This window comes from Ruegeria sp. HKCCD7255 (assembly GCF_013031565.1).
Classification (GTDB): domain Bacteria; phylum Pseudomonadota; class Alphaproteobacteria; order Rhodobacterales; family Rhodobacteraceae; genus Ruegeria.
The window spans coordinates 336,554-449,405 of the sequence record NZ_WQAG01000003.1 but is presented as its reverse complement, the minus strand read 5'-3'; the positions used below and the strand labels follow the sequence as shown (position 1 = coordinate 449,405).

Annotated in this window: 109 protein-coding genes, 3 tRNA genes and 3 pseudogenes (2 of these 115 cut by a window edge); 75 read left to right on the top strand and 40 right to left on the bottom strand. The window is 57.4% G+C overall.

The features are described from left to right. On the top strand, window positions 1-232 hold the 3' portion of the coding sequence (locus GOX45_RS08920) for a hypothetical protein (RefSeq protein WP_171100011.1). It extends 119 nt beyond the left edge of the window; 232 of the gene's 351 nt are visible here — the last part of the coding sequence; its start codon lies off the left edge, out of view; the stop codon is at window positions 230-232. A 461-nt stretch (window positions 233-693) separates the two neighbouring features. Beyond that, window positions 694-2,121, top strand: coding sequence for a multicopper oxidase family protein (locus GOX45_RS08915; RefSeq protein WP_171100009.1), 1,428 nt, complete (start codon window positions 694-696; stop codon window positions 2,119-2,121). A gap of 273 nt (window positions 2,122-2,394) precedes the next feature. Here the strand turns inward: GOX45_RS08915 and GOX45_RS08910 are convergent, their stop codons facing one another. After that, the gene (locus tag GOX45_RS08910) at window positions 2,395-4,245 is read right to left on the bottom strand and encodes a vanadium-dependent haloperoxidase (protein ID WP_171100007.1); all 1,851 of its coding nucleotides are present in this window, start codon (window positions 4,243-4,245) and stop codon (window positions 2,395-2,397) included. A 576-nt stretch (window positions 4,246-4,821) separates the two neighbouring features. Here GOX45_RS08910 and GOX45_RS08905 point away from each other — a divergent pair. The 5 genes and pseudogenes from GOX45_RS08905 to GOX45_RS08885 all read left to right on the top strand — a co-directional run bounded on the left by GOX45_RS08905 (window position 4,822) and on the right by GOX45_RS08885 (window position 10,363). Beyond that, window positions 4,822-5,019: a hypothetical protein gene (locus GOX45_RS08905; protein ID WP_171100005.1), complete on the top strand. Its 198-nt coding sequence runs from the start codon at window positions 4,822-4,824 to the stop codon at window positions 5,017-5,019. Window positions 5,020-5,184: 165 nt separating this feature from the next. Further along, complete coding sequence (locus GOX45_RS08900) at window positions 5,185-6,036, top strand: Hint domain-containing protein (RefSeq protein WP_171100003.1); 852 nt, start codon at window positions 5,185-5,187, stop codon at window positions 6,034-6,036. Window positions 6,037-6,343: 307 nt separating this feature from the next. Further along, on the top strand, window positions 6,344-8,305 hold the full coding sequence (locus tag GOX45_RS08895) for an alpha/beta fold hydrolase (RefSeq protein WP_171100001.1): 1,962 nt from the start codon (window positions 6,344-6,346) through the stop codon (window positions 8,303-8,305). Between the two features lie 245 nt (window positions 8,306-8,550). Next, window positions 8,551-9,123, top strand: coding sequence for an NUDIX domain-containing protein (locus tag GOX45_RS08890; protein WP_171099999.1), 573 nt, complete (start codon window positions 8,551-8,553; stop codon window positions 9,121-9,123). Between the two features lie 548 nt (window positions 9,124-9,671). Continuing rightward, a pseudogene (locus GOX45_RS08885) lies at window positions 9,672-10,363 on the top strand (IS6 family transposase). A 56-nt stretch (window positions 10,364-10,419) separates the two neighbouring features. Here the strand turns inward: GOX45_RS08885 and GOX45_RS08880 are convergent. From GOX45_RS08880 to GOX45_RS08865, 4 genes are all read right to left on the bottom strand, one after another. Next, on the bottom strand, window positions 10,420-11,436 hold the full coding sequence (locus tag GOX45_RS08880) for a DUF2955 domain-containing protein (protein ID WP_171099997.1): 1,017 nt from the start codon (window positions 11,434-11,436) through the stop codon (window positions 10,420-10,422). After that, window positions 11,426-12,490, bottom strand: a complete 1,065-nt coding sequence (locus GOX45_RS08875; RefSeq protein WP_171130339.1) for an HlyD family secretion protein — start codon at window positions 12,488-12,490, stop codon at window positions 11,426-11,428. The genes GOX45_RS08880 and GOX45_RS08875 overlap by 11 nt, the downstream gene beginning before the upstream one ends. Continuing rightward, the gene (locus GOX45_RS08870; protein ID WP_171099993.1) at window positions 12,487-13,566 is read right to left on the bottom strand and encodes an AI-2E family transporter; all 1,080 of its coding nucleotides are present in this window, start codon (window positions 13,564-13,566) and stop codon (window positions 12,487-12,489) included. The genes GOX45_RS08875 and GOX45_RS08870 overlap by 4 nt, the downstream gene beginning before the upstream one ends. 187 nt (window positions 13,567-13,753) lie before the next feature. After that, window positions 13,754-14,068: a potassium channel family protein gene (locus GOX45_RS08865; protein WP_254430597.1), complete on the bottom strand. Its 315-nt coding sequence runs from the start codon at window positions 14,066-14,068 to the stop codon at window positions 13,754-13,756. A gap of 351 nt (window positions 14,069-14,419) precedes the next feature. Here GOX45_RS08865 and GOX45_RS08860 point away from each other — a divergent pair, with 351 nt between their 5' ends. Beyond that, a complete protein-coding gene (locus GOX45_RS08860) occupies window positions 14,420-17,062 on the top strand; it encodes an AsmA-like C-terminal region-containing protein (protein WP_171099991.1) in 2,643 nt (880 codons plus the stop codon). Between the two features lie 56 nt (window positions 17,063-17,118). Here GOX45_RS08860 and GOX45_RS08855 read toward each other — a convergent pair whose 3' ends face one another. Next, the gene (locus tag GOX45_RS08855; RefSeq protein ID WP_171099989.1) at window positions 17,119-17,868 is read right to left on the bottom strand and encodes an SUMF1/EgtB/PvdO family nonheme iron enzyme; all 750 of its coding nucleotides are present in this window, start codon (window positions 17,866-17,868) and stop codon (window positions 17,119-17,121) included. A gap of 16 nt (window positions 17,869-17,884) precedes the next feature. Further along, a pseudogene (locus GOX45_RS08850) lies at window positions 17,885-18,364 on the bottom strand (nitrite reductase, copper-containing); the annotation flags it as partial. On the opposite strand from GOX45_RS08850, the pseudogene GOX45_RS08845 reads away from it, so the two are divergent. The 8 genes and pseudogenes from GOX45_RS08845 to GOX45_RS22065 all read left to right on the top strand — a co-directional run. Next, window positions 18,364-18,888, top strand: a pseudogene (locus tag GOX45_RS08845) (cbb3-type cytochrome c oxidase subunit I); the annotation flags it as partial. The pseudogenes GOX45_RS08850 and GOX45_RS08845 sit on opposite strands and share 1 nt — an antisense overlap. A 3-nt stretch (window positions 18,889-18,891) precedes the next feature. After that, window positions 18,892-19,686, top strand: a complete 795-nt coding sequence (locus tag GOX45_RS08840) for a CbbQ/NirQ/NorQ/GpvN family protein (RefSeq protein WP_171099987.1) — start codon at window positions 18,892-18,894, stop codon at window positions 19,684-19,686. Window positions 19,687-19,691: 5 nt separating this feature from the next. Continuing rightward, on the top strand, window positions 19,692-21,581 hold the full coding sequence (locus tag GOX45_RS08835) for a nitric oxide reductase activation protein NorD (RefSeq protein WP_171099985.1): 1,890 nt from the start codon (window positions 19,692-19,694) through the stop codon (window positions 21,579-21,581). 1 nt (window position 21,582) lies between these two features. Then, window positions 21,583-21,765: a protein NnrT gene (locus tag GOX45_RS08830; RefSeq protein WP_171099983.1), complete on the top strand. Its 183-nt coding sequence runs from the start codon at window positions 21,583-21,585 to the stop codon at window positions 21,763-21,765. Next, complete coding sequence (locus GOX45_RS08825; protein ID WP_254445961.1) at window positions 21,744-22,001, top strand: NnrT protein; 258 nt, start codon at window positions 21,744-21,746, stop codon at window positions 21,999-22,001. Before GOX45_RS08830 ends, GOX45_RS08825 begins: the two co-directional genes overlap by 22 nt. A 70-nt stretch (window positions 22,002-22,071) precedes the next feature. Further along, window positions 22,072-23,265, top strand: a complete 1,194-nt coding sequence (locus GOX45_RS08820; protein ID WP_171099981.1) for an NnrS family protein — start codon at window positions 22,072-22,074, stop codon at window positions 23,263-23,265. 57 nt (window positions 23,266-23,322) lie between these two features. Next, window positions 23,323-23,442, top strand: a complete 120-nt coding sequence (locus tag GOX45_RS22070) for a hypothetical protein (protein WP_371808966.1) — start codon at window positions 23,323-23,325, stop codon at window positions 23,440-23,442. After that, a complete protein-coding gene (locus GOX45_RS22065; protein WP_371808963.1) occupies window positions 23,436-23,633 on the top strand; it encodes a hypothetical protein in 198 nt (65 codons plus the stop codon). Before GOX45_RS22070 ends, GOX45_RS22065 begins: the two co-directional genes overlap by 7 nt. Before the next feature lie 283 nt (window positions 23,634-23,916). Here the strand turns inward: GOX45_RS22065 and GOX45_RS08810 are convergent, their stop codons facing one another. After that, entirely contained in the window at window positions 23,917-24,168 is a 252-nt protein-coding gene (locus tag GOX45_RS08810) for a hypothetical protein (RefSeq protein ID WP_171099979.1), read from the bottom strand. A 697-nt stretch (window positions 24,169-24,865) separates the two neighbouring features. Between GOX45_RS08810 and GOX45_RS08805 the strand changes: the two genes are divergently transcribed. Continuing rightward, a complete protein-coding gene (locus tag GOX45_RS08805; RefSeq protein WP_171099977.1) occupies window positions 24,866-25,399 on the top strand; it encodes an extensin family protein in 534 nt (177 codons plus the stop codon). 10 nt (window positions 25,400-25,409) lie between these two features. Here GOX45_RS08805 and GOX45_RS08800 read toward each other — a convergent pair. The 6 genes from GOX45_RS08800 to GOX45_RS08775 all read right to left on the bottom strand — a co-directional run bounded on the left by GOX45_RS08800 (window position 25,410) and on the right by GOX45_RS08775 (window position 30,277). Beyond that, a tRNA-Glu gene (locus tag GOX45_RS08800) sits at window positions 25,410-25,484 on the bottom strand. 56 nt (window positions 25,485-25,540) lie between these two features. Beyond that, window positions 25,541-25,615: transfer RNA gene (locus GOX45_RS08795), tRNA-Glu, on the bottom strand. A 110-nt stretch (window positions 25,616-25,725) separates the two neighbouring features. Continuing rightward, window positions 25,726-27,468, bottom strand: coding sequence for a single-stranded-DNA-specific exonuclease RecJ (recJ, locus tag GOX45_RS08790; RefSeq protein ID WP_171099975.1), 1,743 nt, complete (start codon window positions 27,466-27,468; stop codon window positions 25,726-25,728). 93 nt (window positions 27,469-27,561) lie between these two features. After that, complete coding sequence (glpX, locus tag GOX45_RS08785) at window positions 27,562-28,545, bottom strand: class II fructose-bisphosphatase (protein WP_171099973.1); 984 nt, start codon at window positions 28,543-28,545, stop codon at window positions 27,562-27,564. 71 nt (window positions 28,546-28,616) lie between these two features. Next, window positions 28,617-29,903 (bottom strand): homoserine dehydrogenase, encoded by a 1,287-nt coding sequence (locus GOX45_RS08780; protein WP_171099971.1) that lies wholly within the window; start codon window positions 29,901-29,903, stop codon window positions 28,617-28,619. A 125-nt stretch (window positions 29,904-30,028) separates the two neighbouring features. Further along, window positions 30,029-30,277, bottom strand: a complete 249-nt coding sequence (locus tag GOX45_RS08775; protein ID WP_171099969.1) for a hypothetical protein — start codon at window positions 30,275-30,277, stop codon at window positions 30,029-30,031. Window positions 30,278-30,377: 100 nt separating this feature from the next. Between GOX45_RS08775 and GOX45_RS08770 the strand changes: the two genes are divergently transcribed. After that, window positions 30,378-30,965: a TetR/AcrR family transcriptional regulator gene (locus GOX45_RS08770; RefSeq protein ID WP_171099967.1), complete on the top strand. Its 588-nt coding sequence runs from the start codon at window positions 30,378-30,380 to the stop codon at window positions 30,963-30,965. Between the two features lie 9 nt (window positions 30,966-30,974). Here the strand turns inward: GOX45_RS08770 and GOX45_RS08765 are convergent, their stop codons facing one another. Beyond that, on the bottom strand, window positions 30,975-31,886 hold the full coding sequence (locus GOX45_RS08765) for a pirin family protein (protein ID WP_171099965.1): 912 nt from the start codon (window positions 31,884-31,886) through the stop codon (window positions 30,975-30,977). A gap of 148 nt (window positions 31,887-32,034) precedes the next feature. On the opposite strand from GOX45_RS08765, the gene GOX45_RS08760 reads away from it, so the two are divergent. Further along, a complete protein-coding gene (locus tag GOX45_RS08760) occupies window positions 32,035-32,505 on the top strand; it encodes a hypothetical protein (protein ID WP_171099963.1) in 471 nt (156 codons plus the stop codon). A gap of 18 nt (window positions 32,506-32,523) precedes the next feature. On the opposite strand, the gene GOX45_RS08755 is transcribed toward GOX45_RS08760, so the two are convergent. From GOX45_RS08755 to GOX45_RS08745, 3 genes are all read right to left on the bottom strand, one after another. Then, window positions 32,524-33,138 (bottom strand): TadE/TadG family type IV pilus assembly protein, encoded by a 615-nt coding sequence (locus tag GOX45_RS08755; RefSeq protein WP_171099961.1) that lies wholly within the window; start codon window positions 33,136-33,138, stop codon window positions 32,524-32,526. Next, complete coding sequence (locus tag GOX45_RS08750) at window positions 33,125-33,622, bottom strand: TadE/TadG family type IV pilus assembly protein (RefSeq protein WP_254430663.1); 498 nt, start codon at window positions 33,620-33,622, stop codon at window positions 33,125-33,127. Before GOX45_RS08750 ends, GOX45_RS08755 begins: the two co-directional genes overlap by 14 nt. A 68-nt stretch (window positions 33,623-33,690) precedes the next feature. Continuing rightward, window positions 33,691-35,514, bottom strand: a complete 1,824-nt coding sequence (locus GOX45_RS08745; RefSeq protein ID WP_171099956.1) for a pilus assembly protein TadG-related protein — start codon at window positions 35,512-35,514, stop codon at window positions 33,691-33,693. A 337-nt stretch (window positions 35,515-35,851) separates the two neighbouring features. Here GOX45_RS08745 and GOX45_RS08740 point away from each other — a divergent pair, with 337 nt between their 5' ends. The 8 genes from GOX45_RS08740 to rpoD all read left to right on the top strand — a co-directional run bounded on the left by GOX45_RS08740 (window position 35,852) and on the right by rpoD (window position 47,041). Next, complete coding sequence (locus tag GOX45_RS08740) at window positions 35,852-37,282, top strand: Glu/Leu/Phe/Val dehydrogenase (RefSeq protein WP_171099954.1); 1,431 nt, start codon at window positions 35,852-35,854, stop codon at window positions 37,280-37,282. Between the two features lie 256 nt (window positions 37,283-37,538). Continuing rightward, window positions 37,539-38,792, top strand: coding sequence for a sarcosine oxidase subunit beta family protein (locus GOX45_RS08735; RefSeq protein ID WP_171099952.1), 1,254 nt, complete (start codon window positions 37,539-37,541; stop codon window positions 38,790-38,792). 55 nt (window positions 38,793-38,847) lie between these two features. Continuing rightward, window positions 38,848-39,111: a sarcosine oxidase subunit delta gene (locus GOX45_RS08730; RefSeq protein ID WP_171099950.1), complete on the top strand. Its 264-nt coding sequence runs from the start codon at window positions 38,848-38,850 to the stop codon at window positions 39,109-39,111. Continuing rightward, complete coding sequence (locus GOX45_RS08725) at window positions 39,108-42,041, top strand: sarcosine oxidase subunit alpha family protein (protein ID WP_171099948.1); 2,934 nt, start codon at window positions 39,108-39,110, stop codon at window positions 42,039-42,041. Before GOX45_RS08730 ends, GOX45_RS08725 begins: the two co-directional genes overlap by 4 nt. Then, window positions 42,034-42,579, top strand: coding sequence for a sarcosine oxidase subunit gamma family protein (locus GOX45_RS08720; RefSeq protein ID WP_171099946.1), 546 nt, complete (start codon window positions 42,034-42,036; stop codon window positions 42,577-42,579). The genes GOX45_RS08725 and GOX45_RS08720 overlap by 8 nt, the downstream gene beginning before the upstream one ends. A gap of 35 nt (window positions 42,580-42,614) precedes the next feature. After that, a complete protein-coding gene (locus tag GOX45_RS08715; protein WP_171099944.1) occupies window positions 42,615-42,911 on the top strand; it encodes a hypothetical protein in 297 nt (98 codons plus the stop codon). A gap of 80 nt (window positions 42,912-42,991) precedes the next feature. After that, the gene (gene dnaG, locus GOX45_RS08710) at window positions 42,992-44,938 is read left to right on the top strand and encodes a DNA primase (RefSeq protein ID WP_171099943.1); all 1,947 of its coding nucleotides are present in this window, start codon (window positions 42,992-42,994) and stop codon (window positions 44,936-44,938) included. A gap of 114 nt (window positions 44,939-45,052) precedes the next feature. Next, window positions 45,053-47,041 carry an RNA polymerase sigma factor RpoD gene (rpoD, locus tag GOX45_RS08705; protein ID WP_171099941.1) on the top strand — a complete coding sequence of 663 codons (1,989 nt, stop codon included), beginning with the start codon at window positions 45,053-45,055 and terminating at the stop codon, window positions 47,039-47,041. A gap of 195 nt (window positions 47,042-47,236) precedes the next feature. Here the strand turns inward: rpoD and GOX45_RS08700 are convergent, their stop codons facing one another. Then, window positions 47,237-48,199, bottom strand: a complete 963-nt coding sequence (locus GOX45_RS08700; RefSeq protein ID WP_254445959.1) for an AraC family transcriptional regulator — start codon at window positions 48,197-48,199, stop codon at window positions 47,237-47,239. 396 nt (window positions 48,200-48,595) lie between these two features. Between GOX45_RS08700 and GOX45_RS08695 the strand changes: the two genes are divergently transcribed. From GOX45_RS08695 to ribD, 5 genes are all read left to right on the top strand, one after another. Continuing rightward, window positions 48,596-49,033, top strand: coding sequence for a thiol-disulfide oxidoreductase DCC family protein (locus tag GOX45_RS08695; protein WP_171099935.1), 438 nt, complete (start codon window positions 48,596-48,598; stop codon window positions 49,031-49,033). After that, window positions 49,023-49,583 (top strand): DUF4166 domain-containing protein, encoded by a 561-nt coding sequence (locus GOX45_RS08690; protein WP_171099933.1) that lies wholly within the window; start codon window positions 49,023-49,025, stop codon window positions 49,581-49,583. Before GOX45_RS08695 ends, GOX45_RS08690 begins: the two co-directional genes overlap by 11 nt. Window positions 49,584-50,078: 495 nt before the next feature. Then, window positions 50,079-50,492: a secondary thiamine-phosphate synthase enzyme YjbQ gene (locus GOX45_RS08685; RefSeq protein ID WP_171099931.1), complete on the top strand. Its 414-nt coding sequence runs from the start codon at window positions 50,079-50,081 to the stop codon at window positions 50,490-50,492. A 121-nt stretch (window positions 50,493-50,613) separates the two neighbouring features. Beyond that, window positions 50,614-51,084, top strand: a complete 471-nt coding sequence (gene nrdR / locus GOX45_RS08680; protein ID WP_171099929.1) for a transcriptional regulator NrdR — start codon at window positions 50,614-50,616, stop codon at window positions 51,082-51,084. Further along, a complete protein-coding gene (gene ribD / locus GOX45_RS08675) occupies window positions 51,081-52,181 on the top strand; it encodes a bifunctional diaminohydroxyphosphoribosylaminopyrimidine deaminase/5-amino-6-(5-phosphoribosylamino)uracil reductase RibD (RefSeq protein ID WP_371808962.1) in 1,101 nt (366 codons plus the stop codon). Before nrdR ends, ribD begins: the two co-directional genes overlap by 4 nt. A 3-nt stretch (window positions 52,182-52,184) precedes the next feature. Here ribD and GOX45_RS08670 read toward each other — a convergent pair whose 3' ends face one another. The 3 genes from GOX45_RS08670 to GOX45_RS08660 all read right to left on the bottom strand — a co-directional run bounded on the left by GOX45_RS08670 (window position 52,185) and on the right by GOX45_RS08660 (window position 56,713). Continuing rightward, on the bottom strand, window positions 52,185-54,191 hold the full coding sequence (locus tag GOX45_RS08670; RefSeq protein WP_171099927.1) for a capsular polysaccharide biosynthesis protein: 2,007 nt from the start codon (window positions 54,189-54,191) through the stop codon (window positions 52,185-52,187). Beyond that, window positions 54,188-55,306, bottom strand: a complete 1,119-nt coding sequence (locus GOX45_RS08665) for a polysaccharide biosynthesis/export family protein (protein ID WP_254444393.1) — start codon at window positions 55,304-55,306, stop codon at window positions 54,188-54,190. The genes GOX45_RS08670 and GOX45_RS08665 overlap by 4 nt, the downstream gene beginning before the upstream one ends. A gap of 108 nt (window positions 55,307-55,414) precedes the next feature. Then, window positions 55,415-56,713, bottom strand: a complete 1,299-nt coding sequence (locus GOX45_RS08660) for a capsule biosynthesis protein (RefSeq protein ID WP_171099925.1) — start codon at window positions 56,711-56,713, stop codon at window positions 55,415-55,417. 129 nt (window positions 56,714-56,842) lie between these two features. Between GOX45_RS08660 and GOX45_RS08655 the strand changes: the two genes are divergently transcribed. After that, entirely contained in the window at window positions 56,843-57,430 is a 588-nt protein-coding gene (locus GOX45_RS08655; protein WP_171099923.1) for a riboflavin synthase, read from the top strand. Between the two features lie 3 nt (window positions 57,431-57,433). On the opposite strand, the gene GOX45_RS08650 is transcribed toward GOX45_RS08655, so the two are convergent. Continuing rightward, window positions 57,434-58,489 carry a phosphatase PAP2 family protein gene (locus GOX45_RS08650; RefSeq protein ID WP_171099921.1) on the bottom strand — a complete coding sequence of 352 codons (1,056 nt, stop codon included), beginning with the start codon at window positions 58,487-58,489 and terminating at the stop codon, window positions 57,434-57,436. 220 nt (window positions 58,490-58,709) lie between these two features. On the opposite strand from GOX45_RS08650, the gene ribB reads away from it, so the two are divergent. The 5 genes from ribB to GOX45_RS08625 all read left to right on the top strand — a co-directional run bounded on the left by ribB (window position 58,710) and on the right by GOX45_RS08625 (window position 62,743). After that, window positions 58,710-59,831, top strand: a complete 1,122-nt coding sequence (gene ribB / locus GOX45_RS08645) for a 3,4-dihydroxy-2-butanone-4-phosphate synthase (protein WP_171099919.1) — start codon at window positions 58,710-58,712, stop codon at window positions 59,829-59,831. A gap of 2 nt (window positions 59,832-59,833) precedes the next feature. Beyond that, a complete protein-coding gene (locus GOX45_RS08640; RefSeq protein WP_171099917.1) occupies window positions 59,834-60,385 on the top strand; it encodes a 6,7-dimethyl-8-ribityllumazine synthase in 552 nt (183 codons plus the stop codon). Continuing rightward, complete coding sequence (gene nusB, locus GOX45_RS08635; RefSeq protein ID WP_171099915.1) at window positions 60,382-60,864, top strand: transcription antitermination factor NusB; 483 nt, start codon at window positions 60,382-60,384, stop codon at window positions 60,862-60,864. Before GOX45_RS08640 ends, nusB begins: the two co-directional genes overlap by 4 nt. A 59-nt stretch (window positions 60,865-60,923) precedes the next feature. Continuing rightward, on the top strand, window positions 60,924-61,220 hold the full coding sequence (locus GOX45_RS08630; RefSeq protein WP_171099913.1) for a hypothetical protein: 297 nt from the start codon (window positions 60,924-60,926) through the stop codon (window positions 61,218-61,220). 347 nt (window positions 61,221-61,567) lie between these two features. Beyond that, window positions 61,568-62,743: a PIG-L deacetylase family protein gene (locus tag GOX45_RS08625; RefSeq protein WP_217350304.1), complete on the top strand. Its 1,176-nt coding sequence runs from the start codon at window positions 61,568-61,570 to the stop codon at window positions 62,741-62,743. Between the two features lie 208 nt (window positions 62,744-62,951). On the opposite strand, the gene GOX45_RS08620 is transcribed toward GOX45_RS08625, so the two are convergent. Further along, entirely contained in the window at window positions 62,952-63,377 is a 426-nt protein-coding gene (locus tag GOX45_RS08620; protein ID WP_171099908.1) for an SRPBCC domain-containing protein, read from the bottom strand. Beyond that, a complete protein-coding gene (locus tag GOX45_RS08615; protein WP_171099906.1) occupies window positions 63,374-63,694 on the bottom strand; it encodes a helix-turn-helix transcriptional regulator in 321 nt (106 codons plus the stop codon). Before GOX45_RS08615 ends, GOX45_RS08620 begins: the two co-directional genes overlap by 4 nt. A 112-nt stretch (window positions 63,695-63,806) precedes the next feature. Between GOX45_RS08615 and GOX45_RS08610 the strand changes: the two genes are divergently transcribed. Continuing rightward, the gene (locus tag GOX45_RS08610) at window positions 63,807-64,238 is read left to right on the top strand and encodes an MmcB family DNA repair protein (protein WP_171099904.1); all 432 of its coding nucleotides are present in this window, start codon (window positions 63,807-63,809) and stop codon (window positions 64,236-64,238) included. Here the strand turns inward: GOX45_RS08610 and GOX45_RS08605 are convergent. Further along, complete coding sequence (locus GOX45_RS08605; RefSeq protein ID WP_171099902.1) at window positions 64,235-64,423, bottom strand: DUF6324 family protein; 189 nt, start codon at window positions 64,421-64,423, stop codon at window positions 64,235-64,237. The genes GOX45_RS08610 and GOX45_RS08605 overlap by 4 nt on opposite strands. Before the next feature lie 78 nt (window positions 64,424-64,501). Between GOX45_RS08605 and GOX45_RS08600 the strand changes: the two genes are divergently transcribed. Then, a complete protein-coding gene (locus GOX45_RS08600) occupies window positions 64,502-64,984 on the top strand; it encodes a GNAT family N-acetyltransferase (RefSeq protein WP_171099899.1) in 483 nt (160 codons plus the stop codon). Window positions 64,985-65,031: 47 nt separating this feature from the next. Next, window positions 65,032-65,108 (top strand) — tRNA-His (locus tag GOX45_RS08595). A gap of 259 nt (window positions 65,109-65,367) precedes the next feature. Here the strand turns inward: GOX45_RS08595 and GOX45_RS08590 are convergent. Continuing rightward, window positions 65,368-66,078, bottom strand: coding sequence for a hypothetical protein (locus GOX45_RS08590; RefSeq protein WP_171099898.1), 711 nt, complete (start codon window positions 66,076-66,078; stop codon window positions 65,368-65,370). Beyond that, entirely contained in the window at window positions 66,066-67,169 is a 1,104-nt protein-coding gene (locus GOX45_RS08585; protein ID WP_171099896.1) for a cyclic GMP-AMP synthase DncV-like nucleotidyltransferase, read from the bottom strand. Before GOX45_RS08585 ends, GOX45_RS08590 begins: the two co-directional genes overlap by 13 nt. Before the next feature lie 93 nt (window positions 67,170-67,262). Here GOX45_RS08585 and GOX45_RS08580 point away from each other — a divergent pair, with 93 nt between their 5' ends. Further along, on the top strand, window positions 67,263-68,015 hold the full coding sequence (locus tag GOX45_RS08580; RefSeq protein WP_171099895.1) for a hypothetical protein: 753 nt from the start codon (window positions 67,263-67,265) through the stop codon (window positions 68,013-68,015). Window positions 68,016-68,042: 27 nt separating this feature from the next. Here GOX45_RS08580 and GOX45_RS08575 read toward each other — a convergent pair whose 3' ends face one another. Further along, the gene (locus tag GOX45_RS08575; protein WP_171099893.1) at window positions 68,043-69,266 is read right to left on the bottom strand and encodes a site-specific integrase; all 1,224 of its coding nucleotides are present in this window, start codon (window positions 69,264-69,266) and stop codon (window positions 68,043-68,045) included. A gap of 397 nt (window positions 69,267-69,663) precedes the next feature. Here GOX45_RS08575 and dusA point away from each other — a divergent pair, with 397 nt between their 5' ends. From dusA to GOX45_RS08550, 5 genes are read left to right on the top strand one after another with little or no spacing between them, the layout of a single operon-like run. Next, on the top strand, window positions 69,664-70,680 hold the full coding sequence (gene dusA / locus GOX45_RS08570; RefSeq protein ID WP_171099891.1) for a tRNA dihydrouridine(20/20a) synthase DusA: 1,017 nt from the start codon (window positions 69,664-69,666) through the stop codon (window positions 70,678-70,680). A 30-nt stretch (window positions 70,681-70,710) separates the two neighbouring features. Continuing rightward, window positions 70,711-71,535 (top strand): sulfite exporter TauE/SafE family protein, encoded by an 825-nt coding sequence (locus GOX45_RS08565; protein WP_171099890.1) that lies wholly within the window; start codon window positions 70,711-70,713, stop codon window positions 71,533-71,535. After that, window positions 71,532-72,314: a hypothetical protein gene (locus GOX45_RS08560; protein WP_171099888.1), complete on the top strand. Its 783-nt coding sequence runs from the start codon at window positions 71,532-71,534 to the stop codon at window positions 72,312-72,314. Before GOX45_RS08565 ends, GOX45_RS08560 begins: the two co-directional genes overlap by 4 nt. Before the next feature lie 34 nt (window positions 72,315-72,348). Further along, window positions 72,349-73,077 carry an STAS/SEC14 domain-containing protein gene (locus tag GOX45_RS08555; RefSeq protein WP_171099886.1) on the top strand — a complete coding sequence of 243 codons (729 nt, stop codon included), beginning with the start codon at window positions 72,349-72,351 and terminating at the stop codon, window positions 73,075-73,077. Between the two features lie 12 nt (window positions 73,078-73,089). Continuing rightward, window positions 73,090-73,443, top strand: a complete 354-nt coding sequence (locus GOX45_RS08550) for a nuclear transport factor 2 family protein (RefSeq protein ID WP_171099885.1) — start codon at window positions 73,090-73,092, stop codon at window positions 73,441-73,443. Here the strand turns inward: GOX45_RS08550 and GOX45_RS08545 are convergent. The 3 genes from GOX45_RS08545 to ccmI are packed head-to-tail and all read right to left on the bottom strand — an operon-like array spanning window position 73,440 to window position 75,375. Continuing rightward, window positions 73,440-73,673 carry a DUF1289 domain-containing protein gene (locus GOX45_RS08545; RefSeq protein WP_171099883.1) on the bottom strand — a complete coding sequence of 78 codons (234 nt, stop codon included), beginning with the start codon at window positions 73,671-73,673 and terminating at the stop codon, window positions 73,440-73,442. The two genes, GOX45_RS08550 and GOX45_RS08545, sit on opposite strands and share 4 nt — an antisense overlap. A gap of 17 nt (window positions 73,674-73,690) precedes the next feature. Continuing rightward, window positions 73,691-74,155: a Holliday junction resolvase RuvX gene (gene ruvX / locus GOX45_RS08540; RefSeq protein WP_171099881.1), complete on the bottom strand. Its 465-nt coding sequence runs from the start codon at window positions 74,153-74,155 to the stop codon at window positions 73,691-73,693. Continuing rightward, on the bottom strand, window positions 74,152-75,375 hold the full coding sequence (gene ccmI / locus GOX45_RS08535; protein WP_171099879.1) for a c-type cytochrome biogenesis protein CcmI: 1,224 nt from the start codon (window positions 75,373-75,375) through the stop codon (window positions 74,152-74,154). The genes ruvX and ccmI overlap by 4 nt, the downstream gene beginning before the upstream one ends. 175 nt (window positions 75,376-75,550) lie before the next feature. On the opposite strand from ccmI, the gene GOX45_RS08530 reads away from it, so the two are divergent. The 11 genes from GOX45_RS08530 (at window position 75,551) to GOX45_RS08480 (ending at window position 85,065) form a co-directional block, all read left to right on the top strand. Continuing rightward, window positions 75,551-76,795, top strand: a complete 1,245-nt coding sequence (locus GOX45_RS08530) for a sarcosine oxidase subunit beta family protein (protein ID WP_171099877.1) — start codon at window positions 75,551-75,553, stop codon at window positions 76,793-76,795. Further along, window positions 76,795-77,028 (top strand): hypothetical protein, encoded by a 234-nt coding sequence (locus tag GOX45_RS08525; protein WP_171099875.1) that lies wholly within the window; start codon window positions 76,795-76,797, stop codon window positions 77,026-77,028. The genes GOX45_RS08530 and GOX45_RS08525 overlap by 1 nt, the downstream gene beginning before the upstream one ends. Then, complete coding sequence (locus GOX45_RS08520; RefSeq protein WP_171099873.1) at window positions 77,022-77,351, top strand: sarcosine oxidase subunit delta; 330 nt, start codon at window positions 77,022-77,024, stop codon at window positions 77,349-77,351. The genes GOX45_RS08525 and GOX45_RS08520 overlap by 7 nt, the downstream gene beginning before the upstream one ends. 67 nt (window positions 77,352-77,418) lie before the next feature. Beyond that, on the top strand, window positions 77,419-80,433 hold the full coding sequence (locus GOX45_RS08515) for a sarcosine oxidase subunit alpha family protein (RefSeq protein WP_171099871.1): 3,015 nt from the start codon (window positions 77,419-77,421) through the stop codon (window positions 80,431-80,433). Beyond that, window positions 80,426-80,998, top strand: a complete 573-nt coding sequence (locus GOX45_RS08510; protein ID WP_171099869.1) for a sarcosine oxidase subunit gamma — start codon at window positions 80,426-80,428, stop codon at window positions 80,996-80,998. The genes GOX45_RS08515 and GOX45_RS08510 overlap by 8 nt, the downstream gene beginning before the upstream one ends. Before the next feature lie 232 nt (window positions 80,999-81,230). Next, on the top strand, window positions 81,231-81,707 hold the full coding sequence (locus GOX45_RS08505; RefSeq protein ID WP_171099867.1) for a hypothetical protein: 477 nt from the start codon (window positions 81,231-81,233) through the stop codon (window positions 81,705-81,707). Between the two features lie 208 nt (window positions 81,708-81,915). Next, the gene (locus GOX45_RS08500; protein WP_171099865.1) at window positions 81,916-82,206 is read left to right on the top strand and encodes a hypothetical protein; all 291 of its coding nucleotides are present in this window, start codon (window positions 81,916-81,918) and stop codon (window positions 82,204-82,206) included. A 12-nt stretch (window positions 82,207-82,218) separates the two neighbouring features. Beyond that, the gene (locus GOX45_RS08495) at window positions 82,219-82,659 is read left to right on the top strand and encodes a hypothetical protein (protein ID WP_171099863.1); all 441 of its coding nucleotides are present in this window, start codon (window positions 82,219-82,221) and stop codon (window positions 82,657-82,659) included. 162 nt (window positions 82,660-82,821) lie between these two features. Beyond that, window positions 82,822-83,421: a superoxide dismutase gene (locus GOX45_RS08490; RefSeq protein WP_171099861.1), complete on the top strand. Its 600-nt coding sequence runs from the start codon at window positions 82,822-82,824 to the stop codon at window positions 83,419-83,421. Between the two features lie 395 nt (window positions 83,422-83,816). Then, entirely contained in the window at window positions 83,817-84,305 is a 489-nt protein-coding gene (locus GOX45_RS08485) for a hypothetical protein (protein WP_171099280.1), read from the top strand. Between the two features lie 307 nt (window positions 84,306-84,612). After that, complete coding sequence (locus GOX45_RS08480; protein WP_171099859.1) at window positions 84,613-85,065, top strand: host attachment family protein; 453 nt, start codon at window positions 84,613-84,615, stop codon at window positions 85,063-85,065. A gap of 40 nt (window positions 85,066-85,105) precedes the next feature. On the opposite strand, the gene GOX45_RS08475 is transcribed toward GOX45_RS08480, so the two are convergent. Continuing rightward, window positions 85,106-85,657, bottom strand: a complete 552-nt coding sequence (locus GOX45_RS08475) for a TIGR00730 family Rossman fold protein (protein ID WP_171099857.1) — start codon at window positions 85,655-85,657, stop codon at window positions 85,106-85,108. Between the two features lie 126 nt (window positions 85,658-85,783). Between GOX45_RS08475 and GOX45_RS08470 the strand changes: the two genes are divergently transcribed. Further along, a complete protein-coding gene (locus GOX45_RS08470) occupies window positions 85,784-87,190 on the top strand; it encodes a LysM peptidoglycan-binding domain-containing protein (RefSeq protein WP_171099855.1) in 1,407 nt (468 codons plus the stop codon). A gap of 59 nt (window positions 87,191-87,249) precedes the next feature. Beyond that, on the top strand, window positions 87,250-89,073 hold the full coding sequence (locus GOX45_RS08465) for an ABC transporter ATP-binding protein/permease (protein ID WP_171099853.1): 1,824 nt from the start codon (window positions 87,250-87,252) through the stop codon (window positions 89,071-89,073). A 2-nt stretch (window positions 89,074-89,075) separates the two neighbouring features. Here GOX45_RS08465 and GOX45_RS08460 read toward each other — a convergent pair whose 3' ends face one another. From GOX45_RS08460 to GOX45_RS08450, 3 genes are all read right to left on the bottom strand, one after another. Next, a complete protein-coding gene (locus GOX45_RS08460; RefSeq protein WP_171099851.1) occupies window positions 89,076-89,777 on the bottom strand; it encodes a DNA helicase in 702 nt (233 codons plus the stop codon). A 225-nt stretch (window positions 89,778-90,002) separates the two neighbouring features. Beyond that, on the bottom strand, window positions 90,003-93,788 hold the full coding sequence (locus GOX45_RS08455) for an efflux RND transporter permease subunit (protein ID WP_171099850.1): 3,786 nt from the start codon (window positions 93,786-93,788) through the stop codon (window positions 90,003-90,005). Beyond that, window positions 93,785-95,014 carry an efflux RND transporter periplasmic adaptor subunit gene (locus tag GOX45_RS08450; protein WP_171099848.1) on the bottom strand — a complete coding sequence of 410 codons (1,230 nt, stop codon included), beginning with the start codon at window positions 95,012-95,014 and terminating at the stop codon, window positions 93,785-93,787. The genes GOX45_RS08455 and GOX45_RS08450 overlap by 4 nt, the downstream gene beginning before the upstream one ends. 226 nt (window positions 95,015-95,240) lie before the next feature. Here GOX45_RS08450 and GOX45_RS08445 point away from each other — a divergent pair, with 226 nt between their 5' ends. From GOX45_RS08445 to GOX45_RS08425, 5 genes are all read left to right on the top strand, one after another. After that, complete coding sequence (locus GOX45_RS08445) at window positions 95,241-95,912, top strand: tetratricopeptide repeat protein (protein WP_171099846.1); 672 nt, start codon at window positions 95,241-95,243, stop codon at window positions 95,910-95,912. A 42-nt stretch (window positions 95,913-95,954) separates the two neighbouring features. Then, window positions 95,955-97,277, top strand: coding sequence for a PQQ-like beta-propeller repeat protein (locus GOX45_RS08440; protein ID WP_171099844.1), 1,323 nt, complete (start codon window positions 95,955-95,957; stop codon window positions 97,275-97,277). A gap of 49 nt (window positions 97,278-97,326) precedes the next feature. Then, window positions 97,327-98,790 (top strand): ribosome biogenesis GTPase Der, encoded by a 1,464-nt coding sequence (gene der / locus GOX45_RS08435; RefSeq protein ID WP_171099842.1) that lies wholly within the window; start codon window positions 97,327-97,329, stop codon window positions 98,788-98,790. Window positions 98,791-98,956: 166 nt separating this feature from the next. Beyond that, window positions 98,957-99,943 carry a fatty acid desaturase gene (locus GOX45_RS08430; RefSeq protein ID WP_171099840.1) on the top strand — a complete coding sequence of 329 codons (987 nt, stop codon included), beginning with the start codon at window positions 98,957-98,959 and terminating at the stop codon, window positions 99,941-99,943. Window positions 99,944-100,032: 89 nt separating this feature from the next. Next, window positions 100,033-100,611 (top strand): helix-hairpin-helix domain-containing protein, encoded by a 579-nt coding sequence (locus GOX45_RS08425; protein ID WP_171099838.1) that lies wholly within the window; start codon window positions 100,033-100,035, stop codon window positions 100,609-100,611. A gap of 54 nt (window positions 100,612-100,665) precedes the next feature. Here the strand turns inward: GOX45_RS08425 and serS are convergent, their stop codons facing one another. Both serS and GOX45_RS08415 read right to left on the bottom strand, forming a co-directional pair. Further along, window positions 100,666-101,958, bottom strand: coding sequence for a serine--tRNA ligase (serS, locus tag GOX45_RS08420; RefSeq protein ID WP_171099836.1), 1,293 nt, complete (start codon window positions 101,956-101,958; stop codon window positions 100,666-100,668). Window positions 101,959-102,043: 85 nt separating this feature from the next. Continuing rightward, the gene (locus GOX45_RS08415; RefSeq protein WP_171099834.1) at window positions 102,044-103,702 is read right to left on the bottom strand and encodes a mechanosensitive ion channel family protein; all 1,659 of its coding nucleotides are present in this window, start codon (window positions 103,700-103,702) and stop codon (window positions 102,044-102,046) included. Window positions 103,703-103,902: 200 nt separating this feature from the next. Here GOX45_RS08415 and yajC point away from each other — a divergent pair, with 200 nt between their 5' ends. The 10 genes from yajC (at window position 103,903) to GOX45_RS08365 (ending at window position 110,896) form a co-directional block, all read left to right on the top strand. Then, window positions 103,903-104,187, top strand: coding sequence for a preprotein translocase subunit YajC (gene yajC, locus GOX45_RS08410; protein WP_171099832.1), 285 nt, complete (start codon window positions 103,903-103,905; stop codon window positions 104,185-104,187). A 33-nt stretch (window positions 104,188-104,220) separates the two neighbouring features. Then, window positions 104,221-105,882, top strand: a complete 1,662-nt coding sequence (secD, locus tag GOX45_RS08405; RefSeq protein ID WP_171099830.1) for a protein translocase subunit SecD — start codon at window positions 104,221-104,223, stop codon at window positions 105,880-105,882. A 2-nt stretch (window positions 105,883-105,884) separates the two neighbouring features. After that, a complete protein-coding gene (gene secF, locus GOX45_RS08400) occupies window positions 105,885-106,859 on the top strand; it encodes a protein translocase subunit SecF (RefSeq protein ID WP_171099829.1) in 975 nt (324 codons plus the stop codon). Then, window positions 106,852-107,598: a sulfite exporter TauE/SafE family protein gene (locus GOX45_RS08395; RefSeq protein WP_171099826.1), complete on the top strand. Its 747-nt coding sequence runs from the start codon at window positions 106,852-106,854 to the stop codon at window positions 107,596-107,598. Before secF ends, GOX45_RS08395 begins: the two co-directional genes overlap by 8 nt. 8 nt (window positions 107,599-107,606) lie before the next feature. Next, on the top strand, window positions 107,607-107,960 hold the full coding sequence (locus tag GOX45_RS08390) for an Mth938-like domain-containing protein (RefSeq protein WP_171099824.1): 354 nt from the start codon (window positions 107,607-107,609) through the stop codon (window positions 107,958-107,960). A gap of 145 nt (window positions 107,961-108,105) precedes the next feature. Then, complete coding sequence (gene ccmA, locus GOX45_RS08385; protein ID WP_171099822.1) at window positions 108,106-108,720, top strand: heme ABC exporter ATP-binding protein CcmA; 615 nt, start codon at window positions 108,106-108,108, stop codon at window positions 108,718-108,720. After that, on the top strand, window positions 108,717-109,373 hold the full coding sequence (gene ccmB, locus GOX45_RS08380) for a heme exporter protein CcmB (RefSeq protein WP_171099821.1): 657 nt from the start codon (window positions 108,717-108,719) through the stop codon (window positions 109,371-109,373). Before ccmA ends, ccmB begins: the two co-directional genes overlap by 4 nt. 62 nt (window positions 109,374-109,435) lie before the next feature. Beyond that, window positions 109,436-110,209 carry a heme ABC transporter permease gene (locus tag GOX45_RS08375; RefSeq protein ID WP_171099819.1) on the top strand — a complete coding sequence of 258 codons (774 nt, stop codon included), beginning with the start codon at window positions 109,436-109,438 and terminating at the stop codon, window positions 110,207-110,209. Further along, the gene (ccmD, locus tag GOX45_RS08370) at window positions 110,206-110,364 is read left to right on the top strand and encodes a heme exporter protein CcmD (protein WP_171099817.1); all 159 of its coding nucleotides are present in this window, start codon (window positions 110,206-110,208) and stop codon (window positions 110,362-110,364) included. The genes GOX45_RS08375 and ccmD overlap by 4 nt, the downstream gene beginning before the upstream one ends. Beyond that, on the top strand, window positions 110,357-110,896 hold the full coding sequence (locus GOX45_RS08365) for a DsbE family thiol:disulfide interchange protein (protein ID WP_171099815.1): 540 nt from the start codon (window positions 110,357-110,359) through the stop codon (window positions 110,894-110,896). The genes ccmD and GOX45_RS08365 overlap by 8 nt, the downstream gene beginning before the upstream one ends. Before the next feature lie 8 nt (window positions 110,897-110,904). Here the strand turns inward: GOX45_RS08365 and GOX45_RS08360 are convergent, their stop codons facing one another. Together GOX45_RS08360 and acnA are read right to left on the bottom strand one after the other, a co-directional pair. Beyond that, on the bottom strand, window positions 110,905-111,606 hold the full coding sequence (locus GOX45_RS08360; protein ID WP_171099813.1) for an SDR family NAD(P)-dependent oxidoreductase: 702 nt from the start codon (window positions 111,604-111,606) through the stop codon (window positions 110,905-110,907). A 133-nt stretch (window positions 111,607-111,739) separates the two neighbouring features. Then, window positions 111,740-112,852, bottom strand: the 3' end of a protein-coding gene (gene acnA, locus GOX45_RS08355) for an aconitate hydratase AcnA (RefSeq protein WP_171099811.1). Its footprint extends 1,578 nt past the window's final position; only the last 1,113 of its 2,691 coding nucleotides appear in the window; the start codon falls outside the window, past its right edge — the gene reads right to left on this strand; the stop codon is at window positions 111,740-111,742.

The following is a 112,852-nucleotide window of genomic DNA, read 5'->3' as shown; positions in this document are numbered from 1 at the left end:
GACGATTTATCTATATGCTGTCTGCGTTGAACGGTTCTTGCATGAGCCTGTGCCGCTCTCAATTTGGCTCTCACGCGAGTGCGATCGCCTTGCTGTGCCGGTGGTGTATCTTGAGCCCGAAGAGGACATTTCGCGGCAGTGGCACGGTTTGCGGATTGAGTTACTCTCCGTAAATAGAGAGCGTTCTATGACCCGCCATTTTGGAATGGATCAAAGGCCGATGATGCATTAACAATCAAACGGGGGCAGCCAGATGAGGCTGCTCATGATATATTTGCTGGCAGTTGGGTTTCGGGTTGCGGCTTTAGCTCCGTTTCATCCGTTGGAGCTACAAGAATCTGACTACGCAATCTTTCGTGCTTCGGCGAAATCGCGGGCATTACGGTGCCGGTGCTTGTTTTTGTATGGCTTGCATTTGTCTGGTTCATGAGTGGATCCCTCGCGGCGGAGCTCTCCACAGCTTACGGCCAAGCACTTGTTATCAAGGCAATGCTCTTTTTCGGGTTACTGAGCCTTGCTGCCTTTAACAAACTGAATTCGTCCCCGCGTTAGAATATGGTGGCTCAGACGCGGCGTCTAAGTTGCGCCGTTCAATCAAGATTGAGGGCTTTGTTGCCCTCTTGATACTTATTACGACAGCAACATGTTCTTCTGTAACGACTCCGCCTGTGAACCTTTATGAAGAGTAGACTTATGACATCGCTTTCACGTCGCTTATTTGTAACTGGTCTATCTGCGGTTGGAGCAGTTCCCTTGCTACCAATAAACAGCCATGCCAACGGAACTCAGTCGGTACTTCGAGCAACGACATCAACAGCGCAACTCACCCCTGAAGGGTATCCGCGAACGGATGTTTGGGCCTATGCCCAACAAGGTGCCGGATCAGTTCCAGGTCCTGCGATAAGGGTTAAGGCCGGCGAGCGGGTGTCGCGCACGTTGCTGAACGAACTGCCACAGCCTACAGCTGTACACTGGCACGGCATCCGTATCGACAATGCAATGGATGGTACGGCTCCGCTCACCCAAGCACCTGTGCCAACTGGAGGCGAGTTCGATTACGATTTTGTCTGCCCCGACCCCGGAACATACTGGTATCACTCCCACAACCGGAGCCGAGAGCAGGTGGCACGCGGACTTGCAGGTCCATTGATCGTGGAAGACACCGAGCCCTGGCTGGGCCTGTCCGGCGCGGCAACTCGCGAATTGATCCTTGTGCTAGATGACTGGTTACTCAACGAAGATGGATCGATTGTAGAGGATAGATGGGACGATCTTCATGCAGCGGCTCATGCAGGACGGATGGGCAATACAGGGACAGTAAATGGACAGTCATACCCGGAGTTTGCGCTTCGCCCCGGGGAGCGTGTGCGCCTGAGGATGATCAACTTCGCAACCGACCGGATCATGCCAATTCGCCTGCCTGACCTATCCCCGACCCTGATCGCGCTGGACGGTCATCCCGTTGCACCGCGTAGCCTGGAAGTCTTGGAACTGGCGCCAGCGCAGCGGGCCGACATAGTCGTTGACGCACCGGCGACCTCTCCAGAAACGACCAGTCTCCTGGTCGACATTGGAAGAGGAAATCAAGTGGAGTTTGCCTCGTTCCGTATGGAGGGCAAACCGGTACAGCCCTCGGAAGAAAATGTCCGACCATTACCACCGTGGAAAACACTGCCAAAGGTTGATTTAGCATCTGCGCAAAACCAACCGCTGCTAATGAACGGTGGTGCCATGCGGGGTATTGATGAAGCCATTTATCAAGGCGAGACGATGGATTTCCGCGAACTGACATCTCGCGGCATGGCATGGGCATTCAATGGGGTCACCCATGGTATGGAGGAACCATTGTTTGTGGCAAGGCTTGGTAGAACAGTGCGCATGGAGTTGGTCAATCGCTCAGCGTTCCCACACGGTATACATATCCACGGACATCATTTTACTGTTCTGTCACGCAACGGTGTTTCTGCCCCTTACAAAGACGTACGGGACACCGTTCTCATCCTTGCTGATGAAACTGTCGAGCTGGCTTTCGTCGCGGACAATCCTGGCAAATGGATGATCCACTGTCATATGTTGTCACATCAGGCGACTGGGATGATGGGTTGGTTCGAAGTCGCTTAATCATATGAACCCTAGGTCTGCAAAGCAGATGCTCACGAGTACTTTGCGAATGACCGCACCGAGCCCATACCGGAAGTATTCAGTTTTCGCTGCACCTGCTCTGTTCAAGGAGCAGCCCGGCAGCGGGTATAATTGCCATTCGTTTGTGGCGCAGCGAATGACGGGTTCGCTTTTTTTTGCGCAATCATCAAGAAATCTACATACCAAACAATTTTAGAAAGCGTGCCGTGCTGGCGACTGGCCTATTGTCTTAGGCAGTCGCCGGAGTTTGTTTCACCTCCGCCCAATACGGCGAACACTACCATCAAAGGTCGGTACCGAGAGCACGAAGGGATCGGTTGGATAGCAGAGCGCCTGTTCTTCTAGCAAACCGATGGCGATCTCTTCACCCATCCGCAGGCTGTCGTAGTAGTCAGAGTAATAATGCACTCCGGCCATGTTGCGTCCGATCGAGATATTTGAAGCGAGTTTGTTCAACTCGCCTTCGAGCGTCAGAGGGCAATCCAGGTTCTTTTTGTGAAGCGCGTTGGCACCGTATTTGTCGAGCTTGGTCGGCTCAAAGCAGACAGCACCGTCAATTTGACTGAAGAAGCCGATCTTACCGTCGGAGCAATCATCGGCCTTCTTTCGGCCGAGCAACGTGCCAGTATCAAAAAAGGCTTTGACAATCGTCGTGCAGGCGCCTGCGACAGTGGCATGCCCTGCGCCGTAGGTCGGATGCATTGGCGAGCCTTCTGCAAATGCCATAGGCAGCAGGAAGTTGCCCTTTTCTCCCTTAAGATCAGGATCTTTTTTTGCTTTCTTTGCAGCGATTGCGCCCAAGGTCGAGGGCATATCATCCGTGCCGTTTTCCATCAGATCTTCGCACATCTTGGAGAATACACCGCAAAGCCTTGGGTGCGTGCACTCAATTGATGTGGCCTTTGTCATGCGCGCGGCAAGCGCTTCTGGGCGAAGTCGGAGATGATTGTTGAATTTCTGGAAGCGCACGGCTTTGAGAGCGCGGGTGGCCACTTCGGTCACCAATGTCAGAATATGCGGCCCGCCGTATAGTGCAAATCCTCCTGCATTTTGCGCCTGGCCTTCGCTTGGGTCAAAGACATCTCGCATGCCGGAGAGTTGCGCAAAACCGGGATCGAAAGGTGTTCCCATTCCCAAAAGGATCAGCGTGGCATTCAGATAAGCCTGATAGAGCGCATCGAAATGCACATAGGTCGCCAAATCGCGCGGGGTACAAATGAACCGGGTTTGATCCTCGAACATCTGGCCGGGGAAGCAGTCTTGACCGCTGGCGCGCGCATTAACGTCAAACCCATCCTGAACGTCCAGCCACTCTTTCCAGGTTTGCATGTAGTCCAGGCCTGGCTTAGCGACAGGGACTTTTTGATCGATGGTTTGCGCACCATAACCAATTAATCCATCCGCGACTTTCGCTCCGGACAATGTGTCATTACCGATAAACATGAACTGTGACAGGTATGGGCCCTTTTCGACGCCGAGCGATGAGCCGCGGAAGGCGAGCTGCCGTTTCTCATCGATGCTGCCGGTTGGCGCCGCAAGACGCGGGCGGCCTTGATAGCCATCCACAGCATAGTTCAAGGCTTCGAGGCGCGCGACTGAGGCGTCGATTGCGGCCTGTCCGTCGCCACCGCTTTCATCGAAACTGCTGAACGGGACATCCCTGAGAAGCGCAAGTTCATAAACCTCGGCCATTTCATAAGTCAGCTCATCGGAGCATAACTCTGGTGCTGGCGGCATGGTCACTGCTTGTGCATCAGGACCTTCTAAGTCGTATGCGACCCCAGCGGTTGGCGCCTCCCATCTGCGGCGAGGATGTGGGTCTTTTTCTCCATCGGGTACAACCGGGACCGGTACACGGGACGTGAAGGGTTCGATCCAGCCCTCGTCGATGGCCTGACGAAAGGCCTCAAAATGGCCCTTGTTCGAAACCAGACCGGTTTTGCGGTCGTGATCCAAACCCTTGGTGAAGCTCATTGGATAATGGGCGAAAGCGTAACGCTGCTCGTCTGGGTTAGCCTTGTGCTCTGGGTGAACCCGATCACGCGCCATTTTTGCTGCTGAAACACGGCCCTCAAAAGCAGTATCGCGGCGATTTACAGCCATAACAAATCTCCTACAAAAATGTATTTAAAAAGATAGTCGCTAGATCGTGCGGAAAATGGCCAAAAATGTAAAGCTTGTGATCGTTTCGAAGCGACCCGAGAACTCTGCTGCGTGTTAGATCTTCATCTAGCCGGTCATCAAAGCGGACAAAGGCCTGTAGTCGGCTTTGTCCACGTCTGGGTTGTCGGATCCAGTTGCAGCGAGGGTACGATCCCGGATCCGGCCCGAACCAAGCCGGTCAATGACCGGTCTGACGACAACTGTGCGCAGAAGCGATCATGGTGCCGGACTTGCGAGCAATTGCTGCGTCAGCAATAGCGGCGAGAGCAAAAGGCGGGTTTGTCCGCATGCCGGTCGTTCAGCAGATTTCTGCGAACGTCCGCTGTCGTTCAAATTCAGACTTTCTCCATCATCATTGAAGTGATAGCTAGCGACACTTGGAAAAAGGGCGACTCGGTTTGAACGCTCCCTAGTTGACAGGGAAGACAGTGAAAAAATCTCGCGCTCGCAACACAACATGAGCGCGAACTTTTTATGTTTCTGCTTGAAGCAACAAGAGATCAAGTCTGCATCAGCATGACCGACGACTATCACGGGAAAATGCTGCGTTCGATCGACGCCGGTGTTAGCGGCCTTACAGGTTCAGCGCCATTGGCAGACATGCGAATGTTCTGGGTCGGCTATGCGGTGCTGGTTGACGAGCAAAAGCGCCTTGTGGAAGAAACGGCAAAAGCGTCGCGGGATGCGATGCCGAAGGCCGATGCGGCAAGTTAATTTTCGGCCAACCCTGCCCTTACAGAGCCGCCCCTTGTATAGGGCGGCTTATTTTTGCTCGGGGCGGCTCTTAGCCCAAGGCAGGCAATCAGCTCTTCTCGCAAATAGAAAAAAGTGAATATAATGCGTTCAGGCCATTAACGGAGTACAAAGGGGTACCTAGTGGTGTTTGACATACTGGCGCATCGTGTCAATGAGACAGGACAAGGTGATTTGGTTGTTCAAAACACCACAACGCCAGCGATAATCAGCGGGGCAACAATATCTTTTGACGGCGGACAAACTTTTCAATCTTACACTTACTTAGGTCAGGGCAACTATAGGGGCACCGGAGAGTCAGGTGAATTCATCAGAGTCGGTGGACAAGTTTACGCTTATGACACTTTGAACCCTACTGGCCCTATGAGGACAGGCAATTGGCAGATTACGGAGAGCGACCTCGATCCCGACAATCCGCCATGCTTTGTTAACGGAACGCTAATACAAACTCCGCAAGGAGAAGTTCCCGTTGAAGATTTGAAAGAAGGGGACTTAGTTACGACCACATCTGGCTTCAACATGCCCATACTCTGGATCGGCAGTCGCCAAATCAGGCCTTCTATGCTTCTTCGTAACCCTTCACTACAACCTGTAAAAATAGAAAGAAGAGTTCTAGGGAACGTCCGACCGCTACTTATTTCCCAACAGCACAGACTACTGATTGCGGGATACAAGTCGGAATTACTTTTTGGTGAGCCGGAAGTTTTGATCCCCGCCAAGGCGCTGATTGGGCTCCCGGGTATTGGTTTGCAAAATTCCGGTTCGACATTCACCTACTACCATTTTTTGCTTGAAGGACACCAAGTGGTGTACGCAAACGGTGTTCCTTCAGAAAGCCTGTTCGTCGGGGACCAACTTGGTCGCAGTGTGTCTAGTGAGATTGAACTGCTGTTTCCCGACCTTTTTGTTCAACTCAGAAGAGTCAAAGTAGCAAGACCTGTGGTTTCACGTCGAGAAGCTCAGGTCTTACTTAATTAATCAAGACATTCGCGAGCAGGTTTTCCAATGAACTGGCTAAGTGTTTGTCATAACATTGCTACGCTGGGTCGAACGTCTGTTTCGTCCGCAGAGCAGTCGTTCACGCCAGATGCAGCGAACGAGGGCACCGAGCCCAGAGTGCTTAAATGCTGCGTTAACTCCAACGTCCGGTTTTCCAGCGTGTGAATTTTTGGTGTAGTCCAATGGCAAAATAAACAGTTTGCAGCTGACTTCGCATGAACGAACTGCGTTGACGCTTAAGCATCTCACCGTCAGTCTACACTTGTTTTTAAATTACGGTGGTGATGTGGAATTAATCGAAATTCTTGCTTTGATCGCTGGCCTTGTCGGCGAACCTCAAATTCCGGATCGTTTTGCGGCATACACGAACGGCGGCAATAACTCAGACTACCCAGTCATGGTCGCAAAATGCCCGACGCCGCTGGGGCGGAATGAAATCGAGGGCGAGACAATCGTCTGCGGCACAGTGAATGTGCCTGAACGCCATGACGCTCCCAGCGGCCAGAGGATCGACCTGTTCTTTACAGTAATGCGGGCGCACTCGACCTATCCTGAACCCGATCCTGTGCTGCATTTGCACGGCGGGCCCGGAGGCGGGGTCGTATCCCGCATTGAGATGTTCGCCGAGATTTTCGAGCCGATACGGCAAACTCGTGATGTCGTCATGTTCGACCAGCGCGCTTCGGTTCTGTCATCGACGTCGACAACATGCAGGGGGGCGCTCGACCGGTCCTTGGGCGACGTCATTACGGGTTCGTTCTCGTTCACGGAGACGCCACCAGATGACACCCGAATTACGCCAGCGGCTCTGTTACGTGATTGTGTTGCGGAAATCGAGGCAGCAGGCACCGACCTCGCAGCTTACAGTACCGAAGAGAATGCCAACGACACCGCCGCGCTCATGAACGCGTTGGGGTATGAAACCTACAACCTTCATGGCATTTCCTATGGCACACGCTTGGCTTTGGAAATCCTACGGTCCCATCCAGAAAACGTCCGCTCTGCGGTTATCGACGGCGTAGCCCCTCTGCAGGTTCCGCTTTATGATACACTGGCGGTTCCCGGTTCGGAGGTCATCGAGATAACACTGGCGGAGTGTGCCGCGGACGCCGCGTGCAATGCTGCCTTCCCGGACTTTCGGGACGTGTTGCGCGACACGCTGGACCGTGCCACGGCGGGCGAGCTTTTGAGCAATTCGGGCGATCCGCTGCCGGTCATTGCCGTCTTGACGCCATTTCTTGCGCGCAACGGGACTTACGCGGACCCAAGCGCCGCGACTGCCTTAATCCCTGCGTTTGTCTATGAGATTGCGCGGATGGCGGATGGCGAGCCCACGCCTATCGTGGACAAGATCATTGCAACTGATGGATACCCCCGCCGAACATCGCCCCTGGATGGTGTACGCGACGGACTGCTGGACGTCGAGATTGCGGCGGTGGATGAAGCGGAGAGCAGTGCCGAGGTCGCCGTGCAGTCGGATGAAGCTCTCGACGGTGCGATCGACGCCTTGCGCGAACGACTTCTGGAAACCGAAGTGCCTCTGACACGCATTTTTGACGACGAGATGATCCGGGGCGCCGGAAAGATTTTGGAAAACGAGGATCGCCGCCGCGCTGCTCTTTTGGGGTATGCCCAGCTTCGCGAAGGTGAACCCGATCCGGAGGCTTTGCGGAACTACGTCCGGGATACTTTCCCCCAAGAAAGCCAGCGCCGTCTTCTGGCCTTAATAGATGCGATGTCGGATGCCGAAGTCGATGCCATTTTTGCCAACGTCCAGCGCGGCGTCAGCCGGACTTTGAAGGAAACTGCGGGAAACCTGCACACCTGGATTTACGCCTGTCAGGAGAGCATCCCATTCAACAGCCTTGAGGGGTTCCGCGAGACATCGGCCGCGCTGCCATGGCCCGAAGTCGGGCTGATTTACGAGCCGGTTGCAACGGAATTTTTTGCTGCGTGTAGCGCGTTCACTCCGGTAGAGCGGCCCGGATTTCACGATCCGGTTGTTTCGGATATTCCGGTTCTGTCTATTGGCGGGACATGGGACATGCAGACTGCTCCAAGCTGGCCTGCCCTTGCTGCAGAAACGTTGCCCAACGCGCAAACCTTTCTAATCCCCGAAGCAGGCCATGGCGCGATAGCCTATCAAGACTGCGTCGTCGACATGACACAAGCGTTCTTGACAAACCCCATGCGGACTTTGCCGGACACCTGCATTGAGCAAACGCGGCCAAGTTTTCACATTCCCTGAGGGCAAACAGCACGCGGACCAGTTCGCAAGACTATTTAGAAACTGAACTTCACATCGGCAAAGCGGTCATTGAGAATGACTGTTTGGACGGCGGTTTTGTCCGCACAGCTGTCATTCGTTGAAAATTAATCGATGTCTCGTGTGCGGACAAAGCTGACGTTCCTTGCTGCAAAGCACCGGGATGCAACCTGAACATTTGCTCTGCGGAATTTGCCGCCGCACAAGTTCAAATTGCATAATTTTCTTTGGAACGATATTTGCGATTGCAGATCGATCGGCTGATCCTACTCAAACTCACTCTCATTCCAACTCCTTGCAATAACCGCCAAAGCAACGATAAGACTTCAAGTCGTAAAGCGGAGATTTCACTCGTTGGAGCTAAAATGAGCGTTGCGGAAGCGACCAATCTGCAAGGTGCGAAGATAGCCGTCATTTGTAATGACACGGTAGTAACCTACCTGAGAGACAACTTCGATCACATTCCTAATCCTAACCAGTGGGACTTACCTGGGGGTGTTCGCGAAGCTGGCGAAACTGCGCTAGATTGCGCGTTGCGGGAAACACAGGAGGAGTTCGGCGTATGTTTGTCGAAGAGCTCAGTTGTTTACGAAGCAACCTTTATTGCCCAAGCAGCAGCTAATCTGCCGAAACGCGAAGTTGCCTTTTTTGTTTGTATGGTTTCTCCGGACGTTGTTTCGATAATCGAATTTGGCGAAGAGGGACAGTGTTGGGAGATGATGCCAATTACAAAGTTTCTTACGCGCGACGATGCGGTGCCTGAATTGCAAGCTGCGTTTAAGACATTCTGGACGCGTTAATGTAATGGTGGGCGCTTTGTTCCGCTGGGCAAAATAGGGCCGCTTAGGGCTCGGAACAGACCTTCGCCGGCTTTTGATGGACGTCTGCATTGTCACGACTTGCAGGCGTCAAAGATTGTGAAATCGATGGCTTCCTTCTCAATGACCAGTCTCACTACCATTGGAGGTTGGCATGAGTTGTCGACGAATTTAGTTTACTGAGGACAATTGACTTCCCGAAGGCAGCGTATTGGACGAATGGAGCAAAACGCATATCGGCAGCGCTCCCAAATACCGATGCGATTTCAAACAACTTCAGGCTCACATGAACTCTAGCTGGACCGCAAATAGTGCGGTTTAAAGATGTGTTTGGGGGTGCGATTGGGGGTACGTTAGAAAACGTAGATAGTAATTATATTTATATACAAATATTTAGATCTTAATTGGGAAGACGTGTGGGGGCGCCATTTTCCCATATTTCAAAGTGCAGTGACATCCATCTAAGCCATGTAGGTCTTGTCAGCAGAACTTTGCTTGAGCGGGGCAGGGTGCTCTCGTAGCCTTCGCGTATGATTAAACAATCGCCATTCAAGTATTTCAAAACCAGCCCCGAGATCATCCGCCTTGCGGTGATGTTGCACCTCCGCTTCCCGCTGTCGCTTCGGATGTCGAAGATCTGTTGCACGAGCGAGGCATCGGCGCGAGCCACGAAACTGTCCAAATTTGGTGGAACAGGTTACGGCCGATGTTTGTTGCTGAAATCAGACGGAAGCGTGCGCGCATTCTCGAAATGGAAGTGGAACGTGGACGAGGTTTTCGTGAAGCTGAATGGCAAGCGGCATTATCTTTGGCGGGCTGTTGATCAGGAAGGCGAGGAACTGGAAGCCGTTGTCACCAAACGCCGAAACAAAGCTACGGCATTGAAATTACTCAAGAAATTGATGACGCGGCACGGTTGCGCCGAGGAGGTCGTCACAGATAGCTTCGCTTCCTATGAGGCTGCGCTCAGAGAAATGGGCGCGCTTGCAAAACAACAGACGGGCAGGTGGCTTACCAACCGCGTTGAGAATTCGCACCTCCCGTTTCGACGACGCGAACGCGCGATGCAGCGTTTCAGGCGCATGCGAAGTTTACAGAAATTCGCATCCGTTCATTCCTCGGTCTACAACCAGTTCAACCGGGAAGGATCGCTAACCGAGACGCCTTCAAGCAGACACGCAGCGCTGCTCTTGCCGAGTGGCGTCAACTTTGGTCCGGATAGGTTCGCGGTTTCTACGGCACACTGAGACTGGTTCGAATTCGTCTGACAGCACCCTGTCAGGTGCTTGCCGAAGTCTGCCGTTTCTTTTCCGGCCAGAACTCATCCACCACGACATAAGCAACGATCACGAAGATCGCGGCACTGGCGACTTGCAGAACGCGCGTGATGCTTTTGACGTCGGCCTCATCCGAAAACGGAGAAATCGATCCACCATAGACGATCAGCACCGTTGTCAGGGCCGAGCCGGCCGCCGCGGCGAGCGAAGCTTGAGATTTTCCGAGCGCCCCAAGCGTTATACAGACGAAAAAGCAAAGCAGAACGGGTGTCAGAATAATAGGGGCGATGACGTTGATTTCGTAACAAAGGATGGATACTGCCGCACCAAGCAGGTTTGCCGTTAGCATTGCCTTTGCCACGGTTTTGCCCGCCGCAGGCATCGCCGCCAACTGCTGGCTGAGAAGCGCAACAAAGAACAGAACCAGCAACGCCGACGCGCCGGACACAAAAAATACCAAAGCAAATGGAACCGTGACAAGCGACATTCTGACGATCCGGCGATACGGATCAAAGTCTGGTGGGGACGCAAGTTTTTTCTCGGTCGCTGTCTGGGGGGCGGCTGGTATCACCACAAACATCAGTGTCGAAACAAAGCCTGCAAACAGCAGGTTCAGTGGGATCCAGAATACAAGCACCAAGGCCAGATCCTGCGATTGAAGCACAAGGTTGGGGATCATCAATGCCCCCATCAGGGCGATGACCCCCGGTAAAACACCTGCGCCGGAAATCGACCAAATGAACGACAAGATAATCCCCATGGCCACCAGAATGAGGAAAACCAGCGGATAAGGCGCGAAGGTCGATGACAGTAGGAAGGAAATGAACATCAACCCAATTGAGAACACAAACAACTTCGCGAAGGCAGCCAATGGCAGTGCGGCTGGGGCCTGAAGAAACAGGGCGGTGAACACGGCCCCGACAATGGACAGAGGCCACCCCAGAAACAGGCCCAGTGCGAAGACGCTAGTTACACCTAGCGCTAGTCTGTGTACTGCGCGCCGATCTTCAGTACGCATAAGACAGGATCGAAACCACGCGAATGTAGGCGCGGCCCACCGCGTTCAGCAGAGAGCTGTCGCTAAGGTACATGATCACGTCGGCTTGCCCGTTGAGCTGAAAGCGCAGGTCATCCTCAGCGCTTCCGGCCTCGTAGCCCGGCAGCACGATACGTACCGGAAAGCGCTCGGGTTCGCGAAGAAACCCCTTGGTGCTTGGTGGGCTGGCCAACTGTCCGGGTGTGTCGCCACCGCTTAGGGAAACGGCTGCGCTGAAGCTTTCGATGACGCCTGGGACAATTTTGCCGGGATGCATGTCCAGCACCACATCCACGGGAGATCCAACCGACGCCCGGCCCAGGTTGTTTTCGGTGAAATACGCCTCGATCCAGATATCCGTCGCATCCAGGAAGGTCAGCAGGTCCTGCCCGGACCGGGCATAGGTTCCGGGTGCGATCAGCAGGTTAGAGATCACGCCTGTCGCCGGGGCGCGCAGTTCAGTCCATTCAAGGTTAAGCTCTGCATCCGCCAACGCGGCTAACGCGCGCTGAATCTTGGGGTTTTCAATTCCTTCGTCACCCAACCGCTGCTTGGCCTTTTCCAGATCTGCTACGGCGTTTTCAAAATTCGCCTCGGATTCGGCCAGTTGACCTCGCGCATCGTCTGCTTTCGAGACGGCAATCAATCCTTTCTTTTCAAGTGCAAAAACGCGTTCTGTTTGGATGCGCATGGTGTCCAGATCACTCTGCGCCCTAGCCAGTTTGGCCTGAGCGGCGCTTACTTCTGCCGACGAGGCGCCAACCTCTTGGGTTGCTGCTTCCAGGTCTGCTTCGGCTTTGTCGCGATCAATTTCGTACGGTCTTGGGTCGATACGAACCAGAAGATCACCGGCCGAGACGACCTGACCATTTTCGACCAAAACCTCGATCACAGTTCCGGTGACTTGCGGGACGATCTGGGTTGCCACGGCCTTGACCCTGGCATTTCCGGTAAATGGCGTTTTTCGATCAGCAACCAGATACCAGACGAGAAGAATCATTATGACGGCTAGGGTCGTCCATATCGTCTTCCTCATTGCGCCGCTCCGTCCGCAGCGTCATGACCGTCCGGCGTGGCATCGATCCAAACCTTGAACAGCTCGTAAAAAACGGCAAACAGAACCGGTCCCATGAAAATGCCGATCAGTCCATAAGCCATCATACCGCCGAGAACACCGATCAGGATCACCAGCATAGGCGTTTCTAGGCCCTTTGAGATGAAGACGGGCCGCAGGAAGCTGTCCATTATCGTTGTGGGAATGGCGAGAATGGTGAATGCCAGGGCCGCGCCGCCTGACACAGAACTCCACGCGTAGATGATAACCGGCAAAAGAACCAATCCCGGCCCGATCTGGATGATCGAGAGGATCAGGCAGATAAACGCCAGAGTCGCAGCGGATGAAATCCCAAACAGCGACAGCAAAATCCAGACAACCACGGCCTGAATGGCAGCAACACCGATGACACCCTTGGTCACATTCCGGATCGTCGCACCCGCCAGCGTCACGAACTCGCCACCTCGCGGCGCGAATACCCGGTTGGCAAAGCGCTGAAGGCCTTGAACCAAATTCGGGCCGGGGCCGAACATGCCCCCCATGATCAACACCGAAAGTGCAAGACCCAACAGTCCGATTCCGATGCCCAGTACCTTTCCGAACAGCGACTTGGTGATCTCAAGAATCTGCGCCCCGTATTTTGCGAGCGCACCATCCAGGTTCCGTTCAAACAACCCCCAGACTTCTGCAATTCTTTCTCCGATCAGGGGCAAGTCCTTGATGCTGTCCGGGGCAGGTGGAATTTTCAATTCGCCGCTGTCAGCCTGTTCGGCAAACTCGGACCCAAGTTCAGCAGCCCCCGACACCGCAGTGGCAACCGGCCCCAAGGTCAGCACAAGACCCAGCAAAACCAGTATCGTTGCGGCCAGAGACTTTCGTCCGCCCAGCTTGGACTGCAGCCAATCGAATACCGGGTAAAGCGCTACACAAAGGATTGTGGCCCAGATCACCACGCTCGCCAACGGGGCGACCATTACCAATGCGCTGTAAAGAAATACCCCGAGAAAGAGCAAACGTATCGCAAGGTCGACGATCTTGGCGTCCTGTGTCTTTTCCATTCCATCCCTCCGTTACTTTGGCAACAATACACTCAAAAAAACTAATATGAATATCTTTTGTGAATTCCGGGCTTTGGTCGTAGTTAGGACCCTTGCGTCGCCTTGGATGGCGATCAGCCTAATCATCTAGAACCCAACCGTCAGGCGATCTTGCAGCACTTGAGTTTTTTGGCGTTTTTGTCGGTGACTATTCGTCGTCCTGAGATAGGATTGTGTTTGCGATTGTGGTCGCCGCGGCCACAAAGATGCCCAGACCTACGATGATGTAGACCATCGTAAAGATCTTCCCCGCCGCAGTCTGAGGGGAAAAATCACCGAAACCTACGGTCGAGATTGTCACGACAGAAAAGTAGATGGAATCTAACCAACTCCAGCCTTCAACATAGTGATAGAAAACAGATGCCCAGAGGACCATTCCAAGTGTGAAAGCAAGCAGGCTTTTGACCCGGCCGTCCCGCAAGGCGGCACCTATTCCCCGTGTAATTCTTGTCAGTGAGTTCATTGGTCCCTCATATATTTGAATTATCATATATCATTAACTTTATGGTATGAGAAACCGGCACTTGCTGCCCGCCAGAACCGTTAGAAAGATCGTGCATAGAATGACTTTTCGTTATCGAAATGTCCCGATAGGGCAGGTGTTACCGATATTTGGTGCGAGACTGCCCGGCATGACGACATCGCAGGTGTTTATGCGGACTGAAGTTGTTTCCTGTTTGATCAAGTCACTGGAAATTGGCAGCTTATCCTTCAGGCGCGCGCAGTGCTCAGGGCATCAGCAGAGCCGCGTATTGAAGTGTCGCACGTGGAATTGGCCTGGCCACACAGTGCTTCGAGACCAAAGGAGTAGAACGTGCGTTTGATATTCAACGGCATTTTGATTTGCTGCGCGATCGCGTTTGTTGCTGTTTTGGCGGCTTGGCTGTTTCTGTCCTCGGCGTTGTTTTCTTCGCTTAGGACCGGTTTCGTTGAAAACCTGATCTCCAAGAAACTTGGTCAGGACGTTTTGATTGAGGACGAAGTGCGTTTGGACTTTGGTCGGCAACTGCAGGTCTCGGCAGCGGGGCTGGTGCTTCCCGGTTCGTCTGGGGTAGACGCGAATCTGGCGGCCATCGACGCGATTGAGTTTCAAATCTCGGCCCGCGATCTTTGGAACAGCAAGCTGTCGCTCAGCAACCTTTCCATATCGGGTGTTCACCTGAATCTGATCACCGACAAAGACGGAAACGCGAACTGGCAGTCGCTTTCCATGGCGGACCCCCAAAAGTCTGGGAATTCTCAGGACCCTTCTGTCGGTGGAGTTTTGGCGGATCGTCGAATTGACCTGACGGACGCCACCATTCTGTACCAGAACGACCTGAACGGACTTGATCTGGATCTGCAACTCGAGGACCTGGTGCTGGCGCGTGACGAGGGAACGAATACGGCATCGGCGGTTGGGACAGGATCGTTAAACGGTGAAACATTTGACCTGAATGGGACATTCCCTGCAGAAAACCCGTTTCAGATGGCGATGGATTTCGAGCAGATATCGATTGCGGCTGAACAGATCCCCCAAGAGAACGGGTTACAGGTCAAGGCGACTGTGGAGGTTGCAGAACTCGGACAGCTACTGGACGCACTGAAACTTAACCGTGTGTTGGAAGGGGCGGGTAGTGTCGCGGCAACCTTCAAAATGGCTGATGGCGTCGCCCGGATTGATGATCTGAGCGTGTGGGCTGAATTGGACGGCGGGCAAAGCCTTTCGCTGACGGGCCAAATCGGAGAGTTGGGGAACCCCGCAGATGTGTCGCTGACGACCCGCATTCGGCTTTACCCCGAAGATGCGGAACCGGCCCCTGCGGCATCTCGCTATGATCTCAAGCTAATTGCGGTTGACATGGTCATGGACAGCGTGCCGGGGCAGGTGCCTCAGCGGCAAATGGTTATCAAAACCAACGGTTTTACCTTGGAAACCGCTGGTGAAGGGCCGCCGCCGATCAAATTTTCGGAACTTTCCAGAACGGCCGACGGTAATTTGCGGGTCGGAAACATAAACCTGCGCATCGGAAACCCGGCTGATCCATTTATCATTCTGAATGGATCAGTTGATAACGCGCTGCAATTGCAAGGCGTATCAGCCGAAGGCCAGATCGATATTCCCGCGAGCAGCTTGATTTCGCCCGAACTCATGGGGCCAGACGATCAGCTGGGTCGGTTTTTGGGTGACTTTCATTTGAACGGGAACATCAATCAACTTTCGCTGACCAACCTTGATGGCAAGACGAGCGAAACGGATGTCTGGTCCCTTGAGGTGCACGGCACGGTCAAGAATGTCCTCAAATTCGAAAACCTGGATCTGGCAATCGATGTCGACGTTCCGTCCGGTGCAGACCTGTTGGCCGCATTGTCGCTGGACCCGGTTGAAACGGGGCGGGCGCGCTTTGGGATCGATTTGGTGAGCGAAGGCACCGATTGGAACGCAAACGCCAGTGTCGAACTCGCCGAGTCCGTACTGCGCATAGAGGCCGATCTTGATGATGCGACAAGCGATCCAGTGCTGCGGGGCACGATTGAAAGTGACCTGATCAAGATCGATCAACTTCGTGACATCGTTCAGGCCGCCGCGCAACTGAGAAAACTCGGCGGCTCAGCGGAGGATGTCGAAGACGCCAGTGGCGAAGCAGATGAACCCGGCGCATTGAGGGATGTGACGCTGAAACCCATCGGACGTTCCATTCTTCTGTCGGGTATTGATATGGATGTTGATATTGACCTTCGGCATATCGAAGGCGCCAAAGGTATCAGCAGCTTGCAGAGTGAACTGACACTCAACAAAGAGGAATTGCGCGCAGGCCCGCTGGCATTTGAATACGGTGGGGCCCAGTTTGATTTGAGCGGGCAGATTGATCTCTCTGACGAGGCTCATCTGCTGACCCTATCCGGCAAGGCCGGTGGTTGGCAGTTGGACGACATCCTTCACAACCTGAACTTCAAAAAGGGTGCAAGTGGCACGATCTATGCGGATTTTTCGGTGACCGGAGGAACCGATTCCGCCAGACACTTTGCCAGTACCATGAGCGGCAGTGCCACGGTTTCTATGCGCGACGGGTCAATCGAGACACAGTTGTTGGACCTGGCGGGGCTGGGCGTTTTGCCCTGGGTTTTCTCCAAGGAAAAGCAGAAGGTTGCGCCAATCGTATGTATGCGCGCCCCCCTTAGCATTTCCAACGGCACCATTACGACCAAGCAAACCACATTGGAAACGGATCAGGTGCAAGTCGTCGTCTTCGGCGGTGTTAACATTGCCGACAAGGCCCTGGACCTGAACCTGCAACCGCGCAAAATCGGCGAGCCGCTTTCGCGCAGCCCGTGGCCGGTCACGTTAAAAGGCCCGCTGACCAAGCCGAACGTCAAGGTAAAGGACGGGCCAAAACGGCTCAAACGATCGGACGGTGCGGATCAAATGCCGACACAGCGGAAGCAGTGCATCCCAGATATCCTGCAATTGAAGTAGCGGTGCGGTCGGACCATCAGTAGGGCGAAGACAATCGCATAGGGCGCGTCAGATGCTCAAACCGCTTCGTCACTGATCAGGCGCATCCCGAGGTGGGCCGGCGGCGTTCCGACAGCGCAACCTCCACGTGCGGGATCCCTGACCAAATAAGACATCGCTGCCAAGTGCTCTCCACCCACGAAGAACGCCGGGCAACGATCAGGAGCGGTGCCACCATCCAGTCCATCGTAGCATTCCATTGTCCATTCCCAGACGCTGCCGTCGAGATCGATGACGCCTTCGGGGGATGCAGAAAAGCTGCCTTGAGGCTTGAGCGCTCGTGGGGCCAAACCCTCAATGAGATAGCTGGATGCCCAGGTTAATGACGGGTCCGTAAAGATAGGATCGGGTTTCTCGGGAAGAACCGCGGCGGCCATCGAGCTCCATTCATCAGCTGTCGGCAGCCGGAAATCGTGGCGGCTTCTTTTGTTGATCCAAGAGACATACTGCTGAACGTCCACATAGCTCAGCCCGGTTGCCGGTGTTGTAGCAGGGTCCTGGTCAGGTCGTGCGCGCAAGGTCAGCTCACAGCCACCTTCGTCGGCGCATCTGTTCCATTCGGTTACGGTGACTTCATACTTTTGCACGTAGACCGAACGCCCATCCGGCAAATTGACGGCCCGCTCGGCCATCGCGGGCAAATAGGCTGGATCCGGGCCGCGCTGCATGAGCGCGACCCAGACGATGCTTGCCGCCGCAATACCCAAGATGGCGAAACGAAGGGACGTCTTACCAAGTCTTGCTTCTGAGTTTGCGGCGACCGACATCGGTCCTCCTCCTCTCTTAGGTCTCGAAACTGCGCGGAGCGACAACCTGCTCCATCAGCGCATTGTCCCACTGACCTTCGACCACCACGTGAGCGGTCGCACCGAGCATCACACCCTCGATGAGGTTGTGGTTCACGTAGGCATAAACACCCGGTTGTTCGAAGGTGTACATCGCCGCGACCGCACTGCCGCCCCGCACGAACCAGGTTTCCATGTCCTGCAAAGGCGGGTCAGTGAACGAGCTTTCCCAGACATAGTTGCCGTGCCCGCCGATCAGATGCGGACGGGAGTCGCGGTTCGCCTGGTTGTGAACCATCAGCACGGTCTCGCCGACCTTCGCTTTGATCGCGCCTTCTCCGGTCAGAGCGCCCACGGCACCGTTGAACACCGAATGGGTCGGGATCAGACCGGGCATCACCTCAAGACTGTCGGCATAGTCGTCGCCTGCCGCCTCATAGGTGCGATAGTCGCCGTTTTCGTCCTTGGGCAGGTAATAAGGGCCGCAAAAACCACCCAAACAAGGCCGCGCTCTTGTGGTCTCTTGGGTCCAGCACCGTCGCGTTCTTCGGCGCTGGCGTCTGGGGCTTCCTACACACACTGCATGGGGTCAACTTTTACAGCCACGGCACGCAGATCACCGCCGCACACGGGCACCTGGCATTTTTCGGAGCCTATGTGGCGCTCAATATCGCGGTATTCACCTATGCGATGCCGATGCTGCGGGAACGTGCGCCTTACAACCAGGTGCTGAACATGGCGTCTTTCTGGCTGATGACCGGTGGCATGGCCTTCATGACCTTCGTGCTGACCTTTGCAGGCACCATCCAGACGCATATGCAGCGGGTGATCGGCGAATACTACATGACGGCGCAGGACGATCTGGCGATCTTCTACCTGATGCGGTTCGCCGCCGGTGCGGCGGTCGTTCTGGGCGCGCTCCTTTTCATTTACTCGATGCTGGTGGTGCGCAAGGACGAAATCATCGAACCCGGCCCCGCCAACCCTGTGCCAGGAGAGTAGGTCATGAACATGCAAACCACGCCAACCCTGCCTTTCTATCAACCGACGGGTCGCGAATGCGACCTGTTCGAAACGGCACATGATAATGGTTTGCCCCTTCTTCTGAAGGGGCAAACCGGCTGCGGAAAGACGCGCTTTGTCGAACATATGGCGGAGCGTCTGGGCAAACCGCTTTACACCGTCGCCTGCCATGACGATCTGTCAGCCGCAGACCTCATCGGGCGGTATCTTCTGAAAGGCGGAGAAACTGTCTGGGTCGATGGCCCCCTGACCCGGGCCGTACGAGAGGGTGGCATCTGCTACCTTGATGAGGTGGTTGAGGCCCGCAAGGACGTCACTGTCGTTCTGCACCCGCTTACGGACACCCGTCGCACGCTGATGATCGACCGCACGGGCGAGGAGCTCGCGGCACCCGCGTCGTTCATGCTGGTGGCCAGCTACAATCCCGGCTACCAGAACGTGCTTAAGCGGTTGAAACCCTCGACCCGACAGCGGTTTCTGTCGATCAGCTTCGATTTCCCCGATGCAGAGACAGAGATTGCGGTGGTTGCATCCGAGAGCCGACTGGAGCCGGGGCGTGTCGCGCCGTTAGTCCGTCTGGCAGGCCACATCCGCAACCTCAGCGGCATGGACCTAGAGGAAGGCGTTTCAACCCGCCTTCTGATCTACGCCGCGACGCTGATGGCCGGCGGTATGGGGGTAACCCAGGCGCTGGAGGCGGCAGTCATCGAACCATTGAGCGACGAGCCGGATGTACAGCAATCGCTGCGCGATCTGGTCAGTACGATCTACGGGTGACGATGATGCAACGGCGCGACCTCATGGAACCTGAAGAGACGGTCGGAAACATCTGGCACGACATGGCCAGCGGGATCGGGGCTGGCGTCACATACCCCGAAGCGGGGATCACGCTGGCCTCGGTCCGACCCAGCCTTGCCGTTCTCTTCCGCGCGCTCGGCGGCGCACCGGGGGTCGAACTGGCCGAGGTTGCACCAAGCATCGTGCAGCATCGGCAGGTCATGCGCCGCAAGCTCGGGGCCGAGCGGGATCGCGAATGGATGGCCCGCTTCGATGGCGAACGGCTGGCATTACCACCCGTCATGGAAGCCTTCCCCAACCCAGACCTGAACCGTGCCGCCTTTTTCTGGCTGACCGCACTCGCTGCTGTGACCGAGGTCGACGCACTTGATCCGGGAGCGTCCGGCCCCATGCGGGATTGCGCCTACATTCGCGCGAATGCAGCGGCCGCGGAGAAGGCTTTTATTGCCTGCCCCGGATTACGCGACCGCTATGTCGCTATGGCCAAGTTCTGTGCCGAGGCTCGGACAAACATGCACCGCTCTGCGCAAGAGGCCGCAATGGAACAGGCTATCCGCGACCAGCTGTGCGGCCAGAGGCCCGCACTTGATACTATTGACGCTGACGCTCGCAGCTACATGCCCTGCGCGCCTGTCCCCATATGGCTGCGCTTTGTACGCCCGGGCACGGGCGGTCAGGCTGCCGACGATGCCGAGGCCGATACCGCCGCGCCGGCACCCAACGCCGCTCTCAGCAACCGCAAGCTGGGCGAGCGCAAGGATCAGGATCAGCAAAACCGCAAGGACAGCTTCATCATTCACCGGTTTGAATCGATCCTGTCATGGGTCGAGTCGATGAACATCAACCGCAGCGTCGATGACGACGATGACGAAAACGCACGGAGGGCGGCCGACGATCAGGACCGGATCACACTGTCGAAACAGGACCGGAAGGTCGCCACGCGGCTGCGCCTGCATCTCGACCTGTCGCCGGCTGATGCCGATCACGAAGCTCTGGCGGGCAAGCATACCTATCCAGAATGGAACCATCGGTCACGCAGCTACATGGAAGATCACTGCCGGGTGCTCGATGCACCGATTGTGGCCGGTGGGGAAACCTACACACCCAACGAACGCCATATCCGTGAAGTCCGCCGCCAGTTCGAGGCCCTGCGCCCGCGCCGCATATTGCAACCGCGCCAGATCGATGGGACAGAGCTGGACCTTGACGCTGTGCTGACCGCACGTGCCGACATGGTGGCGACCGGGCGCGGATCGGATCGTATATGGCAGTCCGCGCGGCAAATGGATCGCGACGTGTCAGTTGCTTTCCTGATCGACACGTCGCGGTCCACCGAAGCGGCGATCGGCGATGCTTGCGTCATCGACGTGGCCCGTGACACGTTGGCGGCTTTGGCCGCCGGGATCGACGCGGCGGGCGACCGCTGCGGTATCTGGGGCTTTTCATCATTGCGCCGTGACCGAGTGTTCCTGACCCGCTGCAAGGGCTTCGAAGACCCGATGTCACCGGCGATCACCGCCAATATCGGCGCATTGAAACCCGGCCACTACACCCGGCTTGGTGCCGCGATCCGCCACGTCAGCGCGCAATTGGCCGAGGAACCGAGCGTCCGTAAGCTGCTGATCGTGCTGACAGATGGCAAACCCAACGATCTGGACCACTACGAAGGCCAGCGCGGGATCGAAGACAGCCACATGGCCGTGCGCGAGGCTCGTGCAGCGGGCCAGAGCCTGCATGGTGTTGTAATCGACGAAGACGGGCAGGACTGGTTCGCGCGCATCTTCGGGCGCGGTGGGTTTGCCCTTCTGCCTAATCCCGAACGCCTGCTGCGCGCGCTGCCTGACGTCTACAGAACACTGACACAGGAGACCTGATATGCGCTTCTTTCTTCCCCTCACCGGCGTCTTTGTCCTCGCAGGCTCGCGCCTCTTCGCGGACGGCTTCGACCGGCCGATCCCACAGGCGCAATCCGCTACGGCGGAATTCTGGTACGCCATGGCCTGCATCACGCTTGTGCTGAGCATGGTGGCGGTACAATGGTTGGTGTCGCGCAGATGACACGGGCGGGCTGGTCCACAACCAAAATCGCGGTTGCGCTATACCCGTTCGGTGCGGGCGCGGCGGCGGTCAATGTGTTCTTTGCCTCACTGATCTTCAGTTGGGTAGGCGGACCCGTGCTACCCACCAGCTTGTCGGTCCCCATTGGCGCAATCGTCGGTGTGCCTGTGACATGGTACTTTGCGCGGCACATCCGCCATCTGATGGATGTCGCGGATGAAAAGGCAGAGGTATGAGACTGCAACGGACCCGCGCCGCGGACGGCAGAGTTTCAATGCACAACAGTTCGCAAGCGGGAGCTCTATGATGGCTCAGACATCTGCAGAACAAATGCGCCGTTGGCTGGGGCCCGCTCTGTTCAGTTTCGGGTTTCGACCCTTTTTCCTCTTTGGAGCGGTCTGGGTCATTGTCGCCATGAGTCTTTGGCTGGCTATTCTGGCGGGAATACTCGACTTGCCGACCCGCTTTGACCGTGGGTCCTGGCACGCCCATGAGTTTCTGTTCGGCTATCTTGGCGCGGTGCTCGCCGGGTTCCTGCTGACAGCCGTGCCCAACTGGACCGGAAGGTTGCCGATCGTTGGCTGGCCCTTGGCGGGACTCTTTGCGCTATGGTGCGCCGGGCGCGGGGCCATCCTGTTCTCCCAGGTATTGCCGCCCCTGATCGCTCCCGCAATCGACCTCTTATTTCCCGTCGCGCTTGGCGGTCTGATCCTGCGAGAGATCATTGCAGGCAAGAATTGGCGCAATCTGATCGTGCTGAGCCTGCTAGCCGTCTTTACGCTGGCCAATGCGCTGTTTCACTTTGAGGTGCTTGTCGGTGAATATGCGGCGCAGGGCTATGGACTTCGGTTGGGCCTGGCGACAGCTGTGATGATGATCGCCGTTATCGGTGGGCGGATCATCCCGTCCTTTACCCGCAACTGGCTGGTGCGCGAACAGCATAGCGCACGTCCTACACCGCCGATGCAGCGCTTCGACAAGGCCACCTTGTTGCTGAGCCTGCCGATCCTGGCGATCTGGACGCTTCGGCCCTTTACGGCAAGCACCGGGCTCTGCCTGCTGGTGTTGGGCATTTTGCATCTGATGCGGCTGGCCCGGTGGCAAGGGCACCACACGCTGAGCGAGCCTTTGTTGTTTGTCCTGCATGCGTCCTATGTGTTCATTCCCCTGGGTGCCTTGGCGCTTGGCCTGGATCAGATCTTGAGCAATCCGGGCACCGCGGGGGCACAGCATCTGTGGATGGCAGGTGCCATCGGGGCGATGACACTCGCGGTCATGACCCGAGCCACACTGGGCCATACAGGCCGCGCATTGACGGCGGGCAAGGCCACGGTTGCAATGTTTCTGTGCATCTTTGTAGCAGCTCTGATGCGGTTCCTGACCCCGCTTCACCAGGGCCTGAGCACCCTTTCCGGCATGTTCTGGCTGCTGGCCTTCGGGGGGTTTGTTCTTGTCTATGGTCCGATGCTGCTGCGGCCAAAGGGAGTCCAAAGCACGTGACCGGGGCAGGCTTCATCGGCAATTTTTGCCTCGTTTTTGTCGACGCACTCGATCCCGGTGCGGCCCGCGATAAAGTCGCGCATCGTTGCCCAGGTCGGTCCGCTCGGGTTTGCCGTCGGCCACTCGATCCTGTCGCTTGCAATGCTGGCATTGCTTATCTGGGCGCCCGAGTGCTGATCAACCGCCGCAAGAAACGGGAGATGGGATCGGATCAGTGGCATCGATTGAACGAAATCGTTGCAGAGACTCCGGTTCTCGGAGGACCGGCGTCTTGGTTTGGCGACATGGCCCGACTTGTACTCGGCGTCGTCCTGTTTGCTGCCCTGATCGTCCTGCACCCCATTGTCATCGGTGTGTCGGCGCTGTGAACTTCGCAGCGATCTTCGCTTTGTCCGGTCGCTCAGGGCGCTCATGAGTAACGCAGGCCCTTTGAGACATGTTGATCAAATACTGAAGCAATGATGTGGGTGAGAGGCTGACGCTCGGGCAAAAATCGCGATGCATGATCCATTCTTTTTGACGAAACAAGCGAAGCGGCCTTCAATTTCAGAAAGCTGGGGTATCAGGGCCGCTGCACGGCGTCCGAATTCAGGCCTCATATCCTCCAGATCCAGAGCGAAGGTGCACATCAGACGCTCAATCGCGCGTGCATTAGGGCGATCTGATTGGCGTCATCTCTGCCCCGGTGAACTTCTCCGCCGCCAGCGCCGTTAGCGTATACCGCGTCATATCATCTGGCAGAGCGTCCTCGTCGATCAACTTCTGCCGTCTTGAGACCCAAGGCATATGCGCATAGCCGTGTAGCGCAACGCGGTCCGGCTCGAAAGTCAGAACCTTGTCAATCGTACCGTCATTTCGTTGCTGTCGCGCGCCGATCTGATTTTGCCAAAATCCGCTACGCATTTACTGCCGGAATCCTTTTCGCCGCGACTAGCATCAATGACCCGTTTCGTTGCCGCGCAGCAGGGCACTCACCGCGATCAACCGACGTGAAAACAGGCACTTTTCCAAGCAGAATGAGTCCCTGGCTGGTCCGTTCCGGGTGTTACTTGGCGGCACTCGTTTTGTCAGATTGTCGGTGCAGGGAAATGTCTAAAAAAGTAACAATCGGTGAGCTTCTTGGTGTTTTCGTTTGTGTATGGAAAAACCGATAGTGAGAAAAAACGCGCCCTTTGTTGCGAGGGGATAAACAATTGTCGCACCGGTGGGGGAAAATACTCGGCAGCGTGCCGAGCCGTGGTATGTTCGGGGGGCGGTGGACGCAGGGGAAGGCTTTGATCAATCCGGTGGCGCATGGATCCGCGATAGATTTGTGATTTGAATAGCCTGAGGGCGAGGTGCCCGCTTTGTCCGAGAACGGAGAGAATGGTTGACGTGTTTATTGGTTCTTTTGTTTGTTCTCTGCGCCAGCACGGTAAACGCAACCCCGGGATGTGAAGAAGACGCCTTGAGCCAGGCACGCACTCCCTTTGAATTGCCAGCAGATCTTGAGGAAATCCCAGAAGAAGAAGTGGTTGCCCCAAGGAAAGAGCTCACATCCTCTCCAAGGCCACGGCTACGTCCGTGCAGATTTCGTAAATTTGAGGTCGAAATCGAAAGGATGAATGATCGTGGTGCGATCTGCGGAGACTGGACCATAATTGGCGAAACCCGAAAGCCGTTTAAAGGCAGATACCCAGGCTGCGGCATCGTTGAACCTGTGCGTATCCGCGCTGTATCTGGGATACTGCTCAGCCAGTTTGCGACATTGGATTGCCCGACCGCGATCACGCTCAAGGCATGGCTTGAGAACACCGCCAAACCGGCCTTTGCAGATCAAGGCGGTGGCCTGAAGGGGCTACGACTGGCTGGTCACTATGCGTGCAAGACACAGAACAACCAGCCACGCGCGCGGCTTTCAGCCCATGCGCAGGGTCGGGCCATCGATATCTCATCCTTCATCTTGATGGATGGCACTATCATTACGGTTCAGGACGGATGGGCGGATGAGGACACCAAGGACGTGATGCGAGAACTGCACGCAGGCGCCTGCGGTGTGTTCGGCACGGTGCTTGGCCCTGATGCCGACCGGTTTCATGCCGGTCATTTTCATTTCGACACAACGCGCCGCAGAAATGGATCTTACTGTCGATAGGGTGCGGAAATGGTAGCCCGTAGGGGAATCGAACCCCTCTTTCCAGGTTGAAAACCTGGCGTCCTAACCGATAGACGAACGGGCCATTTTGGCGGATGCGCAGCCAAAAGTTGTCTCACTGGCGCAAAAGCAAAAACAAGGTGGTAGCCCGTAGGGGAATCGAACCCCTCTTTCCAGGTTGAAAACCTGGCGTCCTAACCGATAGACGAACGGGCCACGCGGCCTTGTGGAGGGCCTTTTACGGATTAGCCGCCCCCCCCGCAAGCCGAAAAGTGCCAGATGGAACAACTTTTTTGGGCCTTTCCAGGCGTCGTTGCACAGTGGGTTTATTGCGCTGGTGCCGCGTCTTCCAACCGCAGCTGAACGTTCTGGCGTCCACCCCAGCTGTTGATCTCAAGCCTGCCGGCGAAATGGAAGCGTGCACCGCCGTGATTGCTCAGCTTTTCGCCCAAAGGCCCGTCAAAAGCACCAAAGGCGATCGCGTCGAGGCCTGCACCCAGCCCATCGGATAAAGACAGCTTTAAATGTGTCTCACCCACCCGTTTGGCAAACCGCACCTGCAGGTCGGGCAGGGCATAGCGCGGGGCAGGGGCTCCGGCACCAAAGGGGCCTGCCTGTTCGATCTGCTCGATCAGATCAACCGTTGCGGCCCGAGGCATCAGTGCGCCGTCCAGCTTCAGATCTGCGGGGCCGCCTTTGCCTGCGCCTTGTTTTGCCAAAAGCTCGGATAGCCGTGCCATGGCTGGTTCCAATTTGTCTCGCATCACGGTCAGGCCTGCGGCCATCTTATGGCCGCCGCCTTTGACCAGCAGGCCCTCGGCGGCAAGCTTTTGGATCGACGCGCCCAGATCGACACCAGACACCGACCGGCCCGAGCCCTTGCCTTCGTCACCGTCAAATCCGATGACAATGGCCGGACGATTGGCTGTCTCTTTCAAGCGAGAGGCCACTATCCCCACAACGCCGGCATGCCATCCTTCCCCGGCGGCCCAGACCAGCGGTGCCTCCAGCCCGCGCGCCTCGGCTTGTTCCAGTGCTGCGGCGCGGACCGCGTTCTCGATTTCGCGACGTTCGGTATTCAGCGCATCCAGCCTTTCCGACAAGGCCTGCGCCTCGTGCAGCGAATCCGTGCTGAGCAAGCGCGCCCCCAGATCGGCCTGTCCGATGCGGCCACCGGCGTTGACGCGCGGGCCCAACAGGAACCCCAGATGGTAAGAACTTGGCGCGGTGTCCATGCGCGCAACATCCGACAGGGCAACCAGACCCGGCCTTTGCCGCTGGGCCATCACTTTCAAGCCCTGCCGTACAAGCGCCCGGTTGGCCTCGATCAACGGGGCCACATCGGCCACCGTGGCCAGCGCGACCAGATCCAGTAGGGCCATCAGATCCGGCCCCTTGGCGCCTTCGGCCCGCAATTGCCGCCCGGCCTCGACCAGCATCAAAAACACGACCCCGGCAGCGCAGAGATAGCCCAGATCGCCGCTTTCATCCTGCCGGTTGGGGTTCACCACCGCAACGCAATCGGGCAGAGTCTCGCCTCCCAAATGGTGGTCGAGCACAATTACATCCGCACCTTTGGCGGCTGCAATCGGTTCATGGCTGAGCGTCCCGCAGTCAACGCAGATGATCAGATCATGCACGCGGACCAGCTCCTGCATCGCGGGAACATTGGGGCCATAGCCCTCATCAATGCGGTCAGGCACATAGAGTGTCGCCTGCACCCCCATCTGCCGCAACCACACCAGCAGCAACGCGGCCGAGCTGCCACCATCCACGTCGTAATCCGCAAAAACCGCGATCCGTTGGCGCTGCTTTACAGCGGCAAGGAATCGCGCGGCCGCTGCCTCCATATCTTTCATCTCACGTGGATCTGGCAGCAGCTCTTTGAGCTTGGGGTCCAGAAATCCGCGCGCCTCGGCCACCGGGACACCACGGCGCGCCAGCACCTGGCAAACGGCACGGGGCAGGTCGGTCTGCTGCGCCATCATCTCAGCCGCGCGCTCGACCTCGGCCCCCGGGCCGACCCAACTGCGGCCTGTCAAGGATTGCTCAACCCCAAGAAAACTCATCGCGCCCCCCTCATGCGGCACAGCCGGACCTTTTCAGGCCCGGCCGCTTTATCTTTTCAAAAATACGCGCGCCGAAGGCAACGGCGCAAGCGGTTATGCTTCTTCGTGCGACCACATCGGTGTGCGGTAAGACATGCGGCGTACCGAACCAGTCTTCGAGCGCATCAGCAGCGTTGTGGTCTCGACCCAGCCGGGCTCGCGTTTGATGCGCGGCAGCAATGAGCCTCCGGTCACGCCGGTGGCGGCAAAGATCACATCCGCGGTCACCATTTCATCGCGAGAATAGATCCGGTCCAGATCGGTGATCCCGGCCTTGTTGGCACGGCCCCGTTCGTCATCATTGCGGAAGAGCAAGCGGCCAAAGATCTGCCCGCCCATGCATTTCAACGCAGCTGCGGCCAGTACGCCTTCGGGCGCGCCGCCTTGGCCCATATACATGTCAATGCCTGTTACTTCGCTTTCGGCGCAATGCATGACGCCAGCGACGTCCCCGTCGGTGATCAGGCGGATCGACGCGCCGGTCTCGCGCACCTCTGCGATCATCGCCTCGTGCCGGGGGCGTTCGAGGATACAGACGGTGATATCGGCAGGTTGGCAACCCTTTGCATTGGCAAGAGCTTCCACCCGTTCGCGCGGGCTCATGTCCAGCGTCACGACACCTTCGTCAAATCCCGGACCAATGGCCAGCTTGTCCATATAGACATCGGGGGCGTGCAGCATTGACCCGCGCGGGCCCATCGCGATGACGGTCAGCGCGTTGGGCATGTCTTTGGCGGTCAGGGTGGTGCCTTCCAGCGGGTCCAGAGCGATATCCACGCCCGGGCCATTCCCGGTGCCGACCTCTTCGCCAATGTAAAGCATAGGCGCCTCGTCGCGCTCACCTTCACCGATGACAACCACACCGGCGATGTCCAAAAGGTTCAACTGCTCGCGCATGGCGTTCACCGCGGCCTGATCGGCCGCTTTCTCATCCCCACGGCCCACCAGCGAGGCCGAGGCCAGCGCAGCTTGTTCGGCCACCCGAGCCAGTCCCAGAGACAATAGGCGGTCGTTGAAATCGATCTTGGCAGCGCTCATGTTGCGTAATCCTTTGGGCAGTGAAAGCGTTCTATTGGGCATAGCCTGCCGTCACGGCAGGCCGCAAGGGGTTAGACCTGCTCGATGCGCAGTGCGACCGGGGTGCCAGCGACCACATCGGTGCCGCTCAGCCCGCTCAGGGCATGATCCAGCGTGGCGCGCGTGGTCTTGTGGGTCACGATCAGTACCGGCGCGGTGCTTTCGGTATGCGCATATTGGCGCATTCGGTCGATCGAGACACCTGCATCGCCCAAAATCGCGGCCACTTTGGCCAAAGCGCCGGGTTTGTCCAGCAATCCAAGCCGCAGGTAATACGGGGCGGGCAGACCGGTCACCGCCGGGCTTGCGGCCTCAAGCGACGTTGCCGGGCGTCCAAAGGTCGAGATCCTAAGGCCACGTGCCAGGTCACAGACATCACCCATCACGGCGCTGGCTGTGGGGCCTTCTCCCGCGCCGGGACCGCGCAGCACAACCTGTTCGATGGCGTCACCTTCGATCACGACCATGTTCGTGCCGCCCTCCAGCTGCCCCAAAGGCGAGTCGCTGGGCACCAGGCACGGCTGCATCCGCTGCTCCAGCCCGCGCGCGGTACGTTGCGCGACACCCAGCAGCTTGATGCGGTAACCCATATCTTCGGCCTGATCGATGTCGTCCAGGCTGATCTGCTGAATGCCTTCGATCTGGATCCCGTCGAAATTTGGCTTCGTGCCAAACGCAATTGAAGACAGCAGAGCCAGCTTGTGCGCCGCGTCGATGCCGCCCACATCGAGGTTGGGGTCAGCTTCCAGATAGCCAAGCTCGGCACATTCATCAAACAGCGCGTTATAGCCCTGCCGCTGCGACTGCATGCGCGTCAGGATATAGTTGCAGGTGCCGTTCATCACGCCCATGACGCGCGTGATTTCGTTGCCAGCAAGCCCCTCGGTCAGCGATTTTATCACCGGGATGCCCCCAGCAACTGCCGCCTCAAATCGGATCACCCGACCGGCGGCTTCGGCCTTTTCGGCCAGTTCTTGCCCGTGGATCGCCAGTAGTGCCTTATTGGCCGTGACCACATCCTTGCCACTGGCCAGAGCGGCCTCGACCGAGGCTTTGGCGGGGCCGTTCTCGCCTCCCATCAACTCGACATAGACATCGATATCGTCGCGCTGGGCCAGCGCAATCGGGTCGGTTTCCCACGCAAAGTCCCGCAAGCTGACACCCCGGTCCTTGTTGGGATCGCGTGCGCAGACGGCTGTGATTTCAATCGGGCGACCCGTGCGTGTTTCCAGCAAGTCGGCATGGCGACGGATAATCTTGACCACGCCAATGCCCACGGTTCCCAATCCGGCTATTCCAAGCCGCAGCGCCTGTGTCATTCGCAAGGGTCCTTTCCACTCGAACGCACCCGTTGGTGCGTTAAATCAGTTGTCGGCTGCCTTAGCGGGTTCGGGGAAAGGGTGCAATCCGTCATGGCGAGCACCGCGCCGAAAGGCGCGTTGGCCTAGTTGATTTCTGCGTTTTGCAAAGCGTCTGCCCGTTCCGTCAGCGCTTCTGCCCGCGCGTTCAGGTCTTCTTCAACCTCGGCGGCTTCACTGACGGGATCTGCAGGCGGGCCAAGCGCTTCTGACAATGGGATCAGCTTCGGGTAGGGCGCTTTGCGCAGAGCAGGCCCTTCACTGCCTTCAAGCTCTGGGATATCAGCGCAGGCGGCACAGATCAAAAGACCCAAGATCAACGGTAGCGGTTTCATAAACGATCCAAAGCTCGCATCATCACAAATGTGATGCACCTTTTGCTGCGTCTGATCAAGCGGGCTTCTATCTGAACATCTGTTCAGATATGCTTGCGCCATGGCACGTACTCAGGGCTCTCATTCCGGCATCACCGGCCCGCGCGTTCGCGAAGCGGCGGTATCACTGTTCGCGCAACACGGCTATGCCGCTGTTTCCATGCGCCAAATCGCGGGTGAGGTCGGCGTGCAGGCCGGGGCGCTGTATAACTATACCCCAGACAAGCAAAGCCTGCTCTTTGGTCTGATGCGGGATCATATGCAGGATGTGCTGGCCGCCTATGAACAGCTTGAACCTGCTAAAGATGCGCAAGAGGCGTTACGCCAATTTGTCGGGTTTCACATCCGCTATCACCTGCAAAGGCCGGATGAGGTCTTTATTGCCTATATGGAACTGCGCAACCTGACCCCAGAAAACTTTGCCGAGATCGAAACCCTGAGGCGTCGGTATGAAGACACGCTCGAAGCCATTTTGCGCCGGGGTCAGGACAGCGGGCAGTTTTCGGTGGCGGATACCAAGATCGCAACACTCGCCGTCATCGCCATGCTGAACGGTGTGATGACGTGGTACCGGGCAGGGGGGCGGCTTTCCCTGGATGAAGTCGAGCTTGTCTACTGGGACATGATCCGGAAATCTGTCGCCGCCTGATGTGCCCTGTCAGTGTGCGGGCCGGATGAACGTGCCGTTGCGCAACTCGCGAAAGGCTTGTTCCAGCTCGGCCCGGGTGTTCATCACGATCGGGCCGTGCCAGGCCACCGGCTCATCAATCGGCGCGCCTGAAATCAGTAGAAACCGCACACCTTCGGGTCCGGCCTGAACCGTGACTTCATCCCCGGTCCCAAACCGAACCAAGGTGCGATCCCCAGACATGTCGCGAATGTTGACTTCTTGCCCGGCAACTTCTTTCTCCAGCAAGACCCCGGTGGGCTGCGACGCGTCGGCAAAGGCCGCTTGACCCTGAAAAATATAGGCGAAGGCCCGCCGATAAGTATCTATACGGAAAGTCTTTTTCACACCTGCCGGGATCGAGATGTCGAGGTATTGTGGATCAGCCGCGATGCCATCAACAGGGCCTGTCTTGCCCCAGAACTCGCCCACGATCACGCGCACAATCGTGCCGTCATCATCAATGACTTCGGGAATGTCCTTGCTTTCCACATCCTGATAGCGCGGGGCTGTCATCTTTTGGCTTGAGGGCAGATTGCCCCAAAGCTGAAACCCGTGCATCTGACCGGCGGCGTTTCCTTTGGGCATTTCCTGATGCAAGATACCCGACCCGGCGGTCATCCACTGGACGTCGCCAGCCCCCAGACTGCCGTGATTGCCCAGCGAGTCGCTGTGATCCACCGTCCCGGACAGGACATAGGTGATGGTCTCGATCCCGCGATGGGGGTGCCACGGAAACCCGGCCTGATAATCCTCGGGCCGTTCGTTGCGAAAATCGTCGAACAGTAGGAACGGGTCCAGCTCGGACGGGTCCTGAAATCCGAAGGCCCGGTGCAGCTTGACGCCTGCGCCTTCCATGGTTGGCATCGCCTTACGTGTTTCAAGTGTTGGTCTAAGGGACATGACGGCCTCCTGTCAGATTGCACACATATCTATCTCTTGTTCGAAGCCAATCAATCCGCAGGAACACACTGGTTCTGTGCGCGAATGATCAAGCCTGTCCTTTGCGGTGCAAAGCGGATATGGAAAGCCGCGCAGTCAGGAGAAATTCATGCAAGAAGAAGTGCTGGCCACGGTCGACGCCTCGGCCCCGCGACGTTGGATCGGGGTTGTGATGCTGGTCGTCATATCGGTTTTGGTGATCTACGTCGCGCTGGCGACACCGCCCGAGCTGGCGTGGCAGGTCTTTTTGCTTGTCATAGGCGGGGCAACACTGTGGTTGGCTCAGCGTATGTGGTCGGCAACGGCAGATGGTCTTGAGTTGACTGCTACCGTATTGCGAACACGCTCGGGCCGCGTGATCTGCAGGATCGAAGATGTGGTGTCGGTGGATCGCGGAGTGTTTGCTTTCAAACCCTCGAACGGATTTCTGATCCGCGTTGCGACCTCAGAGGGCAACGCCTGGGCGCCCGGCCTGTGGTGGCGGCTGGGCAACCGTGTTGGCGTAGGGGGTGTGACCGCGGCTTCGAAGACCAAGTTCATGTCGGAACTGCTGACCGCGATGCTTTCGGAAAATGAATAGCACTGGCAACTAATTGTCTTAGCCAAGCTCAATATTACAGTTGCTCGCGAGAGGATCGACAACGATTTGATCGAAGACCCGCGGATGCGTAAAGACGATGTTATCCATTTGAAAGAAATCTGCCCCAAACCCCAATTTGAACGGGCGAATGTAGGTGTTTGTGGTTTCCACAACGATCATCCGTCCCTTGTCCGGCATAACAGGCAACGACGCTTTCATGCCCTGGATGTTTGCCTGACTCCATTCCTTGCCCTGGTAGACGGCTCCCCTGACACATGACCATTCCAAATCAAGCTGGTCACCTGTCTGTTGATAGATCAAATATGTGATTCGTATGGAAGAATCCGTACGCTGCGACACCATGTTTTCAAACACCGCGTGCAGGTTTGTAAAATATGCGGTATTGACCTCTGACCGCTCACGGGACACGACGTCCGCCAGAGCATAGGCGGCCTTCAGATTGCGTCCGCTTTGGCGATAGCCGTCAAAGAATGTGAAAGACGCGAACATCGACCAGAACAGAAGCGGCACCATAAGCACAGCTTCGATCGTAATACCGCCGTCTTCACAACGACGAAATCGTTTGAAGAACCGCTTGAGTGATGCGCGGGGATACTGGTTACGCAGGCTCATGAACAAATACCGTGGTTGCGTGAAGTTCGTATGTTCCTGACGCCCGAGTGGCGGTCAGCTGCCCCAACATCGAGTTCAACCAAACCGGGTTGGCCTCGACACAGGCCCGAATAATCATCAACTCATTCGATGCTCCGGGGACGAAAACCTGATCTTCGGGTTTCCGGATGTCTTCTGCGGTATTGACGCAAAACGGGGTCGGATCCAGGTTTTGACCGACAAACGGATCAATGGACCGCATTTCCAGTTTCAGGTTCGTTTCGCAGTTTTTGATGTATCGCGCCTTATCGCAAATGATGTCTTTGAGCATGTCATGCTCCCAGGTGGCACCTGGTGAGGTATCGTATTTGTCGATGTTGTTCAGGCGGACATCGCGGATCACTTCGTCCAGAGCTCGTTCAAGATTGGCGTGATTGAAGGCCATCAAGCCCATATCTACACCTGAATAGGTGACAGCCATGTAGAACGGCAACCAAAATACCATTTCAATGGCCTGGCTTGACCCGTCTTCTTCGCGCCGGAATCGACGTAAATAGTTGCAGACGCGCCGGATCATTGGGTCAGCCTCAGGTTCTGGATGCTCGAGCCAATAGATGCGAATACGTCAATAATCTGGGTGCCATCAGCCTCGTAATAGGCGCCGTCGGCGGTCGCGCAATCCTGCAGCAGCGGCTTGACCCCGTCTGGTGCTTCGAAGGCAATCGAGAAGATAACGATCCGCTCCTGTTCCGCGTCCGCGCACAGCGACCGAACACGCGGGTCTTTGTCTGATTGTCTCAGTTCATCAGAGGACGCGTTGAACCATGTGTTGGCAAAAGTGCGACCGTATGCATTGTCCAAAAGGTCGTACATATAGTTCTTTGTTGTACGCTCCCACATTGAGGGCCAGTCGACTGAAACCACGGGTACCGCCGCGTCGAAGTTCGGAACCGGTTTGTCGCGCTGGTAAGAATAGTTGTAGCTGGTACAGCCATTGCTATCCCCGGCAGAGCATCGGATCTGACGATAGGTTGGTGCGGCACCATAGGCATCTGGCTGCACACGCTCGCGCGCCCAATAGAAGCCACGTGTGCTATCATATTCGTACAGATCAACTGTAGGCCACAGGAAATCCGGGTCCGAAGGATCAGTAATCGGAAGATTCGGCAGCGAATAGGTGGACGTGGTCGAGCTATAATAGAAACCCGAAGCGTCTTCGTGATAAGGTGGCAGAACCATGTGCTGGCGGGTGTTTTCACCATCCGTCATCAACACGACAACCTTCAAAGTATCCGCTGTTCCATTCGGTGCAGGGCGGTCCGAGAATTCATTCGGGATCGCACCAGTCGCAGTGATGTTGCTAATCAACGGCTGCATGGTCTCATCAAGCAGTGCAAGCCCCCATTTCAGGCCAACGTCAATTGATGTCCATCCGTAGGCTTCCATAGCGTTGATCCGCTGTTTGAGCACAGTCGCGTCTTTTTGCAGGATGGTCATTTCGCGCTGACCGGAATTGTTGCCATTCCCGATATTGTGGTTGTTAGACAGGCAGATGCGCTGGTCGTTCACAATACCACCGCTGGGACGTCGGTCATAGTTGCCAGAGTCGGTGAAGTACAATGTCTGCGGGATCGAGGGGCCGCCTGAATGGTAGTTGAAGGCGGTGGTCGAGAAGTCTGATGCAGCAAAGTCGATGCAGTTTGCATAGTCGTTGCGACCAGTCGTATTGAGGCGGCTCATCAGGATATCGGGAACCGATACCTGTTCCGAATAAGGAATAATCGAGATCGAAAGTTTGCCGTCTTCGGATTTTGTGGTCATTTCGTCCACAAAATCGGTGGCCGCTTTCTGCAAATTCGCCAGCTTGGTGCCCGCCATCGACCCAGATACGTCGAGAACAAGTGAGATTTCCACGTCACCGATGGATTCTTCGGCCACGCTTGCTGCGGCACTGGCGATGGTGTCGACACCTCTCCATTTCATGAAGTGCATTTCAACGTCGATATTGGCCTGAGCCTCTACACGACGATATCCTTGCAGAACAACAGCTTGCGAACCGCAAACATCAGGTGTCACTATGGGATCGCCGACCAAGTATTGATCCAGACCTTCTTTGCTTAGGTAGTCGACGACCACATCTTTGGGGCAGAGGTCTTGATCAAGGTCGGCTGCCGCAAGAACGGCGCGGTCCAAAGCGTATTGCAGTCGGGCCCGTTCACGATCAAAACGCATCACGTCCACCGCGAACCCGGCGGCTGTGAAGATCACCAAGATCAGGAAAATTGTCAAAATGGTCATCGAACCGCTGTCCGATTTTCCGAACGACCTCAGGCGGCGCAACGCGCTGAAGTTCTGGGTCATACCATTTCGTTTCGACTTCCAAACAAACTTATTCATAACGAATTCCTCTGCCGGCCGGGCACAATGCTGCCAGTGGTTGGCAACTCAATCAAAATATTCCGGGAACGTGGCGAGATTTGGGCGCTATGGCAGCTGAAACCTCAAATTTGGTCTATTTATGTGGGTATTACACGAGTAATCACAGGCTTTGTTTCGCGCCCTGAGACAATGGCGAGGTCGAGGTTAAAGAAGTCTTAACAAAACGACTCAGCTCGACCGGGCGTAATACTCGCTTCACCTTTTGATGAAAAAAAGTGCACTTGGTGATTGCTGTATCCGTAAAGCGGTGCGACAAAACGCCATGACCAACTGACCTGCCGGCACGGAGGATTTGATGACCAGTGTTCAGGAACCCAGTTTTCGGGAAAGCGTTGATTTAATGTTTAACAGGGCGGCCTCATTGATGGACCTGCCGCCGGGGTTGGAAGAAAAGATCCGGGTCTGCAATGCGACCTATACCGTGCGGTTCGGTGTGCGCCTTCGGGGAGAGATACATACATTCACCGGATACCGCTCGGTCCATTCCGAACATATGGAACCGGTTAAAGGCGGTATTCGCTATGCGCTGGCCGTCAATCAGGATGAGGTCGAGGCGCTGGCGGCGTTGATGACCTATAAATGCGCGCTGGTTGAGGCACCGTTTGGCGGCTCGAAGGGGGGGCTGTGTATCGACCCCCGCAAATATGAAGAGCATGAGCTGGAACAGATCACGCGACGCTTTGCCTATGAGTTGGCCAAGCGCGACCTGATCAACCCCTCGCAAAACGTCCCAGCGCCGGACATGGGCACCGGCGAGCGGGAAATGGCCTGGATGGCCGATCAATATGCGCGGATGAACACAACCGATATCAACGCGCGTGCCTGCGTCACCGGCAAGCCTTTGAATGCCGGTGGTATCGCCGGGCGGGTCGAGGCGACCGGGCGCGGCATCCAATACGCGCTGCGCGAGTTTTTCCGCAATCCGGAGGATGTGAAAAAGGCGGGCATGTCCGGCAGTCTGGATGGCAAGCGCGTGATCGTGCAGGGCCTGGGCAATGTGGGTTACCACGCGGCCAAATTCCTGAGCGAAGAGGACGGGTCTCTGATCACCGGTGTCATCGAATGGGACGGTGCGTTGTACAACCCCGATGGCATCGATGTTGAGGCGGTTCGGCAATGGATCGTCAAACACGGCGGGGTTAAGAACTATCCCGATGCCACGCATTCGGCTGAAGGTGGCGCTGTTTTGGAGGAAGAATGCGATATCCTCATCCCGGCGGCACTGGAAGGGGTGATCAACCTGTCCAATGCTGACCGGATCAAGGCACCGCTGATTATCGAGGCTGCAAACGGCCCGGTGACGGCCGGTGCGGATGAGGTTCTGCGCAAGAAAGGCACCGTAATCATTCCCGACATGTATGCAAATGCGGGCGGTGTCACTGTATCCTATTTCGAATGGGTCAAGAACCTCAGCCATATCCGCTTTGGTCGCATGCAGCGTCGACAGGAAGAGGCGCGGCACGAGTTGATTGTCAGCGAACTGGAACGCCTGGACCGTTATCTTGGCGGGGCATGGTCGATGTCTCCGGACTTCAAGGCCAAATACCTGAAGGGTGCGGACGAGCTGGAACTGGTGCGCTCGGGCCTCGATGACACCATGCGGATCGCTTATCAGGCGATGAGCGAGGTTTGGCATTCTCGTACTGACGTCGATGATTTGCGCACAGCTGCCTATATCGTCGCCATTGATCGGGTTTCGAAAAGCTATCGGGCGAAGGGCCTGTAACCGGGTTTTCAAATCGCGTCTGGGCCGGAAAATGCGGCCCGGGCGCGGGCCGTTTTTGCTGCGCAGAGTTGCACTTGGCAAAGGGCATTCCGTGAGCGGGCAGCATTTGGGCCGCTCAATACGCATTCTTCAGATTCAGTCAAAATCAGTCGCGCACAGACCAGTCCGGGTCGAAAACAGAGGCGGATTGAGATTCGTCGCTTGCTAGTGCTGGCCCAAGTTGGTTTTCTGCCGACTGAGCTGCACGGAGGTTTGAATGCGGTTTTCCGGCTTGCGCGTCCTCAAAGAAGGTTTGACCGGCAACAAGGGGTGGACGCCGCATTGGCGCGATCCCGAGCCGAAAAGCGAATACGACATCCTTATCATCGGTGGCGGCGGTCACGGGCTCAGCACAGCTTATTATCTGGCCAAGGAACATGGTTTGACCAATGTCGCCGTGCTGGAAAAGGGCTATATCGGCGGTGGCAATGTTGGCCGGAACACGACGATTGTGAGGGCCAATTACTTTCTGCAAGGCAATTCCGAGTTCTACTCGCATTCGCTGAAACTCTGGGAAGGGCTTGAGGAAGACCTGAACTACAACGTCATGCATTCGCAACGCGGCATCATCAATCTGTTCCACTCGGACGGGCAGCGCGATGCAGCGGCGCGGCGAGGGAACATGATGATCAGCCAGGGGGATGATGCGATCCTGCTGAACCGTGATCAGCTGCGCGAGATGCTGCCCTATCTGAACTATGACGATCTGCGCTTTCCGCTCTATGGCGGGCTGTATCATCCACGCGGCGGTACAGCACGGCACGACGCGGTGGCCTGGGGTTACGCCCGGGGTGCGGATCAGCGCGGAGTGGACCTGATCCAGAATTGTGAAGTGACCGGTATCGATATCGAAAACGGCGCGGTGCGCGGCGTGCAAACCACGCGTGGGCCGATCCGGGCCAAGAAAGTGGCGATGGTTGCGGCGGGTCGGTCGGGGCAGGTGGCGGCGATGGCCGGGATGCGCCTGCCGATTGAAAGCCATGTGTTGCAGGCCTTTGTGACCGAAGGGCTCAAACCCTGCATCGATCATGTGGTGACCTTTGGTATGGGGCATTTCTATATCAGCCAGTCGGACAAGGGCGGGTTGGTGTTTGGTGGCGACCTGGATTTCTATGCCTCCTACGCAGCGCGTGGCAATCTGCCCACGGTCGAAAGCGTGATGGAGGCCGGAGTGGCGCTGATGCCGATGATCGGTAAGGCACGGGCGCTGCGATCCTGGGGCGGGATCATGGATATGTCACCAGACGGCTCTCCGATCATCGACCGGACGGGGATCGAGGGGCTTTATCTGAACTGCGGCTGGAACTATGGCGGGTTCAAAGCGGTTCCGGGGTCCGGAAACGTGTTTGCCCATCTGATCGCGACGGATCGGTATCATGAGAACGCAACCGGGTTCCAACTGGATCGCTTCCGCACCGGGCGCGGGATCATCGATGAAGAGGGCAAAGGCTCTCAACACAATCTGCATTGAGGGCGGTGATGTCGGATATCCGTATTTTTGACAAGAAGAAGCAAGGGGCGCGGCTATGAGGATCACCTGTCCGCTTTGCGGAGAACGGGATCGGCGCGAGTTTTACTATCGCGGCGCGGCTGTGGATCTGGCGCGTCCTGAACCGGATGCGGGCGAGGCGGCCTGGGACGAATTTGTCTATCTGCGCGACAACCCGGCGGGCATGACACGCGAGCTTTGGTACCATGAGGGCGGCTGCGGTGCCTGGATCGTGGTCACGCGCGATACGGTCACGCATGAGATTTCAGGCACGGATATGGCCTCAGGGGTGAGCGCATGAGGATTGCGGGCAAAGGGCTGGTTGATCGCAGTCAAACGGTGCCGTTTGTCTTTGACGGTGTGCGCTATGAGGGTTTTGAGGGCGATACGCTGGCCTCGGCCTTGTTGGCCAACGGCATCAAGCTGATGGGGCGGTCGTTCAAATATCATCGCCCGCGTGGCGTTTTGACGGCGGGAAGTGAAGAGCCTAACGCGCTGGTCACCGTTGGTGCAGGCGCGGCTCAGGAGCCAAACGTCCGGGCGACGATGCAGGAGATTTACCCGGGCCTTGAAGCGCGCGGCCAGAACCGGTGGCCGAGCCTGGGGTTCGACATGATGGCCGTCAACGATCTGGCGGCGCCGTTTCTGGGGGCGGGGTTTTATTACAAGACTTTCATGTGGCCCAAGAGCTTTTGGGAAAAGCTCTATGAGCCGATAATCCGGCGCGCTGCCGGGCTTGGGGCTTTGTCCGGTGAGGACAATGCGGACAAATACGAAAGCGCTTATGCCTTCTGTGATGTTTTGGTCATTGGTGCCGGGCCTGCCGGACTGATGGCCGCTCTGACGGCTGCACGAGCGGGGGCGGATGTGATCCTGGCGGATGAGAACGCGCGGATGGGGGGGCGTTTGCTGGCCGAGACCTATGAGGTGGATGGCAAGCCGGGTCCTGTTTGGGCGGATGAGGTTCTGGCAGAGCTGCATAGTATGGGCAATGTGCGCTTGATGACGCGCACGACTGTCGCCGGGGCTTATGATCAGGGCACCTTTGCCGCGCTGGAGCGGGTGTTGCATCATACTGATCACCGCCCGCGCGGGGCGCCGCTGGAAACCTATTGGCGGATCGTGGCAAAACGCTCGGTACTGGCGGCTGGGGCTTTGGAACGTCCCATAGCCTTTCGCGACAATGACCGACCGGGGATCATGACCGCAGGGGCTGTGCGCGCCTATTTGAACCGCTGGGGCGTCAGCCCGGGCCGGAACGTCACCATCTTTGGCAATACGGACGACATTCACCGAACCGCGCGTGATTTGCTGGAGGCCGGGGTCCATGTGGCTGCGGTCATCGACAGTCGCCATGATGCGCCGGGCTCGGATGACTATGAGGTGCTGCGCGGTGCGCAGGTCTGTGGCAGCGCCGGTCGCAAGGGACTGGAGTCCATCACCGTACGGCGGGCCAGCGGTGAGGACCGCATCCAGACCGATTGTCTGGCCATGACCGGCGGGTGGAATCCTTCGGTCCATCTGACCTGTCATATGAATGGCCGTCCGACCTGGCGCCGCGAGATCGAAGCCTTTGTGCCGACACCGGGTGCGGTGCCCGGGATGGTGACGGCAGGCGCGTGCAACGGAGCCTTCTCGACCGCGGCCTGCCTAGAGGAAGGGATTGCCGCAGCGGAGTCGGTGCTGGGTGATCTGGGCAAGACAGCGCCAAAAATCGCCGTGCCGCAGGCCGAGGATACGCCATATGAGATCGCGCCGCTCTGGGCTGTGCCCGGCAAAGGGCGGGCCTGGCTGGATTTCCAGAATGACGTCACGGTGAAAGACGTCAAACAGGCTGCGACTGAAAACTTTCGGTCGGTCGAGCATATGAAACGCTATACCACCCAAGGCATGGCAACGGACCAGGGCAAGAACTCCAACGTGGCGGCGCTTGCCATTTTGGCTGATGCCACCGGGCGCGGAATACCCGAGACCGGGACCACCACGTTCCGTCCGCCCTATTCTCCGATCGCGATTGCGGCTTTGGGAGCAGGCGCCGAAGGCAAGGGGTTCAAGCCGCAGCGCTTTACCACGTCGCATAAGGCAAGTGTGGCGCGTCAGGCGCCGATGGTTGAGGCGGGGCTTTGGTACCGGCCCAGCTATTTCCCCAAAGAGGGTGAGAGCAACTGGCGGCAGTCCTGCGACCGAGAGGTCAATATGGTGCGCCAGACGGTTGGGGTCTGTGATGTCTCGACCCTGGGCAAGATCGACATTCAGGGCCCGGACGCGGGCGCATTTCTGGATTTCGTCTATACCAACATGTTTTCGACCCTGAAGGTGGGGCGCACCCGTTATGGCTTGATGCTGCGCGAGGATGGGCATGTCATGGATGATGGTACCACCGCGCGGCTCGGTGAAACGCATTATCTGATGACCACCACCACCGCCGCTGCGGGTGACGTGATGAAGCATCTGGAGTTCGTGCATCAGGGCCTGCGCCCGGATTGGGATGTCAGTTTCACATCGGTCACCGAACACTGGGCGCAATTTGCGGTCGCAGGGCCGAAATCACGCGAGCTGTTGAACGGGATCCTGGACATGCCGCTGGATGATGACAGCTGGCCCTTCATGGCGTGCGGCCCGGTGTCGGTTCTGGGCGTCCAGGGGCGGCTGTTCCGCATCTCATTCTCGGGCGAGCATGCCTATGAGGTCGCAGTGCCTGCGCGATATGGCCCAAGCCTGTTCGACATCCTGACCAAACGGGCCGAGGCATTGGGTGGTGGGCTCTATGGGATGGAAGCGTTGAACGTTCTGCGCATCGAAAAGGGCTTTATCACCCATGCGGAAATTCACGGGCGCACCACTGCCTACGACATCGGAATGGGGCGGATGGTGTCGCAGAAGAAAGACTGCATCGGCAAAACCATGTCGCAACGTGCAGGCCTGGAAGAACCCGGGCGCGAACGGTTGGTTGGGTTGAAGCCAATTGGTGAAAGCAAGCAGTTGCTGGCCGGTGCGCATCTTTACAAAGAAGAGGCCGAACCGGTGCGCAGCAATGATCAGGGGTACCTGACCTCGGTCTGTTACTCGCCGACGCTGGGCTCGATGCTGGGGCTGGGTTTTCTGGCGGATGGGCCCGAACGATACGGTGAGGTTGTCAAAATGGTCGACCATCTGCGTGGCGTGACCACACTGTGCGAAGTGGTGAATCCGGTATTCTTTGACCCCGAAGGAGGGCGCGTGCGTGGATAAGCTGAGTGCCAATACGCCCTGCGATGGGCTGCTGCCACTGACTGTTGGCTCCGTGACGCTCAGCGAGGTCGACGCCGGGTCAATCCATTCGATTTCGGCTTTCAAGGGAAAGCAGAAGCAGGTGTCCGATACGCTCAAAGCGGCGCATGGGATGGCATACCCGGCGGCCAACCGGGCAACGGGCAAGGCTGGTGCTCGGGCGATCTGGTTTGGCCCTGCGCACGCGATGCTGATGGGGCCCGCGCCTGATGATGCACTGGCCGAAAACGCGGCCGTCGTGGATCAATCAGATGCTTGGGCGGTTGTTCGGATCGAGGGTGCGGGTGTCGAAGACGTCTTGGCACGTGTCACACCTGTCGATCTGCGCAGCACGCGGTTCAAGCGCGGCCATACCGCACGGACGTTGTTGTTTCACATGACGGCATCGATCACGCGCATCGGTGACACCGCGTTTCAGATCATGGTCTTCCGGTCCATGGCCGAGACGCTGGTTCACGATTTGAAAAGGGCGATGGAAGGCGCTGCCGCGCGCGGCTAAACTGCCCTGAACGAAACGAATCTTCGGAGACCCCTATGTTGCGTATCGCCTGTGTTGCGGCCCTGTTGGCCACCCCTGTGGTTGCGGAAGAAACCAAGGAACAAAGCTGCAAGTTTCAGGCTGATGTTGTAGCCGCGATTCAACAGGCGCGGCTGGATCGGGTGAAGGAACGGGATGTGCCACAAGCGGTGGCGGACAGCGGCCCCACGTGGCCCGAGAATTACAATGCCGCGATCCCGCTGATCACGCCTTGGGTCTATGAACAAAAGATGCGCGATGTGCGTAAGAAAGACCTGGGTGCTGCCTGGCTTGAGCTGTGTCTGCAGCAATAATCCACAGGCACTGCATTTCGCTGTGGACAACCCTGCGCGCGCCCCTTGGCGCGCGTTTGCAATTCTGGCAGGTTTGATCCATGTCACTACCCCCCGGTTTTCTGGATGAATTGCGCACTCGCCTCAGCCTTTCTCAGGTTGTGGGGCGCAAGGTCATGTGGGACCAGCGCAAATCCAATCAGGGCAAGGGCGACATGTGGGCGCCGTGCCCGTTTCACCATGAAAAGACGGCTTCGTTCCACGTCGATGACCAAAAGGGGTTCTACTACTGCTTTGGCTGCCATGCCAAAGGTGATGCAATCAGCTTTGTGAAAGAGACCGAGAATGTCTCATTTATCGAGGCGGTTGAGATTCTGGCGCGCGAAGCCGGGATGCCGATGCCCGCGCGTGATCCCAAGGCGCAGCAGAAACAGGACCGACGCGCGCAACTGGCGGAGGTCATGGAGCAGGCGGTGCAGTTTTTCCGTCTGCAGCTGAAAACCGGGGCAGGGGCGGGTGCGCGCGATTATCTGAACCGTCGGGGGCTGGACGGCGACGCCTTGGATCGGTGGGAGATCGGGTTTGCCCCGGATGGCTGGCAAGGGCTTTGGGATCATCTGACCGGCAAGAACGTGGCCGAGGATCTGATCCTGGGGGCAGGGCTGGCAAAGCCGTCGAACAAGGGCAAAAAGCCCTATGACACTTTCCGCAACCGGATCATGTACCCGATCCGCGACTCGCGTGGGCGCTGCATTGCCTTTGGCGGTCGGGCGATGGACCCTAATGACAATGCCAAATACCTGAACTCGCCCGAGACCGATCTGTTCGACAAGGGCCGCAGCTTGTATAACCACGGCCCCGCGCGGCAGGCGGCGGGCAAGGGGCAGCCTCTGATCGTGGCCGAGGGCTATATGGACGTGATCGCCCTGGCTGAGGCTGGGTTCGGGGCTTCGGTCGCACCGCTGGGCACGGCGATTACCGAACATCAGTTGCAGTTGCTTTGGCGCATTTCAGATGAGCCGATCATTGCTCTGGATGGTGACACGGCGGGTCTGCGCGCAGCGATGCGGGCCGTTGATCTGGCTTTGCCATTGCTAGAGGCTGGCAAGTCGCTGCGCTTTGCCTTGATGCCCGAAGGCAAGGACCCTGATGACCTGCTTCGCGCTGATGGGCCCGCAGCGGTGCAGACGGTGTTGGATGCTGCGATCCCCATGGTCAAACTGCTCTGGCAGCGCGAGACCGAAGGCAAGGTTTTTGACAGCCCCGAGCGCAAGGCGGCATTGGACAAGGTCTTGCGCGACAAGATCAAGCTGATTCGCGATCCTTCAATCCGGTCCCACTACGGGCAGGAAATAAAAGACCTGCGCTGGCAATTGTTTCGTCCGCAGAGACAATCGCCCAATCGGCCCTGGCAACCGCGCGGCAAGTGGCAGCCCAAGCCAAACGCGACACCGGGTGCGCGGGCGTCTTTCCTGGCCTCGTCGGAAAACGCAGATATACAACTGCGTGAAGCCGCCATTCTGGCCATTGCCATCCTGAATCCTGAGGTCGTGGTACAGTTTGAGGTCGAACTGGAAGACATGGAGTGCCAAAACCCCGATCACGCTGCCTTGCGCGCGGCGATTTTGCGCCATGCGATAGACGACCCTCAGAACCTTCAAGACCACATCGTGGAAACTTTGGGGGCCGCGCCCCTTGAAAACCTGTTGGCCCTTCGCCATGTCGCTGTGATCCCCTGTGTGTACAAGCCAGGCGACGTTGAAAAGGCTCAGATGACGCTGGCCGAGGAACTCGCAAAGATCAAAGCGCTCCGGGGGTTGGATGCTGAGATTGCCGAAGCGGCAGAAGAATTGTCTGATCTGACGGATGAGGCGTTGACCTATCGGCTGGCGCAGGCCGCCGAGGAGCGCAATCGCGCGAGCCGCAGTCAGAATGAAGACAAGGCCGTGTTCGACATCGCCGACAATGGGGCGCGAATCAACCGCGACGAGAAAGACGCGTTTGAAGCCATCATGTCGGGTATCAATTTCGAAAGGAAACGCCGGTAAAGTGGTGTTTTCGTAAGGCACTGGAAAAGAAAAACAGGTAAACGGGTGGCCGAATCAGATTCACGCGCTAATGATTCGGCTCTAACGAATCACCCATCCCTGCAGGAGCATTGAATGGCCGCCAAGGATACGAACGAAGAACGCAAATCCGACGAGCAGGAACAGGAAATCTCGCTGGACATGAGCCAGGCCCAGGTCAAGAAGATGATCGCCGAGGCCCGCGAGAAAGGCTACATCACATATGACCAGCTGAATCAGGTTCTGCCACCTGATCAGGTCAGTTCGGAACAGATCGAAGACGTGATGTCGATGCTGTCCGAAATGGGCATCAACATCATCGAAGATGAAGAGGCCGAAGAAGAAGAGAACAAAGGCTCGACCGAACTGGTCGCCGCCGAGGGCCCGCGCGAGGTTGCGCTGGCCGGGGCGCAGACCGAAAAGCTGGATCGCACCGATGACCCCGTCCGCATGTATCTGCGTGAGATGGGCAGCGTCGAACTGCTGAGCCGCGAGGGCGAGATCGCCATTGCCAAGCGGATCGAGGCCGGTCGCAATACGATGATCGCCGGTCTTTGTGAAAGCCCGCTGACCTTCCAGGCGATTACGATCTGGCATGACGAACTTCTGTCCGAAGACATCCTGCTGCGCGATGTCATCGACCTGGAGGCCACGTTTGGAAACCAGTTGGACGAAGACGGTGACGTCGAAGAACCGGTTGTTGATACGTCGAAGGTTCAGGCGGCCAAACCTGCCAAGGACGAGGGGCCCGAGCTGGATGCCGATGGCAATCCGCTGAACAATGACGACGACGATGACGACGACGATCAGGCCAACATGTCTTTGGCCGCGATGGAAGCGGCGCTGAAAGATCAGGTTCTGACCACGCTGGAACGGATCTCGACCGATTTCGCTATGTTGAGCGAAATGCAGGACAGCCGGATCTCGGCCACCCTGAATGAAGACGGCACCTTTAGCGACAAAGACGAGGCGACCTATCAGAAGCTGCGTTCTGAGATCGTTGAACTGGTGAACGGGCTTCACCTGCACAACAACCGGATCGAAGCGCTGATCGACCAGCTTTACGGCATCAACCGTCGGGTCATGTCGCTGGACAGCTCAATGGTGAAACTGGCCGACCAGGCCCGCATCAACCGTCGCGAGTTCATCGACGCCTATCGAGGGCGCGAACTGGACCCGAACTGGCTGGCCGAAATGGCAGAAAAGCCGGGCCGTGGCTGGCAGATGTTCATCGAGCGCTCGACCGCCAAGGTCGAAGAGCTGCGCGCAGATATGGCGCAGGTCGGTCAATATGTTGGTCTGGATATCCCTGAATTCCGCCGCATCGTTCAGCAGGTTCAGAAGGGCGAAAAAGAGGCGCGGCAGGCCAAAAAGGAAATGGTCGAAGCCAACCTACGCCTGGTGATCTCGATTGCCAAAAAGTACACGAACCGTGGTCTGCAATTCCTTGATCTTATTCAGGAAGGTAACATCGGCCTGATGAAGGCGGTGGACAAGTTCGAATACCGTCGCGGCTATAAGTTCTCGACCTACGCGACCTGGTGGATCCGTCAGGCTATTACCCGCTCGATCGCGGATCAGGCGCGCACGATCCGTATTCCGGTCCACATGATCGAAACGATCAACAAGCTGGTGCGCACCGGTCGCCAGATGCTGCATGAAATCGGACGTGAGCCGACGCCGGAAGAACTGGCCGAAAAGCTGCAGATGCCGCTTGAGAAGGTCCGCAAGGTGATGAAAATCGCCAAAGAGCCGATCAGCCTTGAGACCCCCATCGGGGACGAGGAAGACAGCCAACTGGGTGATTTCATCGAGGACAAGAATGCTGTGCTGCCCCTGGACAGCGCCATTCAGGAAAACCTCAAGGAAACCACCACCCGGGTTCTGGCCTCACTCACACCGCGCGAGGAACGGGTTCTGCGGATGCGCTTTGGCATCGGCATGAACACCGACCACACGCTGGAAGAGGTTGGACAACAGTTCAGCGTGACCCGCGAACGGATCCGTCAGATCGAAGCAAAAGCGTTGCGCAAGCTGAAACATCCCAGCCGGTCGCGCAAGCTGCGGTCGTTCCTGGATCAATAAGGCAAAAGGTGCTGCGGCGCCTTTTTCTTTGCCTTGAAACGGGTAACAGGCTGCGCTTGATCTCACGCTGGCTGAACCACGCATCAAATTGGCGAGAACTCACAAGACCTGCACCGTCGCGATTTCTATATCGCGGCTGTCCACTCATGGGACGGGCCGGGGCGAGGTAATTTTGCCGACGACCCCCGGCCGCAGTCAATCCGTGTTCAGCGGGTGCTCGACCCGTTTGCGAAAGGCGGTTGGGGCCTGACCCGTCCAACGCTTGAAGGCGGTCGAAAACGCGGCCTGATCGGAATAACCCAGCGAAAACGCGATTTCGGAGAGCGCCATTCCGTTCTTGATAAACGTCTGCGCCAGATCACATCGAAGGTCTTCGACAATCTCGCGATAGGTTGTGTCTTCTTCAGCCAGCCGCCGCGCCAACGTCCTAGGGCTCAGGCCCAATTGCGCGGCCGCGTCATCGGCGTGAATGATGGTTCCGGGCATCGATTGGGTTATCAATCCTTCTACCTTCGCCCGCATCTGTTGTTGGGGCGAACGCCGCTCGGCCAGTAAACGCTCGCCATATTCCAGCAGATGCGCCCGCAGGCTGGGCTCGTAGGTTGGGATCGGCGTGTCCAGAGACGGCAGGGACAGGATGATCTCCATCCGCTCGGCACCAAAGGTTACGGGGAAACCGCCGATCTTTTCATAGGCCTGCGCCTGTTGCCCCACTTCGTGCTCGAACCGGATCTCAAGGGGATGCAAGTCCGTCTGCGTCAGGTTGCGCATCCGGGCGATGGCCGCAAACATCAAAAATTCGGTCCTTCTGTGGTACCGGCGAAAGCTTGGGTCCTTCCAATCCACTTCGAACACCGCAGCGTTTCCGGTAGAGCGCAGGGCAAAGCTGAGTGCAGGATCGATCATCCAATTAAAATAACACGTGTTTTCAAGTGCTTGCCTGAGGTCGCGTGAGTATTTGCTGATATAAGCCGTCACACTTGAAGAGACATCGAACCCAAGACCTGCTTGCGCCGCAAATGTGATATTTTGCAACGCGTCGCAGGCATGGCGCACGAACAGTGCCTCTTGATGCGCGCTATAGCTGGTTGCGGGCGCTGATATCTGAATACGGGACAGGCCGCTTTTCTGTAGCACTTGATCCGTTGTGTCAGGCATGCCGGATACCTGATCTAAACTACGGGTCAGTACCTGAATTCTGGAAATATCGACGTCCATATCCACGCAATCTGATTTTTGAAATCAATTTCGATATTAGCGAGTAGTAGCTGCAGTGGGCCAGCTTTTTGAATCGCTTAGCGGTCCCGGGCAATTAATTGGCTGGAAAACACAAGATTTTGACTGATTGGCGCATGAACGTACTGTAAGGGACGCATAGATACGGGCTGCTGTCGGGTCAGTGCCTTATGGGGATGAGGCCAGAGCCCAAACAAGCGGCCCACCAAGCCAGCTTTCCGGGTTCCCCGACACGCCCTTACCCTATCTGTCGCATTGTCGGTCCGGGTGTTTCATGACAGCTTGAAACGGTAGGAATGCGTAGTCGCGGGCCATTTTATGACGAAGACGCTGGAAGACTATTGCGCTGAAAAGGCAAATCTAATCGTCTTTGATGGCGAATGCGTCCTGTGCTCAGGATTTTTCCGGTTCATGTTGACCCATGATCGCCACCACCGGTTTTCTTTTGCAACAGCGCAATCAGCTTTGGGGCAACGCCTCTATACGCAGTTGAACCTGCCAACAGGCGATTTTCAAACGAACCTCGTTTTTGTCGACGGGCAGGTCTATGAAAACCTCGACGCGTTTGCTGCTGCGATGCGGGCCTTACCGGGCGGGTGGCAGATCTTGTCTTGGTGTCGGTTTTTGCCGGGCTTCATAAAGACGCCGCTTTACCGTTTGATCGCCAGCAACCGGTATTGGTTCTTCGGGCGGTCGAAGGTCTGCTTAATGCCCGATACCGCGATCCGGGCCAGGTTCGCTACGGATGGATTTTGAAACTTTGAAAGACCCGTTCTTGCAAGTGCTTGGTGAGTTTCACGCTTTACCTGATGCGCTTGCGGTGCTGCACAGCCGGTCTGGTCGCTTTTCGGGCCGCTGCGAGGTCGTGCGAGGCGAGGGGTGGGTCGTGGGTACTCTGCTCGGATTAGGTCGCTTTCCCAAATCGTCTCCGGACCAACCCGTGTCCCTGACTATCGAGCGTACAAGCTCTGAATGGGTGTGGTCGCGCGATTTCGGCGGCCACAAGACGGTTTCTCATATCCGGTTGGACGCGCATACCGGCTGGGTCAAAGAGGAAATCGGCAATATTCGCATCTGGTTCAAACCTCGTTTTGAAGCCGGGATGTTGCATATCGATATCAAGGCGCTTTCGGTGTTTGGGCTTCCATGTCCGTCTTTCCTGTTGCCCCGGTCCGCCTCGATTGAATTTGCGGATGAGGAGGGGCGTTTCGCATTCGACATCTCAGCGCGCGTGCCTGGTCTGGGCCTTTTGATCCGATACAAGGGGTGGCTGACACCCGATCACTTTTTCCCTGCGGAGTGCTGAAAGGATTGTGATGTCGGTCGCGGTCTAAAATCGGGCACTATATTTGCGGTAGGATTGGTTAGCAAAGGACACAAGTACGATGAAAAATTTGGTTCTTGTCACATGCGCAGCGGTGCTTTCCCTCAGCGCCAACGCATCGTTTGCAGTGGGAGCGTTCGGGTTCGATGCAAACGCGATCAGCGACACAGAATTCGAAGTTATTCCACGAACAAGAAAAGATATCGATGGGTATTGGTGCGAAGCATCCGATTTTGCACGTCGGATATTGGGGGCCAGTTGGCAACAACAGATCTATGTTTTGCGCGGTTACGGTCCCAGTGTTACAACAAATCGTCGCACGGCCGTTCAGTTTTCATTGACCAAACCGACAAACACCGCTCAAGAAGGCAGCGGCGTTTTTTCGGGTTTTCGTCCCGGAGACAGTATGTCGGTGCAACGGGCAAACACGCGCTGTACCCGTATTCGCATCAATTCCTGAACGGGTAGCAAAAGCAGGTGCAAACCGAGTTTACAATTCAGACACGCGGCGCTGGGCTATATGAGTTCACGACCCAAGTGCGTGCTTGGGTCAATCATCAGCCCAGCGACGGGTTGCTGACGCTGTTTGTGCGACACACCTCATGCTCGTTGTTGATACAGGAAAACGCAGATCCCGAAGTTCAGACGGACCTGCAGGCATTTTTCGAGCGGCTTGTTCCACCGACCGATGACCCCTCAATGTCGTATCTGCGGCACACTTACGAAGGGCCGGATGATATGCCGGCCCATATCAAGGCGGCAATGATGCCGGTCAGCCTGTCGATCCCAGTGGCATCGGGTGTGCCTGTGTTGGGAACATGGCAGGGCATTTACCTGTTCGAGCATCGCAGCGCGCCTCATCACCGTCGCGTTGCAGCTCATTTCGCGTGACCCCTTTATGTAGCGGTGAACATTTCCGACTACCCAAATCCTAGCGGCTGCCCTATAGTTGTGGATAAGTAGGCCGCAGCGCTTACAACAAAAGGCGGAACTAGGGACGAGGAGACGGCGGATGCGCTGCCCGTTTTGCGGAAATATCGACACTCAGGTCAAGGATTCACGCCCGGCAGAGGATCACGTCGCGATCCGCAGGCGCCGGTTTTGCCCCGCATGTGGTGGCCGGTTCACGACCTATGAACGGGTGCAGTTGCGCGATCTGGTGGTCATAAAGACCAATGGCAAACGCGAAGACTTTGACCGCGATAAGCTTGAGCGTTCAATCCGCATCTCGATGCAAAAACGCCCGATCGAGCCGGACCGCATCGATCAGATGATCTCGGGCATCGTACGCCGCTTGGAAAGCATGGGTGATACCGACATCCCGTCCAACAAGATTGGTGAGATCGTTATGGAAGCTCTGGCCCGGATCGACACTGTGGCTTATGTTCGGTTTGCAAGTGTCTACAAGAATTTCCAGGCGGCCGACGACTTTGAAGAGTTTGTGCACGAGTTGCGACCGCCGCAGCCAACCTCGGACGAGTGACCGCAGAAGATAACCGATACATGGCGTTGGCCCTGTCACTGGGGCGGCGAGGTCAGGGGACGTGTTGGCCTAACCCCGCTGTGGGTTGTGTCATTGTGCGCGACGACCGGATCGTTGGCCGCGGCTGTACACAGCCCGGTGGGCGCCCGCATGCAGAAACCCTGGCGCTTGCGCATGCGGGCACCAAGGCTCGTGGGGCCACAGCCTATGTTTCGCTGGAACCTTGTTCCCATCACGGCAAAACGCCGCCCTGCGCACAAGCATTGATCGACGCAGGGGTCGCGCGTGTTGTTTCCGCCATCGAAGACAGTGATCCACGCGTTGCGGGCCAGGGTTTTGAGATGTTGCGCGCCGCTGGGATCGAGGTTGAAACCGGTGTTTTGGCCAAAGAGGCGGCGCAAGATCACGCCGGGTTTTTTCTGAAGACCGAACAAGGCCGCCCGTTTTTGACGCTGAAACTGGCAAGCAGCTTTGACGGACGTATCGCTACAGGCTCAGGCCACAGCCAGTGGATCACGGGCCCAGCTGCGCGCCGCGCTGTCCACGCCATGCGCGCGCGCCACGATGCGGTGATGGTGGGGGCAGGGACCGCGCGCGCGGATGACCCCGCGCTGACGGTGCGGGATATGGGCGTCACCCATCAGCCAGTGCGCGTTGTCGTCTCGCGCCATCTGGATCTGCCGCTGATGGGTAATCTGGCACGTACGGCCAAAGAGCATCCGGTTTGGATCTGCCACGGTCCGCATCCCGATCCCGACCGCATTCGCGCGTGGGAAGGGTTGGGAGCAAAGCTGATCCCGTGTGCGTTGGAGGACCATCACCTTGATCCCAGCGACCTGCTGCAACAGCTTGGCAATGCAGGATTGACCCGCGTGTTTTGCGAGGGCGGGTCGGCTTTGGCGGCCTCACTGCTGGCCCGTGATCTGGTGGATGAATTGGTGGGATTCACCGCAGGTCTTACCATCGGTGCCGAAGGTCTTCCTGCCATCGGGGCGCTGGGATTGGACAGTTTGGACAACGCCGCGCGGTTCCAATTGATCGAGACGCAGACGGTAGGCCCAGACATCCTGCATCGCTGGCGCCGCGCGAACGACTAGACCTCAGCGCCAAAGATTTGCATGGGTCGCGAATGTACCCTGTAATTTCGACAATAACCTGTTCAAAAGACCGATAGACGGATCGGGCCCGTTGGCCAGCCGTTCAACGACAACCTCGACCGGGCAGGGCATGCCTGTCACCGGATCAAGATAGCGCGGATAGTCGATCAGCGTGGCGTGAATCAGCCCGGCCAGCGTAGGCCGCGCACCGCGACGAGCGGGCACACCGCCCAAATCGGTGGTCAGCCCCCATCCCGCATAAAATGGTGCGCCCAGAGTGGTCACCGGGATCTCGCGTAACAGGGCCTCAAAGCCCAGCAGTGAGGTCATTGTCCAGACCTCGTTCACATGCTGCAAAAGGTCAGCAGGATCCGTGTGGCGCAGGATCACATCCGCAAGACCTTGGGTCTCGACTGCTCCGTCCCGCAACCCTGCTTCGACATCTGGGTGTGGCTTATACAGGATGACCGCATCCGGGTTGGCATCCCGAACAGCCTGCAACAGCGCCAGATTGCTGCGCACCTGGCTCGTTCCCAAACGGATCGAGGCGTCGTCTTCCACCTGCCCTGGCACCAGAATCCGATGACCCTCGGGCAGAGGCGGTGTCGGTTGGCCGATATTGTATTTGCTCAAGCCAAACTGGCGCAGCTGAGTGATCAGTGCTTCGGCCCGCAGCTGTTGATCGGATCGCAGAGCTTCCCGTTTGGTGATCCAGTGTTCCAGCTGGCTGGGCCGGGTCGGGTCATAGTAAATGCCCTCGTTATCCGTGACCAACGACAGCGGCGGTACAAGCTGAGCCCCCAATCCACGCGACCGCAGAAATCCATCCTCGACCCGCGTGACGGCCGATGCTTCGCCCGAGCGGCTGGCCCAGACCATGTGCGGCTGGTTCGGGGTGCCTTCTGTTGCGGCGGTAAACCTGACTTTCTTGTACCGGCCAAACATCCGTTGCAGATGCGGGCGCTTCCACAGACGCATGCCCGAGGCGGTCCAGCCCTTGTGATCCGCATGCCAACTGCGCGTTTGCGCCTCAAGCGTGTCGAGCACCATTTCCAGTTCACAAAGTTGGTCGCGATAGGGGTCGTACCAGGTGGGATAGAGGATCATCGCGGCAGCAAAAAGTTGCGCTCGGGTCAGGCTGCGCTGGCGCCGAGGCAGCGGGTCTTCATCCTGCGTCAGGCCCCAACCCGAATAAAAAGGCTGACCAAAGACGCGCGGCTTATGCCCCGCCAAAATCGCCTCGAACCCCAGCTGCGAAGACAGGGTATAGACCCCAACTGCCCCCTCCAAAAGCGCCCAGGGACTTGCAGGGGTTTCCAGCAGTGAGATGCGCTGATTTTCGTCCTCGGCGGTGAAAAAGCCCGGGCGATGCCCCGCAGATGTTTCAGGATGGGTTTTGATCACAACCTGCGCACCGGGGTTTTCCTCCTGTGCCATGACCAGCATTTCAAGGAATCTGGCCCGTGTGCCGCGATTTGCAGTGACCGAGGCATCGTCGCGGGTCTGGTCGACGACCAGAACATATCCGGGCTCGGGCAGTGCGGTGTCGTTGTCGAAGGCAGAATACTTGCTGAGCTGCAATTCCTGCATCCGGGCCATCGCACCGCGCGCGCGGTTCAGCAGAGCAGTATCGTCCAGCGGTTCATTGACCAGAAGCTGCTCCAGGTCCGACGGCGTTGACGGATCGAAATGCACCCCGGATCTGTCCAGCAGCAGTCCCAAAGGTGGCTCGCCGCCGCGCCCCGGGTGCAATGACCGCAGAAACGCATCCTCGACGCTCAGCACTGGCGCTTCGTGTTTCTGCGCCATGCCCAAACCGCGATGCGCTGTCGGGCTGTTTCCCCAAACGCCAACCCAGTCGCCCTGGCCCGGCACCCCCAAGCGGATATCGTAGCCCGACAGAGACAGAATGCGCCGGACGCGCCGCTGGGTCAGAAAACCGCCATTGTAAACCAAAAGCCGGGACCGTTTGGTCCCGGCCTGGGTATCCGTTGCAGGATCGGGCGTCATCCGCCTGTCAGGGTCGTGATATTGGCAAAGGGTGTCAGGCCACCGGCGATCAGAGAGACCGATTTACTCCACTGGGCGTAGGGGGCTTCAGTCACATAGATCGTATCGTCGTCACGGATGACAAAATCACGGGCCACGAATAGACCATTGGGTGCAGTCAGGTTCAACAGATAGATCACACGCTGTTCACCTTGCAAATTGGGCTGCCCCATCACATTGCGGGCGACATCCTCACGCTCATTACGCAGAACAAAAATACCGGTAGGGTCCGAGGACAGCGACTGCAAGCCACCAACTTGAGCCAGAGCTTCGAGTGCTGAAAGATCCTGACTGTCGAACGCGACGCGCGACTGCCCGCCAGTGGCCCCCAGCGCGATATAGGAGCGGCTGTCTTCTTCCACCAGGATACGATCACCGCCCCGCAAGGCGATGTCGGTGGTTGGCATACGAAACAGATCGTCGTACCAGATTGTTCCCTTCTTTCCGTCGCGGATGACCGTGACCAGGGCAATGTCGGTGGCGACCGTAACACCGCCTGCACCGGCCAGCATGCCCGAGAGGGTCCGTGTCGGATGTTCGATCGGATAAAGGCCCGGCACGCCGACTGCGCCAGTCAGAGATACAGCAGAGCCGTTGCCAGGCGCGCGGCTGATCTGGACCTGCGGATCAGGGGTTTGATCTTCCAGCTTGCTCGAAATCAACATGCGCAATTGTTCAGGCGTATTACCGGCTGCGCGGACACGACCGGCGTAGGGGACAAAGATAAACCCGTCTGCATCCACCTGAACACCTTCCAAACTGGTTGCGTTGCTGGTCTCGCCTGACAACAGGCCGTCATCCACATTTTCCCAGATTGTAAGGCTAAGCACGTCGCCCGGACGCACCGTATCTGCCGTCACGCTTTGTGCATTGCGGAAATCATGAGAAAACCCATATTGCGGAACGGTCGACGTGGCGCGCGCAACGCGATCATCGACTTCAACGACGAAGGCGTTGCCGCCATTCGCGGTCGATCCTGCCAGAATTTCTGTTTTGTTCGGCCCTGCCTTTGGCAGCTGACATGCTGCCAAAACTCCGCAAACAGCTGCTATCGCAGCCATGCGCGCCCATCGCATGGAAGATAAATGCACTGCCGGATATCCTCAATATTCTGTGGTTCTTGTCTTTTGTTTTCGGCAACGTACCTGTTTTTTACGCCAACTTCCAGTTGCAGGTCTTTGAGATTAGCCGATGATTCGCAACTGTGGCCTCTCAGCCGCGCTGCTGGTGAAACGGGCCTGATAGGGGTCTTGCTCATTCAGCATCATATCGACGGCGCGCCTTAACAATTGACGGCGACCGCGTCGCGAATAAAACCCCCCGGGAACCTGGCTGGTCGCCAGCAAAAACCGTCGGTAGGTTCGATAGTACTCGGCGTCTGGTGGCTGAGGGTTGGCAAAGAACTCCGACACAGATTGTCGGGAGACAAATTCGGGCTTGTCATAGACCGACTGCCCGAAACTGCGCAACGGCAGGCCGCGCCACAAAACCTGCTGTCCTGCGGTCGAGTTTATGGTGACCGCCGATTGCGCATCGTCCAGCAGGCCGGCCAATTTGCCCCCCGGAACATAATGTACGCGATCATCGATCTTCAGCTTGCGGGTCAGTTGCGCGACCAACCGGCGCAAAGGTTCGCGGTGGTTTTCCAGGGGATGTTCCTTGATCACAAGGTGGTGGTGTCGGGGCGCACCTTCGGCAAACCCTGTTACCATCTCCTGCACAAAGTCAGACATCCGCGCATAGCCGGAATGCGACTGGACCGAGCTATCATGTCCCAGTTGCAATAAAACGAGGTGGTAGGGGAATCCGCTGCGATTGACTTTCCACGTTGCCAGCTCGCGCCGCAGGCGGTGAACCGGCATGCGCAGCAATCGTTTGAAATACAGCGCAAATTCCTGAGATACAGAAACCTCGCGATGTGACCGAAAATGGCGGTAATTTCGGTTCAAAAACATCACGAACCAATGATAGAGCGCACCATAGAAAATATGCTGCCGCATATCTCCCCAATGGGTTGGCGGCGGGGGTGATCGCTGCTCGGACCGATCCAGACATTGCTCCATGTCAGCCACGCTCATCTGCATCAGGCGGGAGTTTCCGTTCGAGCCGTCGCGCTCATATGTGACCCACCAAGGGCGCAAATAGCCTTCTTCGAAGACATGAACCGTAAGGCCCGCAGCTTTTGCAATCTCAACAGCTTGTGAGTGAACGGGACGGGTGTCGCCATACAGCACCAGATCTGTCACGCTCAGTTCCGCGATCATCTGCCGGAAGGTGTCGGGCCAGTTCTCGGGCGTGTCCATGAAGGGGATGTAGCTTTGCGTATCGCGCCAAAAGGCCTGGTCCCCGGCGTTGAAGCCAACCCGCCATGCTCTCGCACCAGTCGCGCGCAGTACTTTTGCCAACGACCAGAAAAACGGACCATGGGGTCCTTGAAGGAACAAAAAACTACGCTGCCCTGAAGCGGATTGATCAAAGGACATGGGACTGCTTCTGCCTCTTTTCTTTCTGACAATGCCTGTTTGTGCCCATCGGAGCAAGGCAGGGCTTGCCCGCAAGCTCACTTGCCCTTACCTCGGTGCCAGTCAGCCTAAGCGAAAGAGGGTTAAGGAATGTTCACTGGGATCGTTACTGATATCGGCACCATTGCCGAGTTGGACCAGCAAGGTGATCTTCGCGCCCGCATTCGCACTGGCTATGACACCAACGGGATCGATATCGGAGCTTCGATTGCCAGTGATGGCGTGTGCCTGACCGTTATCGCGCTGGGCCCTGACTGGTATGATGTCCAGATCAGTGCCGAGACCGTGTCAAAGACCAACCTGGACGCATGGTGCCTCGGTAAGCGGGTCAACCTTGAACGCGCGCTCAAAGTCGGGGACGAATTGGGCGGGCATATCGTGTCGGGCCATGTGGACGGTGTGGCAGAGGTGATTGCCGTAAAAGATGAGGGCGACAGCACGCGCGTGACATTGCGCGCGCCCAAAGACCTGGCGCGGTTCATCGCGCCCAAAGGCTCGGTCGCGCTGAACGGGACATCGCTGACGGTCAATGATGTGGATGGGTGCGATTTCGGCATCAACTTCATTCCGCACACCAAAGAGGTCACAACCTGGGGCGATGTCGCTGTTGGCGACCGTGTGAACCTCGAGATCGACACGCTCGCCCGCTATGTGGCGCGTTTGGCGGAAACGGTCTAAACCTCAGGCGTTTGGTCCAAACCGCGCGGTCAGCTTTTTGGCCAGCCACCAAAAGAAGACCATCAGCAGTCCCGAGGCATAGCCGTCAATCGCATAGTGCCAACCAAGATGCACTGACCCCAACAGGATAGTGAAGGCGAAGCCTGTCAGCGCCCAACCGGCCCAACGTGCATAGCTGAATCCATAGAAGGCCAAAAGCACGCTTGAGGCGACATGCATACTGGGCATTGCGGAAATGCCCCGCGCGGGACCAGCATTGTGATAACCCTCCAGCAACATGTTTTGCACGCTCAGCGACCAGACCGGGCTTATTTCATTTGATTGGCGCAGCATTTCCATCTGCGGCGCAAACTCGAGCCCCAGACCAAAGGCTTCGAAATAGACCGGGCCGACCGAGGCAAAAACCGTGGCTAAAAGGTTGCCACCGACGAACCAGCACAACACGAAAGCCACAAGAAACACGGTGCAACGATTTGGGTCTCTTCGATCCAGGCAAGCCACGCAAACCGCAATATAAAGCATGGGAAACCACATGTGATAAGCGACATTCAGCGCGGTGGTCACGTAAGGTGACCCAAAGATGGGCCACAGCAATACCCAGGGATCAAAGCCGCCGTGCAGCCATCTATCCCATCTCGCGAACTCGGTGTCCCAGAGAGACGGGTTCACCGCATGAATTTCATTCTTAAGGAACGTGTACGACGCAATCAAAGCAACGATGCTGCCAAAACAGAGCACTGCATCAGGAGCCTTTTGGGGGTCGGTCAGTTTAGACCACAGATCGTGTAGCAGCCATTTTATCGGTTTGGCAGGGCGGATCGAAAAAACGGCCACGCCAAAACGCCAAAGCACGAAATTGGCGAACATAAAGAGAAAAAGCTTGAACGAAAGCCCCAGCATGAGTGATGTCGAGGCATCCCAGAAAGACCTTCCGACATAAATGCTGACTGCGACCGCGCAAACCAGTTGTAATCCGACAAGCGACAACAGTAATCGATTACGCCAAAAGGCGGTTCCAAAAGCGACACTGGAGGCGGGCACGTCAAAGGTCTTGAACATGGTGCGGAAGGTCTTGTCTGACGTTGGAAATACTGCATACAGAACTCTGCCAGCTATCGGGCGATCAAAGGGCTTGTTTTGGGCAATTTGAGGACAAACCCGGGAGAGATCCGCCAAACGTCGGGTAAATGGCAACAATCGCAGGGCGCATACGCTCTGGTCTTTGCCTTGCGCGTGGTCTATCCCGCGTTGCAGAAATGCTCTTGTGAAAGGCTGCCCCATGAGCTTTGAAACCCCCGGTCCGGTCGAGGCCCAATTGCGCGACGCGATCAGCCCGATCGAGGACATCATTGATGAGGCGCGCAACGGCCGGATGTATATTCTGGTCGATCACGAGGACCGCGAGAATGAGGGCGATCTGGTCATTCCGGCAGAATTTGCCGATGCGGATGCGATCAATTTCATGGCCACCTATGGGCGCGGATTGATCTGCCTGCCGATGACCGCCGAGCGGATCGATTCCTTGGGCCTGCCGATGATGGCGGTCAACAATTCCTCGCGGCACGAGACGGCCTTTACCGTGTCGATCGAGGCGCGAGAAGGTGTCAGCACCGGGATTTCCGCCGCTGACCGGGCGCTGACCGTGGCGACCGCGATAAACGAACAAAACACCATGGCGCATATCGCGACACCTGGTCATGTCTTCCCCTTACGCGCCAAGCGGGGTGGGGTGCTGGTGCGGGCAGGCCATACCGAAGCTGCCGTGGATATCTCGCGTCTGGCGGGGTTGAAACCCGCTGGTGTGATCTGCGAGATCATGAACCCCGACGGTACGATGGCGCGCCTGCCGGATCTGGTGGAATTCGCCAAAACCCACGATATGAAGATCGGAACCATCAGCGACCTGATCAGCTATCGCGCGCGCAATGACAATCTGGTGGTCGAAACCTCGCGCCAGATGGTGACATCGGAATATGGTGGCGAATGGGAGATGCGGCTCTTTACTGATCAGACCCATGGGATCGAACATGTGGTCATGATCAAAGGGGATATTACAACGCCCGAGCCGGTCTTGACCCGCACCCATGCCTTGCATGAAGCGCCGGACATATTGGGGCTTGGTCCCAAATCCTCACGCGAGTTGCCGCGCGCGATGGAGAAGATTGCCGCAGAGGGTCGGGGCGTTGTGTGCCTGTTCCGCCAGCCGCGCAACTCGCTTTATGCGGCAGAGGACGAAGGTCCGCGCACTATCAAACGCACGGGTCTGGGGGCGCAGATCCTGTCCAAAATGGGGATTCAGGAACTGGTGTTGCTGACAGACTCACCGGAAACGAAATACCTGGGGCTCGACGCATTTGGTTTGTCCATCGTCGGCACCCGCTCAATTCTCAAGGATGACTGATCGTGGCTGAACAAGACAAACACGGCGTTCTGCCAACGCCGACATTCGACAAACCCGTGAAGCTGCTGATCGTGGCGGCTCCGTTCTATCGCGCCATCGCTGACAATCTGATCGCCGGGGCCAAGGCCGAGATCGAGGCGGCTGGTGGTACCTGCGAGGTGGTCGAGGTGCCCGGAGCGCTGGAAATTCCCACGGCTATCGCGATGGCAGACCGCCAATGCGATTTTGACGGTTATGTCGCGCTGGGCTGTGTAATCCGGGGCGAAACAACGCACTATGAGACGGTCTGCAACGATTCCAGCCGCGCCATCCAGTTGATGGGGCTGCAAGGTCTGTGCATCGGCAACGGAATTCTGACTGTCGAGAATGACGAGCAGGCCGAAGTGCGCGCGAACCCCGAAAAGATGAATAAAGGTGGCGGCGCGGCAGCTGCGGCCTTGCATCTGATCGCGCTCAGCCGTAAGTGGGGCTCTTCCAAAAAGGGCGTGGGCTTTAAGCCGCCGTCCGAGTCCATCCTTGTGGCGGGCGACAGCAACGGATCCACGACAGTATGACCCAGACAGACGCGCCCAAACCGGCCAGTAAAAAACGACTGATGAAATCCGCCGCCCGGCTTTATGCCGTGCAGGCGCTGTTCCAGATGGAGCAGTCGGGTCAGACGACCGAAGCGGTTGTGGCCGAGTTTCTCGATCACCGGTTTGGCGCTGTCTATGAAGGCGATGAGATGCTCGAGGGTGACACCAGCCTCTTCCGCAAGCTGGTTGACGATGCGGTGAACTATCAGGCGCCCATTGACCAGATGACCGACCGCGCCCTGGTAGCGAAATGGCCGATTGGCCGCATCGATCCAACCCTGCGCGCGGTGTTCCGCGCGGCCGGCGCAGAGCTGACCCAAAGCGATACACCGCCCAAAGTTGTGATCACTGAATTCGTCGACGTCGCGCGCGCCTTTTTCCCGGAAGGTAAAGAGACGAAATTCGTAAACGCCGTGTTGGATCACATGGCCCGCGAAGCCCAGCCCGAGGCATTCTGACACCTTTACGCGGCCCAAATATGCGCTAACCTGAATGTCACGGCGCAAAGGGGTTCGTCATGCCAAAACTGATCCGTCTGTATATCACCCAAGTGGCAATGGGCTTTGTCATCTCGGCAGTCTTCGTCGGTGTTCTGCTGGTCTTGAACGTGGCAAACCTGCGCACGCTCATCTTGGGCTCGGATATTGGCCTCGTTGCCTTGGCGATGATCTGGTTCATGAATGGCATCGTTTTCGCGGGCGTTCAGTTCGGGTACAAGATCATGAGCATGGCTGAGAAACCGCAAGGACCGCATCGTGGTACGCCAGTCGTTGCCGGCTTGAAACCCGCAACAATCCGGGTTGAAAAAACCTAAGAGCCGCGTCGGAAGGCTCATCCTGCCGCGGGTGTGACCTACGGAGCGTATTTTTGGTTCAAACGGCTTGAACATGACGCTGCGTTGTCCTTTCATGCCTGTCAGCGACAAGAAAAGGCAGCAAAAGAGCCGAGCTTTTGAACACTCTCACATATGAAGAGGTTATTGCGTCCCCGAGTTTTCGCGATGATCTTGAATCCTTAAACCACGCAATTGCCGAAGGGTTGTCAAAGGCTGGTGAGCCAGTGGCGATAAACGGTAACGTGTGCTACGGCCATATGCAGGAAGACTTCCACTTGACGGCTATGTCGCCTGGGATGGAGCCGAAAAGGCGTGCGCTTTTTCAAATGGCTCAGAGCAGCTCGTGTTTTGCAGAAGTGGGTGTGGCCGGAGGCCACGCTGCATTGTTGGCCCTTCATTCCAATCCATCGCTGAAGTTCATAGGGATTGACCTTGGTCAGCGGCTACGGGCGTCGTGGCCACCCGTGAACATCTACGTTCCTATTGTTTTCAAGTGGTTTGAGACCAGGTTTCCGACGCGCGTAAAGCTTTATCTGATGGATGCGGTTGATGGTCTTCGTCAGGCGGTGGCAGAACGCCCATTTGGTTCAATTGATTTGCTGCATTTGGACGCCGCGAAGAACAGCAGAGTTTCCGAGCTCGAGACAGCTTGGCCGGGATTGGCTGGTCGATGCTACTTGTTCCAAGGGGATAACAAAAACGGGAAGGTGAAGGAGAGTTCCAATCAGTTGATGGCAGAAGGGCGCGCGCGGCGGGTTAGCTCGTCTAGGTTTCAGAATTTCGCAAACGCCAATTTTGACGTATTGGAAACCGGGCCAGACGTGGCAGCGGGCAAGGTTAGTCTTGCTAGCCTCAAGGATGACAGGATCCTTCTTTGCGTTTGCCATCAGGATGATGAGACGTTGTTCTGCGGCTCCACCTTGGCGCATTTGAAAGATCGGGCGGATGTGACCATCGTCAGTTTCTTTCGACCCGCTCCAAACCGCAAAGACACAAGTACGCGTGAGGCGGCAATGCAGCGCGTCTGTGACTCACTTGGTTTTCAGAGAGTCCAGTTCCCATTTGCCGTAGAGCCTGATCATCGCAGGCTGAGGCGATTCATTCAGATGCCGACAGGGCCCGAGCAGACGCATCCCAAGATCGTGCGTCCGCTAAACCGTCACCCCTTGTTTAATCTTTTGGAGGGATCGGTCTTTGCCATGATGCAGCAGTTCGCCCCGTCGACTGTCATAACCCATAACAGCGTTGGAGAGTACGGTCACATTGAGCATGTGCTTTTGCACCATGCGGTTTCGCGTGCGGCCACACGATATAAATCCGCTCGAGTGCTGAATTTCGGGGTTGGGCTAGATAAGCCGGATTTGCTTGTGCCGTCTTGTCCTTATCAGAAGAACAGGTTCTTTGACGAATACATGCCGCAATGGAATGGTCGTAAGATCTATGATTTTGCGCTTTCGGACGAAAGTTTTGTGAACCACAATCTTTCAGACCCCGAAGTCTAGGATGCGTATGTGGCGGGACCACCAGTCAACCGTGCGGTGTGATTCCCGAGGACCTGTATGTACAGGTGGGCGCCAGGTAATCAGGCCAGGACCTGAACAGAGCCAGCCCCCTCGGAATTGCTTAAGGCCACCAGAATGCTACCAGTCACAAGAAGGGCAGAACCCGCCACAGGCCTAACTAGGGCGAATGGCGGGCAGGTACAAGGGGTCAGGCGTCAACAGGTTCGTGCAAGGCCGTACGCATCTTGCCAAAATGTTCGTCCCAGCCATTGTCCAGTGCCAGGATCAGTCCAAAACCTTCGGCGGTCTGAGGCAGCCCTTCATGGCGCAGGGCCAGACGGGTGCCACCCGGAACAGGATCGAGCGTCCATTTGACCACGCTCACCGCATCGCCCATCGGTTTGACGGTAAAAGTATACTCCAGATATTCAGGCTTGCGCGCGGCTGTCACCGTGCCCCAGATCAGCAGATCGCCGCTGGCGGTTCCAAACATCTCCAGCTTTTGACCAGCGGCCAAAGGGCGCTCGGGTTTGTGGAACCACTCGGCCAGCCGATCAGGTTCGGTCAGATAATCCCAAACCGTGTCCGGATCGGCGCGCAGAAAGATGGTTTTTTGCAATATAGTCTCGGTCATTTTGCTTTCCTTTCAATGGCTTCTTTCAGATTGGCCAGGCGATCATCCCAGAACTGGTCAAAATAGCTGAACCAGTCCAGAACAGGGGCCATGCCCATGGGTTCCAGTCGATTGATACGTTCGCGCCCCCGGGTTTCGACTGTGATCAAGCCGCCATCCGACAACACGGTCAGGTGCTTCTTCACCGCAGCGCGGGTCATGTCGAATTGATTCGTCAACTGAGCGATCGTCATGTCCTGTCGGGCCAGTATATGAACGATGTCCCGTCGGGTCGGATCGGCCAGCGCGCGAAACGCGTTTTGGGTTTGTGAGGTCATGGCAACTCCATTGTGATACCATTTGGTATCGTATTAATGAAATACCAAATGGTATCATGTCAACCCTGATGTGCGGCTTGATTTTTGTTCACGAATTGTTCACATTCACCACATGACTCTGGATCTGCAACCCGGACAAAAACTGGCCCGCGGCGTTTCGCGCCACTTGTTGACGCATGGCTTTGTATCTGTTGAGGAATTTGTGCCTGCGCGCGGGCTGCGCGTGGATGTCATGGGGTTGGGCCCAAAAGGCGAGCTTTGGGTGGTCGAGTGCAAATCCAGCCGCGCCGATTATCAGTCGGATGCGAAATGGCAGGGCTATCTGGAATGGTGCGACCGATTCTTCTGGGCGGTCGATACCGAGTTCCCGGTTGAACTATTACCGGATGAGACCGGCCTGATCATCGCCGATGCCTATGATGCCGAGATCATTCGGACCGGGCCGGAGACCAAACTGGCGCCAGCGCGGCGCAAGAAGATGATCCAGAAGTTCGCTGTTGACGCAGCCCGCCGCCTGCAAACCTTGCGCGACCCGCGAATTTAACCTTTGACCGCACGCGCGGCTTGGGCGGCTGCGCGGATCTCCTCGGCGATCTCTTCGGCTTCTTCCGGATCGAAATCCATCGGAATCTCGATGCCGGCGCCTTCAATGAACAGGCGCACCATACCTTGATCGGTCGGGCCGATTTGCAGGTTCGCTTCGATATCGCGTTCGGTGTTGATACCCATAGGTGCCTCCGGGGACTGAGATTGTGTGCTATCGCGCAGAGGGTTGAGAATCAAGCGAAGGATGCCGACAAAGATCGCATGTCAGATGTTCAGCTCAGACCGTTTCGCGCCGATGATGCGCCTTGGCTGGTGGAACGCCACGCCACGCTTTATGCCCGCGACGAAGGGTTTGACGACAGTTTCGAGCAGTTGGTAGCGCGTATTCTGGACGATTTCATCGCCGATCACGACCCCGAATGCGAACAGGGCTGGATCGCGGAGCGGGGCGGAACGCGACTAGGCAGCATCTTTTGTGTCTCGCAGGATGACCAGACTGCCAAGCTGCGCCTGTTTCTGTTGGTGCCCGAAGCGCGCGGGCAGGGCGCCGGGAAACGTCTGCTGCGCACCTGTATGGATTTCGCGCACACCGCAGGTTACCGCGAAATGGTCCTGTGGACCCACGAAAGCCACCGCGCCGCCTGCGCGCTCTATCGCTCCTTTGGTTGGCAGCTTTTGGACAGCAAACCGGTCCATTCCTTCGGTGTCGATCTGGTCGAACAAAGCTGGAGGATTCAGCTTTAATCCCCTTGCATTCCCCGCACGCCTTCGCTACATCGCCCTCCACGAGTGCCGCCTTAGCTCAGTTGGTTAGAGCGCTGGATTGTGGATCCAGAGGTCCCCTGTTCAAGCCAGGGAGGCGGTACCATCTTCCAACCCCGTTTTGTTGTTTTATTGCATTGGATTAGTGCGCTCTGTTGTGCGTCCAGGTGATGATGGCAATTTAGAACAAAAGGGGAGTAAACAGCAGAATTGCCCAAAACTTGCCCAAAAAAGTAAGTGAAACAGACACCCAAGAACTCAAAATTGGTGCGAAAGTGTCAGTAAATGTTTCGCTTGTTGCTGGTAGTTTTTTGCTGGCTTAGGTTTCGAACGAGCCTTTCGCTTCTGCTGTTAGTTTCGCGATGTTACTTGCGAGGGTTGCCAACACGGGATTCAATCCTGTCTAACATTCGGCGGGCCATAGCCGGGTTAACTGTGCGACGAATTTGGTCAATACGGTCACGATGACAGTTGCGAATACGTTTCCCGCTTCCACAAGGACAGCTTAAGTGCCCTTTTATTGGGTTCTTGCACAAGACTTTCAGGTGGTCGGCAATAAGTTTCGCGTCTGGTTCTAAACCCAAAATTTCTCCGAAAGCCTCTAACTCACCTTTGAGGCCGTGAGATCTTTCACCCAGCGGCCACTCTCCTTTCCCAGTTTGAGCCAACTTAGTTTCATACCAATGCTGGCTAAAGAAATAGTCGTCGACCGGGCCTAGAAAATACTCTTCTAAGCTACAATTGTCAGAAAGCAGCAGCCATTCCTCGTAGACGCCAACGCAACAGTTTCCGTGTTTTTCAAAGATGTGTCTGTCCAGAACCCGCTCAATTCGTCCACCGGTTTCGAACACCACCGGTTCATCCTCAGGAAAATTTGCAGGGACGGCGATTTTGACCTCAAAACTATCATATTCCCCGAGTGGACCGGTTAAGATATACTTTCCGTCTATACAAACCAAACTCTTCCAAACTGTGACACGTAGCTCGGGTTGATACCGAGCGACGTATTCCTTGGCCTGTTCAATCAATTCGTCTGGCGGGGCTGTTTCCTCCGCTATAGTCGCTATTGCGCCCATGGTTTGTTCCCGCCGCCCGATGATCGCTTTGCTTCCAATGCGGCCTGAGCACGATCCGCCTTCTCGGCGTCGGTAAGCGCTGCAGCAGCGGCGGAGGCAATCATAGGAGCGGCTAGTCCGGCACCTAGTGCTGACTTTTTCTCAAGAGGTGCGGCGGCGTTGTTAGCGGCGCGTTGTTCCGAGTCGAAGAAACTGTGGCGAAATACTTTTTTCCACGCTTGCTTAGCATCTGCGTCCCCCGCGTCCTCTGAATTCAACTTGTCGAGTTCTTCGACGCTGGCTTTCGCCTGTTCGATCAACCGCCCAATTCGGTCAGTATCTTTGTCGTCGGAGACCTGGACGCCATCTGCGTATACGGGTGAGTGTTTCGAGCGATGCGAAAGGATGCGGAGAGTTTCGCGGAAACTCTCATCGTCTCGCCCCTCCGCTGCAATATAGGCCTCAATAAACAGGGCCGTCGCAATTAGACCTCCCGGGAACTTTAGGCCCAAACGCTTTGCGTGCGTTTTGGCATAAAACTTGCCCAAGCGAATAATTCGGCGAAGTTGGTAGCTGCCTGATGTTTCAGGGCTTTTGGCTGAAACATGGGTTTCGATCCATTTATTCATCGCCGCGGGATCGGAAGTCACCCACTCGTCTCCTGCCGAAAGCTCGTGTTTCCAACCAGCCTCTGTCCAACTTCTGCGAAAAACTGGAAAGTCACATTGGTAACCATCGGAATAAACAACCCGAACACACTTCATTTTCGTTTCAGGATCGTATTTCATGTTGGTTGCTTTGGACGCGATTGCGTTCCTTACCCAGTTGCGGGTCGTCCGTGGGCCTGAGGCCTCGCTCTTTTCAAACACAACCCCAAGGTCAATGTCGTAACGGCTATCTTGGTCCGCTTCTGGTGGCTGTGTCATCGTCTTTTGGGCGTAACCGCCTTGGTTTATGGTGTCCACAACAGGCGGTTTTTCAGCGTCTTCTAGCCCTCGTTTAATGCGGTCAAGATTAGTTTCGCGGCGGCGTTTCATGTCCGCCCTTTGGTCGTTTGTGAGCCTAACGTGGCTAGAGTGGAATGAAGAAATTTCTTTTGAATAGTCGTACATATCGTGTCTCTTTCAGGCTGTACATCAACAACTGGGGCCTATACCTATGAAGTTCAAGTCCCTTTTTGAGACAATCTTTATGGAGAATTAACTTTGTACGCCTTGTTGCCTTGGAAGCTACTTTCAACAGTCTTGCTCATCATCGTCGCTGTGGCAGTTTATGTCGACGATGTGTTCGCATTGGTAGGTGTTTCGCTTCCCGAAAATGTTGTTGTGCGTGCACTTCCGGTTGTATTACTCACGGCGTTCTCAGTATTCTTCGCTCCCACCGGATACTATGCGCCTTGGAGAATTCTCTGGAGATTGGTTCCGGTGCTGAACAACTGGTTTCCGGATCTGAATGGTGTTTGGGTGGGTAAAACCAGTACAAACGGGCCTACAATCCGGAAATTGATTGAGATGGCAAAGAGCAACCAGCAATTAACTGAGCAGGAACTACACGACATACCAGAACAAGAAGACGCCATGGCTGTAGAAATTACGAATAGCTTGTTTAGCCTAAGAATTGACGCAGGCCTTAGTTCAACGAATGCGCAGTCTCATTCTATCGCTGCAAAGCCTTGGCGACATCAACACACAGGTCGGATTCATCTATCTTATGTGTTCCAGCAAGAAACACCAAAACCCGCCATAACTGATGAAGAGACACACCTTGGCGCCGCAGAGCTCGTTTTGGACTCGAACGGTTATGCGAATGCAGAAGGCACCTATTGGACACGTCGTTCATGGCGAACTGGGCGGAACACAGCGGGAAGCATTTCGCTGACGCGAAAAAACCCTAACAAGCGCAAAGGCAAATCACTTACAGAGTTTGCTGCCGAGCATAAAGCGCAGTCAGAGGATTAATCGGTGTGGTTACGGCGCCTAAACAACTCAAACTATCAGGTTTTGTGAAACGATCCTCATGATCTCATCCATTGTCCGCTGATCGTCAGGGATGAGGTGACCATATTGATCCAAAGTGAAGGCCACCGAGCTGTGGCCAGCTAACACAGACGCCTCTTTGATCCTTCCCGCTCTAACCAAGACTGAAACAAAAAAATGCCGCAGGCCGTGTAAACCGTGGTCTGCCAGCGGAGGCTTGAGCTGCTGTTCGCGCATTCTGTTAACTCGCTTTAGCAGCGGCTTCCAAAACTTGTTCTTTACATTGTTGTAGTCCAGCGGCTGACCTGTTCTCGTTGGAAAGACCCAACCCTCCTTTGTAGCAGGGCAGGCGAGGCGCCACTTAGCAAGTGTTGGTCGAACTGATTCCGGTATGGGTATCGTGCGCCGCGCGTTCTTTGTTTTGGTTTTCGCGATGCGTTCCTCTAGGGTTTGGCCCTTTCGTACTCGATCAACCATTCTGTTGACCGTAACCGACGAAAAACCAACCCCGAAGTCGCTCCATTGTAACCCAAGGCATTCCGAGATTCTGACACCTGTCATTCGCAGAATTAGAAATAGTGGATAATACCTGCGGTAGGTTCGCGCGACACGAGTATCATCCGACCTGTATAGATTGTAGGCCATCTCATCTAATTCAGCCATTTCCTCGTCGGAAAGTATGCGAACGGTCTTCATGTCTTCTTGTTCGCCCCAATCTAACTTGATTTTCACGCCCTCTGCCGGGTTTGAGAATATGACGTCGAGTAGGGCTGCGTACGATAGGATGGCTTTCGTAAGATTAAGCGCGTGTTTGGCGGTGTTCCGACTTGGGCAGTTTGCAATCAAGTAATCGCGAAACTCCCTCATTCTTGCTTTGTCGATATCACTGAGTGAAATCGCGCCAAGTCGAGGATTTATCCAGTTGCGAAGGTAAGACTCGTACGAAGAGATTGTCGATGACCGAATGCCTAGTTCCCCATCACGGCCCTTAGAACTGTCATTGATGTACTTTCCTGCGAATTTCTCAAAAGTGGTGTAGCCATGGGTAATCGCTTGGTCGCGCAATTCCGAAGCCAGTCTTTCCTTGGCCAACTGTTTTGCAGCACGCGCGGATTGGGCCGTGACCCGTTTTCTTTGACCGCTAGGGGTATAGTAAGCCTGAACCCAATAGCTCTTTCCATTAGTAGTCTCTGTTCTTGGGTTGCCGGACAGACACGCTTTCTTTTTAGACATTTCATTACCCCGAATACTAGCTGTATTAGGTAAGACAACTACCTTTCCAGAATTGAGTCAACGACTCTAAATGTTTGTCTTCAAAAGGAAAAAATGGAGAATTTGTCATTCTTCCTGACCCGGAGTTAGGTGGATTTCCATTGAAAATCACAATGCAAGAATGACTGACAAAAAACTCTGCCCAAAGTTTTGCCCAAAAAAATTCCTCGAATCAGATAGTAGTTTGAAAGAGTGAGTTTTATCCGGATTTTGAGGATCTCTTGTGGATCCAGAGGTCCCCTGTTCAAGCCAGGGAGGCGGTACCATCTTCCCAGCTTGATCGTTTCCAGTTAGTAAGCTGTTTCCCGGCACAATAGGGCGTCGGAGATGGTAAATTCTGTCAAAGGCAAGAGGCTTTATGTCGGCAAAAGCTCAACCTGACCTCCAATCTGCGACCTGGCTAAGCGTCGCACCCATGATGGATTGGACCGACCGTCATTGCCGGTACTTCCACCGCCTGCTTAGCGCTCGGACGCTGCTCTATACAGAGATGGTCACGGCACCTGCGTTGGTGCGCGGTGGGGCGGTGCATTTGTTGGCGTATAGTCCTGAAGAACATCCCGTGGCGTTGCAACTGGGAGGCTCAGACCCGCAGGAACTGGCGCAGGCGGCAGTGTTGGGTGCCGAGGCTGGCTATGATGAGATCAACCTCAATTGCGGATGCCCGTCGGATCGGGTGCAGTCGGGGACGTTCGGGGCTGTTTTGATGAAAGACCCCGCGCGGGTGGCAGAGTGCGTGGCCGCGATGCGAGAGGCGGTGGATGTCGATATCACCGTTAAGTGCCGTATTGGGGTGGATGATCAGGATCCCGAGACCGTCTTGCCTGAATTTCTTGACCGGATCCGCGCGGCCGGGTGTCGGCGCGTGACGATCCATGCGCGCAAGGCTTGGTTGCAGGGGCTCAGCCCCAAGGAAAACCGGGATATCCCACCTTTGGACTATGATCTTGTCCACCGGATGAAAGCGGAGTTTCCAGACCTGCATATCTCGATCAACGGCGGGATCACTTCAATTGCGCAGGCCAAAACCCATCTTGAGGCGGGGCTGGACGGGGTGATGATCGGGCGGGCGGCCTATCACCAGCCTGCAGATATTCTGGCGAGCGCCGATCCGCAGATCTTTGGTGCGGGCGAGGTCGCCGATCCGGTGGCGGTTGTCCATAAGATGGTGCCTTATGTCGAACGTCACCTTGCCAGCGGTGGACGGTTGCACCAGATCACCCGGCATATGCTGGGGCTGTTTGCCGGACGTCCTGGTGCGCGGGGATGGCGGCGTACGCTGTCAGAGGGCGCGGTGCAGGACAAGGCTGGCCCCGAGGTGATGCTTGACGCGCTGGCCCGCGTGACGCAGACGCAAGTGGAACAGGCGGTGTAAGACGGCCCCGGTGCCGTGGATGGGGGAATGATGCCCGAAACGATGTTGCTGGCCCAGATGCTGGGCCTTTTGCTGGTGATCGGTGCATTGGCCGGAGTGCTGGCAGGATTGCTGGGCGTGGGCGGCGGTATCGTGCTGGTGCCTGCGTTCTTTTATGCCTTTCAGACGCTTGGATATGGTGGCCCGCAGTTGATGCAACTGTGCCTGGCGACGTCGCTGGCGACCATCATTGTGACCTCGGTGCGCTCGGTTCTCAGCCACAACAAGAAAGGCGCGGTAGATTGGGAGATCCTGCGCGGTTGGGGGCCCGGCATCGCAATTGGCGCGATGGTTGGTGTTCTGGTAGCATCGGCGCTGCGGACCGAATGGCTGCAGGCCCTGTTCGGTATTCTGGGTGTGGTCATTGGCCTCTATCTGGGACTGGGTCGGTCGGAATGGCGTTTGGGTGATGCGATGCCCAAGGGGGTGCGCCGCGCGATCCTGTCACCGGTCATGGGGTTTCTGTCGGTGCTCATGGGGATCGGAGGTGGCAGCTTTGGTGTGCCGCTGATGAGCCTTTACAACACACCGATCCACCGCGCCGTGGCCACCGCTGCCGGGTTTGGCGTAATCATCGCGGTGCCTTCGGTGCTGGGCTTTTTGTTCGTGCCGATTGCGCCGGAACACCGCCCGCCTCTGACCATCGGAGCGGTGAACCTCGTCGCGTTTGTCATCGTCATAGCCATGACCACCGTGACGGCACCTTGGGGGGTCAAGCTGGCGCATGCGATGGATCCAAAGCCGCTCAAGCGCGTGTTTGCCGTGTTCCTGACGCTTGTGGCTCTGAACATGCTGCGCAAAGCGCTGGGCTTTTGATCGGCTTTGACGATACGGGCTGGATCCGGTTCCCAAAAGATTCGGTTCTGCTGAACTGGATCCGGCACGCTTTGCCCGCCGCACGCACCGCAGTCACTGACCCGACCCATGCGCGCTGGCTGGAATGCGAAGGCACGTGGTTTATCGGCGTCGATGTTCTGGACAATGATCCGCAGGGCCGAGTGGGACAGTCAGGGCCTCTGGCCGGGCAGGCGATGACATTCGTTGCCGAAAGATACGGAACACTTCCGCTGCACAAAGGGCAGGTTTCTGTGATTTATCCGGGGTATCCACGTCCCCGCGCGGGTGAGAGCGCGGCGGCTGCACGTTATCGTCGCAACCGCGACGCGGCCCATGTGGACGGGTTGCGCCCCACGGGGCCGGATCGTCGCCGCCGGGTGGAAGAGCCGCATGCCTGGATACTGGGTATCCCGCTAACCGAAGCCAGCGCTGACGCCGCCCCTATGGTTGTGTGGGAAGGCAGTCATAAAGTCATGGGCGCGGCTTTTGCCCAGGCGCTGGAAGGCAAGCCGCGTGACAGGATGCACCTTGAGGACATCACTGACATCTATCAGGCGGCACGGCGCAAGGTGTTTGACAGCTGTCCGCGTATAGAACTGCCTGCTGGGCCGGGTGAGGCATACATTTTGCACCGCCATTGCCTTCACGGGGTTGCACCCTGGGGTGAGACGGCGACAGCCGGGCCCGATGGAAGAATGATCGCCTATTTCCGACCCGAATGCGCTGGCGGTGTAGCCGAGTGGACCGAATCCCCGTAACCTCTTGCCATTGTTGGTTTGGGAGGTTGTTGAAATGATTTCTATTCAGGTGAATTCCGACGGCTCGATCATCGAAGCGGAGCTGTCAGGAGAGGTGACCAGCGCGGACTATTCCTCAAAACTGGTTCCAGCGATCGAGACGGCGCTTGCAGACAACGATGCTGTGCGTCTGCTGGTGATCGTGACGCCGGAATTCAAAGGGTATGATCTGGGCGCCGCGTGGTCGGATACAAAGCTTGGCCTCAGTCACTGGCGCGGGTTTGACCGTCTGGCTGTTGTGGCCGACCAGGGTTGGGTGCAGACCAGTGTGCGCCTGGCGGCGCCAATCCTGCCGTGCCCGGTACATGTCTTTGCTTTCGAAGAGTTGGAAGAGGCCCGCAGATGGATCCGCGAATCCCTTGGTGCAATCCACGTAACGGATTTGGGTGGGCCTTGCGTTCAGGTCAGCCTGATGGGGAAGGTTGACTCAGCCGAATACGCGCAGGCGCAGACGGACCTGGATGCCCTGCTGCACGAGCGCGAAGGGTTCCGGCTGTTGATCGACCTGCGCGAATTTGACGGTTGGCAGGGGCTGACGGCCATGGCATCGCATTTCCGCTTGGCTGCGGGTCACATCGGGATGCTGGATCGCGCTGCCATTGTCGGGGACAAAGCCTGGCAGAAAATGGCGCAGCGGATGGCAAGCCATGTCTTGGGAACGCGCACGCAATATTTCCCATCGGACGAGTATGAGAATGCCAAGTCTTGGCTGGCATCAGGATAAGGGGTCGGAAAGATGTCGATCCGCCAAGAGCTTGAAGCCGTGTTTGAAGCCTATGTTGCGGCCTTCCGACGGTTGGACGCCAAAGGCTGCGCAGCGTGTTTTACACCAGACGGGCAGCTTTTTTCTCCGTTCGGTCATGCCAAGGGGCAGGGTGCAATCCAAGCCTTGCATGCGGACTGGCTTGCCGAAGGGGGCGAGACCAAAGAGATGTTGGTCTTGGACGCGCACCAATCTGGAAACACCGCCTGGTGCGTTGCGCAATACTCCGAAAGTGACAGTGACGAACGGGGCGTTTCGGTCAATATCCTTGACCGTCACGCAGACGGAACGTGGCGCATTCGGGTGTGCAGCCTGAACGAAGACTAGTCGCGAGTCAGTCGAGCGGCACGCCCGCCACGGCGTTTTGCCAGACGCGGCTTGCGGTCGGGCAGGTCCTGCATGATCTTTGCCCGTTCCGAACTGTCCATTTTGGACCAGCGGGTGATCTCATCGATGGTGCGGTAACAGCCGGTGCAAATACGCTCGGTCGGATGAACGACGCAGATCTGGATGCAAGGGCTTTCGACCTCGTCCCGTTTCCAAACCATCTTTGTCATATCTGTGTTCCGATCCATCAAAGAAAGCGCAGCCGATCCAGCGCGCCTTGCAGAATATAGCCTGCCGCCACGTGATCAATAACCTCTCCGCGACGTTTTCGTGTCGTATCCGCCTCGAGCAGTGCTTTTTCTGCCGCAACCGTGCTCAGCCGTTCGTCCCAGAACCCGATCGGTATTTCGGTCAAACGCGAAAGGTTTCGTGCAAAAGCGCGGGTCGATTGGCAGCGCGGGCCCTCGGATCCGTCCATATTGCGCGGCAGACCAAGAATTATGCCTCCGATCTCGCGATCCGCGATGATTTCAAGCAGGCGGGCCGAGTCCAGCGTGAATTTCTTGCGCCGCACTGTCTCCAGAGGGCTGGCGACCGTGCGCATCCGGTCGGACACCGAAACCCCGATGGTCTTTTCGCCCAGATCGAGCCCCATCAGGGCTGTCATCGGGGCCAGAGATCCGACGAAATCTTCGAAGACGTCATGGATCATTTGGCAATTCCTGCTCGCAGCGCGGCTTCTTCGATCAGTCGCAGCGCTTCTGGGTCATCGGCAAAGACTGTTTCGGCCTCGTCCCGGATCGCGATTGCGCGCCCGGCTTCGCCCAACACGCCAAGAGCTGCGATCAGACGTGCCCAATCCTGCGGCGATCCACCTTCGGTTGCCAGCCGGTCGGACAAATTGTTGACCATCCCTCGGATCATTTCTTGCCGCTCTTCGGGGGTCATTTCGGCGGCAGCCTCGACATCTGCCTGTGTCGGGCCTGGCGCAGACGGGCTTAGGTTCGGCGCGTTGAAGACGCCGGCCCTGAAGGCAAGCTCATCCAGTTGGGCGCGTATGGCCTGAACCCAGGGCGCGTCTGCCGGGGATGTACGCACAATGTCCACCCACAGGCGGTAGGCCAGATCAGGGCGCCCGGTCTGTGCCAGCATCTGCCCCATGTAATAGCGCGCAGGCCCCAGGTCCGGGTTGCGTTCCAGCGCTTGGGCCAGGGCCTGCTCAGCCTCGGGTGAGACATAACCGCCGGCCGCAAGGATCATCATCTCGGCCAGATCCGCATAGTTTTGGGCACTCGCCGCGTCGCCGGAGAGTTCGATCACACGGGTCTGAGCCTCATAGCCAGCTTTGAAATTGCCTACATTGGTTTCGTGCTGGGCCAACAAAATGTGGCCCTGCAGATCATCCCGCCTTTGCCCGACCGCATCGCGCAGCTGGGTCAAAAGCGTCTGGTACTCTTCCGTCAAAGCGCTGGGCTGCGCCGGTGGCGCTGCTGCTTCGGCGGCTGTCTGGCTTGGGCGGTTCGCGTGGAACTCGGTCGCCAGAGCAATCCGCTCGGCCAGGGGCATGTCAGGAAAGCCAACCGCGCCCATCTGGCGATACATCAGCATCGCGCCTGCGATCAGAAAGGCGCCAACACTAACCAGCGTGATGACGGTAACAGCGCGCGACGGGCCGGTGCCGGAATGCTCGCCTTGCATCTGGGCATCGGCGGCCAGAATCCGACGCGAGATCTCGGTCCGGACACGCTCGGCATCCTCGTCACCGATCACTCCACGGGCCAGATCACGATCCACGCATGCCAATTGCTCGCGATAGACGCGCAGGTCATAGGCCGCTGCGGGCTCGCCCTGGCTGCGCCCACGCAACAACACGAATCCCAGAAAACCGCTGACCACAGCCGCGATGAAAAAGATGAGAATCCAGAACGTCATCGTCCCTCCTGACCCAATGCTTCGATTTAGACCTCTGAGGGTCGCGAAAAAAGAGGCAAAAGACCGCGAAGCGCGCTCATGTCGCAATAGTGCGATATTGCGGCGCTGCATGGCACGGCTAAAATGTCGCCGCGCGGCATATCTGCGCCAATCACCGAACCGGATGGATTCGCTCATGAAACACTACTCAGCTTTTGCTGTTGCCCGAGAAGCGTTGCGCTATCACACAGGGTGGGAACGCGCCTGGCGCTCGCCCCAGCCCAAGAAACGTTATGACGCAATTATCGTGGGCGCTGGCGGGCATGGTTTGGCGACGGCATATTACCTGGGTCGGAACTACGGCATCCAGAATGTCGCTGTGATCGAAAAGGGCTGGCTGGGCGGTGGCAATACCGGGCGCAACACGACGATCATCCGGTCGAACTATCTGCAAGACCCGTCTGCGGCGCTCTATGAAAAAGCGCGCAGCCTCTATGAGGACCTGAGCCAGGAGCTGAATTACAACATCATGTTCAGCCCGCGCGGGGTGATCATGTTGGCGCAGACCCAGCATGAAATTCGCGGCTATCAGCGCACCGCGCATGCCAATGCGCTGCAAGGGGTCAAGACCGAATGGATCGGGCCCCAGCGCGTGAAAGAACTGGTGCCGATCATCAACCTTGATGGTCCACGCTATCCGGTTCTGGGCGGGCTCTGGCAGGAACGCGGCGGCACCGCGCGCCATGACGCAGTGGCCTGGGGCTATGCGCGCGCCTGTTCGGCCATGGGGATGGATATCATCCAGCAATGCGAAGTGACCGGCGTGCGCTCGGATAATGGCCGCGTCGTTGGTATCGACACCACCAAGGGCGCCATCGATTGTGACAAGCTGGGCATCGTGGTTGCGGGCCATTCCGGTCAGTTGGCAGAGATGGCGGGCTTTCGTCTGCCGCTTGAGGCCGTGGCGCTACAGGCGCTGGTGTCCGAGCCGATCAAGCCCTGCATGGATGTGGTGGTCATGGCCAACACCGTGCATGGGTACATGTCGCAATCCGACAAGGGCGAAATGGTGATCGGTGGCGGCACCGACGGGTTCAACAACTACACCCAGCGCGGCAGCTTCCACCATATTGAAGAGACCGTCCGCGCATTGGTTGAAACCTTCCCGATGATCTCACGCCTGAAGATGCTGCGGCAATGGGGCGGGATCGTGGATATGACCGGTGACCGCTCACCCATCCTGTCGAAAACGCCTTTGGGCAATTGCTTTATCAACTGCGGCTGGGGCACCGGTGGCTTCAAGGCCATTCCGGGCTCGGGCTGGGGCATGGCACAGCTGATGGCCACGGGCCATTCACCCCTTACCGAAGCCTTTACTCTGGATCGCTTCAAGGAGGGTCGCTTTATTGACGAAAGCGTGGCCGCCGGGGTGGCGCATTGATGTCAGTCGACACCATCTCCACCGCTATCGCTTGCGTCGAACCATTCAGAACGGTTCGGCCTGCGGCTGCGTTGTCGAGCGGTTTTGCGTTCTTCGGATCGAAATATCAGTGCGGCCACCAACGAGATTGCGGCAAGGGTACAAATAACAGTCAAGAAAATTGTAAAAATATCCATCCGCTCAATTTGCGCGTGTGGAGTGCGAAAATCAAGCAAGGAGTGGCGCAATGCTGATCCTGAGATGCCCCTGTTGCGGAGTCGACGCAGAAGAAACCGAATTGGCCGCCGGTGGCGAAGCGCATCTGAAGCGTTTTGGGCCGGGATCGTCCGATGACGATTTTCACGACTATCTGTTCATGCGCGAGAACCCCAAGGGCGTACATTTCGAGCGTTGGCGCCACGCCAATGGCTGCGGCAAGTGGTTTCATGTCGCCCGCTGCACCCAGACGCTCGAAGTGTTCGGCACCTATTCCGCCCAGACGACCGAACCCCCGCAAGAGATCAAAGACGCCATCACCGCAAAACGCCCAGGCTGGACCTGGAGAGAGTTCTCGTGATGCTTCATCTTTTCCAAAATACTCCCGCCGGAGGCCCTGACGCCTCCACCTGCGAAAGGTCCGCAGCATGAGCACCCGCCTGACAAAACAGGGCCGGCTTATCGACCGGTCAAAGAAGATCTCGTTCACCTTCAATGGCACAACGATGCAGGGCTATGCGGGGGATACGCTGGCCTCGGCGCTTCTGGCGAACGATCAGATGATGATGGGCCGGTCGTTCAAATACCACCGCCCGCGCGGTGTGGTGGCCAGCGGCGCGGAAGAGCCCAATGCTCTGGTCGGTTTGGGTCAGGGCAATCGGTTTGAACCGAACCAGCGGGCCACCACGACCGAGCTGTTCAATGGCCTGACATCGGTGTCGCAGAACCACTGGCCCAATCTGGATTTCGACATCGGTGCGGTGAACACGGCGCTGGCGCGGTTTTTGCCAGCGGGCTTCTACTACAAGACGTTCATCCACCCAAAACCGTTCTGGAAACATATCTACGAGCCGTTCATCCGTCAGTCTGCGGGCTTGGGCAAAGCGCCTGACAAAGACAGCCGGGATGCGGACACTTATGAGCATTTCTATGCCTTTACGGATGTTCTGGTAATCGGTGGGGGCGTTGCTGGTCTGCAAGCGGCCAAGGCGGCCGCTCAGTCCGGTGCCAAGGTGATATTGATCGAGCAAACGGCCCATTGGGGTGGGCGCGCTCCGGTAGACGGCGGAACCGTTGACGGCCAACCTGTGGATAAGTTCGTGGAACAATTAGTTTCCGAATTGGAAACAATGAAGAACGTCACCCTGCGAAACAGATGCATGGGGGCAGGCGTTTACGATCATGGCTATGCGCTGGGATACGAGCGCCTGACCGACCATAACCCCGGCATGCAAGGCCCGCGTCATCGCTTGTGGCGCATCCGGGCCAAGCAGATCGTAACAGCCACGGGTGCTATCGAACGCCCGTTGTCATTCGCGGGTAACGATGTGCCCGGTGTGATGCTCGCGTCGGCCATGCGCGACTATCTTGTGAACTGGGGCGTGGTTCCGGGCGAACGAGTGATCATCGCCACCAACAATGATGACGCCTATCGCAGCGCGATCCTGCTGAAACAGGCAGGTGTGGATGTTCTGCGTGTGGTTGATGCCCGCGCCACCGCCGGTCCACTGGCGGAAGAAGCACGGCAACTGGGTATCCGCGTTGATCCCGGCAAGGCGATTGCAAAGGTCAAGGGCGGTAAGCGGGTCAAATCGGTGCAACTGTGCAATCAGGACGGTATCGGCGGCGCACGTGAAGAGGTCGAGGCCGACGCGGTTGCGATGTCGGGCGGCTGGTCCCCGGTGGTGCATCTTTGGTCTCATTGCGGCGGCAAACTGATTTGGGACGAGGCGCAAGCGCATTTTCGCCCCGATCCGACGCGTCCTCCGCTGGGCGCAGATGGCGAAGGCTTTGTCATTGCTGCTGGCAGCGCAAATGGACCTCTGGCGCTGGGCGACATTCTGGCCGATGCCGATGCGGCAGGCAAAGCGGCGGCCAAGGCGGCGGGGCACAAGCCCAAGCGCGCGAAGGCTCCGGTGGGCGAGGCCAGTTCCGAGGCTCCGATGGAGCCTGTATGGCTGATGCCCGCCAATGCTGACATCCAACTGCGCGGTAAGGCATGGCTGGATTTTCAGAACGATGTCAAAGTCTCGGACGTACAACTGGCCGCGCGCGAAGGCTATGAAAGCGTCGAACATACCAAGCGATACACCACGCTGGGCATGGCGACAGATCAGGGTAAATTAAGCAATATCAACGGTCTTGCGATCCTTGCTAATGCGCTTGATGCTGAGATTCCTCAGGTCGGAACAACCACCTTCCGCCCGCCTTATACCCCGATTTCGATGGGGGCCATCGGTGGCGAAGCGCGGGGCGAGGTATTCCAGCCGATCCGCCAAACCCCGATGCATGACTGGCACGACAAGCATGGCGCTGATTGGGAGCCCGTGGGCCATTGGCGCCGGACATACGCCTATGTCCGACCCGGTGAGTCGGTGCATGATGCGGTGAACCGCGAGGTTAAAAACACGCGCGAAAACCTTGGCCTGCTGGATGCCTCGACCCTTGGCAAGCTGATCGTCAAAGGCCCCGATGCGGGCCGTTTCCTGGACATGATGTACACCAACATGATGTCCACGCTGAAGGTCGGCAAATGCCGCTACGGTCTGATGTGTTCCGAGAATGGTTTCCTGATCGACGATGGCGTTGTGGCTCGGATCGATGAGGACACCTGGCTCTGCCACACAACCACAGGCGGAGCGGAGCGCATTCATGGCCATATGGAAGAATGGCTGCAGACAGAGTGGTGGGACTGGAAAGTCTACGTCGCCAATGTGACCGAGCAATACGCGCAGGTCGCCGTGGTCGGCCCCAATGCCCGCAAAGTTCTGGAAAAGCTGGGCGGTATGGATGTGTCGAAAGAGGCGCTGCCCTTCATGGAATGGCGCGATGGCAAGATCGGCGATTTCGACTGCCGCGCTTACCGAATCTCTTTCTCGGGTGAGCTGTCCTATGAGATCGCGGTTCCCGCAAGTCAGGGTCAGGCGTTCTGGGACGCGCTGATGGAGGCGGGTCAGGAGTTCGGCGTGATGCCCTATGGCACCGAATGCCTGCACATTCTGCGAGCCGAAAAGGGCTTTATCATGATCGGGGATGAGACCGACGGCACCGTGATCCCGCAGGATCTGGGGCTGCATTGGGCGCTGTCCAAAAAGAAAGAGGACTACTTGGGTAAACGCGCCCATGACCGCAGCCATATGACCGACCCAGATCGTTGGAAACTTGTGGGGCTTGAGACTGTGGATGGATCGGTTCTGCCCGATGGGGCCTATGCCGTGGGCGAGGGCGTCAACGCCAACGGCCAGCGCAACATGATCGGGCGTGTGACGTCGACCTATTACTCGGCCAATCTGGGCCGGGGCATCGCCATGGGCTTGATCAAACACGGTCCCGACCGGATGGGCGAGATCGTCGAGTTCCCCGGCACCGATGACAAAATCTACAAGGCCAAGATCGTGGACCCGATCATCTATGACAAAGACGGGGAGAAGCAGAATGTCTGAACCCATCAGCGCACTGAACCACGCCAGTTATGACGGGATCGCAAGCGTCAAGGAATGTGGTCTGCAAGGCATGATCACCCTGCGTGGAGACCTGTCCGACAAGCTTCTGGCCAAGGCCGTAAAAGATGCTACCGGTCAGAAAGCGCCAGGTCAGCGCGAGGCTTTGGTCAAAGGCGACACGGGTGTCTGCTGGATGTCTAGCGACGAGTTGCTGGTGCTTGTTCCCTACGCCGAAGTGGGCGCAAAGCTGTTGGCCATGACCGCAGCCCTGCGCGGCACGCACGCGCTGGCCGTCAATGTCTCGGACGCGCGCGCCGTTTTCAGCGTCTCGGGCAGCCATGCACGCGATGTAATGGGCAAACTGGCCCCAGTCGATTTCTCACCTCAGGCCTTTCAACCTGGCCAAATCCGCAGAACCCGCCTGGCACAAGTAGCCGGGGCATTCTGGATGGATGACGCAGACACCTTCCGCGTGGTCTGTTTCCGTTCGGCAGCCGACTACGTGTTCAAACTCTTGAAGACTGCCGCGCAGCCCGGCAGTGAGGTTGGAGCCTACAACCGCTAGGCCCGCCCAGGGGCACCATGAGATAGCAAAATTGTTGCTCGCATCCGCATGCGCTCGGTTGGGAATTGGCAGCGCTGTCCTTTTTTTTGCTTCGGTTTGCCTTGCGTTTTAACGCTCGACATTATTCATCTATAGATAGATTGAATTTTTCTCCCTTAATCTATTGCGAGAATTTTTTCGCTCCGCTATCGTACCCGTAATAAAGAAATAGTGTGCGGATTTTTAAGGGTTTATGCGCAAAAAGATTGCGTCTGCATTGTGTATTGCAGCATTTTTAGTGTCTTCTTCGGAAACAGTCGCCGAGTCATATTCCGAAAGTTTCGAATGTACGTTTGATCGTGGACTTGCGAACCTACCGACCCCGACACGGGTTGTGTTTTCGGTCGATGAATCTCGGCGCTCTGCATTGTTACACCAGGTCGATATTCCCGGAATCGTCACCAGCAGGCTTGCAGCAAGCATCGATCGGGATAGCTTCCGCCTTATTTCGATTTCCTGGCCCGGTGACACATACCTGTTTGCTGCAACCAATCGGCCCACGCATGCTGGCGATAATCGAAGCAGAATTCGCGATTTAAGATTAACAGAGTTTTCCCTTTTTCTTGATCGGGGAAACAAACAAGCCATCGTGCGATCGAAGGTCGCTGACGGGGCTTCTCTGATCGGAAACGCAAAGGGGAAGTGCGTTCCCGTAGATCTCAACAATTGAAAGCAAACAAAAGGGTACGATTTTGAAAACATAGGTTATTGCATTTGCAATTGGTGTTTCGCTTTTACCGTTAACGGCTGCAGCGCAGTCCTACAAAGAGACATTTGAATGTAGTTTCGCAAAAGGTCTTGCAAACCGACCAACCCCTTCGAAAGTTATCTTCTCAGTGGATGAATTTGGTCGATCTGTCGTTTTGCACGACGTCGAGATGCCCAAGATAACTACAAGGCCCGGGACGGGGCGGGTCAAACGCGACACGTTACGCGTATTGTCGATCACCTGGAGCGGTGAAACATATGTTTTCGCGGATAGTGGGCGGTCATATGCGTCCAACGAGTCGAGATACGATGCTGTTGATCTTCTGGATGTCGATTTCTCGCTGACACTGGATCGTCGAAACATGAAAGCGATCGCGAAATCGAAAACCTCGGTGGCCTATGCCTCGCGAGATGGTTTTGCCGATGGCTCCTGCACAAAAATTACAAATCCAAACAGCTAATAGGGGACAGGAATGAAAACGAAACTGCTTACGATAGCATTCGCAATGATGGCCTGCGGCGCAAATGCCGCCGTCCAGAATTATGATTGCCAATTGCACAGCATCGAGGCGCAAGGTTGGATTCCGCAGCGCGTGATCCTGAGCGTTGATACAGACGGCAAACAAGCACGCGCCTTCGACGGCCATATTCGCGAGTCCAACAATCTGGCAGGCTTGGAAGAATTCACACCAGCTAAAGCCAAGCTTAAGACAACCTCGAAGGGCGAGTATCGTCTGACATGGAAGGTCAGATTGTCGTCCAATAGCAGCCGCCGGTACCGCGTGAACTATATTGCGACACTGGATCCACAAACCAACCAGCTGGGCCTGCGGGCGACATTCCAAATGGACGGCCTTTCGAACAGGCCCAGTGGTGAGGGCCCTTGCAAGTTGATCGAAACAAGCCTTTTCTGAATACGCAAAGTGATCAAAAGGTCGCGCGCTGATCAAGATGGCCGCGCGACCCAAAACGTTTGACGCTGGTGCGGCTTTTCTTGTCTCTGCCCTTGACCTGCGGCCCTTGCCAAAGCATTTAACCCTTGGAAACTGCAACATTCATTTCAACAGGGGGCCGAGATGGCTTTTGAACTTCCTGATCTTCCTTACGCACATGACGCGCTGGCAGCCAAAGGCATGTCGGCTGAGACGCTGGAATATCACCACGACCTGCACCACAAGGCCTATGTCGACAATGGCAACAAGCTGATTGCAGGCACCGAGTGGGACGGCAAGTCGCTGGAAGAGATCATCGTTGGCACCTACGACAAGTCCGCGGTCGCGCAGAACGGTATCTTCAATAATATCAGCCAGTTGTGGAACCACAACCAATTCTGGGAGATGATGGGCCCCGGTGAAAGCGCGATGCCCGGTGAGCTGGAAAAAGCTCTGACCGAAAGCTTTGGTTCGGTTGATGAATTCAAATCACAATTCAGCGCTGCCGGTGCCGGTCAGTTCGGCTCGGGCTGGGCGTGGTTGGTCAAGAACGCAGACGGCTCGCTGGCCGTCACCAAGACCGAGAACGGCGTGAACCCGCTCTGCTTTGGTCAAACGGCTCTGCTGGGTTGTGATGTGTGGGAGCATTCCTACTACATCGATTTCCGCAACAAACGCCCGGCCTACCTGTCGAACTTCCTCTACAATCTGGTGAACTGGGAAAACGTCGCCTCGCGCATGTGATCTGACGAATACCCGTTTGATGGCCCGTCGGCAGAGATGCTGGCGGGCTTTTTGTTTGGAGAGTATTTGCCCGGATCGCTTTTGCTTCTTCTGAAAGTCGTAGCGGAGCCCAAGTTGGTGGCTAGCGATCCGTAAGTTGCCACCCCGAACAATTCGACCTGATTGCAGGCAAGGCTCTGTTTATATTCATAGCGGGAGAACACGCGATCAGCATCGAGCGCAGTCATATATGTGGACCGGAAGGATCGGACTACCTGAGAGCGATTTGACAGGCATTGCGCTTTATATCATTTTTGCAGTTGCAAGACGCTGCCCCCTCGAAGCTTCTTATAATTTTGTTGACGTCTTGTGAGTAGCAAGCCCGTCATTAGATGAACGCCGGGGGGGGGCGTGATATGCGCCAATTTCTGTTAGTTTTTGTTCTTTGTTTGGCTGGATGCGGTGAAGCATCTCGGGGCTTTTCGGAAACAGAATACTTGCAAAATATAGATAATTATTTGCAGGCGGATGATCGTTGTGGAGTACATCGATATGTGGTCTTGCGACCACGTGCTCTTTACCGCGACGACGAGTTATCAAGGGAATTGCGCGATTTTGTGAGGAATTCACGCGAGGAATGCTCCCCACCTGTCAGACCTGGCTCGAATGGTTCAAGAACTGATCAGCAGGGGAACACTCTAGAAAATGCAAACAACCGCGCTACACGAGCGACAGCCGACAATGGAACCAACAGCGCAGAAACGAACTCAAAGGATTCGGACGAAATAGAACGGGACGAAAATGAGAGTGAAAGCAGCGCCAGCAATGGCAACCGCAACGGTAATGGCAACGGCAAAGGAAACGGTAACGGAAACGGTAACGGCAAAGGAAATGGTAAAAAGTAGTCTCGACCGAGCTAAAGACAGCACCATCGAAACGGCAGTTTTGTCCGCTTAGCAGACCTTGAAAACCGCGTGTACGCCGAGGCGACCTTATCGCTTCACCACAGTAGAAAACCTGCCGAGGCGCCAACTTTCGAGCTGACGCCTATTGTACGGCCCCCCGCAATACCTAGCTATAGTAGGCGGGAGGGAGAAATCCGCCAAACAAGCAAAGACACCGATCGACCTGCGCTGAAACGACTTGGCGCGGTACGGATAAGATGTGTCTGCACCGCAGGGGGCAGCAAGTTTAACCTTGCAGGAGATCACTATGGGAACACTTGAACAGGGAACATGGGTTGTCATCGCCGATGGAGAAAAGGCATTGGTGATGGAGAATGTCACGGATGCACAGGACCCAAATCTGGTTGTTGTGTCGGTTGAAGAACCCGCCAAAACCCCAACCACCCCCCGGGATCGTGCCGGACGACGGTATGATAACGGACCCAGACAGAAGTCGGCGGTGGACGATAGCGGGTGGCGATCTCAGGCCCGATCCCTGTTTGTTCAAGACGTTGCCAATTTGCTGAACCGAAAAGGCCTGAAAGGGCGTTTTGACCGGTTGGTTCTGGTCGCAAGCCCCCATGTTCTGGGCCTGTTGCGCCGCAGGTTGCACAGCAAGGTGCTGAAGAAAGTGGTGGCCGAGGTCGACAAGACCCTCACCAACCACCCGCTGCACAAGGTCGAAAGGCTGTTGACGGACCGGCTGGCAAAGCCTGCCTGATGCGGGTCACAGGCTCGGGCGGTACGGGCCGCCCGGCGCCTCAGGTCAGATGCGTGCGTAAAGCCTCCATAGCTGTTTCCGCATCCTCGACCCAGGTGACAAATTCAGCCAGTGAGGCATCGGCAAAGCCCTGATCGATCACCTGATCCAGCAGGGCTTTCAACGCATCCCAATAGCCATCCACATTCATCACCAAAATGGGCTTTTCATGCAGGCCCAGCTGTCGCCATGTCAGGGCCTCGAACAATTCATCCAGTGATCCCGGACCGCCCGGCAAGACGACCACGGCGTCGGCATTCATGATCATCACCTTCTTGCGCTCGTGCATTGTTTCGGTGATCACGAAATGGGTCAGGTCGGTCTTGCCGACTTCGCGTTGCACCAGATGCACGGGGATCACGCCAAAGGTCTCGCCCCCGGCGGCTTGTGCGGATCGGGCCACTTCGCCCATCAGGCCCACATCTCCGGCCCCGTAGACCAGCCGCCAGCCTTCCTGCGCCAGTAAGCTACCGAATTGCTGTGCGGCCTGCGTATAGGACAAATTTACACCATTGCGTGACCCGCAATACACACAGACGGACTTCTGGGGCATATTTGTGTTTCTCCGGGCTTGTGTCTGAGGTTTTGACCCCTGATAGCGGGATTGATAGATTGTCTCAACCGCCGGGCAGAAAGCTTGCGAGACAAGGCGTTTCTGCGGCGGAATGGAAGGATAGGGATGGACGACAAGTCGGGAAGCAATGGCAGCGGATCGTTTGTCTGGGGAACGATCGCCGGTATCGCCGCAGTGATTGCTGCAGGCGGGTTGTATTTGTCGGGGTATTTCGGCACTGCGCCGCAAGAGGCAGAGGTTGAGCCTGTTGAAGCCTCGGCCCCTCAAACGTCTACCGCGCCGACACCAGAGACAGATCCCGCGCCGGATACAGCCAGCGCCCCGGCTGTTTCGGCCGACGAGGATGTAGCAGAGCCAGCCAAGACCGCAGAGGCGACCGGGCAGCCCGCTGCCGAGGACCCCGCCGCAAAAGAACCAAAGCCGCAACCCGAGATCGCCACGCCAACTCTGGACCAGATTTTTGTCGAACGCGATGGCTCGGCCCTGCTGTCAGGCAGCGGACAGCCTGGCACAAAGGTCAGCGTCAAGCTGGACGGTGAGACGCTGCATGACTTCATGGTTGATAGCAGCGGCCAGTTTGCCGAGTTCGTTTCGATCCCATTTGCAAACAATGCCCGCGGACTGGTTTTGGAAACCGGAGATGGTGATGAGCTGCGTCGGTCCGACGACTATGTAATCGCGGCTTTGCCGGAACCTGAACCCGCGCCCGCGACGGACGCACCGCAGCCTGAAAGCGTCAACACTGAAACTGCAGCCTTGGACGCAACAGTGGAAGATCAGGCAGAGGCCTCGCCAACTGTCAGCAATCAGCCTGACGATGAGGTCGCCAGCGAAGCGGACGGGAACGCGACAGGTCAAGAGACGGTTGAGGTCGCTACGGCAACACCCGAGCCAAACTCGGAAGCGCCAGCTCAGACTGCCGAAGACACGACAACCGAGACAGAAGCGCCGCAACAGCAGGTGGCGATCCTGCGTTCCGGGGAGGAAGGGGTGGAGCTATTGACGCCGCCCACCGTGAACGAAGCGCCGCCCAAACAGATTGAACTGGATACGATCGGCTATTCGGACACGGGTGAAGTTGAGCTGACAGGCCGTGTTCAAGCGGAATCATCCGTACGCCTGTATTTGAACAACGAGTTGGTCGCCGATCTCAATCCATCGGATGACGGTGACTGGCGCGGCGAAGTTGAAGGCATCGATCCCGGCGTCTATACGCTGCGCGTGGACGAGGTTGATGACGCTGGCACCGTGGTCAGCCGGTTGGAGACACCCTTCAAACGCGAACCGGTTGAAGTATTGCAGGCGGCTGAGGCTGCGGCGACACCTGACCCAGGGGCAGAGGTGCCGACAATTCGGTCTGTCACAGTTCAACGCGGCGACACGTTGTGGGCGATATCGCGAGAACGGTTCGGCGATGGAATCCTTTACGTCAAACTGTTCGAAGCAAACCGGGATTCGATCCGCGATCCTGATTTGATCTATCCCGGTCAAATCTTTACCGTCCCGGAATGATACTCGCCTCTGGCCCGTTCTGGGCCCGGGCCACTTTCTGAACAAAACCAAGGCACGCCATGAGACGTAAGGGCGCGACCAAATCCGAAGATATGCCTGACGCTGACGAACGTCGCTCGGGTTTGCGCACGATCCGCAAAGTGGCGCCTTACCTGTGGCCCGATGATCAGCCTTGGGTGAAACGTCGCGTTGTTCTGGCGTTGTCCATGCTGGTTCTGGCCAAGCTGATCGCGGTTTACACACCGATCCTTTATAAGGGCGCAGTGGACAGTCTGGCCGGTGAAGGTGTTCCGCCCTTGGCTTTGGGGGCCGTTGGCTTGACCGTTGCCTATGGTGTGGCGCGCATGATGACCGTTGGGTTCCAACAGTTGCGCGATGCTCTTTTTGCCCCTGTCGGGCAGAGGGCACTGCGGGCGCTGGCGCTTGAGACGTTCCAACATATCCATCAGCTTTCGATGCGCTATCACGTGGCACGCCGAACTGGTGGGCTGAGCCGTATCATTGAACGCGGTGTCAAAGGGGTCGAGTTTCTGCTGCGGTTCCTTCTGTTCTCGATCGGCCCGTTGATCCTTGAACTGTTGTTGGTCGCAATCGTTCTGATGTGGCTGTTTGATGTGTGGTATCTGGTTGTCGTGGCCGCCACGATCGCGCTCTATATCTGGTTCACTTTTGCCGTAACCGAATGGCGGGTGAAGCTGCGGCGTGAGATGAACGATCAGGACACCGAGGCCAACCAACGTGCCATCGACAGCCTTCTGAATTTCGAAACTGTTAAGTATTTCAATGCCGAACAGCGCGAAGCTGAACGCTATGATGTGTCGATGAAGGCTTATGCAGGCGCGGCGCTCAAGACAGCCTATTCGCTGGCGTTTCTGAATTTCGGTCAGTCGATGCTGATCACCGGGGGCCTGATCGGTGTGATGGTTCTGGCGGCTTTTGGGGTGCAGAACGGTTCGCTGACCGTCGGCGATTTTGTCATGGTCAACGCCTATATGATCCAGATCACCGTGCCGCTGAATTTCCTGGGAACGGTGTATCGCGAGATTCGCCAATCGCTGGTGGATATGGGGCAGATGTTCGACCTGCTTGAACAACCTGCCGAAGTGGTCGACAAGGCCTGCGCTCCGAACCTGCGCGTGCAGGGCGGTGCGGTGACGCTGGAGGATGTGCACTTCGGCTATGATCCCGACCGAGAGATCCTCAAGGGCGTTTCATTGACCGTTCCCGCAGGCAAGACTGTGGCGATTGTGGGCGCGACCGGCTCGGGCAAATCCACCATCGGGCGGTTGCTGTTTCGCTTCTATGACGTCACCGGCGGTTCGCTGAAGATCGACGGCCAGGATGTGCGCGATGTCACGCAGTCCAGCCTGCATGCCGCGATTGGGGTTGTTCCCCAGGACACGGTGCTGTTCAACGACACAATCCGATACAACATCGCCTATGGGCGCGACAATGCCACACAAGCTGATGTGGAAGAGGCCGCCAAGGCCGCGCAGATCCACGACTTCATCGAAACGCTGCCGCAAGGCTATGACACAAAGGTGGGTGAGCGCGGGCTGAAACTGTCAGGCGGTGAGAAACAGCGCGTCGGCATCGCCCGGACGCTCCTGAAAAACCCACCCATCCTGCTGCTGGATGAAGCGACCTCGGCGCTGGACACCGACACGGAGCAGGAGATCAAGGATGCCCTGGCCCGTGCCGGAGAGGGGCGCACCGTCATCACCATCGCTCACCGTCTCAGCACCATCGCCGAGGCTGACCTAATTGTGGTGCTGGAACGTGGCGAGATAATTGAGCAGGGCACCCATGACGACCTACTGGCGCGCGAGGGGCGCTATGCCCAGCTCTGGAACCGTCAGCAATCGGATGTGCAGGCCGCCTGACCTCAGGCCGCGAGATCGATCTGAAGCTTGCCCTGATGCAAAAAGAGGATCCGGTCGAACAGCGACAGGTCCAGTGGATTGGGCAGGCGTATGTCTGACCGGTCGGGCATGGGCTTGCCGCCCAGATCAAAGGATCGGTCGATTTGTGAGATCAGGACGCAGATCGCGCCGGTGGCCTTGGCATAGTCGCGCAGGGCAAGGGCCTGATCGTTCAGGCTGGGATTGCTTCGCTTTTGGTCCAGCAGTTGCAAATAATCCACCACGATCAGGGCAGGGCGCTGCGCCTGTTCCACGCGGCTGATGACATAGCTCGCGGATACGTCATCCGAGGTATCAACACAGAGCGCCTTTTGCGCTTCTGACAGCCCCAACGCTTGCAGGCGATCCGCGATGTCGCGTTGGTGATAGTCGAGGGTAAAGAAGTATCCGTCTCGTCCCAGCGTTTTGGCCTTTGAGGCCAGTTCCAGCCCCAGCAGCGTTTTGCCTTGGTCGGGTCTGGCCCCAAGCAAGATCAACTGTCCTGGCTCCAGCCGTGACAGGATCTTCGTTGCGGCTGTGTCGCTGGACGATGCGAGATGGCTCCAGCTTTGGAACCCTTCTTGTTGTGCAATTCGGTCCAGCGCTTCGTGCAATGGGATTGCGCGCTGACGGGCAAGCTGTTTGGCCTGTCGTTTCAACACATAGATGGGGGCGGATAAAAGCATAGGTGGTCCTCCTCTTCCGAGCAGCCGATGCAATCCCTCCTTATGCCTGCGCTCGAATGAGACGGGTCCAGATTGGATCAACTCCGCATGACAGATGCTTCCCGGATGGAGGGCGGAGGCCCGAGCAAGGCCTTAAGGAAGAGTGCCCAAGATCAGCCCCCAAGACAAGGTTCAAAACGAAAACAGGGCCTGCCATTGGCAAGCCCTGTGATCAATGCAGAGGGGTCATTCAGCCGCGCGAAGCGGTGGGCCGGAGGGTAAGTCCAACTCGGGGTCGCGCGGTTTGCTTGGGGGCGGGGCCTCGCCCTCGGTCCATACAATTTCTGTCGATTGCATGTTGCGGGCGGTGCGTCCGATGGCCATGTCGCGTGCGATCTGGCTGGACCGGCCTGCGGTGACCCGCGCAAGCGACTTGGCGATCCAGACGATATAGGTGGTCACCCAGACCCGCAGCGCCAGCAGCGAGGGCGTCACAATCAGCGTCAGCACCGTGGCGGTGCCCAGGCCAAAGACCACTGCGGTGGCCAGCTGTTTCCACCACAGCGCGGTGGGGCTGTCGATCGAATAGCCGCCGCCAATAAAGTCCAGCGACAGGCCGAACATCATCGGTGTCAGGCCCGCCATGGTGGTCAGTGTGGTCAACAGAACCGGACGAATCCGCGCCTCGGCCGTGCGCACGATGGCATCGATCCGGGGCATATAACGGCTGTATTCCTGATAAGTGTCGATCAGAACGATATTGTTGTTCACCACGATCCCCGCCAGCGCCACGATGCCTGTACCGGTCATGATGATCGAGAAGGGCTGTTCCATCACGATCATGCCGATCAGAACACCGGTGGTCGACAGGACCACGGCCAGCAGGACCAGAACCGAGTTGTAGAACGAGTTGAACTGCGCCAGCAGGATCACGAACATCAGGCCCAAAGCGGCCAGGAACGCGCTGGACAGGAAGGCCTGGCTTTCGGCCTGATCTTCCTGGTCACCGGTCCATTCCCAGGACACAGAACTGGCGAAGGGCGACGTGTTAAGCCATTCGGTCAGAACCGCGATCCGTTCGTTCGGGTTGACCAGGGAAAACCGCGCGTCGCCATCATCGATCATTGCGCGCAGGGCGCCCACGCTGTCCGCTCCGGTCAGTTGCACCAGTTCATAGGTTTTACCGTCTGCGCTGGTGATCACGGTGCCCGCAGGCTCGGCCCCGTCGGCCAATTCGCGAACCAGAGCCTGACGTTGCTCGGACCCGTCCGCGCCAGTGGTGACCACTTTGCTGAGGCCAGGTTCAACATCCGCCTTCACGTCATAGTACCGCTGCTGATCCACACGGTTGATCTGCGCCAGCTTTGCGACCGGCTTGCGGGTCACAAAGTTCGACAGCGGAACCAACCCGTCCGGTGTGCGTACTTTGAGCGTATCGAGCGTAGACAAGACGCGATCCTGATCGGGCAGACGGACGCGGATCTCGATCTCCTCGTCGGTGCTGTCGGGGCGCATCTCACCCAGCAGGATGCCGCGCGTGACCAGTTGCACCATGGCACCCACCGTGGCCACATCCGCGCCAAAGCGACCGGCCTTGGCCACATCCACGTCGATCTGCCAGTCGATGCCGGGCAGGGGCAATGTGTCTTCGATCTTGATCAGGCCCGGTGTGTTGTCGAACACCTCGCGCGCCGCCAGCGTGGCCGAGGTCAGATCCTCCCAGCCTTCGCCCTTAATGCGCAGATGAACGGGCTTGGCCGAGGCCGGGCCTTGTTCCAGCGGCAGGATTTCGACGACAAAACCGGGCAGTTGCGCCAGCTGCGCGTTCAGCTCATCAATCACAAAGTCGCCGTCAAATTCAGGCGCGACGAAATGCCGGTCAAACAGACCCCAGAACACGGATTCCGAGACGTTCGGGCGGTCTTCCCAGGGGATGATCTCGAACTGAACCTGGCCGATTGTATCGGCAGGCGGTTGGGCTCCACCATTGTTCTGGTTCAGTCCGCCTTCGCCAGCGAAGGCAAAGACGTTGATCACCGCAGGGTGGGCCGCGATGACCTCTTCTGCGGCCAGAACCAGTTGGTCTTTTTCAGCCAGCGATACGTTGCCGCGTGCGCGGACATAGGCGGTGGCCTGCTCTGGTTCGCTTTCGACAAAGAACTCCACACCGCGGGATTCCTGCGGGAACCAGACGAAGGTGACGTAGAATACCACCCCGAACACAGCCGCCAACGACACCAGCGGCATCACCGGGTTGCCAACGAGGAATTTCATCAGATAGCCGAACGGCGTGTGTTCCTTCGTGGTTTGGATACGCTCTTCGCGGTTGCGTTCGATCTTTGCCGCGCTCAGCGTTACCGAACCTGCAAAAGCGCCGAACAGGAACAGGAGCGCCCCCAACACGACCCCGCCGCCGGGCACCAGATAGTCAGGGTTCAGCATCTGCATCGCGCCCAGGAAGATCATGTAAAGCGCCGGGGGCACCAGCAGCGCCCGGACCCACCACGGTGTGCGTGCCCGCAGCCAGTTCGAAATACGATCAAATACGCGGCTCAGGCGGCCCGATACCCCGCCCATCACAGGCAGATAGATCAGAGCCACGATCAGCGAGGCCGAGAGAACAAAGATCAGCGTGACGGGCAACATGCCCATGAACTCACCGGGCACACCGGGCCAGAACAACATGGGCAAGAAGGCACAGAGGGTTGTGGCGGTGGATGAAACAATAGGCCAGAACATGCGCTGCGCTGCCTCGACATAGGCGTGCATCGGGCCCACGCCCTCTTTGATGCGCTTGTCGGCGTATTCCACGACCACGATAGCACCATCGACCAGCATTCCGACGGCCAGAATCAGACCGAACATCACGATGTTCGAGATCGTAACGCCCATTACGGCAAGGAAGGCAAAACACAGCAGAAACGAGGTGGGGATCGCAAAGCCCACCAGCAGCGCTGCCCTTGTGCCCAGTGACGCCAGCACCACGATCATCACCAGTGCGATCGCCGTCAGAACCGAGCCTTCAAGCTGTCCGACCATTGACGCAACGATACGGCTTTGGTCATTCGAGGTGCCCAGGGTGACGGCAGCCTGTAGCTCGGGCGGCCATTTCGTCTGCGCCTCGGCGATGGTCTCTTTCACCAGTGCGACTGTGTCGATCAGGTTGAAGCCCTTACGCTTGACCACCTGCAAAGCTACAGTTGCTTCGCCATCAAAACGGGCCGTACCTTCGCGATCTTCGAATGTGTAATTGATCTGCGCCAGCTCGCCCAAGGTAACCACCCGGTCACCATTGACCTTGATGGGCAGACCATAGACATCCTGCGCGGTCTTGAACGACGAGGGGATCTTGACCGAGAATGTCCCTTGCGCTGTTTCCACCTCACCCGCCGCGATCAATTGGTTGTTGTTCTGCACAACATTGATCAGCTCTGCTGCGGTGACGTTGTAAGATTCCAGTCGAAGCGGGTCGATCACGACCTCAAGCATCTCATCGCGGTTGCCCGCAATACCGGCCTCAAGCACCGCGTCAAGCGCTTCAAGCTCGTCCTGCAAATCTTTGGCTACGCGGGCCATAGTCCGCTCGGGTACGGCACCGGTCAGATTGACGATGACAATGGGGAATTCCGAGAAATTGATCTCGGTCAGCGTGTATTGTTCGGCCCCGGCGGGGAAATCCGCCTGCGCGCTGTTCATGGCATCGCGTACGTCGGCGGTAATGGCCGTTTTGTCCCAACCAAAGTCGAACTCGAGCGCGACACCGGCATAGCCTTCGGCAGCGGTGGCGGTCATTTCCTTCAGACCGTCCAGATCGGCCAACTCGGTCTCCATCGGTTTGACAAGCAGGCTTTCTGAATCTTCTGCCGAAATACCGGGGAATTGCACCGATACAAAGAGAGCCGGGATTTCGATATCCGGCTCACCTTCTTTGGGCAGACTGACATAGGCAAATCCGCCGATGATCAGCGAAATCGCAATAAAGGCCAGGACCATCCTGGCACGATCTGCAGCCCAACTGACAACACCGGTCATTGCGACGCTTCCCGATAGGTGGGCGCGACCTGGACGCCGCGCGTGACAAATTCCTGGCCGACAACAATAACATCAGCCGTTTCGGCCAGCCCTCCGACCCAGACGCCTTCGGACGTGTCGCGCAGCAGACGGATGGGCATGAAGTCCACCACGTTGCCAGCGCCCACGGTTCTGACACCCAATGTGCCATCGTTGTTCAGGGTAAGAGCCGATTGTGGCAGCTTGTGGGCTTTCACGCCTTCCGCCGCGATCTGAATGTCAGCCGTCTGGCCATCCCGGATCAGAAGCTCGGGGTTTGGAACGGTGATTTCCACTTCGAACGTGCGGGTCGTTTCATCGGCGGAACGGCTCAGGAAGGTGACACGACCTTCGACTTGCAGACCTGTTACCAGCTGCGCCTGCGCCATCGAGCCGACAAGGATGCGGTTTACCTCGGTTTCCGGGACAAAACCCACAAGTTTGATCGGGTTCAGCTGGATCACGGTGGCGCAAAGCGATCCGGGCTGCATCAGGCTGCCCAGCTCGGCGGTGTCACTTTCCAACAAACCACGGAAAGGAGCTTTGATGGCAAGTCGAGCCATTTCGCGCTGCGCGGCAGCGACCTCGGCACTTGCGGCTTCGATACCTGCTTGCGTTGCCTCAAGTCCGGCCTCGGCAGATTTCACACCGGCAAGGGCAGAACTCATCGCAGCTTCACTTGAAATACGGCGCGTTTCCGACCCGAACCCTGTCTCAGAGAGTTTACGGGCAGCCTTCAGATTGATGTCCGCCTCGGCCACAAGTGCGTGGGCTTCTTCAAGGCGGGCTTCGGCTTCGGGTACACGGCTTTCGGCCTCGAGTTGAGCGGCCAATGCCTCGGCAAGACTGGCCTGACGCGTGCCAACGTCGAGTTCGCACAACAAATCGCCAGCCTCAACAAAGGCGCCTTTGCGTTTTGGCTCGGATACAACCGTCGATGTCGTTTCTGCCAGAACTTCGACCTGACGGTTCGCCTTGGTCTGCCCGCGCAACTGAACGGCACTGCCGATTTCCTGGGCGGTGGAGCGCACGACAACGACTCCAATCGCGTTTTCAGACGACGCCGTAACGTCAGCTTCGGCAGATGCGGGTATCTCTGTTTCTGAGTCTTCGCGTCCGGCAAAGGCAAACAATGCATCACGCTCGAACACTACGAAATAGAGCACGGTGATGACCAATGCGGCGTTTACGAATGAAATCAAACGCATGTGAAGCCTCTCAAACATCTACAGTCGGAAAAACAAAGACTCAGTATGCCATGAAGTGGGGTCAGAATCCCAATTTGTCCATACTGAACTGAATAGTTCGGTTTAGTTTTTTTAGCAAGCCCTGCGGCTGTAGGGGGAAATGTGAGGAAACCGACCCTTGGCTTGCCCAAAGCACCGGGGTATGACATGGCGCTAGGAAATTGAGAAATACAGCCTGGGGGCGGGGATGAGCGACGTCGACAGTTTCATTGATGAGGTCACCGAAGAGGTGCGCCGCGACCGCATGTATCTGCTGCTGCGGCGATGGGGCTGGGTCGGCGTGGTCGCCGTTGTGGCCATCGTTGGTGGGGCCGCCTTCAACGAATACCGCAAAGCCAGCAAAGCGGCGCAAGCTGAGGCGCTGGGCGACTCCATATTGGCCGCGTTGCAGCAAAACAACTCGGCCGAGCGCGCCAACAGCCTTCAAGCCGTGGTCACAGAGACACCCGGAGAAGACGCAATCTTGAAGATGCTTCTGGCCGAGTCGCAGGTTCAAAACGACAATCTTGACGCAGCGGTCGCCAACCTGAACGCGGTCGCCGTTCAGGGCGACCTGCCGGAAATCTACCGCGCAATGGCCACTTTCAAAGCATTGTTGCTTCAATCGGAAAGCCTGCCTGCGGCGGATCGCCGGCAACAATTCGAAGCATTGACCGCGCCAGGTGCGCCATTGCGGCTGTTGGCCGAAGAACAGATAGCTCTGATAGATGTGGCTGAGGGCAATACCCAAGCTGCTCTGGATCGTCTGCAAACCCTGCGTCAGGACGCTGAAGCCAGCACCAGCTTGCAACAGCGCGCGGCGCAGATGATTGTCGCCTTGGGGGGCGAGCCCGAGCCGGTTGTGGCCCCGCAGGGCTAACCGGCGATCAGAGGAAGAAATGACAGGCGGGTTCAAAGACACATGGTAACACGACTTTTCCCACGCTTCGGCCTCGCGACTGCGGCGCTGGCCCTGACGGTGCTGAGCGCCTGTGAAGAACCCGAGATCATTCTGCCCGGCCCGCGTGAGGATATTCGGCCCGTCATCGACAACGAAACGATAGCCATATCCGGGGCCAGCCCGATCAGCCTTCCGGCCCAGACCAACAATGCGAGTTGGGCACAAAGCCCGGGCACTCAGGCATTCCGCACCACCCATGCCGCGCTCAGTTCTGCGCCTCAACGGATCTGGTCAGCCTCGATTGGCAAAGGGGATAGCCGAAAAGAGCGGATCACAGCGGACCCGGTTGTTGCTGGGGGGCTGATCTATACGCTGGATTCGGGCGCGACCGTCTCGGCGGTGAATGCGCAAGGGCAGGTTGCCTGGCAGACCGGTCTGATCCCGGCCAGCGAGAAAGAGGGCGACGCCACGGGCGGCGGCATGGCCTATGCAAATGGTGTGCTCTATGTCTCGTCCGGGTTTGGTCGTCTCACGGCAATTGATGCGCAATCCGGTGCGATCCGCTGGCAGAAACGCCTGAATGCGACCGGCAGCGGAGCGCCGCTGGTCAGCGATGGGTTGCTTTATGTTGTTGCAGGCGATGAAACCGCTTGGGTGGTCGATACCAAAGACGGGCGCATCGCCTGGCAGATTCAGGGTACGCCCAGCGTCGGCAATGTGCTGGGCGCGCCTGCTCCGGTGCTCGCCTCTGATCTGGCTGTCTTTGCCTTTGGCTCGGGCGACATCGCGGCCGCGTTCCGCCGGGGTGGTATTCGCCGCTGGAACGCATCGGTTGCAGGCGGGCGGCGCGGACGCGCTGCGGCGCTGATCGTCGATGTAACCGGCGGGCCGATGGTTGTTGGCAACACTGTCTATATCGGTAATCATTCTGGCCGGACTGTCGCGTTAGACGGCGCCACGGGTGAGCGGAACTGGACCGCGCTGGAAGGGGCTGTTGATACCGTCTGGCCTGCGGGCAACAGCATATTCCTGATCAGTGACCGCAGCCAGCTGGTGCGTCTTGACGCGGCGGACGGTTCGATCGTGTGGGCACAGGACTTGCCGGGTTTTATCAAGGACAAGCCCGGTCGGCGTGGTCCGATTGTGGCCCATTATGGCCCGATCCTGGCCGGTGGCCGCATCGTGATTGCCTCAAACGATGGTTTTTTGCGGTTCTTCAACCCGGTTGACGGAGCGCTTGTGCATCAGGTCGAGGTGCCGGGTGGGGCAACCACCGCGCCGGTTGTGGCGGGGCAGACGCTCTATGTCGTGTCGACCAAGGGTGATCTACACGCTTTCCGTTGACCGCAAGATGCGCTAAAGGGCGCATCTTGAGTCTTGAAAGTTGAGTATCATGTCGCTGACCCTCGCCATCGTGGGGCGCCCGAATGTGGGCAAATCCACCTTGTTCAACCGCCTTGTGGGCAAACGTCTGGCCTTGGTCGACGACCAGCCTGGCGTGACGCGCGACCTGCGCGAAGGCGAAGGCCGTCTGGGCGATCTGCGCTTTACCGTGATTGATACCGCCGGGCTTGAGGATGCAACCGATGACAGCCTGCAAGGCCGGATGCGCCGCCTGACCGAACGTGCGGTTGATATGGCTGATGTCTGCCTGTTCATGATCGATGCGCGCTCCGGTCTGACCCCAACCGACGAGATGTTCGCCGAAATCCTGCGCAAACGCGCCAAGCATGTGATCCTGGCGGCCAACAAGGCCGAAGGGTCGGCGGCAGATGCCGGTGTGCTTGAAGCCTATAACCTTGGGCTTGGAGAACCTGTGCGCCTGTCGGGCGAACATGGCGAAGGGATGACCGACCTCTATGCGCAGCTGATGCCTTTGGCCGATGCAGCGGCCGAGACGGCGCAGGACGACACACCGGAAACCGATATCGAGCTGGACGAAGATGGTGAGGGCGATGCGCCGCTGATCTCGGACGCCAAGCCATTGCAAGTGGCCGTGGTGGGCCGCCCGAACGCAGGCAAATCGACGCTGATCAACAAGATCATCGGCGAAGATCGCCTGCTGACGGGCCCCGAGGCCGGGATTACCCGCGACGCGATCAGCTTGCGCGTCGACTGGGCTGACCCGGATGGCGGCAGCACGCCAATGCGGATTTTCGACACCGCCGGAATGCGCAAAAAGGCCAAGGTGCAGGAGAAACTTGAGAAGCTCTCGGTCTCGGACGGGCTGCGCGCGGTGAAATTTGCCGAAGTTGTGGTGGTTCTGCTGGACGCGGCCATTCCGTTCGAACAGCAGGACTTGCGCATTGCTGATCTGGCCGAGCGCGAGGGCCGTGCCGTTGTGGTGGCCGTGAACAAATGGGACGTTGAGGATAACAAGCAGGAGAAACTGCGTGATCTGAAAGAATCCTTCGAACGTCTGTTGCCGCAGCTGCGCGGCGCCCCCCTGATCACAGTATCAGCCAAGACGGGTCGGGGGCTAGAGCGTCTGCGCGCCGCGATCCTGCGCGCCCATGACGTCTGGAACCGTCGTGTGCCAACCGCTGCGCTGAACCGCTGGCTGACGGCGATGCTGGAGCAACACCCGCCACCCGCCCCTCAGGGCCGCCGTATCAAACTGCGCTATATGACCCAGGCCAAGACACGGCCGCCGGGTTTTGTTGTCATGTGCTCGCACCCGGACAAGATGCCCGAAAGCTATAGCCGCTATCTGGTCAACGGGCTTCGTGAAGATTTCGATATGCCCGGAACTCCGATCCGCCTGACGCTGCGCGGGCAGGGCGACAAGAACCCCTATAAGGGCCGGCGCAAGAAAAATGCCGGCGCACTGGCCAAGCATCTGAAAGGACGGGCGTAACCGCGCCAATTTTCAGCATTTTTGTTCTCAGGGCGTGACAGGCTAGTGTCATCGCGATACCCTTAACCTGCGCGCCTCCCGTTTTGCGTGCAAGCTGCTTGTCTGCGGGTCAACCGCATCTAGTTTGAAAGGTGAATTGGCCGGGCCACTGTGGGGACAGGACTGGATGGATCTGAGAGAATACACAAGACAATACGCAGTGCAGGACAATCGACTGGCTGCGTTGAGCTATTTTGGAACCTTTGCGGTGTATTTCGCGTCGCTGGCGCTGGCGATCGCCTATGTTCACCAGTGGTACATCATGCTGCCCGCAGGCATCGTCTTTGCCTTTTCCGCTGTGCGTCTCTATGTGCTTCAGCATGATTGCGGCCATCATTCCCTGTTCGAAACACGCGCGCAAAATGAATGGGCCGGGCATGGTTTGTCGCCCTTCACCTTTGCCCCCTTTGAGGTGATGAAGCAGAACCACAACCTGCATCATTCGGGCATTGGCAACCTGGAGCATCGCGAAACCGGTGAAATTCACACCATGACATTGCGGGAATGGAACGCAGCCGACTGGAAAACGCGCCTGTTTTACAGGCTTTATCGCAATCCGTTCATCCTTGTACCGGTAGGCGCTCTGTTCACCTATTTCATTCGCTATCGCTGGCCCAAGAATACGCTGCGCTTTGGTGTGACCGGAGTTATTCTGCACAACCTGTCCATCGTGGTTTTCCTTGGGCTGCTCTATCTGATCGCCGGAGCAACCGGCGTGCTGGTCTGGCTGGTCTTTTCCTTTGTGGGCGGGATGCTGGGCGTCTTTCTGGTGTATCTGCAACACAATTTCGAGGACACCTATTGGGACCGTAGACCCGAATTGGATCCGAAAATTGCAGCGCTTCAAGGCTCGTCCGCGCTGGATTTCGGGTGGTGGTTCGACAATGCGGTGGCGTGTATCACGCTGCATGACATCCACCATTTCAACGCGCGCATCCCATCCTACCGGTTGCGGGCCTGCCACTATAACCTGCCCGAAGAGTACACCCCGCGGCGGATCAAATTCCCCGAGGCGGTGGCGGCTTTGAACCTGAAACTTTGGGATGAGGATGCCAAACGCCTGGTGCCATTTCCAAAGCCCGACTCAGACATCAGGTTGGCGCAGAGCAGTTAGCAGCGAAACTTCTATTCAAGGCATAGGCTTGCGCAAGTGTATATGCTGTGTATATACCATTGCCTGAGACGTTAGTGAGAGGACCAACAATGACAGCAGTTACCGAGGTGCGCGGAGTGGGGTCAGCATTGGCTCAGGCTTTGAGTGGTGCCGGTTTCAAGACGGCCGAAGACCTGGCCAAGGCCACACCTGAGGATCTGCTGAAGGTTCCACGTATCGGTTCCGCGCGTGCGGTTGCTCTGATCGCGGCTGCGAAAGAGGCGGGTCAGACGAAACCGGTGGCCAAGGCACCGGCCACGCGCAAGCCCGCTGCACGCAAACCCGCGACCAGATCGGCGACGCGCCGGTCCACTGCGCCAGCCCGCGCCACTGCTGCTGCCAAAAAGGCGGCGGCGGAAAAGAAAGCGGCCGAGCAGAAAGCAGCGGAAGAAAAGGCAGCGGCAGAAAAAGCTGCAGCAGAAAAGGCTGCTGCCGAGGCGAAGGCCAAGAAAAAGGCCAAGGCCAAAGCCAAGGCCGAAAAAGCCGCCAAAAAGAAATCCGAGATCGAAACCGCCTTCAAGAAAGCCAAAGAGAAGGTGAAGGAAAAGTCCAAGAAGGACAAAAAGTCCAAATCGAAGGACAAGAAAAAATCGGATAAGAAAAAGGATAAGAAAAAGGCGAAGAAGTAAACCTTCCTCGCCCGTTGTATCGGAACCGGTTCGTCTGCCGACGCGCCGGTTTTCTTATGTCAGCGTTCCGTCCGCTGTCAGAGTACGTTTGCCACCCAGATAGGGCGCCAGCACTTCGGGCAGGGTGACAGTGCCGTCTGCATTCTGACCGTTTTCCAAGACCGCAATCAGGCAACGGCCGACGGCCAGGCCCGAGCCGTTCAGCGTGTGAACATATTCCGGCTTGCCACCACTTTCGGGGCGGAAACGCGCGTTCATGCGGCGGGCCTGAAAGGCGCCGGTGGTCGAGACCGAGCTGATCTCGCGATACGCGCCCTGACCGGGCAACCAGGCTTCGATATCGAAGGTCCGACGCGCGCCAAAGCCCATATCCCCGGTGCACAGGACAACGGTGCGATAGGGGATGCCCAACTGCTCCAACAAATCCTCAGCGCAGCGCAGCATGCGTTTCTGCTCCTCATCGGATTTGTCCGGATGGGTGATCGAGACCATCTCGACCTTTTCGAACTGGTGCTGGCGCAGCATCCCGGCGGTATCCTTACCAGCGCTGCCAGCCTCGGACCGGAAACAGGCGGTATGGGCGGTCATGCGAATGGGCAGGGCGGCTTCGTCCAGAATGTCACCCGCCACCGAATAGGTCAGGGTAACCTCGGACGTGGGGATCAACCACCAGCCATTGGTGGTTTGATAGCTCTCTTCGCCGAATTTCGGCAGTTTGTCGGTGCCGTACATCGCCTCGTCCCGGACCAGAACCGGAACTTGCATTTCGGTCAATCCGTTCTTGTCGATATGGGTGTCCAGCATGAACTGAGACAGCGCGCGGTGAATGCGTGCGACGCCTTTGGACAGGTTCACAAAGCGGCTGCCGCTGGTCTTGGCCGCTGTTTCGAAATCCATGCCGGCAGCTACGGCAGGGATTTCATAGTGCTCTTTTGGCTCGAAATCGAACGCGCGTGGTGTGCCCCAGCGGCTGACCTCGACATTGTCGTCTTCGTCAGCCCCTTGCGGGACGTCATCGGCAGGCAGGTTGGGAATGCGCGCAAGTTGATCGGTCAGCAGAGCATCAAGGTCCTTGGCCTCGGTCTGCATTCGAGCGATCTCGGCCTTCTTCTCGGCGACCAAGGCGCGCAACCGCTCAAACTCGGCCTCATCTCCGCGACCCTTGGCAGCGCCGACCTCTTTGCTGGCCTTGTTCTGTTCGGCCTGCGCGGTTTCAGCTGCCAGGATCTTGGCCCGGCGGCTCTCGTCCAGTCGCAACAGATCTGACGACACCGGCGCGTCCCCACGGCGCGCAAGGGCGGCGTCGAAGGCGGCAGGGTTTTCGCGAATGGCGCGGATGTCGTGCATATCTCAGATCCTTGATAGGTGAATCACTGAAGCTGCTTATGCACCATATGGCTGCAAGGGTGTAGCACTGGTTGCCCAAATTGCGCTAACTGTCTGGCACCCCTTGCTGATGTGCCAGATGACCGTCCCATTCTTCGGCCGGTATCTTGGGTTCGGGCGGGTCCGCCATGTAAGAGGGCGTCATGATCTGAACGTTGTTCTCATTGAACACGGCCACGATGTTACGATGCAGATCTGATCTGATTTTGGGAATAATACTGCCCCGTGTGGTATAGCCGTTGATCTGATAGTTGATCGCGTAATCCGCCAGCGCGGTCCACAGTACAAAGGGTTCGGGCTTGGCCTTGAGACCCTTGGTGCGATTGGCGGCTTCGACCAGCATCGCCTCGACCTTCTCGGGCGGTTCTTCGTATCCGATCCCAACCGTGGTATGCAGCAACAACCCGCTGCCGTCGGTCTTTTTCGAATAGTTCACCACATCCGAGTTCATCAGCTGCCCGTTCGGGATCGAGATCAGCTCATTCTTGATGGATTTCAGATGTGTCTCCATCAGTTTGATTTCGACCACATCCCCAATATGTTCACCGATCTGAATCCGATCACCGATCGAGGTTGACCGGCGATAGATCACAAACAGGCCCGCCAACATATTTGACACGACCGAGTTCGCTCCGAGCGACAGCATCGCGCCAACCAGAATGGTCAGTCCTTGGAACGCTGCCGAATCCGAGCCGGGTATATAGGGCACCGCAAAGACCAATGCGATCAAAACGATGACGACGCGTGCGATATTGAAGGTCGGGTTGACCCAGTGTTTTTCGAAGTCTCCCAGGTCGAACGTGCCGGCTTCGACCGCATCAAAAAACACTCGCAAGCCTTTGATAATGTATAGTGTAATCCACGAGATAATCCCCAGCATGATCAGGTTGGGAATGTAGCTGAGAATGCCCTTGAAGATCAGCAGAACCGGTTCGGTCAAATAGGTCAGCAGCAGCTGGGCAAGGTACCTTGTCTCGGCAAAGGCCATAAGGACAAAGGTCAGGTAATAGTAAAAACCCAGGAAGAAGATGATGAGCAGCAAAAAGTTCAAAGCATAGCGGATCAGGGCAGCAATCGCTTCGGCCTGAACGCTCTTGGCCGTAGCGGTCTCGACATCCTTGAGATAGCGCTTCACCACTTTCAGCGTGCGGCGTCTAATGCGTCTATGCAGCCAAAGGATGACCACCACAAAGACAGCAAAACCGATGGTCCAAACACCGGCTTCAATCGCGCCCGAAACCAAGGCTTCGTCGGTCCGGTTGGCGCGGTAGGTGGTAATCGCTTCTTCGATGGCCTGCCCATGCAAAAAGCTCAGGACATCCAATTCCATCTGGTCCAGTTCGGCATCCGCTACCGTAACGATCGATACCATAACACCATCGGCCAGGATGCGCGTGCCTAATTCTGTGTCTTCAAAAGTGATTTCGACGTCCGTGTCGTCGGACGCCTCGGCGACTTGGATTATCGCGTTTTGCACGGTCTCTGCCCGTTCTGGCGCAGGCAGCGCGCTGGAGCCGCGCAAGAAAAACAGCATATCCCCATCAATGATCACCGGGGCCTTGAAACTGTCGCTTTCGCTGTCTGCAGGTTCGGGCAGTTCCGGCGGCACCTCTTGTGCGTAGATTGATGTCGAAACCATGATTGAAAGAACCACGGTCGAAATCAAAAGCCTAAGCAATCGGAAGGGGTTATAAGTGCTTCTCATTGCATCTCCTGAGCGGAAAGTATATCGAAACCCGCATATTTTCCTAGCAGTTTTCTGAGCTTGTTCGTTCTTCAAAGCGAAGACCGCGAAAAGAGTTGCCGCGCCAGAGTGCCGCCTTACCTTGCAAAGCCACGGATCAACGCATAGGTTCCGGCCAAATTTGCGGACAGCTCCGCATCCACAGAATAAAGGAATATCCCATGGAAGGTGGCGCAATCGCCCAGTTTCTCCCGCTGATCCTGATTTTCGGGATCATGTATTTCCTGCTGATCCGTCCGCAGCAGAAAAAGATGAAAGAGCACAAGGCCATGGTGGATGCTCTGCGGCGCGGGGATCAGGTTGTGACCCAAGGCGGGCTGATCGGCAAAGTTGCCAAGGTCAAGGATGACGGAGAGCTTGAGGTCGAAATTGCCGATGGCGTCAAGGTTCGTGTGGTGCAGGCCACCATTGCTCAGGTCCTGAACAAAACCGAACCTGCGAAGTAACTTCGCGCGATGCTCCGTTGAAAAGGCAGGGTAATGCTGCAAATTGATACCTGGAAGCGGGTTCTGATCTGGTCGGTCTGCGTGATCGGCCTTTTTATGGCTCTGCCGAATGCGTTTTACACACGCGTCGAAACGTCGAACGACGCCAAGGCCGCGATTGAGCTTGGCGTGGACACGCCGGAAAATCAGGCCGAAGCGGCGGAATGGCCCAATTGGTTGCCCTCATCGCTTGTCAACCTGGGCCTCGACCTGCGCGGCGGTGCGCATCTGCTGGCCGAAGTAAAGGTCGAGGATGTCTACGAATCCCGGATGGAGGCGATGTGGCCGGAAATCCGCGACGCGTTGCGGGATGAGCGTGCGACGGTTGGCACTATCCGTCGGCAGGAATCGCCCCCAGACCAGATCCGTCTGCGCATCAGCCAGCCCGAGGGAATGCCCCGCGCGCTTGAAGTGGTGCGCGGTCTGGCCCGTCAGGTGCAAACGCTCAGCGGCGTGGGCGCCACCGATATTGAAGCGCGGGCGCAGGGTGACACAATCATCGTGCAGCTGTCCGAAGCCGAGAAGCTGGCCACTGATGATCGGACCGTGCGGCAATCGCTTGAGATCGTCCGCCGCAGGATCGACGAGGTTGGCACGCGCGAACCCACGATCCAACGTCAGGGCGCGGATCGTATCCTGATTCAGGTCCCCGGAATCGGCAGCGCCGGTGAGCTGAAAGAGATCATCGGAACCACGGCACAGCTGACGTTCAACCCGGTTTTGGGGCGCGGAACGGATGAGAACGCCTCGGTTGGAATAGGTGAGAAGCTTGCACCGTCTTTGGATGAGCCTGACGTCTACTACAACTTGGATTCATCGCCGGTTGTTACTGGCGAAGAACTGGTCGATGCCCAGCCCGCCTTTGACCAGAATGGTCGTCCGGCGGTCAGCTTCCGGTTCAACACATCCGGCGCGCGTAAATTCGGCGACTATACACTGGAAAACATCGGTGCGCCCTTCGCCATCGTTCTGGATGATGAGGTGATCTCGGCCCCGGTGATCCAAAGCCATATCCCGGGCGGATCGGGCATCATCACCGGCAATTTCACCGTCGAGGAAAGCACCAACCTGGCCGTGTTGCTGCGGGCAGGGGCCTTGCCTGCGGAACTGGAGTTCCTCGAAGAACGCACCATCGGCCCGGAACTGGGGCAAGACAGTATCGACGCCGGTAAAGTCGCCACCATCGTGGCCTTTGTCGCGGTTCTGGCCTTCATGGGCCTCAGTTACGGCCTATTCGGCGTCTTCGCCAATATCGCGCTGATCATCAACGTTGGGCTTCTCTTTGGCCTGCTGTCGCTGATCGGGGCCACGCTGACCTTGCCGGGTATCGCAGGGATCGTGCTGACCGTCGGCATGGCGGTGGATGCCAACGTGCTGATCTTTGAGCGCATCCGGGAAGAGCTGAAATCGGCCAAAGGCCCAGCCCGTGCCATTGAGCTGGGCTATGAAAAGGCGCTGTCGGCCATTCTGGATGCCAACGTCACCACATTCATCACCGCCGTGATCCTGTTTGCCATGGGCAGCGGTCCCGTGCGCGGCTTTGCCATCACATTGGGCTTGGGTATTCTCACCTCGGTCTTCACTGCGATCTTCGTGACCCGTCTGATGATCGTGATGTGGTTCGAACGCCGCCGCCCCAAAACGATCGAGGTTTGATCATGAGACTGAAACTCGTCCCCCAACAAACCTCGTTCGATTTCTTTAGCCGCTGGAAGGTCTGGTTGGGCATCTCGGGCCTGATGATGGTCATCGCCTTTGCGTCCTTCATGCTGCAAGGGCTGAATTTCGGTATTGATTTCCGAGGTGGGACCACGATCCGCACCGAAAGTACGCAGCCGATTGATGTCGGGGCATACCGTGATGCCATAGCTCCGTTGGAATTGGGAGATGTCTCGATCACCGAGATCTTTGACCCAACCTTTGGCCCCGATGAGCATGTCGCAATGATCCGCATACAGGCCCAGGAAGGGGCCGAAGCGGTAAGCGCCGATATGATCACGCAAGTCGGTGAAGTTCTTGCCGCTGCCGATGCGGGGTTGAAACTGCCTTTTGAATCCGTCGAATCCGTCGGCCCCAAAGTCTCGGGCGAGTTGATCCAGACCGCCGTTATCGCGGTGGTTCTCGCGATTGGCGCGGTCTTGGTCTATATCTGGCTGCGCTTTGAATGGCAGTTCGCACTGGGCGCGGTGGCCGCATTGGTGCACGATGTGATCCTGACCATCGGCATCTTCTCGGAACTGCAAATCCGCTTTGACCTCGCCATCATCGCGGCCCTTCTGACCATCGTGGGTTACTCGTTGAATGACACCGTGGTGGTCTTTGACCGCGTGCGCGAAAACCTGCGGAAATACAAAAAGAAAGACCTCAAAGAGGTACTGAACATCTCGATCAACGAAACCCTCAGCCGGACGGTGATGACCTCGGTGACCACATTGCTGGCGCTGATCTCACTTTATGTGCTGGGCGGTGACGTGATCCGGGGCTTTGTCTTTGCGATGATCTGGGGCGTGATCGTGGGCACTTATTCGTCGGTCTTTGTGGCCTCGACCATTCTGCTGTGGCTGGGGGTCAAGCGCGACTGGTCGAAACCGTCAAACACGGCGGGCAACCAATTCGCAAATATCGATGCCTGAGCTTTTCGGCCAGTCCCCACAGGGGCTGGCCATAATCATAGTCGGAGCGTTGCTGGGCGGCATCGTCCGCGGCTTCTCCGGCTTTGGCACTGCATTGGTCTTCCTACCCATCGCAAGCCCATTCTTGGGCCCGTTTGGTGCCATTATCGCTTTAGTGATCATGGATGTCTTTGGCCCCCTGCCAAATCTGCGCCGCGCCTGGGCGGATGTGAACAAACCCGATCTCGCCCGCCTGCTGCTGGCTTGCGGCCTGATTTTACCTATGGGTCTCTGGCTGCTCGGTCGAACCGAGCCCGAGGTCTTTCGCTATGTGGTCAGTGGGTTGTCGCTGACGATGCTGGTTATCTTGATCTTTGGCCTGCGCTATCGCGGGACTGTCACCGGCCCGATGGTCTTTGGCACGGGTGCCGCTGCCGGGTTCCTGGGAGGTATCGCGGGGCTGCCAGGCCCTGCGGTGATCCTGTTCTACATGTCGCGCCCGCTGCCCGTTGCGGTGATCCGCGCCACGATCCTGCTCTTCCTCTTGGGCTTCGACGTCCTGATGCTGGGTTATCTGACCGGGATGGGAGAACTCAGTTGGACAACCGCATCGCTGGGCCTAGTGCTGGCAATCCCGAATGTGGTGGGTAACCTGCTGGGCGGCTGGGTCTTCCGCCCCGAAAAGGAACATCTCTATCGCGGTGCAGCCTATGTGGTCATCGCCGCCGCCGCCTTGTCTGGCCTGCCAATTTGGAGCTAGAAAGACCTATGCGATTGAACGAAATCACCTATAGCGATGCAAAGCCCGTCGACGGATACGGCCCCGGTTTCTTCCGCATCGGGGGCACTGTCCACGACGGCGCGGTCCTTACTGGCCCCACCGGTACTTCTGCCTGGGGCGGCCTCAGCGACGCGGACCTGCTGCTTGAACTGACCACCCACGTGGATGTCATCCTGATCGGAACCGGGTCCGAGATGGCGCATATCCCGTCAGACCTGCGCAGCCAGTTGGAATCCGCGGGCCTGGGCGTCGAAATCATGAACTCCCCCGCCGCCTGCCGCACCTATAATGTGCTTCTGTCGGAAGGACGCCGCATAGCGCTCGCTCTACTTCCCGTCTGACGAGATTCGCCTTCATCTGGCTGAAATCACCCGATGGTGTACGAGGGACTGGCCGCTCACGCCGTCCCGCACCAACCACAGCCGGAGGTATTCCTGCGGCAAATCCCACCTTTTGCGCGGCCCAACAATCAGTTAAGCGGGTTTCATGACGCTAAAGGTTTCCGATCTGGCCATCGCCCGTGGTGGCATCCCTGTGCTCGAAGGGCTCAGCTTTACGCTGCACCCGAGCGCGGTGCTGATCCTACGCGGGCCCAACGGGATCGGAAAAACCACGCTCTTGCGCACCCTGGCCGGATTGCAGCCCGCCTTGTCAGGGCAGATCGCTGGGGCAGAGGACCAGATAGCCTATGCCTCACACGCGGACGGAATTAAGCCAACCCTGACCGTGACCGAGAATCTTAGATTCTGGGCCTCGGTCTTCGGCACCGCAGATATCAACCCGGCGCTGCAAGCCTTTGCTCTGAGCGACCTCGCGCACCGCCCCGCCGGGCAGCTCTCGGCCGGGCAAAAGCGGCGCTTGGGTCTGGCGCGCATGCTGGTCACGGGCCGTCCGATCTGGATCTTGGATGAGCCCACGGTCTCGCTGGACCAAAATGCCGTGACGCTGTTTGCCGACGTCATCCGCGAACATCTGGGGCAGGGCGGTTCGGCCCTGATCGCAACCCATATCGACCTTGGTCTCGACGCCAAGGTTTTGGAGCTGGCGCCCTTCAAAGCCAAACCAAAACCGATCGACGACACGGATGGAGGGTTCCTGTGATCGCCCTGCTGCTGCGTGACCTCAAACTCGCCATCCGGGCTGGAGGCGGGTTCGGCCTGGGTCTGGCCTTTTTCCTGATCGTCACCATCCTGGTTCCCTTTTCGGTTGGGCCGCAATCGGCGCTGCTCGCCACAATTGCACCGGGTGTTCTGTGGCTTGGCGCGCTCCTGGCCTGTCTTCTATCCCTCGACCGACTGCTGGCGCTGGATTGGGAGGACGGCTCGCTTGATCTGCTGGCCACCGCCCCACTGCCACTGGAAGGCGTTGTTTCGATCAAGGCGCTGGCGCATTGGATCACCACCGGGCTGCCCCTGGTTCTGGCCGCGCCGGTTCTGGGTGTGCTGCTCAGCCTGCCCGGACAGGGCTATGTCTGGCTGGTGATCTCACTCTTGCTGGGCACCCCGGCGCTCAGCGTGATCGGAACCTTCGGAGCAGCCCTGACCGTGGGGCTGAAGCGCGGTGGCTTGCTGCTGTCGCTTCTGGTTCTGCCGCTTTACGTCCCCACACTGATCTACGGGGCCGAGGTCGCCCGACGCGGCGCCATCGGCATGGAGGTTGAAACCCCCTTGCTGATGCTGGCTGGCATAACCGCAGCCACCGTAGCGCTGCTGCCTTTTGCCAGCGCGGCGGTTTTACGGGTCAATCTTAGGTGACAAGTGGGCGCGATTGATTGATGTCAATTGAGAACCGGGCCGAGTCAGACTAGATACAGCACATGACAATTGCAGCCAAAGCCAACTCTGTTTGGGAATACGCCAACCCCAAGAAATTCCTGGCGACCAGTGAACGCGTCTTGCCGTTCTTCTGGGTTACCTCTGCGCTGTGCGTGGGGATCGGGCTGATCTGGGGGTTCTTTTTCACCCCCGATGACTACAAGCAGGGCTCGACCGTCAAGATCATCTATTTGCATGTGCCCTCTGCGCTGATGGCAATCAATTGCTGGCTGATGATGCTGGCAACCTCATTGATCTGGCTGATCCGCCGTCACCATGTCAGCGCTCTGGCCGCACGCGCCGCAGCACCGGTTGGCATCGTGATGACCTTGATCGCTCTGGCGACCGGAGCAATCTGGGGGCAGCCGATGTGGGGGACATGGTGGGCCTGGGATCCGCGTCTGACCTCGTTCCTGATTCTGTTCCTGTTCTACCTGGGCTATGTGGCTTTGTGGCAGGCGATTGATGACCCCGACACCGCCGCAGATTTGACATCGATCCTGTGCCTCGTTGGCTCGGTCTTTGCGTTTCTCAGCCGCTATGCAGTCAATTTCTGGAATCAGGGGTTGCATCAGGGTGCGTCGGTGATGCGGGCCAGTGCAATCACGGGCACCGACACAGAGGAAAAAGTCTCCAACGTCTTCTTCTATCCCTTACTGCTCTGCATCATTGGCTTTGTCCTGCTGTTCATCGCGCTTGTGCTCTATCGCACCGGCACCGAAATTCGCGCCCGACGCATGCGGGCACTGTTGGCACGTGAAAGGGTAGGTGGATGATCCCCGATCTTGGAAAATACGCTGACACGGTGCTGTCAGCCTATGCGGTCTCGATCCTGCTGTTGATCGGGTTGGTGGTCTTCAGCCTTCTCCGCGGTCGCAAGGTGCGCACCCAGATGGAGCAGGTCGAGCAGAGGGTCACCCGAAATGGCTAGGATCTCACCCCTGATGATCGCGCCGCCGCTGATCTTTGGCGCTTTTGCCGTTCTGGCCGGGATCGGCATGTTCCGCGATGACCCCGACGCGTTGCCCTCTGCGCGCGAAGGGCAACCCGCACCACCTGTGGTACTCACACCTTTTGCCGACAAGACGGGCTTTGATGACGCCACGCTGCGCGACGGAGAGGTAAAGCTGGTCAATTATTGGGCCAGCTGGTGTGCGCCGTGCCGGGCCGAACACCCAAACCTGCAAGCTCTGTCGGATGAGGGCATTCCGGTCTATGGCGTCAACTACAAGGATCAGCCCGATAATGCGCAGGCCTTCCTGAATGAACTGGGCGATCCCTATGCGGGCATCGGTACTGATGCGCAGGGTCGCATGGCGCTGGATTGGGGCCTTTACGGCGTGCCCGAAACCTATGTGATCGACGGTGACGGCACTATCATCCTGCGCTTTGCCGGCCCCATCACCCAGCGGGTGATCGCAAGCACAATCCGTCCGGCGCTTGAAAAAGCTGCGCAAAACTGAACGTTACGCTAAAGGCGATACCCTCCGCCCACGCCCAGAATTTCGCCAGTAATGAAATCGGCCGCATCCGAGGCCAAAAACCGTACTGCCTTTGCGATATCCTCGGGCCTGCCAATTCGGCCCAGCGCTGTGTCCTTGACAAAGAGCGCGGTTAATTCCTCTGGCCGGGGGGCTTCGGGAATGTTGATCGCACCCGGTGCAACAGCATTCACGCGGATCCCCTCCGGGCCCAGCTCTTTTGCCATGGCGCGGGTCCACAGGTTCAGCCCCGCCTTGCTGGCCCCGTAGGTCGCGGCCCCGCGCGGGGGCAGGACGGCGTTGATTGATGAGATATTGACGATCGCCGCGCCTGCTTTCAAATGCGGCAGCGCGGCAGAAAGCAAGGCCGCGGGAACTGACAGGTTCAAATCCAAAATGGCCTGCTGGTCCTGCCAGTTAAACGCCTCTTTCGGCAACATCAGCACGGCACCGGCATTGTTCACAATCACGTCCAGCCGCCCGAACCGCGCAATCACCTGCGCTACAACAGCCTCTGCCTGGCCTTCCTCAGTCAGATCAGAGCGAATCGCCAAAGCGTTGCCTTGCAGCAGATCCTCCGACGGCTCCGAGTTCAGATAGGTAAACGCAACCTGATGATCGCGCCTCAGCTCTTCGACAATCGCACGCCCAATGCCGCGCGCGCCGCCTGTGATCAATGCAACTTTGTCCATGCGCTCATCACATCGACAAAATCGCGAAAAATCAACTTCTTCTGTTCAAAAATACCTCGGAGCGCGAGGCAGAGCCTCGCAAGAAAAAAGGACGCCCGAAGGCGTCCTTTCAGATGCTATCCGCTATTCGCGCTCAGCCCGCTTTGGCCAGGTTGCGCAGAACATAGTGCAGAACACCGCCGTTTTCGATGTATTCAATCTCGGGCGCGGTATCGATGCGGCATTTCAGGGTGATCGTCTTCTCGGTACCATCCCCGTAGACGATCGAACAAGGCACTTCCTGAAGCGGTTGGATCGTATCCAGACCATGGATCGAAACTGTCTCATCACCCTTCAGACCCAGGGTCTTGCGAGTGTCACCACCGGTGAACTCGAACGGGATGACGCCCATTCCAACCAGGTTCGAGCGGTGGATACGCTCAAAGCTTTCGGCGATCACAGCCTTCACACCCAAAAGCGCGGTGCCTTTGGCCGCCCAGTCGCGCGAAGACCCCGCGCCATATTGCTCGCCACCGAAGACGACCAGCGGTGTGCCCTGTTCTTGATAAGCCATGGACGCCTCGTAGACCGAGGTCTGTGCGCCATCGGGGCCTTTGGTATAGCCCCCCTCAACACCATCCAGCATCTCGTTCTTGACGCGGATATTGGCGAAGGTGCCGCGCATCATGATCTCATGGTTACCACGGCGCGACCCGTACGAGTTGAACTCGCGCGGTGCCACTTGACGTTCTGTCAGATACTTGCCCGCAGGTGTGGTTGTTGCAAAGGATCCAGCAGGCGAGATGTGGTCGGTTGTGATCATGTCCCCCAGGATCAGCAGAACCTTGGCGCCGTCGATATTTGAGATGGTGCCCGGCTCGGCCCCCATGCCCTGGAAATAGGGGGGGTTCTGGATATAGGTCGAGGTTGGTGGCCAGTCATAGGTTTCCTGCTGCGGAACCTCGACTTCCTGCCATTTCTCGTCACCCTTGAACACATCGGCGTATTTCGACTGGAAGGCCTCGCGGGTCACGGTTGCCTCAACCAGTTCGGCAATCTCGCTTTGGCTAGGCCAGATGTCTTTCATATAGACGTCGTTGCCATCTTTGTCTTGGCCGATCGGCTCGGACGTGAGGTCAATGTCCAGCGTTCCGGCCAGCGCGTAAACTACGACCAGCGGGGGCGAGGCCAGATAGTTGGCGCGCACATCAGGCGAGATCCGACCTTCGAAGTTGCGGTTGCCCGACAGGACCGAGGTTGCGACCAG

Bases quoted from the DNA above. Each gene is read 5' to 3' on its own strand.
- GOX45_RS08855 (WP_171099989.1), bottom strand. From the start codon at position 17,868: ATGTCGGTCGCCGCAAACTCAGAAGCAAGACTTGGTAAGACGTCCCTT.
- GOX45_RS08840 (WP_171099987.1), top strand. From the start codon at position 18,892: ATGAACATGCAAACCACGCCAACCCTGCCTTTCTATCAACCGACGGGT.
- GOX45_RS08450 (WP_171099848.1), bottom strand. From the start codon at position 95,014: ATGCGTTTGATTTCATTCGTAAACGCCGCATTGGTCATCACCGTGCTC.
- GOX45_RS08505 (WP_171099867.1), top strand. From the start codon at position 81,231: ATGCGCAAAAAGATTGCGTCTGCATTGTGTATTGCAGCATTTTTAGTG.
- dusA (WP_171099891.1), top strand. From the start codon at position 69,664: ATGTCGGCAAAAGCTCAACCTGACCTCCAATCTGCGACCTGGCTAAGC.
- GOX45_RS08775 (WP_171099969.1), bottom strand. From the start codon at position 30,277: ATGAAACCGCTACCGTTGATCTTGGGTCTTTTGATCTGTGCCGCCTGC.
- GOX45_RS08500 (WP_171099865.1), top strand. From the start codon at position 81,916: ATGCCCAAGATAACTACAAGGCCCGGGACGGGGCGGGTCAAACGCGAC.
- GOX45_RS08550 (WP_171099885.1), top strand. From the start codon at position 73,090: ATGTCGATCCGCCAAGAGCTTGAAGCCGTGTTTGAAGCCTATGTTGCG.
- GOX45_RS08825 (WP_254445961.1), top strand. From the start codon at position 21,744: ATGGTTGGTGTCGCGCAGATGACACGGGCGGGCTGGTCCACAACCAAA.
- GOX45_RS08585 (WP_171099896.1), bottom strand. From the start codon at position 67,169: ATGTACGACTATTCAAAAGAAATTTCTTCATTCCACTCTAGCCACGTT.
- GOX45_RS08765 (WP_171099965.1), bottom strand. From the start codon at position 31,886: ATGTCCCTTAGACCAACACTTGAAACACGTAAGGCGATGCCAACCATG.
- GOX45_RS08740 (WP_171099954.1), top strand. From the start codon at position 35,852: ATGACCAGTGTTCAGGAACCCAGTTTTCGGGAAAGCGTTGATTTAATG.
- GOX45_RS08415 (WP_171099834.1), bottom strand. From the start codon at position 103,702: ATGAGAAGCACTTATAACCCCTTCCGATTGCTTAGGCTTTTGATTTCG.
- secF (WP_171099829.1), top strand. From the start codon at position 105,885: ATGAGACTGAAACTCGTCCCCCAACAAACCTCGTTCGATTTCTTTAGC.
- GOX45_RS08465 (WP_171099853.1), top strand. From the start codon at position 87,250: ATGAGACGTAAGGGCGCGACCAAATCCGAAGATATGCCTGACGCTGAC.
- nusB (WP_171099915.1), top strand. From the start codon at position 60,382: ATGACCCAGACAGACGCGCCCAAACCGGCCAGTAAAAAACGACTGATG.
- GOX45_RS08575 (WP_171099893.1), bottom strand. From the start codon at position 69,266: ATGTCTAAAAAGAAAGCGTGTCTGTCCGGCAACCCAAGAACAGAGACT.
- secD (WP_171099830.1), top strand. From the start codon at position 104,221: ATGCTGCAAATTGATACCTGGAAGCGGGTTCTGATCTGGTCGGTCTGC.
- GOX45_RS08545 (WP_171099883.1), bottom strand. From the start codon at position 73,673: ATGACAAAGATGGTTTGGAAACGGGACGAGGTCGAAAGCCCTTGCATC.
- GOX45_RS08485 (WP_171099280.1), top strand. From the start codon at position 83,817: ATGCGCCAATTTCTGTTAGTTTTTGTTCTTTGTTTGGCTGGATGCGGT.
- GOX45_RS08910 (WP_171100007.1), bottom strand. From the start codon at position 4,245: ATGGCTGTAAATCGCCGCGATACTGCTTTTGAGGGCCGTGTTTCAGCA.
- GOX45_RS08735 (WP_171099952.1), top strand. From the start codon at position 37,539: ATGCGGTTTTCCGGCTTGCGCGTCCTCAAAGAAGGTTTGACCGGCAAC.
- GOX45_RS08605 (WP_171099902.1), bottom strand. From the start codon at position 64,423: ATGGGTATCAACACCGAACGCGATATCGAAGCGAACCTGCAAATCGGC.
- GOX45_RS08660 (WP_171099925.1), bottom strand. From the start codon at position 56,713: ATGTCCTTTGATCAATCCGCTTCAGGGCAGCGTAGTTTTTTGTTCCTT.
- GOX45_RS08600 (WP_171099899.1), top strand. From the start codon at position 64,502: ATGTCAGATGTTCAGCTCAGACCGTTTCGCGCCGATGATGCGCCTTGG.
- GOX45_RS08365 (WP_171099815.1), top strand. From the start codon at position 110,357: ATGGCTAGGATCTCACCCCTGATGATCGCGCCGCCGCTGATCTTTGGC.
- serS (WP_171099836.1), bottom strand. From the start codon at position 101,958: ATGCACGACATCCGCGCCATTCGCGAAAACCCTGCCGCCTTCGACGCC.
- GOX45_RS08425 (WP_171099838.1), top strand. From the start codon at position 100,033: ATGACAGCAGTTACCGAGGTGCGCGGAGTGGGGTCAGCATTGGCTCAG.
- GOX45_RS08620 (WP_171099908.1), bottom strand. From the start codon at position 63,377: ATGACCGAGACTATATTGCAAAAAACCATCTTTCTGCGCGCCGATCCG.
- GOX45_RS08470 (WP_171099855.1), top strand. From the start codon at position 85,784: ATGGACGACAAGTCGGGAAGCAATGGCAGCGGATCGTTTGTCTGGGGA.
- GOX45_RS08630 (WP_171099913.1), top strand. From the start codon at position 60,924: ATGCCAAAACTGATCCGTCTGTATATCACCCAAGTGGCAATGGGCTTT.
- GOX45_RS08755 (WP_171099961.1), bottom strand. From the start codon at position 33,138: ATGAGCCTGCGTAACCAGTATCCCCGCGCATCACTCAAGCGGTTCTTC.
- GOX45_RS08480 (WP_171099859.1), top strand. From the start codon at position 84,613: ATGGGAACACTTGAACAGGGAACATGGGTTGTCATCGCCGATGGAGAA.
- yajC (WP_171099832.1), top strand. From the start codon at position 103,903: ATGGAAGGTGGCGCAATCGCCCAGTTTCTCCCGCTGATCCTGATTTTC.
- recJ (WP_171099975.1), bottom strand. From the start codon at position 27,468: ATGAGTTTTCTTGGGGTTGAGCAATCCTTGACAGGCCGCAGTTGGGTC.
- GOX45_RS08780 (WP_171099971.1), bottom strand. From the start codon at position 29,903: ATGACACAGGCGCTGCGGCTTGGAATAGCCGGATTGGGAACCGTGGGC.
- GOX45_RS08455 (WP_171099850.1), bottom strand. From the start codon at position 93,788: ATGACCGGTGTTGTCAGTTGGGCTGCAGATCGTGCCAGGATGGTCCTG.
- GOX45_RS08460 (WP_171099851.1), bottom strand. From the start codon at position 89,777: ATGCTTTTATCCGCCCCCATCTATGTGTTGAAACGACAGGCCAAACAG.
- GOX45_RS08395 (WP_171099826.1), top strand. From the start codon at position 106,852: ATGCCTGAGCTTTTCGGCCAGTCCCCACAGGGGCTGGCCATAATCATA.
- GOX45_RS08610 (WP_171099904.1), top strand. From the start codon at position 63,807: ATGACTCTGGATCTGCAACCCGGACAAAAACTGGCCCGCGGCGTTTCG.
- GOX45_RS08515 (WP_171099871.1), top strand. From the start codon at position 77,419: ATGAGCACCCGCCTGACAAAACAGGGCCGGCTTATCGACCGGTCAAAG.
- GOX45_RS08875 (WP_171130339.1), bottom strand. From the start codon at position 12,490: ATGAGGAAGACGATATGGACGACCCTAGCCGTCATAATGATTCTTCTC.
- rpoD (WP_171099941.1), top strand. From the start codon at position 45,053: ATGGCCGCCAAGGATACGAACGAAGAACGCAAATCCGACGAGCAGGAA.
- GOX45_RS08490 (WP_171099861.1), top strand. From the start codon at position 82,822: ATGGCTTTTGAACTTCCTGATCTTCCTTACGCACATGACGCGCTGGCA.
- GOX45_RS08805 (WP_171099977.1), top strand. From the start codon at position 24,866: ATGAATGATCGTGGTGCGATCTGCGGAGACTGGACCATAATTGGCGAA.
- GOX45_RS08730 (WP_171099950.1), top strand. From the start codon at position 38,848: ATGAGGATCACCTGTCCGCTTTGCGGAGAACGGGATCGGCGCGAGTTT.
- GOX45_RS08625 (WP_217350304.1), top strand. From the start codon at position 61,568: ATGGCTCAGAGCAGCTCGTGTTTTGCAGAAGTGGGTGTGGCCGGAGGC.
- GOX45_RS08715 (WP_171099944.1), top strand. From the start codon at position 42,615: ATGTTGCGTATCGCCTGTGTTGCGGCCCTGTTGGCCACCCCTGTGGTT.
- GOX45_RS08905 (WP_171100005.1), top strand. From the start codon at position 4,822: ATGACCGACGACTATCACGGGAAAATGCTGCGTTCGATCGACGCCGGT.
- GOX45_RS08375 (WP_171099819.1), top strand. From the start codon at position 109,436: ATGACAATTGCAGCCAAAGCCAACTCTGTTTGGGAATACGCCAACCCC.
- GOX45_RS08695 (WP_171099935.1), top strand. From the start codon at position 48,596: ATGACGAAGACGCTGGAAGACTATTGCGCTGAAAAGGCAAATCTAATC.
- ccmA (WP_171099822.1), top strand. From the start codon at position 108,106: ATGACGCTAAAGGTTTCCGATCTGGCCATCGCCCGTGGTGGCATCCCT.
- GOX45_RS08590 (WP_171099898.1), bottom strand. From the start codon at position 66,078: ATGGGCGCAATAGCGACTATAGCGGAGGAAACAGCCCCGCCAGACGAA.
- GOX45_RS08670 (WP_171099927.1), bottom strand. From the start codon at position 54,191: ATGACGCCCGATCCTGCAACGGATACCCAGGCCGGGACCAAACGGTCC.
- GOX45_RS08520 (WP_171099873.1), top strand. From the start codon at position 77,022: ATGCTGATCCTGAGATGCCCCTGTTGCGGAGTCGACGCAGAAGAAACC.
- ruvX (WP_171099881.1), bottom strand. From the start codon at position 74,155: ATGATCCATGACGTCTTCGAAGATTTCGTCGGATCTCTGGCCCCGATG.
- GOX45_RS08665 (WP_254444393.1), bottom strand. From the start codon at position 55,306: ATGCGATGGGCGCGCATGGCTGCGATAGCAGCTGTTTGCGGAGTTTTG.
- GOX45_RS08870 (WP_171099993.1), bottom strand. From the start codon at position 13,566: ATGGAAAAGACACAGGACGCCAAGATCGTCGACCTTGCGATACGTTTG.
- ribB (WP_171099919.1), top strand. From the start codon at position 58,710: ATGAGCTTTGAAACCCCCGGTCCGGTCGAGGCCCAATTGCGCGACGCG.
- GOX45_RS08430 (WP_171099840.1), top strand. From the start codon at position 98,957: ATGGATCTGAGAGAATACACAAGACAATACGCAGTGCAGGACAATCGA.
- GOX45_RS08810 (WP_171099979.1), bottom strand. From the start codon at position 24,168: ATGCGTAGCGGATTTTGGCAAAATCAGATCGGCGCGCGACAGCAACGA.
- GOX45_RS08555 (WP_171099886.1), top strand. From the start codon at position 72,349: ATGATTTCTATTCAGGTGAATTCCGACGGCTCGATCATCGAAGCGGAG.
- GOX45_RS08745 (WP_171099956.1), bottom strand. From the start codon at position 35,514: ATGAATAAGTTTGTTTGGAAGTCGAAACGAAATGGTATGACCCAGAAC.
- GOX45_RS08700 (WP_254445959.1), bottom strand. From the start codon at position 48,199: ATGCCTGACACAACGGATCAAGTGCTACAGAAAAGCGGCCTGTCCCGT.
- GOX45_RS08615 (WP_171099906.1), bottom strand. From the start codon at position 63,694: ATGACCTCACAAACCCAAAACGCGTTTCGCGCGCTGGCCGATCCGACC.
- GOX45_RS08360 (WP_171099813.1), bottom strand. From the start codon at position 111,606: ATGGACAAAGTTGCATTGATCACAGGCGGCGCGCGCGGCATTGGGCGT.
- GOX45_RS08525 (WP_171099875.1), top strand. From the start codon at position 76,795: ATGTCAGTCGACACCATCTCCACCGCTATCGCTTGCGTCGAACCATTC.
- GOX45_RS08725 (WP_171099948.1), top strand. From the start codon at position 39,108: ATGAGGATTGCGGGCAAAGGGCTGGTTGATCGCAGTCAAACGGTGCCG.
- GOX45_RS08830 (WP_171099983.1), top strand. From the start codon at position 21,583: ATGCGCTTCTTTCTTCCCCTCACCGGCGTCTTTGTCCTCGCAGGCTCG.
- GOX45_RS08880 (WP_171099997.1), bottom strand. From the start codon at position 11,436: ATGCGTACTGAAGATCGGCGCGCAGTACACAGACTAGCGCTAGGTGTA.
- GOX45_RS08445 (WP_171099846.1), top strand. From the start codon at position 95,241: ATGAGCGACGTCGACAGTTTCATTGATGAGGTCACCGAAGAGGTGCGC.
- GOX45_RS08475 (WP_171099857.1), bottom strand. From the start codon at position 85,657: ATGCCCCAGAAGTCCGTCTGTGTGTATTGCGGGTCACGCAATGGTGTA.
- GOX45_RS08530 (WP_171099877.1), top strand. From the start codon at position 75,551: ATGAAACACTACTCAGCTTTTGCTGTTGCCCGAGAAGCGTTGCGCTAT.
- GOX45_RS08655 (WP_171099923.1), top strand. From the start codon at position 56,843: ATGTTCACTGGGATCGTTACTGATATCGGCACCATTGCCGAGTTGGAC.
- GOX45_RS08510 (WP_171099869.1), top strand. From the start codon at position 80,426: ATGTCTGAACCCATCAGCGCACTGAACCACGCCAGTTATGACGGGATC.
- GOX45_RS08750 (WP_254430663.1), bottom strand. From the start codon at position 33,622: ATGGTATTTTGGTTGCCGTTCTACATGGCTGTCACCTATTCAGGTGTA.
- ccmI (WP_171099879.1), bottom strand. From the start codon at position 75,375: ATGACGTTCTGGATTCTCATCTTTTTCATCGCGGCTGTGGTCAGCGGT.
- GOX45_RS08770 (WP_171099967.1), top strand. From the start codon at position 30,378: ATGGCACGTACTCAGGGCTCTCATTCCGGCATCACCGGCCCGCGCGTT.
- GOX45_RS08565 (WP_171099890.1), top strand. From the start codon at position 70,711: ATGCCCGAAACGATGTTGCTGGCCCAGATGCTGGGCCTTTTGCTGGTG.
- der (WP_171099842.1), top strand. From the start codon at position 97,327: ATGTCGCTGACCCTCGCCATCGTGGGGCGCCCGAATGTGGGCAAATCC.
- GOX45_RS08760 (WP_171099963.1), top strand. From the start codon at position 32,035: ATGCAAGAAGAAGTGCTGGCCACGGTCGACGCCTCGGCCCCGCGACGT.
- dnaG (WP_171099943.1), top strand. From the start codon at position 42,992: ATGTCACTACCCCCCGGTTTTCTGGATGAATTGCGCACTCGCCTCAGC.
- GOX45_RS08440 (WP_171099844.1), top strand. From the start codon at position 95,955: ATGGTAACACGACTTTTCCCACGCTTCGGCCTCGCGACTGCGGCGCTG.
- GOX45_RS08865 (WP_254430597.1), bottom strand. From the start codon at position 14,068: ATGAACTCACTGACAAGAATTACACGGGGAATAGGTGCCGCCTTGCGG.
- GOX45_RS08650 (WP_171099921.1), bottom strand. From the start codon at position 58,489: ATGTTCAAGACCTTTGACGTGCCCGCCTCCAGTGTCGCTTTTGGAACC.
- GOX45_RS08835 (WP_171099985.1), top strand. From the start codon at position 19,692: ATGCAACGGCGCGACCTCATGGAACCTGAAGAGACGGTCGGAAACATC.
- GOX45_RS08690 (WP_171099933.1), top strand. From the start codon at position 49,023: ATGGATTTTGAAACTTTGAAAGACCCGTTCTTGCAAGTGCTTGGTGAG.
- glpX (WP_171099973.1), bottom strand. From the start codon at position 28,545: ATGAGCGCTGCCAAGATCGATTTCAACGACCGCCTATTGTCTCTGGGA.
- GOX45_RS08390 (WP_171099824.1), top strand. From the start codon at position 107,607: ATGCGATTGAACGAAATCACCTATAGCGATGCAAAGCCCGTCGACGGA.
- GOX45_RS08495 (WP_171099863.1), top strand. From the start codon at position 82,219: ATGAAAACGAAACTGCTTACGATAGCATTCGCAATGATGGCCTGCGGC.
- GOX45_RS08820 (WP_171099981.1), top strand. From the start codon at position 22,072: ATGGCTCAGACATCTGCAGAACAAATGCGCCGTTGGCTGGGGCCCGCT.
- nrdR (WP_171099929.1), top strand. From the start codon at position 50,614: ATGCGCTGCCCGTTTTGCGGAAATATCGACACTCAGGTCAAGGATTCA.
- GOX45_RS08915 (WP_171100009.1), top strand. From the start codon at position 694: ATGACATCGCTTTCACGTCGCTTATTTGTAACTGGTCTATCTGCGGTT.
- ccmD (WP_171099817.1), top strand. From the start codon at position 110,206: ATGATCCCCGATCTTGGAAAATACGCTGACACGGTGCTGTCAGCCTAT.